The organism is Leucobacter sp. NPDC058333 (assembly GCF_042726155.1).
Classification (GTDB): domain Bacteria; phylum Actinomycetota; class Actinomycetes; order Actinomycetales; family Microbacteriaceae; genus Leucobacter.
Map to the genome: position 1 here is coordinate 160,461 of NZ_JBHXHV010000001.1, position 115,343 is coordinate 275,803.

General features: G+C 64.0%; 105 protein-coding genes and 3 tRNA genes (2 of these 108 cut by a window edge). 55 read left to right on the top strand and 53 right to left on the bottom strand.

The genetic code is table 11. The annotated features are described in order from the left end of the window. From ACFWHR_RS00705 to ACFWHR_RS00720, 4 genes are all read right to left on the bottom strand, one after another. Positions 1-588, bottom strand: the 5' end (the start) of a protein-coding gene (locus ACFWHR_RS00705; RefSeq protein ID WP_382446351.1) for an FAD-dependent oxidoreductase. It extends 1,113 nt beyond the left edge of the window; 588 of the gene's 1,701 nt are visible here — the first part of the coding sequence; the start codon lies at positions 586-588; its stop codon lies off the left edge, out of view. Then, positions 585-1,631 carry a zinc-binding dehydrogenase gene (locus tag ACFWHR_RS00710; protein WP_382446352.1) on the bottom strand — a complete coding sequence of 349 codons (1,047 nt, stop codon included), beginning with the start codon at positions 1,629-1,631 and terminating at the stop codon, positions 585-587. Before ACFWHR_RS00710 ends, ACFWHR_RS00705 begins: the two co-directional genes overlap by 4 nt. Positions 1,632-1,635: 4 nt before the next feature. After that, positions 1,636-1,974, bottom strand: a complete 339-nt coding sequence (locus tag ACFWHR_RS00715) for a YciI family protein (protein WP_382446353.1) — start codon at positions 1,972-1,974, stop codon at positions 1,636-1,638. Positions 1,975-2,041: 67 nt separating this feature from the next. Further along, positions 2,042-3,772 carry an FAD-dependent oxidoreductase gene (locus ACFWHR_RS00720; RefSeq protein WP_382446354.1) on the bottom strand — a complete coding sequence of 577 codons (1,731 nt, stop codon included), beginning with the start codon at positions 3,770-3,772 and terminating at the stop codon, positions 2,042-2,044. 174 nt (positions 3,773-3,946) lie between these two features. Between ACFWHR_RS00720 and ACFWHR_RS00725 the strand changes: the two genes are divergently transcribed. From ACFWHR_RS00725 to ACFWHR_RS00740, 4 genes are all read left to right on the top strand, one after another. Next, positions 3,947-4,843 carry a LysR substrate-binding domain-containing protein gene (locus ACFWHR_RS00725; protein WP_382446355.1) on the top strand — a complete coding sequence of 299 codons (897 nt, stop codon included), beginning with the start codon at positions 3,947-3,949 and terminating at the stop codon, positions 4,841-4,843. Positions 4,844-5,044: 201 nt separating this feature from the next. Then, positions 5,045-6,397: an MFS transporter gene (locus ACFWHR_RS00730; RefSeq protein ID WP_382446356.1), complete on the top strand. Its 1,353-nt coding sequence runs from the start codon at positions 5,045-5,047 to the stop codon at positions 6,395-6,397. 81 nt (positions 6,398-6,478) lie between these two features. Next, positions 6,479-7,327 carry a sugar phosphate isomerase/epimerase family protein gene (locus tag ACFWHR_RS00735; RefSeq protein WP_382446357.1) on the top strand — a complete coding sequence of 283 codons (849 nt, stop codon included), beginning with the start codon at positions 6,479-6,481 and terminating at the stop codon, positions 7,325-7,327. Positions 7,328-7,335: 8 nt separating this feature from the next. Beyond that, the gene (locus tag ACFWHR_RS00740; RefSeq protein ID WP_382446358.1) at positions 7,336-8,289 is read left to right on the top strand and encodes a shikimate dehydrogenase; all 954 of its coding nucleotides are present in this window, start codon (positions 7,336-7,338) and stop codon (positions 8,287-8,289) included. A gap of 17 nt (positions 8,290-8,306) precedes the next feature. Here the strand turns inward: ACFWHR_RS00740 and ACFWHR_RS00745 are convergent, their stop codons facing one another. From ACFWHR_RS00745 to ACFWHR_RS00765, 5 genes are all read right to left on the bottom strand, one after another. Beyond that, on the bottom strand, positions 8,307-9,284 hold the full coding sequence (locus ACFWHR_RS00745; protein ID WP_382446359.1) for a class C sortase: 978 nt from the start codon (positions 9,282-9,284) through the stop codon (positions 8,307-8,309). 111 nt (positions 9,285-9,395) lie between these two features. Next, positions 9,396-10,910 carry a SpaH/EbpB family LPXTG-anchored major pilin gene (locus tag ACFWHR_RS00750; RefSeq protein ID WP_382446360.1) on the bottom strand — a complete coding sequence of 505 codons (1,515 nt, stop codon included), beginning with the start codon at positions 10,908-10,910 and terminating at the stop codon, positions 9,396-9,398. Positions 10,911-10,943: 33 nt separating this feature from the next. Continuing rightward, positions 10,944-14,468: a SpaA isopeptide-forming pilin-related protein gene (locus ACFWHR_RS00755; protein ID WP_382446361.1), complete on the bottom strand. Its 3,525-nt coding sequence runs from the start codon at positions 14,466-14,468 to the stop codon at positions 10,944-10,946. A 654-nt stretch (positions 14,469-15,122) separates the two neighbouring features. Beyond that, a complete protein-coding gene (locus ACFWHR_RS00760) occupies positions 15,123-16,565 on the bottom strand; it encodes a hypothetical protein (protein WP_382446362.1) in 1,443 nt (480 codons plus the stop codon). A gap of 169 nt (positions 16,566-16,734) precedes the next feature. Continuing rightward, on the bottom strand, positions 16,735-17,763 hold the full coding sequence (locus tag ACFWHR_RS00765; RefSeq protein ID WP_382446363.1) for a LacI family DNA-binding transcriptional regulator: 1,029 nt from the start codon (positions 17,761-17,763) through the stop codon (positions 16,735-16,737). A gap of 114 nt (positions 17,764-17,877) precedes the next feature. Here ACFWHR_RS00765 and ACFWHR_RS00770 point away from each other — a divergent pair, with 114 nt between their 5' ends. Further along, positions 17,878-21,069 (top strand): family 78 glycoside hydrolase catalytic domain, encoded by a 3,192-nt coding sequence (locus ACFWHR_RS00770; RefSeq protein WP_382446364.1) that lies wholly within the window; start codon positions 17,878-17,880, stop codon positions 21,067-21,069. A 12-nt stretch (positions 21,070-21,081) separates the two neighbouring features. Here ACFWHR_RS00770 and ACFWHR_RS00775 read toward each other — a convergent pair whose 3' ends face one another. From ACFWHR_RS00775 to ACFWHR_RS00790, 4 genes are all read right to left on the bottom strand, one after another. Beyond that, on the bottom strand, positions 21,082-23,676 hold the full coding sequence (locus tag ACFWHR_RS00775; protein WP_382446365.1) for a family 78 glycoside hydrolase catalytic domain: 2,595 nt from the start codon (positions 23,674-23,676) through the stop codon (positions 21,082-21,084). A gap of 3 nt (positions 23,677-23,679) precedes the next feature. Next, positions 23,680-24,504, bottom strand: coding sequence for a carbohydrate ABC transporter permease (locus ACFWHR_RS00780; protein WP_382446366.1), 825 nt, complete (start codon positions 24,502-24,504; stop codon positions 23,680-23,682). Between the two features lie 9 nt (positions 24,505-24,513). Further along, on the bottom strand, positions 24,514-25,371 hold the full coding sequence (locus tag ACFWHR_RS00785) for a carbohydrate ABC transporter permease (RefSeq protein WP_382446367.1): 858 nt from the start codon (positions 25,369-25,371) through the stop codon (positions 24,514-24,516). Positions 25,372-25,452: 81 nt separating this feature from the next. Continuing rightward, complete coding sequence (locus ACFWHR_RS00790) at positions 25,453-26,739, bottom strand: ABC transporter substrate-binding protein (RefSeq protein WP_382446368.1); 1,287 nt, start codon at positions 26,737-26,739, stop codon at positions 25,453-25,455. 238 nt (positions 26,740-26,977) lie between these two features. On the opposite strand from ACFWHR_RS00790, the gene ACFWHR_RS00795 reads away from it, so the two are divergent. Beyond that, entirely contained in the window at positions 26,978-28,300 is a 1,323-nt protein-coding gene (locus ACFWHR_RS00795) for a replication-associated recombination protein A (protein WP_382446369.1), read from the top strand. A 21-nt stretch (positions 28,301-28,321) separates the two neighbouring features. Here the strand turns inward: ACFWHR_RS00795 and ACFWHR_RS00800 are convergent, their stop codons facing one another. The 3 genes from ACFWHR_RS00800 to ACFWHR_RS00810 all read right to left on the bottom strand — a co-directional run bounded on the left by ACFWHR_RS00800 (position 28,322) and on the right by ACFWHR_RS00810 (position 30,932). Then, complete coding sequence (locus tag ACFWHR_RS00800) at positions 28,322-28,882, bottom strand: RNA polymerase sigma factor (RefSeq protein ID WP_382446370.1); 561 nt, start codon at positions 28,880-28,882, stop codon at positions 28,322-28,324. Between the two features lie 97 nt (positions 28,883-28,979). Then, positions 28,980-29,978, bottom strand: coding sequence for a GlcNAc-transferase family protein (locus ACFWHR_RS00805; protein WP_382446371.1), 999 nt, complete (start codon positions 29,976-29,978; stop codon positions 28,980-28,982). A gap of 9 nt (positions 29,979-29,987) precedes the next feature. After that, a complete protein-coding gene (locus tag ACFWHR_RS00810; protein ID WP_382446372.1) occupies positions 29,988-30,932 on the bottom strand; it encodes a hypothetical protein in 945 nt (314 codons plus the stop codon). A gap of 233 nt (positions 30,933-31,165) precedes the next feature. Between ACFWHR_RS00810 and ACFWHR_RS00815 the strand changes: the two genes are divergently transcribed. Both ACFWHR_RS00815 and ACFWHR_RS00820 read left to right on the top strand, forming a co-directional pair. Further along, positions 31,166-31,798 (top strand): hypothetical protein, encoded by a 633-nt coding sequence (locus ACFWHR_RS00815; RefSeq protein ID WP_382446373.1) that lies wholly within the window; start codon positions 31,166-31,168, stop codon positions 31,796-31,798. A gap of 115 nt (positions 31,799-31,913) precedes the next feature. Further along, positions 31,914-32,396 (top strand): ferritin-like domain-containing protein, encoded by a 483-nt coding sequence (locus ACFWHR_RS00820; protein WP_382446374.1) that lies wholly within the window; start codon positions 31,914-31,916, stop codon positions 32,394-32,396. A 55-nt stretch (positions 32,397-32,451) separates the two neighbouring features. Here ACFWHR_RS00820 and ACFWHR_RS00825 read toward each other — a convergent pair whose 3' ends face one another. From ACFWHR_RS00825 to ACFWHR_RS00840, 4 genes are all read right to left on the bottom strand, one after another. Beyond that, positions 32,452-34,227 (bottom strand): HSP90 family protein, encoded by a 1,776-nt coding sequence (locus ACFWHR_RS00825; RefSeq protein ID WP_382446375.1) that lies wholly within the window; start codon positions 34,225-34,227, stop codon positions 32,452-32,454. Positions 34,228-34,232: 5 nt separating this feature from the next. Beyond that, a complete protein-coding gene (locus ACFWHR_RS00830; protein WP_382446376.1) occupies positions 34,233-36,470 on the bottom strand; it encodes a hypothetical protein in 2,238 nt (745 codons plus the stop codon). 88 nt (positions 36,471-36,558) lie between these two features. Next, a complete protein-coding gene (locus tag ACFWHR_RS00835) occupies positions 36,559-38,223 on the bottom strand; it encodes an AMP-binding protein (protein ID WP_382446377.1) in 1,665 nt (554 codons plus the stop codon). A 103-nt stretch (positions 38,224-38,326) separates the two neighbouring features. After that, positions 38,327-39,274 (bottom strand): AraC family transcriptional regulator, encoded by a 948-nt coding sequence (locus ACFWHR_RS00840; RefSeq protein WP_382446378.1) that lies wholly within the window; start codon positions 39,272-39,274, stop codon positions 38,327-38,329. A 135-nt stretch (positions 39,275-39,409) separates the two neighbouring features. On the opposite strand from ACFWHR_RS00840, the gene ACFWHR_RS00845 reads away from it, so the two are divergent. After that, positions 39,410-39,814, top strand: coding sequence for a VOC family protein (locus ACFWHR_RS00845; RefSeq protein WP_382447734.1), 405 nt, complete (start codon positions 39,410-39,412; stop codon positions 39,812-39,814). A 237-nt stretch (positions 39,815-40,051) separates the two neighbouring features. Beyond that, positions 40,052-40,615 carry a hypothetical protein gene (locus ACFWHR_RS00850; RefSeq protein ID WP_382446379.1) on the top strand — a complete coding sequence of 188 codons (564 nt, stop codon included), beginning with the start codon at positions 40,052-40,054 and terminating at the stop codon, positions 40,613-40,615. A 58-nt stretch (positions 40,616-40,673) separates the two neighbouring features. Here ACFWHR_RS00850 and ACFWHR_RS00855 read toward each other — a convergent pair whose 3' ends face one another. The 3 genes from ACFWHR_RS00855 to ACFWHR_RS00865 all read right to left on the bottom strand — a co-directional run bounded on the left by ACFWHR_RS00855 (position 40,674) and on the right by ACFWHR_RS00865 (position 43,247). Next, complete coding sequence (locus ACFWHR_RS00855) at positions 40,674-41,459, bottom strand: SDR family NAD(P)-dependent oxidoreductase (RefSeq protein WP_382447735.1); 786 nt, start codon at positions 41,457-41,459, stop codon at positions 40,674-40,676. Between the two features lie 158 nt (positions 41,460-41,617). Continuing rightward, positions 41,618-42,505, bottom strand: a complete 888-nt coding sequence (locus ACFWHR_RS00860; protein WP_382446380.1) for a LysR family transcriptional regulator — start codon at positions 42,503-42,505, stop codon at positions 41,618-41,620. Positions 42,506-42,638: 133 nt separating this feature from the next. Beyond that, a complete protein-coding gene (locus ACFWHR_RS00865) occupies positions 42,639-43,247 on the bottom strand; it encodes a hypothetical protein (RefSeq protein ID WP_382446381.1) in 609 nt (202 codons plus the stop codon). Positions 43,248-43,444: 197 nt separating this feature from the next. On the opposite strand from ACFWHR_RS00865, the gene ACFWHR_RS00870 reads away from it, so the two are divergent. Beyond that, positions 43,445-44,356: a hypothetical protein gene (locus ACFWHR_RS00870; RefSeq protein ID WP_382446382.1), complete on the top strand. Its 912-nt coding sequence runs from the start codon at positions 43,445-43,447 to the stop codon at positions 44,354-44,356. 227 nt (positions 44,357-44,583) lie between these two features. Here the strand turns inward: ACFWHR_RS00870 and ACFWHR_RS00875 are convergent. Then, positions 44,584-44,666, bottom strand: a tRNA-Leu gene (locus ACFWHR_RS00875). Positions 44,667-44,799: 133 nt separating this feature from the next. On the opposite strand from ACFWHR_RS00875, the gene ACFWHR_RS00880 reads away from it, so the two are divergent. The 7 genes from ACFWHR_RS00880 to pknB are packed head-to-tail and all read left to right on the top strand — an operon-like array spanning position 44,800 to position 53,998. Then, the gene (locus ACFWHR_RS00880) at positions 44,800-45,717 is read left to right on the top strand and encodes an FhaA domain-containing protein (protein ID WP_382446383.1); all 918 of its coding nucleotides are present in this window, start codon (positions 44,800-44,802) and stop codon (positions 45,715-45,717) included. Continuing rightward, a complete protein-coding gene (locus tag ACFWHR_RS00885; RefSeq protein WP_382446384.1) occupies positions 45,714-46,295 on the top strand; it encodes an FHA domain-containing protein in 582 nt (193 codons plus the stop codon). The genes ACFWHR_RS00880 and ACFWHR_RS00885 overlap by 4 nt, the downstream gene beginning before the upstream one ends. Positions 46,296-46,297: 2 nt before the next feature. Continuing rightward, positions 46,298-47,569: a PP2C family protein-serine/threonine phosphatase gene (locus ACFWHR_RS00890; RefSeq protein WP_382446385.1), complete on the top strand. Its 1,272-nt coding sequence runs from the start codon at positions 46,298-46,300 to the stop codon at positions 47,567-47,569. Then, a complete protein-coding gene (locus tag ACFWHR_RS00895) occupies positions 47,562-48,956 on the top strand; it encodes an FtsW/RodA/SpoVE family cell cycle protein (protein WP_382446386.1) in 1,395 nt (464 codons plus the stop codon). The genes ACFWHR_RS00890 and ACFWHR_RS00895 overlap by 8 nt, the downstream gene beginning before the upstream one ends. Further along, positions 48,953-50,440 (top strand): peptidoglycan D,D-transpeptidase FtsI family protein, encoded by a 1,488-nt coding sequence (locus tag ACFWHR_RS00900; protein WP_382446387.1) that lies wholly within the window; start codon positions 48,953-48,955, stop codon positions 50,438-50,440. Before ACFWHR_RS00895 ends, ACFWHR_RS00900 begins: the two co-directional genes overlap by 4 nt. Beyond that, positions 50,437-52,224, top strand: a complete 1,788-nt coding sequence (locus tag ACFWHR_RS00905) for a protein kinase (protein WP_382446388.1) — start codon at positions 50,437-50,439, stop codon at positions 52,222-52,224. The genes ACFWHR_RS00900 and ACFWHR_RS00905 overlap by 4 nt, the downstream gene beginning before the upstream one ends. A 58-nt stretch (positions 52,225-52,282) precedes the next feature. Beyond that, on the top strand, positions 52,283-53,998 hold the full coding sequence (gene pknB, locus ACFWHR_RS00910) for a Stk1 family PASTA domain-containing Ser/Thr kinase (protein ID WP_382446389.1): 1,716 nt from the start codon (positions 52,283-52,285) through the stop codon (positions 53,996-53,998). A 75-nt stretch (positions 53,999-54,073) separates the two neighbouring features. Here the strand turns inward: pknB and ACFWHR_RS00915 are convergent, their stop codons facing one another. The 3 genes from ACFWHR_RS00915 to ACFWHR_RS00925 are packed head-to-tail and all read right to left on the bottom strand — an operon-like array spanning position 54,074 to position 55,643. Then, a complete protein-coding gene (locus ACFWHR_RS00915; protein ID WP_382446390.1) occupies positions 54,074-54,709 on the bottom strand; it encodes an anthranilate synthase component II in 636 nt (211 codons plus the stop codon). Further along, positions 54,706-54,864, bottom strand: a complete 159-nt coding sequence (locus ACFWHR_RS00920; protein ID WP_382446391.1) for a hypothetical protein — start codon at positions 54,862-54,864, stop codon at positions 54,706-54,708. Before ACFWHR_RS00920 ends, ACFWHR_RS00915 begins: the two co-directional genes overlap by 4 nt. Further along, positions 54,864-55,643, bottom strand: a complete 780-nt coding sequence (locus ACFWHR_RS00925) for a class E sortase (protein WP_382446392.1) — start codon at positions 55,641-55,643, stop codon at positions 54,864-54,866. Before ACFWHR_RS00925 ends, ACFWHR_RS00920 begins: the two co-directional genes overlap by 1 nt. Before the next feature lie 81 nt (positions 55,644-55,724). Between ACFWHR_RS00925 and ACFWHR_RS00930 the strand changes: the two genes are divergently transcribed. Beyond that, positions 55,725-56,000 (top strand): cell division protein CrgA, encoded by a 276-nt coding sequence (locus ACFWHR_RS00930; protein WP_382446393.1) that lies wholly within the window; start codon positions 55,725-55,727, stop codon positions 55,998-56,000. 146 nt (positions 56,001-56,146) lie between these two features. Here ACFWHR_RS00930 and ACFWHR_RS00935 read toward each other — a convergent pair whose 3' ends face one another. Both ACFWHR_RS00935 and ACFWHR_RS00940 read right to left on the bottom strand, forming a co-directional pair. Continuing rightward, positions 56,147-57,073, bottom strand: a complete 927-nt coding sequence (locus ACFWHR_RS00935; protein ID WP_382446394.1) for a rhomboid family intramembrane serine protease — start codon at positions 57,071-57,073, stop codon at positions 56,147-56,149. A gap of 12 nt (positions 57,074-57,085) precedes the next feature. Then, a complete protein-coding gene (locus ACFWHR_RS00940) occupies positions 57,086-57,595 on the bottom strand; it encodes a peptidylprolyl isomerase (protein ID WP_382446395.1) in 510 nt (169 codons plus the stop codon). A 184-nt stretch (positions 57,596-57,779) separates the two neighbouring features. Here ACFWHR_RS00940 and ACFWHR_RS00945 point away from each other — a divergent pair, with 184 nt between their 5' ends. Next, positions 57,780-58,271, top strand: coding sequence for a DNA/RNA helicase (locus ACFWHR_RS00945; protein WP_382446396.1), 492 nt, complete (start codon positions 57,780-57,782; stop codon positions 58,269-58,271). Positions 58,272-58,360: 89 nt separating this feature from the next. Here the strand turns inward: ACFWHR_RS00945 and ACFWHR_RS00950 are convergent, their stop codons facing one another. The 16 genes from ACFWHR_RS00950 to dnaA all read right to left on the bottom strand — a co-directional run bounded on the left by ACFWHR_RS00950 (position 58,361) and on the right by dnaA (position 74,905). Continuing rightward, entirely contained in the window at positions 58,361-58,846 is a 486-nt protein-coding gene (locus ACFWHR_RS00950) for an NUDIX hydrolase (protein ID WP_382446397.1), read from the bottom strand. A 9-nt stretch (positions 58,847-58,855) separates the two neighbouring features. Continuing rightward, entirely contained in the window at positions 58,856-60,133 is a 1,278-nt protein-coding gene (locus ACFWHR_RS00955; RefSeq protein WP_382446398.1) for an alpha/beta hydrolase, read from the bottom strand. Between the two features lie 53 nt (positions 60,134-60,186). Further along, positions 60,187-61,164, bottom strand: coding sequence for a hypothetical protein (locus ACFWHR_RS00960; protein ID WP_382446399.1), 978 nt, complete (start codon positions 61,162-61,164; stop codon positions 60,187-60,189). 8 nt (positions 61,165-61,172) lie between these two features. Then, on the bottom strand, positions 61,173-61,883 hold the full coding sequence (locus tag ACFWHR_RS00965) for a response regulator (RefSeq protein WP_382446400.1): 711 nt from the start codon (positions 61,881-61,883) through the stop codon (positions 61,173-61,175). Next, a complete protein-coding gene (locus tag ACFWHR_RS00970) occupies positions 61,871-63,226 on the bottom strand; it encodes a sensor histidine kinase (RefSeq protein WP_382446401.1) in 1,356 nt (451 codons plus the stop codon). Before ACFWHR_RS00970 ends, ACFWHR_RS00965 begins: the two co-directional genes overlap by 13 nt. Before the next feature lie 271 nt (positions 63,227-63,497). Further along, positions 63,498-63,968 (bottom strand): hypothetical protein, encoded by a 471-nt coding sequence (locus ACFWHR_RS00975; protein ID WP_382446402.1) that lies wholly within the window; start codon positions 63,966-63,968, stop codon positions 63,498-63,500. Beyond that, the gene (locus tag ACFWHR_RS00980; protein WP_382446403.1) at positions 63,965-64,453 is read right to left on the bottom strand and encodes a DUF6301 family protein; all 489 of its coding nucleotides are present in this window, start codon (positions 64,451-64,453) and stop codon (positions 63,965-63,967) included. Before ACFWHR_RS00980 ends, ACFWHR_RS00975 begins: the two co-directional genes overlap by 4 nt. Positions 64,454-64,602: 149 nt before the next feature. Further along, positions 64,603-64,678: transfer RNA gene (locus ACFWHR_RS00985), tRNA-Ala, on the bottom strand. Between the two features lie 174 nt (positions 64,679-64,852). After that, positions 64,853-64,929, bottom strand: a tRNA-Ile gene (locus ACFWHR_RS00990). Between the two features lie 127 nt (positions 64,930-65,056). After that, the gene (locus ACFWHR_RS00995) at positions 65,057-65,464 is read right to left on the bottom strand and encodes a DUF3566 domain-containing protein (protein ID WP_382446404.1); all 408 of its coding nucleotides are present in this window, start codon (positions 65,462-65,464) and stop codon (positions 65,057-65,059) included. After that, positions 65,457-68,033: a DNA gyrase subunit A gene (gene gyrA, locus ACFWHR_RS01000; RefSeq protein WP_382446405.1), complete on the bottom strand. Its 2,577-nt coding sequence runs from the start codon at positions 68,031-68,033 to the stop codon at positions 65,457-65,459. Before gyrA ends, ACFWHR_RS00995 begins: the two co-directional genes overlap by 8 nt. Further along, positions 68,023-70,017: a DNA topoisomerase (ATP-hydrolyzing) subunit B gene (gyrB, locus tag ACFWHR_RS01005; protein ID WP_382446406.1), complete on the bottom strand. Its 1,995-nt coding sequence runs from the start codon at positions 70,015-70,017 to the stop codon at positions 68,023-68,025. The genes gyrA and gyrB overlap by 11 nt, the downstream gene beginning before the upstream one ends. Before the next feature lie 182 nt (positions 70,018-70,199). After that, the gene (locus ACFWHR_RS01010) at positions 70,200-70,742 is read right to left on the bottom strand and encodes a DUF721 domain-containing protein (RefSeq protein ID WP_382446407.1); all 543 of its coding nucleotides are present in this window, start codon (positions 70,740-70,742) and stop codon (positions 70,200-70,202) included. Next, positions 70,705-71,910, bottom strand: coding sequence for a DNA replication/repair protein RecF (recF, locus tag ACFWHR_RS01015; RefSeq protein WP_382446408.1), 1,206 nt, complete (start codon positions 71,908-71,910; stop codon positions 70,705-70,707). Before recF ends, ACFWHR_RS01010 begins: the two co-directional genes overlap by 38 nt. Before the next feature lie 7 nt (positions 71,911-71,917). Continuing rightward, positions 71,918-73,060, bottom strand: coding sequence for a DNA polymerase III subunit beta (dnaN, locus tag ACFWHR_RS01020; RefSeq protein ID WP_382446409.1), 1,143 nt, complete (start codon positions 73,058-73,060; stop codon positions 71,918-71,920). A 399-nt stretch (positions 73,061-73,459) separates the two neighbouring features. Further along, positions 73,460-74,905, bottom strand: a complete 1,446-nt coding sequence (gene dnaA, locus ACFWHR_RS01025; protein ID WP_382447736.1) for a chromosomal replication initiator protein DnaA — start codon at positions 74,903-74,905, stop codon at positions 73,460-73,462. Between the two features lie 434 nt (positions 74,906-75,339). Here dnaA and rpmH point away from each other — a divergent pair, with 434 nt between their 5' ends. From rpmH to ACFWHR_RS01070, 9 genes are read left to right on the top strand one after another with little or no spacing between them, the layout of a single operon-like run. Further along, positions 75,340-75,477, top strand: coding sequence for a 50S ribosomal protein L34 (gene rpmH / locus ACFWHR_RS01030; protein WP_382446410.1), 138 nt, complete (start codon positions 75,340-75,342; stop codon positions 75,475-75,477). Between the two features lie 25 nt (positions 75,478-75,502). Further along, positions 75,503-75,865 carry a ribonuclease P protein component gene (rnpA, locus tag ACFWHR_RS01035; protein WP_382446411.1) on the top strand — a complete coding sequence of 121 codons (363 nt, stop codon included), beginning with the start codon at positions 75,503-75,505 and terminating at the stop codon, positions 75,863-75,865. Continuing rightward, positions 75,862-76,170: a membrane protein insertion efficiency factor YidD gene (gene yidD / locus ACFWHR_RS01040; RefSeq protein ID WP_382446412.1), complete on the top strand. Its 309-nt coding sequence runs from the start codon at positions 75,862-75,864 to the stop codon at positions 76,168-76,170. Before rnpA ends, yidD begins: the two co-directional genes overlap by 4 nt. Before the next feature lie 4 nt (positions 76,171-76,174). Next, positions 76,175-77,128 (top strand): membrane protein insertase YidC, encoded by a 954-nt coding sequence (gene yidC, locus ACFWHR_RS01045; protein ID WP_382446413.1) that lies wholly within the window; start codon positions 76,175-76,177, stop codon positions 77,126-77,128. Next, the gene (locus ACFWHR_RS01050) at positions 77,128-77,634 is read left to right on the top strand and encodes a protein jag (protein WP_382447737.1); all 507 of its coding nucleotides are present in this window, start codon (positions 77,128-77,130) and stop codon (positions 77,632-77,634) included. The genes yidC and ACFWHR_RS01050 overlap by 1 nt, the downstream gene beginning before the upstream one ends. Positions 77,635-77,675: 41 nt before the next feature. Further along, complete coding sequence (gene rsmG, locus ACFWHR_RS01055; protein ID WP_382446414.1) at positions 77,676-78,338, top strand: 16S rRNA (guanine(527)-N(7))-methyltransferase RsmG; 663 nt, start codon at positions 77,676-77,678, stop codon at positions 78,336-78,338. After that, positions 78,331-79,248, top strand: coding sequence for a ParA family protein (locus tag ACFWHR_RS01060; protein ID WP_382446415.1), 918 nt, complete (start codon positions 78,331-78,333; stop codon positions 79,246-79,248). Before rsmG ends, ACFWHR_RS01060 begins: the two co-directional genes overlap by 8 nt. 3 nt (positions 79,249-79,251) lie before the next feature. Continuing rightward, complete coding sequence (locus tag ACFWHR_RS01065) at positions 79,252-80,262, top strand: ParB/RepB/Spo0J family partition protein (RefSeq protein WP_382446416.1); 1,011 nt, start codon at positions 79,252-79,254, stop codon at positions 80,260-80,262. 59 nt (positions 80,263-80,321) lie between these two features. Then, positions 80,322-80,780, top strand: coding sequence for an SRPBCC family protein (locus tag ACFWHR_RS01070; RefSeq protein WP_382446417.1), 459 nt, complete (start codon positions 80,322-80,324; stop codon positions 80,778-80,780). 82 nt (positions 80,781-80,862) lie between these two features. On the opposite strand, the gene trxA is transcribed toward ACFWHR_RS01070, so the two are convergent. The 3 genes from trxA to ACFWHR_RS01085 form a co-directional block, all read right to left on the bottom strand. Further along, complete coding sequence (gene trxA / locus ACFWHR_RS01075; RefSeq protein WP_382446418.1) at positions 80,863-81,186, bottom strand: thioredoxin; 324 nt, start codon at positions 81,184-81,186, stop codon at positions 80,863-80,865. Between the two features lie 27 nt (positions 81,187-81,213). Next, a complete protein-coding gene (trxB, locus tag ACFWHR_RS01080; protein WP_382446419.1) occupies positions 81,214-82,167 on the bottom strand; it encodes a thioredoxin-disulfide reductase in 954 nt (317 codons plus the stop codon). A gap of 101 nt (positions 82,168-82,268) precedes the next feature. After that, positions 82,269-84,617, bottom strand: a complete 2,349-nt coding sequence (locus ACFWHR_RS01085; protein WP_382446420.1) for a DUF6049 family protein — start codon at positions 84,615-84,617, stop codon at positions 82,269-82,271. Positions 84,618-84,670: 53 nt separating this feature from the next. On the opposite strand from ACFWHR_RS01085, the gene ACFWHR_RS01090 reads away from it, so the two are divergent. The 10 genes from ACFWHR_RS01090 (at position 84,671) to ACFWHR_RS01135 (ending at position 92,287) form a co-directional block, all read left to right on the top strand. Then, positions 84,671-86,104 (top strand): CCA tRNA nucleotidyltransferase, encoded by a 1,434-nt coding sequence (locus tag ACFWHR_RS01090; protein WP_382446421.1) that lies wholly within the window; start codon positions 84,671-84,673, stop codon positions 86,102-86,104. 15 nt (positions 86,105-86,119) lie between these two features. Then, complete coding sequence (locus tag ACFWHR_RS01095) at positions 86,120-86,899, top strand: PIG-L deacetylase family protein (protein ID WP_382446422.1); 780 nt, start codon at positions 86,120-86,122, stop codon at positions 86,897-86,899. Between the two features lie 11 nt (positions 86,900-86,910). After that, the gene (locus ACFWHR_RS01100) at positions 86,911-87,576 is read left to right on the top strand and encodes a hypothetical protein (protein ID WP_382446423.1); all 666 of its coding nucleotides are present in this window, start codon (positions 86,911-86,913) and stop codon (positions 87,574-87,576) included. 145 nt (positions 87,577-87,721) lie between these two features. Next, positions 87,722-88,084 carry a 30S ribosomal protein S6 gene (rpsF, locus tag ACFWHR_RS01105; protein ID WP_090145806.1) on the top strand — a complete coding sequence of 121 codons (363 nt, stop codon included), beginning with the start codon at positions 87,722-87,724 and terminating at the stop codon, positions 88,082-88,084. Positions 88,085-88,087: 3 nt separating this feature from the next. Next, positions 88,088-88,648: a single-stranded DNA-binding protein gene (ssb, locus tag ACFWHR_RS01110; RefSeq protein WP_382446424.1), complete on the top strand. Its 561-nt coding sequence runs from the start codon at positions 88,088-88,090 to the stop codon at positions 88,646-88,648. A 48-nt stretch (positions 88,649-88,696) separates the two neighbouring features. Continuing rightward, complete coding sequence (gene rpsR / locus ACFWHR_RS01115; protein WP_010155628.1) at positions 88,697-88,957, top strand: 30S ribosomal protein S18; 261 nt, start codon at positions 88,697-88,699, stop codon at positions 88,955-88,957. A 12-nt stretch (positions 88,958-88,969) separates the two neighbouring features. Beyond that, entirely contained in the window at positions 88,970-89,419 is a 450-nt protein-coding gene (rplI, locus tag ACFWHR_RS01120; RefSeq protein ID WP_382446425.1) for a 50S ribosomal protein L9, read from the top strand. Between the two features lie 483 nt (positions 89,420-89,902). Continuing rightward, the gene (gene dnaB, locus ACFWHR_RS01125; protein WP_382446426.1) at positions 89,903-91,276 is read left to right on the top strand and encodes a replicative DNA helicase; all 1,374 of its coding nucleotides are present in this window, start codon (positions 89,903-89,905) and stop codon (positions 91,274-91,276) included. A gap of 110 nt (positions 91,277-91,386) precedes the next feature. Next, a complete protein-coding gene (locus ACFWHR_RS01130) occupies positions 91,387-91,965 on the top strand; it encodes a hypothetical protein (protein WP_382446427.1) in 579 nt (192 codons plus the stop codon). A gap of 31 nt (positions 91,966-91,996) precedes the next feature. Continuing rightward, a complete protein-coding gene (locus ACFWHR_RS01135) occupies positions 91,997-92,287 on the top strand; it encodes an ABC transporter ATP-binding protein (RefSeq protein WP_382446428.1) in 291 nt (96 codons plus the stop codon). 79 nt (positions 92,288-92,366) lie between these two features. On the opposite strand, the gene purB is transcribed toward ACFWHR_RS01135, so the two are convergent. Then, the gene (gene purB, locus ACFWHR_RS01140; RefSeq protein ID WP_382446429.1) at positions 92,367-93,752 is read right to left on the bottom strand and encodes an adenylosuccinate lyase; all 1,386 of its coding nucleotides are present in this window, start codon (positions 93,750-93,752) and stop codon (positions 92,367-92,369) included. Positions 93,753-93,957: 205 nt separating this feature from the next. On the opposite strand from purB, the gene ACFWHR_RS01145 reads away from it, so the two are divergent. Next, positions 93,958-94,647: a GNAT family N-acetyltransferase gene (locus ACFWHR_RS01145; protein ID WP_382446430.1), complete on the top strand. Its 690-nt coding sequence runs from the start codon at positions 93,958-93,960 to the stop codon at positions 94,645-94,647. Positions 94,648-94,685: 38 nt separating this feature from the next. On the opposite strand, the gene ACFWHR_RS01150 is transcribed toward ACFWHR_RS01145, so the two are convergent. Next, positions 94,686-95,102 carry a phage holin family protein gene (locus tag ACFWHR_RS01150; RefSeq protein WP_382446431.1) on the bottom strand — a complete coding sequence of 139 codons (417 nt, stop codon included), beginning with the start codon at positions 95,100-95,102 and terminating at the stop codon, positions 94,686-94,688. A 161-nt stretch (positions 95,103-95,263) separates the two neighbouring features. On the opposite strand from ACFWHR_RS01150, the gene ACFWHR_RS01155 reads away from it, so the two are divergent. The 5 genes from ACFWHR_RS01155 (at position 95,264) to ACFWHR_RS01175 (ending at position 101,102) form a co-directional block, all read left to right on the top strand. Further along, positions 95,264-96,301, top strand: coding sequence for a hypothetical protein (locus ACFWHR_RS01155; RefSeq protein ID WP_382446432.1), 1,038 nt, complete (start codon positions 95,264-95,266; stop codon positions 96,299-96,301). A gap of 35 nt (positions 96,302-96,336) precedes the next feature. Next, the gene (locus ACFWHR_RS01160) at positions 96,337-97,449 is read left to right on the top strand and encodes a histidinol-phosphate transaminase (RefSeq protein ID WP_382446433.1); all 1,113 of its coding nucleotides are present in this window, start codon (positions 96,337-96,339) and stop codon (positions 97,447-97,449) included. 77 nt (positions 97,450-97,526) lie between these two features. Beyond that, positions 97,527-98,708, top strand: coding sequence for a thiamine pyrophosphate-dependent enzyme (locus ACFWHR_RS01165; protein ID WP_382446434.1), 1,182 nt, complete (start codon positions 97,527-97,529; stop codon positions 98,706-98,708). Then, positions 98,705-99,706 (top strand): alpha-ketoacid dehydrogenase subunit beta, encoded by a 1,002-nt coding sequence (locus ACFWHR_RS01170; RefSeq protein WP_382446435.1) that lies wholly within the window; start codon positions 98,705-98,707, stop codon positions 99,704-99,706. Before ACFWHR_RS01165 ends, ACFWHR_RS01170 begins: the two co-directional genes overlap by 4 nt. Positions 99,707-99,731: 25 nt before the next feature. Then, positions 99,732-101,102: a dihydrolipoamide acetyltransferase family protein gene (locus ACFWHR_RS01175; protein WP_382446436.1), complete on the top strand. Its 1,371-nt coding sequence runs from the start codon at positions 99,732-99,734 to the stop codon at positions 101,100-101,102. Between the two features lie 243 nt (positions 101,103-101,345). Here ACFWHR_RS01175 and ACFWHR_RS01180 read toward each other — a convergent pair whose 3' ends face one another. Next, positions 101,346-101,990: an MIP/aquaporin family protein gene (locus tag ACFWHR_RS01180; RefSeq protein WP_382446437.1), complete on the bottom strand. Its 645-nt coding sequence runs from the start codon at positions 101,988-101,990 to the stop codon at positions 101,346-101,348. Between the two features lie 106 nt (positions 101,991-102,096). Then, on the bottom strand, positions 102,097-103,116 hold the full coding sequence (locus ACFWHR_RS01185) for a cation diffusion facilitator family transporter (RefSeq protein WP_382446438.1): 1,020 nt from the start codon (positions 103,114-103,116) through the stop codon (positions 102,097-102,099). Positions 103,117-103,237: 121 nt separating this feature from the next. Here ACFWHR_RS01185 and ACFWHR_RS01190 point away from each other — a divergent pair, with 121 nt between their 5' ends. Then, positions 103,238-104,467 (top strand): glycosyltransferase, encoded by a 1,230-nt coding sequence (locus tag ACFWHR_RS01190; RefSeq protein WP_382446439.1) that lies wholly within the window; start codon positions 103,238-103,240, stop codon positions 104,465-104,467. A gap of 125 nt (positions 104,468-104,592) precedes the next feature. Here the strand turns inward: ACFWHR_RS01190 and ACFWHR_RS01195 are convergent, their stop codons facing one another. Next, the gene (locus ACFWHR_RS01195) at positions 104,593-105,351 is read right to left on the bottom strand and encodes a GntR family transcriptional regulator (protein ID WP_382446440.1); all 759 of its coding nucleotides are present in this window, start codon (positions 105,349-105,351) and stop codon (positions 104,593-104,595) included. A gap of 185 nt (positions 105,352-105,536) precedes the next feature. Here ACFWHR_RS01195 and iolC point away from each other — a divergent pair, with 185 nt between their 5' ends. The 9 genes from iolC to ACFWHR_RS01240 form a co-directional block, all read left to right on the top strand. Beyond that, entirely contained in the window at positions 105,537-106,493 is a 957-nt protein-coding gene (gene iolC, locus ACFWHR_RS01200) for a 5-dehydro-2-deoxygluconokinase (protein ID WP_382446441.1), read from the top strand. Positions 106,494-106,495: 2 nt separating this feature from the next. Continuing rightward, complete coding sequence (locus ACFWHR_RS01205; RefSeq protein ID WP_382446442.1) at positions 106,496-107,380, top strand: deoxyribose-phosphate aldolase; 885 nt, start codon at positions 106,496-106,498, stop codon at positions 107,378-107,380. Between the two features lie 53 nt (positions 107,381-107,433). Then, complete coding sequence (locus ACFWHR_RS01210) at positions 107,434-108,963, top strand: CoA-acylating methylmalonate-semialdehyde dehydrogenase (protein WP_382446443.1); 1,530 nt, start codon at positions 107,434-107,436, stop codon at positions 108,961-108,963. A gap of 41 nt (positions 108,964-109,004) precedes the next feature. Further along, the gene (gene iolB / locus ACFWHR_RS01215) at positions 109,005-109,967 is read left to right on the top strand and encodes a 5-deoxy-glucuronate isomerase (RefSeq protein ID WP_382446444.1); all 963 of its coding nucleotides are present in this window, start codon (positions 109,005-109,007) and stop codon (positions 109,965-109,967) included. Next, a complete protein-coding gene (iolD, locus tag ACFWHR_RS01220) occupies positions 109,964-111,904 on the top strand; it encodes a 3D-(3,5/4)-trihydroxycyclohexane-1,2-dione acylhydrolase (decyclizing) (protein ID WP_382446445.1) in 1,941 nt (646 codons plus the stop codon). The genes iolB and iolD overlap by 4 nt, the downstream gene beginning before the upstream one ends. 205 nt (positions 111,905-112,109) lie before the next feature. Next, entirely contained in the window at positions 112,110-113,039 is a 930-nt protein-coding gene (locus tag ACFWHR_RS01225) for a sugar phosphate isomerase/epimerase family protein (protein ID WP_382447738.1), read from the top strand. Positions 113,040-113,082: 43 nt separating this feature from the next. Next, the gene (locus ACFWHR_RS01230) at positions 113,083-114,099 is read left to right on the top strand and encodes a Gfo/Idh/MocA family protein (RefSeq protein WP_382446446.1); all 1,017 of its coding nucleotides are present in this window, start codon (positions 113,083-113,085) and stop codon (positions 114,097-114,099) included. Positions 114,100-114,224: 125 nt separating this feature from the next. Further along, positions 114,225-115,097, top strand: coding sequence for a sugar phosphate isomerase/epimerase family protein (locus ACFWHR_RS01235; protein WP_382446447.1), 873 nt, complete (start codon positions 114,225-114,227; stop codon positions 115,095-115,097). Positions 115,098-115,115: 18 nt separating this feature from the next. Continuing rightward, positions 115,116-115,343, top strand: partial view of a DUF1905 domain-containing protein gene (locus ACFWHR_RS01240; protein WP_382446448.1) — the 5' portion only. Its footprint extends 66 nt past the window's final position; 228 of the gene's 294 nt are visible here — the first part of the coding sequence; it begins with the start codon at positions 115,116-115,118; its stop codon lies beyond the right edge, outside the window.

Here is a 115,343-nt window from a genome sequence, read left to right on the forward strand (position 1 = left end):
CGCACCGCCCATGGTGCGCACGCCGTCGGCGGCACGCCGCTGCAGCAGGGCCGCGTCGGGCGCCTGCCCGTTCAGCTCATCGCGCTCCGCCATCGTGAGCAGCGGGAAATACGAGGACGGGCGGATCGCCTCACGCAGACCGGGCACCGCACCGACGTCGAACGCGGCGTTGTCGAGGCTGCGTCCGCCCTCGGTCGCACCCTCCCACTCGAGCCGGTAGTCGGGGCGCGCGAGCGGCACGAGCGAGACGCGGGTGCTGCTCTGCAAATACTCGACGGCGCGCGGCGCGCTCGCTACGAACCAAGCGACCTCCTCTGGCGTGAGCCGATCGGCAGCCGCTGCCAGGTAGCTGCTCGCCTGTGCGGGCGAATCGTCATACCCGGCGGCCGCGCTCAGCGGATTCGCGGGCGCCCAGATGACGCCGCCGCCGACAGCGGTGGTGCCGCCGAACAGGGCGGCCTTTTCGAGCACCGTGACGGTCGCCCCCGAATCGGCCGCCCGCACGGCTGCGGTGAGCCCCGCGGCCCCCGAGCCGATCACGATGACGTCGGAGCGATCCGGCAATTCTGCGACCGGCGTGGCGATCATGCTGCCGCTCCCGCCGGCATATCGATCAGGATCTTACCGACGCGCTGGCTGCGGTCGCGCATGGTGTGGAATGCGCGATCGAGCTGCTCGGCCGGGAATCGATGCGTGATCAGATTGCGTACGCGATCGGGGTGGCGGCCGATCAGCTGCAGGGCATCGGGGATCAGCCCGGTGCTGTTGCGGCTGCCCAGCAGGTCGACCTCTTTGAACGCGAGGAGATTCAGGGGGAATCCGGTCGGCCGGGTCGAGATGCCGACCTGCACGACGCGGCCGCCAGCGGCGACCACGCGCAGCCCGTTTTCCAGCGACGCCGGCACGCCGGTCGCCTCGATGACCAGGCTCGGCCCGTCGTCGCCGCTGAGGCGGTGGAGCGCGGCGGCGCCTGCGGCGCCCGGGAAAACCTCATCGGCGGTGACGAGGATCGTGTCGTCGGCGCCGAACTCGCGGGCGAGCTCGAGACGGTCGGCGTCGGTGTCGGCCGCCACCACGCGCGCGCCGAGGTCGTGCAGCGCGAGCGTCGCGAGCAGCCCGATGGGACCAACGCCGAGCACCACGGCAGTGTCTTCGGCCGTCGCGCGGCCTCGGGCCACGGCCTGCAGCGCAATCGCCGTCGGTTCGGCAATCGCGCCCAGGTCGGTCGGCACCCCGGTGGGGATGCGGTGCAGTTTTGGCGCCTTGACGCGCAGCACCTCAACGAGACCACCGTCCGAGTAGCAGCCGAACACCGTGAGCTGCGGGCAGACATTGCCGCGCCCGGCCCGGCAGGCACGGCACTCCCCACAACTGATGAGCGGATCGATGGCCACGCGGTCGCCGATCGCTACGCGATCCACATCGGGGGCAACGTCGATGACCGTGCCGGCGAGCTCGTGCCCCTGAATCAGCGGGAGCTCTGAGGTGTAGTCGTCCTCCCAAATGTGCAGATCCGTGCCGCACAGCGTGACGTGCTCGATGCGCACGAGCGCCGAACCCGGCACGAGCTCGGGCTGCGGTACATCGGCGTATTCGAGGGTCTCGGCGGCAATGGTGCGAACGGCGAGCACGGGGCTACTCCGCTTCTACGGGCGCGGAGCTCGCGGGGGCGGCGCTCGCGGGTTCGAGGCGCGCTGCCCCGAACTTGACCGCCCACTCGCGCACCACGCGCTCGACGTAGCCGCGCTCCGCGAACGGATCCTGAGCCATGAGCTGGTCGACCTGATCCGCCGAGTCGCCCCGAATGATCAGCATGGCTCCCGGCTCAGCGCCCGTCGGGTCCGTCGGGCCGCTGACGACGAGCTGGCCGCTGTCGAAGAGTCCCTGCAAGAACTCGAGGTGCAGGGGGCGGTGCTCGTCGCGGCCCGCTTCTGATCCGGCGGCGTAACGGTAGCTGACTGCGAATAGTGACACGGGGTGCTCCTTGGTACGGGTGGGTTGAGGATGAAAAGTGAGGTGCGCGATTTGCTGTGCGGAGTTGCTACGCGAGTGCCGGTGACGACGCCGCGAGCTCATTGCCCGCGATGTACCCGAAGGTCATGGCGGGGCCGATGTTGATGCCACCGGCCGGGTAGTGACCGCCGAACACGTTCTTCTGATCGGCTCCGACGACGTACGCGCCAGGGATCGCCTCGCCGGTTTCCGACAGCAGTCGTGCGCGCTCGTCTGCGCGCAGCCCGGCGAACGTGCCGAACGAGCCCTGCACGACGCGAACCGCGTAAAACGGCCCCCGCTCGATGGGCGCGAGCGTCGGGTTCGGGCGAACATCGGGGTCGCCGCCGTACCGGTTGAACGGCGTCGTGCCGCGGCCGAACTCGGGGTCGACGCCTCGCTTCGCGTTGCGGTTGAACTCTGCAACGGTCTCCGCGAGCTGGCGGCCGTCGATGCCGCAGAGCGCGGCGAGCCCCGCGAGCGTGTCTGATTTCAGCAGGTAACCAGATCGCAGGTGCGGCAGCTTGGGCACCGGGCGCGGCATGGCGAACCCCAGGGGGTAGTGCCGGGCGAAGCGAGCGTCGCCGATCTGCCACGCGGCCGCGACCTCACCAGTTGGGGTGGCCTCGTTCAGTCCGGTGACGTAATCCCAGTAGCCGTTCGCCTCGTTCACGAACCGCTTGCCGTCACTGCGCACGCCGATCGAGCCGGGCTTCGCGCGATCCATGATGTGCGGAAAGACCCCGGTGCGGCCGTTGACATACGGCACGAGCGACACCGGGCACCACGCGGCGGCGGTCTTGCCGCCCGTGTCGAAGGTGCCACCCACCGATTGCCCGAGTTCAATGCCAGAACCGTCAGCGGTCGCGGGGGCGAGAGTCCAGTGGTCGTCCGCCGAGCGATTGTGAGGGAAGTACTCCCGTCGCATGGTGGCGTTGGCCGAGAATCCACCGCTCGCGATGACGACACCGCGTGCAGCGTGGAACGTGCGGATGCCCCGGGGCGTCTCGGCACGCACGCCGACCACGCGGCCGTTGTCGTCGCGGGTGAGTTCGACGACGTTGTGATGCACGCGAATGTCGACGCCGCGGTCGACGGCCGACTGCATCAGCCTCGCGGTGAGCGCGATGCCGTTCACGAAGTGCATGCCCTGGCCGGTCGTCACCACGTCGAACAGATACCGCACGACGCGCTTCGCCGAGTGCCACCAGCCACTGAGCTTGAATTTTGACGCCGCGAGAAACCCGGCGAGGTCGGGGCCAGCCATGATGCCCATGCCCAGGAACGAGGTCTCCCAGTACTGCGGCGCCATCTGCTTACGCAGCTGCTTCGAGAACGCACGGCCATTCACGGGTTTTGGCCCGACCGAGCGGTGCCCGGTGCCCGCGTGGGGTAGATCGCCGTACACATCGCAAATGCGCGTGCCAGGCACGAACTGCAGCGCGGTCTGATGCTCGAAGAACGACACCATCTCGGGTGCACTCGCGAGAAACGCGTCGACCCGGGTCTCGTCGAAGTCGTCGCCGGTCACGGCCCGCAGATACGCCTTGATGTCGTCGGTGGATTCGTCGACGCCGTCGGCGAGCGCAAACTCGTTCCGGGGGGCCCAGAGCCAGCCGCCGGAGCGTGAGGTGGCGCCGCCGCAGACACGGTCACGTTCGAGCACGAGCACGCGCAGGCCGCGGTGCGCCGCCGTGACGGCGGTTGAGAGCCCGCCTGCCCCCGACCCGATGACGACGACATCGAACTCTTCGCTCTGCGGTTGCTCGCGATGCACCATGCTGTGATCCTCCACACCGGGCCGTCGAAATTGACGCCCTGCATGCATGGTGCTGTTGGCGGCGGCGGGGGCGCAAGGTTTGAGCGCCAATAATTGAATATCCATCCAGCACTATGCTGATCCCATACTTAATGGTCGCGCCTCGCGACCGTGTTGCGGAGGGTGGGTTCGGTCATGGAGATTCGCTGGCTCGAGGGATTCGTCGCGGTGGCCGAAGAGATGCACTTCGGCCGTGCCGCGGCTCGGCTCCACATGGCGCAATCGCCTTTGAGTCAGCTGATTCGTCGGCTGGAGCAGGAGCTGGGCACGCCGCTGTTCACCCGCAGCACTCGCTCCGTGGCGCTGACCGCGTCTGGTCAGGTGCTGCTGCCGTATGCGTATCGGGTCCTGAAAGATTTGCGGATCGCGGCTGACGCCGCGCTGAGCGCCGAGGGCGTGCTCACTGGCCGGCTCGACGTCGGTTTCTCTGGCGTGCACAATCACCAGACGCTCCCGCTACTCGCCCGCGCGCTGCGTCGCGAGTGCCCCGGCATCGAGCTCAACCTGGTCGGCGGCGTGCGCACGTTCGACGGCGTGAAGAGGGTGCGCAACGGCGAACTGGATCTCGCATTCATCGGGCTCATCGGCGAACTCGACGCGCCACTTGAGTACCGTGCCGTCTCACGCCAGCGTCTCGGCGTCGTGCTGCCGTCAGACCACCGCCTCGCCCTGCGCTCCGCGATCCCAATGGCAGAACTGCGCTCTGAACCGTTCGTCATGGGACCGGTCGACGGCAATTCCTCGCTCACCGTCGTCGCGCTGCGCACCTGCCAGAACGCGGGTTTCATGCCGCAGGTGGCCCAAGTGGTGAGCGACCCGTACCTCATTCTGAGCCTCGTGGCGGCCGGCGTCGGCGCCGCGCTGATGACCTCCGAGGTGCTCCCGGTGCTGCCGTCGTCTGCCGTCTGGGTCGAGATCGAGGGTGCGCCGATCGAGTTCTTGCACGCGCTCGTGTGGTCCACAGAGAACGACTCACCCGGCCTGCGGGCGACGCTCGAGGTCGTCGACGCCGTGTTCCCCAGACTCGAATGAGCGCACGCCGATCCCGGCATGGGGGTTCACACACGAACTATGTAGCGTTGCCACATAATTCCAGATAATTTACATCTTGGACTTTCCGAACGGGGCGCGCGACACTCAGTGAACGGCGCGAATGGATTATCCGCCGCAGAACTGTCAATCTCCGGCGGAGCACGAACCGTGCGCCGATCCGGCCCAAGTACAAGGAAGTACATGTCTGTTCTCGATACCCCTCTCTCCGCAGAGGAACTTGCGGTGCAGGAGAAGCGACGCAAGAATGCTCGCAACGCGGCGATCTCCGGCTTCGCCGGCAGCGCGCTCGAATACTACGATTTCTTCATATTCGCGACCGCCGCGGCGCTGTACCTGCAGCAGCTCTACTTCCCGGAGGCGGGAAGCGCTGGCCAGCTGTTCTCACTCGCGACCATTGGCGTCGCCTACGTCACCCGGCCCCTGGGCGCACTGCTGTGGGGCCACCTAGGCGACGTGATCGGCCGCAAGAAAGTGCTGATCACCACTCTGCTTCTGATGGGCGTCTCGACGTTCATCGTCGGACTCGTGCCAACCTACGACCAGATCGGCATCTGGGCGCCCATCATCATTATCGTGCTGCGTCTCGCACAGGGGCTCTCGGCCGGCGGAGAATCGCCCGGATCGGCCTCGCTCTCAGCAGAGCACGCCCCCGACAACCGTCGCGGCTTCTTCGCGAGCTGGACGCTCTCGGGCGTCACCTTCGGCATCGTGCTCTCGTCCGCCGTGTTCATCCCGCTGCAGCTGCTGCCCGAAGAGGCACTGCTGAGCTGGGGCTGGCGCATCCCGTTCCTGCTCAGCGCGCTCGTCACGATGATCGCCCTGATCTTGCGTCGCACGCTCGACGAGCCCGAGGTGTTCACCGAGACCAAGCAGCTGAACCTCGTGGTGAAGGTGCCGCTCCTCGAGCTGCTGCGCCGTCACCCGAAGACGATGCTGCTCGTCACCGGAATGAGCCTGTTCACGATGGTGAACACCATGATCAACGTGTTCACCCTCGCCTACGGCGTCGACATCTCGGGCATCGATCGTGGCGAGATGCTGCTGCTGATCAGCGTCGCCAACCTCATCGCGGTCGGCACCCTGCCGCTCTGGGGGCATCTCTCCGACCGCATCGGCCGCAAGCCGGTGTTCATCACCGGAGCGATTCTGCAGATCGTGCTGATCTTCGCCTTCCTGTGGGCGCTGAACTCGGGCGGCCCCGGCCACACCGGGCTGATCTGGGTGCTCGGGATCCTGCTCGTCGCCGGTGCGTACTCGATGACCAACAGTGTCTACCCGGCATTCTTCCCCGAGCAGTTCCCGGCCCAGGTGCGCTACAGCGGCATGGCGGTCTGCCTCATGCTCGGACTGCTGCTCGCGGGCTTTACCCCCGCCATCGCGCAGTCGATCTCGGGCGAAGAGGGCAACTGGTTCGGAGTCGCTCTGCTCTCGGCGGTCGCCGTCGGTATCGCGTGCGTCTGCGCCGCGCTCAGCCCGGAAACCAGCAAGATCCCCACGGCCGAACTCGGTCGTCACGAGAACAAGCGGGCCTGACCGCATCGCGCCGGTGGGTGGCCGCGGGTCGCCCACCGACGCGATTTCTCACGCAGTACCGAACACACGAAGGACGGATTGATGCGCAAGATCGGGATCGCCCACCTCAGCCTGTTGCAGCTTGAACCCGATGAACTGGTGCGCGTCGCCGCGACCGCCGGTTTCGATTTCGTGGGCGTGCGGGTGCGGGGCGCGACCCCGGCCGAGACGATCACGGCGCAGACCCCTGGATCGCGAGCGTCGCGGGCGACACTCGCCGCGCTGCGCGATACCGGAGTGACCGTCACCGACATCGAATTTCTGTCGCTTGACGGCGCAACCGGTCGCGAGGCCTGGCTGCCGATGCTCGAGGCGGGGGCGGAGCTCGGGGCGAGCATTGTGAATCTCACCGGGCAGGACCCCGAACCACAGCGCCTGCAGCAGTCGCTCGGCGAGTTGGTTGTCGACGCGCAGGGGTTCGGCATCACACCGGCGCTTGAACCCATCAGCTACAACGCGATCAGCACGGCGTCGCAGGCGGCCACGATTGCGAGTGCCGCCGGTGCATACGTCATGCTTGATCCCCTCCACTTGCAGCGAGGTGGCACGAGCATTGCCGATGTCGCGGCCCTTGATGCCTCACTCGTACCTGCCCTGCAACTGTGTGACGGGCCGCTCGGCACCCCCGAAACGCTGCAGATCTCGGCGCCCCTGCCGCGCGGCATGACGGCCGACGGTGAACCGCGCAAGCTCGAATCGCGGGCGCTGCGGCTCGCGCCGGGCGACGGCGAGTTTCCGCTCGCGGAGCTGCTGCGAGCGGTGCCAGCTGGCGTGCCCGTCAGCGTCGAGGTGCCGAATGCGGCGCTCGTCGAGCAGCTTGGCGTGACGGGGTACGCGCGGTATTTGTATGCGGCGGCGACACGGGTGTTGGCAGAGGCGGGGGCCGAGTGATGAGTGACATGGCGAGCGAAGCCGCGGTCGGCCAGCGGAGTTGGCTGCTGGGGCTGCTCGGCGAGCACATTGGTGGCTCGTTGACCCCGATGATGCACGAGGCCGAGGCCGAACGGCAGGGGTTGCGCCTGCTCTACCGCACCATTGACACCGTTGGAATGCGCGGCAAGGTGCCGAGCTGGCCCGCGCTCGTCGAGGTGGCCGCGCAGCTCAGCTTCGACGGGCTGAATGTCACCCACCCGGCGAAACAAGCCGTCACTGCGGCGCTCGATGAGCTCTCGGAGGAGGCCGAGCTGATCGGAGCGGTGAACACCATCGCCTTCCGCGACGGTCGCGCAATCGGCATGAACACGGATCACATCGGCTTCTCGCAGGCACTGGCGAGCCTGGGATCGGGATCGGGCGCTGGTTCGGCCGCGGGATCGAATGCGGGATCGGGATCGCCGTCGGCACCGAGCGCCCGACTCGACATCGGACTCGACCGCGTAGTGCAGCTCGGCGCAGGTGGAGCCGGCGCTGCAACGGCGTACGCGCTGCTGCGGGAGGGCGTCGGTGAACTGGTGATCGCCGACGTGGATCTCGGTCGCGCCGAGGCCCTTATTCAGCGGCTCGCCGGAGCGTTCGCGGGCCCCCGCATACGCGCTGTGCCGACCTCCGAAGTTGGCGACATCGTGCGGACCGCCGACGGACTGTTGAACTGCACGCCGATTGGCATGACTGGCGTCTCAGAGACGAGTCCCATCGATGTGACCGCGCTGCACCCGGGGCTGTGGGTGGGCGACGCGGTCTATCGTCCCCTCAAGACAGTGCTGGTGCGCGCCGCGGAAGCGATCGGCTGCAGGGCGTTCGGCGGCGCGCAGATGGTGGTCGGCCAGGCCGCCGCCGCGTTCGAGGTGTTCACGGGCCGCCCAGCAGACCGCGCGGCCATGCTCACCGACTTCACGGCGACGGGCCCTCGCTGACCGCTGCTCGCTCGGCGTTACGCCGCGGCGAGTTCGGCAGCGCGCGGACCGCGCGCTGCCCGCAGCTGCGGGTCCGCGTAGCCGCGACGGGTCACGTAGGTGCCGACGAGCAGCAGTCCGCCACCGCCGAGCACGGCCCACCACGGAAAGCCTGGCACCGCGGGTGCCTTGCCGATGTCATCGCGTGCGCCTGCGGGGGTCGGGGTAATGCGTTCACCGGTGACCACGATGCGGTGTGAGTTGATCCCGAGCGGCGTGCAGGTGATGAGGGTCGCGAGATCCTCCCCCGCGACGGCCCGAAGTGAGCTGGTGTCGTTCGGGTCGATGACCTTGATGTCGAACACGCGGTAGACGAAAACGTCGCCGAGCACCTCGATGCTAAATGTGTCACCCTTTTTCACGCGGTCGAGGTTCGTGAACATGGTGGAGTTTGCGAGCCCACGGTGCGCCGTGATCACCGAGCGCGTGCCGTCGCCGCCCACTGGCAAGTGAGAGCCCTCGAGATGTCCGGCTCCGCGCAGTAGCGTCGCCTCGGACGTACCGTGATAGATCGGGAGATCAACGTCGATGCTCGGCACCTTGATGCGCCCCATCAGGCCGTTCTTGTCGGCCTTGAGCATGTCGCGATACGCCAGCTCGGTATTGGCGAGATTTCCAGCCCCGACGGGCACATTGCCTCCTGCTTCGAGTTCGACGCCGGCGGTGAGCGCGTCGTTATAGGTGTGGGCGTCGTGAAACTGCTCGGCCGGGCGCGGTGTGAGGTTCTTCAGCTGCGCGTGCGCGTCTTCGGTCACCTGCGACTGGTTGTGCGAGGTGAGCCACGCCGCGGTCATGGGGTACAGCCCGGCGCCGAGCCCTCCGAGTGCGAGTACCGCGATTGCCCAGGTGAGCAGTCCTGGCCGCCAACTGCGGCGAGCGCTGCCACGGTCGCTTCCGCGCGGGCGCACACGCGGGCGCGCGTCGGCTTCAGTTGTGGTGACCGGCAAATCGGGCATGGGTTCCAGCTTCAAATGGAGTCAGAGTAATGAGGGGAGAGTACAAGACCGAACGCGAGCGGGCGGAGGATGCAGTGTTGCCACTGCGCCCTCCGCCCGCTCGGTGCGGTGTTACGCGTTCAGCTGAGCCTGACGACGACGCATCAGCACGAGACCCACTGCGACGGCGAGGGCGGCTGCGCCCCCGGCGATCAGCAGGATCTGGCCTGCGGCACCCGTCAGGGGCAGCTCGGGCACGTCCTGCTGAGTGTTCTCGATCTCAACGTTGTCCGTGGTGGTGTTGCCGATGAGCACAGACACCGGAGTGAAGGCATTGCTCGGCAGCACGTAACCAGCGGGGGCCGCGGTCTCCTTCAGCACGTAGCAGCGCTGCGGGTTGTCGATCACGGGGTTCACGCTGTCGCTGACGTACAGGCCAGCGAGCGAGATGACGCCCGACGCGTCAGAGGTGAAGCTCGTCGCGCCACCCACCGACAGGGGGCTGCCGGTTGCCACGGCGGTCGAGCAGTCAGCGGCGTAGGGATCCTCCGCGGCGTAGACCTCGAAGGTTGCTCCGGCGAGCGTGCCTTCGGCACCGGAGGTGCCGGCTGCGCGCTTCACGATCTCGAGATCGCCCCAGTTGGTGTGCACCTCGTTGGAGGGCAGCGGCGGCTGCGTGTTCGGGTCGAAGCCCGGGTTGTTCGGCCAGAACTGCGCCGTGTTCGGGATCGCGCCGTCACCAACCGCAACAACGGTGCCCGCGAAAACGACCTTGATCTCGGCGCCAACGTGAGCGTTCGGGCCCTCGTTGAGCCACGCAATACCAGCGGCGGTGAAGTTCATCGTGATCTGCTGGCCGTCGACCTCGAGCGTGTAGAACGAGGGGTCGAGTGCGGCGCCGTCAGCCGTGACCGCCATATCGGCGGCATCAACGGGTGCGAGGCGATCGTCGAGCGTGTCGCGAATCGCGAAGCCGGTCCACTCCTGCGCCATGCGCGAGACGGGAACGGTCACGGGGAACTTCACGACCGAGCCGAGACCGAAGTCCTGCTGCGGATCAATGGTCTTCTCAATCGAGCCCGCGCCGTTCTTCGGGTAGGCGTGCACGTCGTACACCCAACCGTTTTCGTGCGGCATCGGCACGGTCAAGATGAAGGGCAACGCCTTCTCGATGATGTTCGCCGGGGCCGCGGTCTCGCAGACCTGGTACAGGCCAACGGGCAACGTTGCCGTTGCCGAGCCGTCTGCAGCAGTGAGCGGCATCACGGTCGGTGCGCCGAGCGTGTAGCCAGCGGGGGCGGTGCACGCCGCGCCGGGTGCCAGGTCGGCGAGACCGTCCCAGTTGCCGGGAACGGTGAGGTCAACCGGCGTGCCCGACTTCAGCAGCGGGTAGACCGTGAACTCGACGCCGGAGACCGGGTCGGTGAAGTCACCGGCTGCGGGCGCCTCGCTGATGTCACCCTCGGTCGAACCCTCCTGGTTCAGGAACTTATGCACCGTCAAAGAACCATCGCGGTCCCCATCGATGTTTCCAAACGTGGCGGGGGCGGCGAATGCGGCCGAGGTGGATCCGAGGATCGCGGTGATTCCGATGGCTGCGGCGCTCACCAGGGTGGTGACGCGGCGCCTCGTAGTACTTGCCTGCATGAGGTCAAGTCCCTTTCTGTAGGTGTGGTGCGGTTAGTTGGATAAAACGGTGGGTAGGTGAAGTGAGGGTCGGTGCGACCTGCGTCGCAGCAGCACGAGCAGCACCGCGATGCCGCCGGCGATGCCGGCGCCGAGGAAGATCAGGAAGGTTCCGGTGCCGCCAGAGAGCGGCATCACCGGCCCCTCCTGCTGGGTGTTCTCGATCGGCACATCGATTGCGGTGATGCCCTGCACAGTGATGTAGTGCGGTTCGTCATCGAGCACGTACCCGGCGGGGGCGCGAGTCTCGGTGAGCCGGTAGTCTCCGTCGGGAAGCTCGGCGATCAAGAACTCGCCTGCCGCCGGATTAACGTCTCGTCCCGTGCAGTCCGAGGCGTCTGCCGCCACGCAGTCGATTACCGCAATTGGCGTACCGGTGGGGTTCTGATTGTCGTCAACCAACACCAGCTCCCACTCGGAACCGCTCAGATGCTCTTTCGTGTCACCGGAATTGACCTTTTCCCACGCGAGCGACGACGGCAAGATGATGAGTCCAGCCGGGTCACACGAGGGCTCGATCGCATCGTCTTCGGGGGTCGCGCAGGCGTTGTTGATCAGGTTGGTACCCGCCGCGTTGCCGCTCAGCGGCACCTCATACTCGATCGTCACCGCGTTGTCGTCACCGGGCAGCAGCTCGGCGATCACTGCGCCGGCGCCAAGGCCTGCGGGCAACGGGTCGAGCCCGGCCAGGTCGACGCGGTCGTCATCGAGCTGCACGTTCGCGATCGGCTGGTCACCCGTGTTGGTAACGACCAGGCGGTACTTTGCCGTGTCGCCGTTGTGGAACGACGGGTAATCGTCCACGTTCTGTGCATCGTGCCAGTTGCCATCGGCGTCTTGCACATACTTCTTGATGACCAGTGAATCCACGGCAGCAATCTGGAACCAGCTCGAAGTGCGCATGACCAGCTCCGTGCGCGAGGCGCGAGCCTCGGCGCGGTTCACGTACATGTCATCGAACGTGGCGCCCGCGGTCTTGATGTCGATCTTGAACGTCTGCGACGCGGCCGCGGGCAGCGACGGCCCGACCACACGCACTGCGGTTGCATCTGCGTTGAAGGTCGTCGACCAGCCGACGGTGTTGCCCGCTGGGTTGCCCGCTGCGCCGTTCGACGCATCGGCGGGGTCGTCGACAAGCGTCGCGGGATCAGCCGTCGTGTAATATACGGTCGCGCCCGCAACGGCCGTCACGGGTGACGCGAGTTGATACGTACCCGTGAAGCTCGTGCCGCGCCCGTCACCGTTGTACGGCAAGATGTCGATCGCGTCAGTGAAGGTCTGCGCCACGGAGTCGGCCGAGGTCAGCCGCACGGTCCAGCCATCCTGCGCCGTGCCGTTGTCGTGCGGCACTCGCTGGTTGTCTGCCGTCTTCGTGAGGAACGTGTAGCCGCCGTCACGCACACGCGTCGCCGCGCTGTCGCTGTCAGTGAGACCTGCAAGTGCCACGTCCGCGTTGTTCGTGTACACGTCACCCGGGTCAGCACCGGCGTCAACCGTCGCGCTCACCAAGATGGTGTAGTCCGTGTTCGTCGACACGTTGTCGATGTTCCACTTCACGGTCTGACCGCTCACCGAGGTCGGTGCGACACTCGCACTGCCGGGTACGTATGTGAGACCGGCCGGCATCACATCGGTGAGGTCGACGTCACTCACTACCGTGTTGACGGGCGCATCTACGCGGTACTTCAGCGTGAAGTTCACGGTCGCGCCCGGCATCGTGGTCTTCTGGTCGACGGTCTTCGTCAGGCTCGGGCGCCCCGCGACGATGCGCAGCACGTCACGTCCGCCACTCGTATACGGGTACCGAGACTTAGGAGTCACCGTTCCCTGTAACGGAACATCTGCGGCAGTCATAGAGCGATGCGGGTCCGCCCATGCGTTCGAGCCAAACTTGTAGCTCGTCCACACCCAAATGTCTTGCCCCACCGCGACATTCGGCTTGATGGTCGTGTATGTATACATGCGGGCGATTGCGTCAGGCACGTTCGCGGAGGCGGGTACGGTGGCCCGAATCGCCTTCACGGTGGAGAGGTCCGCCGGGAGCGTCGTGGACCAGGTCGACCCCGTCGTGCCGTCGCACTTGAAGTTATTGGGATTGTACGTTGTGCTAGTTGGGTCGACGATGCCACCGCCCGTACCCGTGTAGTACTCGTACTTGATACCGGGGTACGGTGTCACCACACCGTCGGCAATCGTTCCCATTTGAGCACTGTTGAAGCTCACGTACTTCGTATCGAGTATCGTGCAGATCAAATTCTGACCTTCAGCTGTGGTCGGTGGGCGTATGCCTGACATTGCTAGCGCTGGCTGCCCCGCCATACTGCGATACGTATCTGCCCACAGCGTGCCTTCGACAGGCGGCTTCTGCGTGTTCAGGCTCCACCCACCCGTCCACGTGCCCCTCACGCTGGCACGCGCATTGCCATTGTTTGCTGCGTCATCCTTGCTCGTCTCACCGGTCACGGCTGTGTATGTCGGTGATGTCGAGGTAAAAGTTATGGTGGTGCCCGCAACATACGTGAACCGCACGGAAATGAGGCCCGCCGCCACAACATCCCAGTCAGAAGGAAGTGCGATTCCGGAAGAATCGAGCGTGGGGTTGAGCGTCTTTGAATAGTCGATGCCCGTGAGGGTGAGACGCATCTTGTTCGTCGTCGTCTGAACGAGCGTGCAGGTCACGGGGAAGGGAGCGGTTTCGTTTGCGGAGAACCCCGCGCCTGAGTATGGATGACCCGCATTCTTCGAATCCTGGGTCGTGCACCCCGCCACGGACGGAGTTATTGTCTCACCGCCAGTGCCCGAAAAAGTGAGGTCGTAACTCACCGAGTTCGGGCCCGCAGACGAGCCCGGCGCATGACGTAGGGACCAGGGGAAGGTCACAACGTTTCGTACCCCATCCTGAGCCGAGCCAGGCGACCCACCGTCAAACTTCATGTCCATGCGGAACGGGTTGGCGATCGGCAATTCCGGCAGCGACGCCGAGACCTGGTTGGTGCCGGGCTCGCCGATGCTGGCCGTCAGTCCGACCTTGTCGCCGGTGGCACCGTTCGCTTCAACGCCCGCGAGCAGTAATTCAGCGGTGCCCAGATCGCGCGTGCCGAGATTGCAGACGAGCGTCGCACCGTTGTTCTGAATTTCAGACGCTGGAGTCACACCGCTCGTGAGGCACTCTGATGGGATCTCCGTGAACACGGCGTGCTGCGCGGTGAAGGTGATCGTCACGTTGTCCTGCGGCGGGTTCTCGGGAGCCGGGTCAGCGTCGTTGATGTTGTACCGCCACACGGTGGTGAGACCGGTGCCCGATTGCACGGGGTTCGGCGTGCCCGCTGCCCAGTTACCCTCGATCTCGTAGACCGTGGTCACTGCCTGCGCGGCCGCAGGCAGTGCGACCGCGCCCGCCACGAGGCCGGCGGTCACCACGGTGACCGCGGCGATCCTGCCGCTGCGACGCAGCCGTGCGTTCGAGCGCGTTCCCGAGCGGGAACCCCACGCGCGAACAGTGTGTAACCAGTGATTCATTCCGCTCCCCCTGTGTCGCGCGGAGCAAGACCAGCCTCAGCACTGACGGCGCAGCCGAGCGCCCCCACCGCCGTCGAGTGTGATGTCTTGATCATGTAGTTTCCGCGCCTCAGCCTTGGTACAACCGTTGTCGTTCTCTGAAAATGTGCGCTCGCCGCTCTCCGGGCGAGGGCTGTTTAGGCCCCCACGGATCGGACGAGTCACGCGAGCGTGCAGTTACTGAGACATCGGCCAAGGTTCGAATCTGACGCGAAAATAAAAAAACTTGCACGGAGATTTGCGACGGCCGAAATGTGACCGGAAGGCCCGCCCGGCCAGTGGTGCTCTGGGAAGAAAGAGACACCAACTGACATCCGGGCGGGCGCGGAGTTGCAGGAGATATAAGGGGGTGGGGGATCCTGCAACCCTTCCTCGTCAGGCGTCGACGCCAGTTGTTCACGTGGTACCCACATTCAGAGACATCGCTACGCGAGCGAATCTGACGCGGGCTTGACGAATTTCACCGAGGCACGCGAAGGGCCCCTCCGGCTTCCGACCGTGCAACTCAGCGCTGCAAGCGTCGGATGGTCAGACGCCGTGTGCAGGAGAGATGTTTGGTGCGGGAACTGAGGGGCCCTCACGGTAGCGGCGCCGAGGCAGCGGCGCCCGTTGCACTTACGGATTCACGAGCAGATACCCGAGTGTGGCCTCGACTTTGACACCTTCGCAGTTCGCTTGGCGAGATACGAAGTGGTCTTGTCCCGTGTAACAGCGATAGATGGGGGCTGTTGCCAGCCCCGTGGGCGCGGAGGGATAGATGTAGCCATTAATTCCGAGGGGCGAGCTGCCTTCGCAATTCGCATTCAGCGACAGAAAGAAGTCTCCGCCGGAGAACACGCAGCCGTAGAGCGGCACTGCCGCCCCGGTTGGCGCCTGCGGCAGATAGCCGAGGGTCTGTTCGTAGACCCCTCCACCGGTCGCCGGCCCCGTCGTGACCTGATGGCGCACCTGCGGTTTGTTGTAATAGCGCTTCAGTGCGGCCGTTCCAGGCGTCGCCGTCCACCGAGCGGTACGTAGGTCCCAGCTACTCGGGTTGTTATCGCCACTGGAGAACAGCGTCGTGAGACCTGTCGAAGCCGTGCTCACCTGGCCCAGACCGGTTCGAGCAATTCCCGGGCTGTGATTGAGATAGGCCCCCGTGGCATTGCTGTCGATGTAACCCAACTTTTGCCATGTCCCCGATGGAAACGATGCGGCGGGCATGCGTGCGATGACCATCCGGTACGTTTCGCGATCCGGATCGCGGCGGGGCAATGGGAAGACGCCGTACCACATGCTCTCACTGGGTTGGTATGCCACGTCGAAATTCGAACCGTACGTGAGTTGGCCGGATGGGGCGAGTCCTGACAGGGACAGCAGGGATTCAGAGCTGAAGGTGCGGCCGTTTGTACTCGTTCGCTTCCACAGGCTCGTTCCGGCTGTCGAGTTGTCGTGGTACACGACTTGAACGGAGCTCCCGCCGGCATTGTACGTCGCTGCCTGACCCGCTCCATATGCGTCCGTAGGACTGACGCGAGGGTAGATCACGGGGTTCTGCGAATACTTGGTCCAGGTGACACCGTCGTTGGACCAGGCCACCCCAATGCGATTGTTCGTACCGTCAAGGTGTGTGCCGAGGTACGAGCTTCCTGGCCCCCGATCGGTCGCCGTGTAGTAGAGCGCGTAGGTGTATGTCTGCCCATTGTCCGGATTCTGGAACGATCCCTTCACCACAGAGGGATCGCAGATGTACGACTTATCCCAGGTGGGGGTGTTTGGGCGCGGCGTGAGCACCTGCTTGATCTCTGACAGGCTCCCGGTGGCGATGTTTTGTTCACGATAGAAAATAGCGTCGGACATGTAACCATCGGTGGCTGCTTCGCCGCACCACCAGATCTTGCGCACGCCGTTCTCCTCAATGACAGAGGGTGCGTAGTCGTAGCCACCGTGGGTAAAGAGCGCACCGGGTGTGGGCGTCACCGCTGCCGATGCGGCCGTCGCTGGCACGAGGATCCCGACACCAATTGCGAGTGCGGCGAGGAATCCAGCTATTTGTTTTCTGCGTCTCGAACGTGTCATGATGCTCCTTTGCATTACGAAATGAAACGTTTAATTGATGCAACTGCTTCTTATCACGCGTTGTTGCCTGAGGTCAACGAGAAATCTCATCGCCGTCTCGCCGCACTGTGCATCTAAGGTGAAAGCTTTCATCAAGACGGAGGCCGCCACAACGTATCGGCAAGTTGGCTTATTCGCCCTCACCCGGCGAAACGGCTCGTGTGCTCTCCCGCACCACGAGCTCAGGCGAAAACAGGTGCCGCGCATGAACGTGACCCGATGCCGGATCGGCCTCTTCTTCGAGCAGACGCAGTGCCTCCCGCGCGATCAACTCACGCGGCTGACGAATCGTCGACAGCGGCACCATCGTTGACGCGGCGAAATCAATATCGTCGTAGCCAATGAGTGCGATGTCATCGGGCACGGTCACGTCTGCGGCGAGAATCAATGACTGCAAGATGCCGACCGCGAGCAAGTCGTTGGCGGCGAATACCGCGTCAGGTCGATCCTCCCTCGCCTGTCGCAGAATGTGGTCGCCGACGATTCTCCCCTCGGCCACCGTAAGGTCGCTCGTCTCCATCAACGACAGTGTCACCCCATCGCTTTCACGCGCGGCCTGGCTTGCGCCCGCAAGGCGCTCGGCCACCTGTGGCAGCGGACCGCCAGCGAACAGAATCCGCCGACGTCCCGTGTCGATGAGGTGGCGCGTTGCCATGTAGCCACCCGCGGTTCCGTCGAGGGTAACTGAGCAGAACTGCTCGGGATCGGCGGTGGTATCAAAGAGCACCACGGGCGCCCCGCGCGACCGCAGTCTCCTGAGCCGGGGCGTTATTCCATTCAATGGCGCGATGAGCATGCCACGAACGCGTTGTTCTTCGAACAGATCGATGTAGCGATCTTCTCGCTCTGGGTCTTGGTCACTCGAGCCGAGAATCACCGAGTGACCATTCATCTCGGCTTCCGCCTCGAGCGCATGCGTGAGGTCGGCAAAGAATGGGTTGGCGACATTCAGCACAACGAGACCAATGGTTGTGCCAGCACCCATGCGCAACTGCCGAGCCAGGTCATTGCGCACGAACCCCAGTTCAGCCATCGACGCGTGCACCTTCTCGAGGTTCGCCTGCGTGACGGTGGGCAGATGGTTGAGCACGTTCGAAACCGTCCCCACTGAGACCCCCGCGTGCGCGGCCACGTCACGAATGCCGACCGGCTTATTCATGCGCACCCCCTCTCCTGGACGATGACCCGATTCTACGACGAACCGTTCATTGCGTTCATTGCTTGCCGCAGATTTCCCCGCTGATTAGACTGCCAATGGCTGAAAGGTTTCATCATGACCGCTCCGGTGCGTCTCACGGTCGACGACCACCTGCTGGAAGAAGTGCCCGTGGGCGTAGCCCTGCCCGTCGCGACGACTGCCACACCCAGGCTCGGCTGGGTGGTGCCGCTGCATCGCGCGGGGCAGCGGCAAACGGCATGGCACGTGCGGGCATCAGTGTCCGGGGATCCTCGCACAGCCGGAGATCTCTGGGATTCAGGCACTGTCGAAACGAGCCAAAATGTCGGCGTCGTGTGGGCCGGCCCGCCCCTTCGGCCACACACGCATGCACTGTGGACGGTGCGTACTACGGATGAGCGCGGAGTAGTTTCCGATTGGGCAACCCCGGTGCCCCTCGTGACCGGGCCACTCTCGACGACCGATTGGATGGGTGAGTGGATTGCGTTTCCGGTCACGAGGGCGGCGACGACCACCTTTCACACGACGACGACTATTCGCCGAGCCACACTGCACTTCGCAGGCCAGGGCGTACTGCGAGTCTGTATTGATGGCGTCCCCGTCAATCCGCATGCGCTCGATCCCACCGACTCGTCCCTGCGGCGTGCGGTGTCGCGCAGCTACGACGCGACATCATTCATTGATTCGGCGGCGACCACACACTCCATCGCAATCGTTGCCACACTGGGGCACTACTGCCAGGTACTCGACGAGCCCCGCGTACTGGCCGAGCTGCATCTCGAGCTGAGCGACGACACTTCCCGCGTCATCGCTACGTCGGCAGAGTGGAGACATCTCCCGAGCCAAATCGTCTCCGATGAGCCCTTCTACATCGAGGAGCACGACGCCCGGCTCGGTCTCGACTGTCCCATTTCGCAGGCGTCCGGAGTACCCGTAACGCTGCTCGCGCCAGACGCGATTCCAGCCCCGGTGGCGGAAGTGGTGCCCGACGCGGGTGCCGCTGTGCGCGTCGTACGGGAAGTTGAAGCCGCCCTTATCGGCGCGCCGCTTCGACCAGTCGTGCCCGGTGTACGGGGTGGGCCCGATCGCGCTGATGCACGCGTGCGAGTCTTTGACCTGGGAGAAAACCTGTCGGGACGCGTGCGCGTGACACTCCGCGGCGGCGCCGCAGGGCGTCGGATCGTGGTCGCGCACGGCGAAAAACTCGACGCCCACGGTCGCGTGAGCACCATGAATATCCGCCTTCCGTCTGACCGCGAACGCGAGCGCCAGATTCTCGTGTGGACGACCGCGGGCTCGACCACCGCACCCGAGGTCATCTCGCCCTGGTTCGCAGTGCACGGATTCCGATATGTGGAGGTCCGCGGCATCACGCATGAACACGTCACTGTTTCAGCGGGCGCCCTGCATTCGGCTGTGGAGCAGACGGGCAGATTCAGTTCGAGCGAACCGCTGCTCGATCGCCTTGTCGACATGGCTGTGCGCACGCAACTGAATAACACGCTCGGCCTGCCGGTCGATTGCCCCACCCGCGAGCAAGCCGGTTGGACCGGCGACGCGGCAGCGTCCGCCGAAGCGGCTTTCGCTCACCTTGACCTCTCATCCGTGTACAACAACTGGCTCATCGACGTCGCGCTCGACGCTCGAAACGGTGCAGTTCTCGGTATCTCGCCCCACGTACAAGACGATCACCACATGCAGCCGGCCGATCCGGTGTGGGGAGCCGCTCTCACTGAGATTCCGTGGCAGCAGTGGTGGGCGACCGGCGATGCCGAGCCCGTTCGAAAGCTGCTCCCAGCACTGCGAGCCTGGGCGCGTTGGCAGCTCCACACGCTTGAAGACGGTGTGGTGCGAAACGCCGAGATCAGCTTCGGAGCGGACTGGCTTGCCCTGGAGCAGACCCCGCCGGTCATGCTGCAGACCACAGCTACAATTCGGTCACTGCGGATGCTCGCGGACCTCGAGGAGGCGACGGGGCACGTGAGTGCCGCCAATAACTGGCGGTCTCGGGCAACCGAGATCGTAGACGCCGCGCGGCGACTCCTCCACGACAAAAACGAAGCAGTGTGGGCCAACGATTCGCAGGCATCCATCGCTCTGGCGCTCGTGACCGACCTCGCTACCGACGGCGAGCGCAAGCGGCTGGGGGCACGCCTGTCACGGCGGGTTGCCGAGCGCGGCAACAGACTCGCCAGCGGCTTCGCGGGAACTCCAGCAATCGTGCGCGCCCTCGCCGAATACAATGGCGGCCGAGATCTGCTCGCTGCAGTGCGTCAGTCTGAGCAGCCCGGCATTGGCGCGATGCTTGTGGACGGGCCGGGCACCTTTTGGGAGACGTGGTGGATTGATGATGACAATATTGGAGTCGCTTCCCTCGACCACATCGGCCTTGGCGCCCCCTTTGCTGCGTGGGCATGGCAGTTCGTCGCGGGGCTGCGAGCAATCGAACCAGGCTTCCGACGATTCGCGGTTGATCCGCGGCTGACCGATGTGGTGTCGGCCGTCTCCGTACAGCGCATGACGCGCCACGGTCTCATCCAAATTGCCTGGACGGCGAGCGCGGGGAGGTTCACCTGCGATGTCACTGTGCCGGTCGACACAACGGCTGAAATTCATCCGCCGGGCGGAGGCGTCATCGCTCTCGACGCCGGCCACCACAGTGTGCATCGTGTTATTCCGGCTCACCCACCATCCTCATCGCGAGACTCATCTCCCTCTGGCCAAACCGGCGAGCACCGTGTCGCCCTCGCCGGTGCAATCTTGGCAACCGACGACGACCTTCGGCCATGGCGCGCGGTCGGGGCTGGCATCACAGCGCTCCTTGAAAGGCAGGTCGTCGTCTGTGCGCCCGTATTCCACGAACCGCTTCCGGCACCGACGCTTGCTGTCACGATCGACGACTTCCTGCCAGAAATCGGGCGCTGGGTGGCGCAGCGCCAGGACCCACCACTCGATCTCACGGCCGCGTCGTTCGCGTTCGCCCACGTCGATGTCGACGGCCCAGACCTGCCCGGCCGCGCCGTGCGGGCCCTCCTGCGACTCACCTCATCGGACGGCACGAGTGTTGTCGGAGAGATGCGGCCCCTACCCATCGCCTGGAATCGCGTGAGTATCGACCTCGCCGACTGGGCCGGCCGGTCGAGCATTGTGAGCGTCGAGGTCGGTGTTCTCTGGCGCGATGAAACTGATCCCGCGCGCGGCCCGTTCGTGCCCCTGCCGAGTGGGCCTCAGCGACTTGCACTGCGCATCGGGAAAATCGGCTGGACGAGCGCCCCGCGCACCTGGTGAGTCAGCCGTGCGTTAGTCGCCTGCTTCCGCCGGAAGCTCCACCTCGAACCGATGCTTGCCGTGGCCGAGACCGAACAGTTCAACACCGCCGGGCAGCACGACCTTCGCCGTGACGCCGACCGGGATCACGGTCGAAAGTGTGAATCGAGGGCCCTCGATGGCCCACTCCACTGCGACCTCGCCGTACGGCGACAAATGGCGAGCGCTCGCCGAAGTCAATCCGCCCCCGATCGTCGGCGCAATGCGCACGCGGCGATATCCGGCGTCGATCGGTTGCAGGCCAGCCACCTCGCGGTGCATCCAATCCGCTATCGCCCCAAAGGCGTAGTGATTGAAGGAGGTCATTTCGCCCGGGTTCACACTGCCGTCGGGGAGCATGCTGTCCCAGCGCTCCCACACAGTTGTTGCGCCCATGTCGACGGCGTAGAGCCACGACGGGCGCTCGTGCGAAAGCAGCATGCGATACGCCGCATCGTGAAATCCCGTCCCCGATAGCGCATCGAGAATGACCGGTGTCCCGAGAAAGCCGGTCGCTACCGTGTAGTTCTGGCGCGCGACAAGTGTGGCGAGTCGAGCGCCCGCGGACGCGCGGGTGGGCGCGTCATCGATGATACGCCAGTGCAAGGCAAGGGCGTACACGGTTTGGCAGTCGCTACGGACCACCCCCTCCGAAGATACATATTCGGCGCAAAACGCGCGACGCACATTTTCTGCGAGCACTCGATACTTGTGTGCATCGTCGCGCTCGCCGAGTACCGTAGCCGCTCTCGCCAAAAGGTGTGCCGATCTTGCGAAATAGGCCGTCGCCACCACCGCGGGATCCGCGAGAGCTTCTGCCGGCGAGTCTGGCGGCGCGAGCGGATCAAGCCAGTCCCCCAGCTGTTCGCCCTGAGACCACAGGTGGGTCGGCCCCGCGAGGTCCGCGACTCTATCGACCCAGCGGCGCATGCTGTCGTACTGGCGTCGCAGGATTCCGGCGTCGCCGTAGCGCTCAAAGATCACCCACGGCACGATCACCGCGGCATCTCCCCAACCCGCGAAGGGCGTTTCTTCCGAAAAGACCCTCGGCACAACGGCTGGAACTGTGCCGTCAGGCAGTTGATCGGCGGCGAGGTCGCCGAGCCAGGATGAAAAGAAGCCAGCGACGTCAAACAGGGTGGCGGCCGCGGGCGCGAACACTTGAGCATCACCTGTCCAACCAAGGCGTTCATCTCGCTGGGGGCAATCCGTTGGCAGATCGAGAAAGTTGCCGCGCATGCCCCACACAATGTTTTCGTGCAGCTGGCTCAACGCGGCATCAGACGTCGCGAACCAGCCAGTACGCTCAAGCCGACTGCCAACGACGATGGCCTCGACATCCCCGGGTGTCAGTTCGTCAAGCCCGGTCACATCGGCGTATCGAAACCCGTGAAACACGAGTTCCGGCTCCAGAGTCTCGAAGCCCTTACGAGGCTGAACGCCAGCGAGCACGTACCTGTCGGTCGCTTGCGCTGACCGAAGCGGGCGCATTGACAACTCGCCGCCCTCGAGCACTTCAGCGTGCCGCACAACGACCTCCTGGCCACGCCGGCCACGGGCACGGATTCGCACCCAGCCAACGACGTTCTGCCCAAAATCGACGACGTGCCTGCCGTGTGACACGCTGCGCACCGAGACCGCGGGCAGGGTGTCAACTGCGCGCACCGGTGGGGCCTCCGGCGTCACGAGCCGCGCCGTAGGTGTGGGCAAAATGGTTACTGTGCCGTCGAGCGCTGGGTGAGGGTCGCGGCGAAGGTCGATGTGTTGTCCATCGTAGAAGTCGTTGAGCAGCACGCGCGAAGTGCCGGTCGACCACGCGTCATCCGTGACGACGCGATCAATGCTGCCATCGTCGTAGTGCAATTCGAGCTGCGCCAAAAATGCGAGCCGCTCGCCGTATGCGCGGCCGCGATGCAGCGCGAATGAAGCGATCCTGCCCCGAAACCATCCGTTCCCGAGCAAGGCTCGCAGCGTGTTCGGCCCCTCCGAGATAAGAGCGGTGACGTCGTAGGATTGGTACCTGATCCGATGTTCATACGACGTCCAACCGGGCGCGAAGTGATCTTCGCTCACAAGGGTCCCATTGATGCGGGCCACCGCGATTCCCAGAACCGAGAAGTACAGTCGGGCGGAGCGGACGCCGCGGCGCACGGCAAAATCGATGCCGACGATGGGTGCCGGATCCGCCACGGTGAAGGTCTCGGCCGGTGTCACCCAGCGAGCGCTCCAGTCGTCCGCTTCGAACAGCCCCGCTTCAATCTCTGCGGGTTCGCTCCACGGCGTCCACGAAACGTCGTCCCCGCCACGCACCCGCAGGGTGACCCGTTCGCGCGATCGGAGTGGTTTGAACGGCCACTCCACGAGTACCTGTTCGGAGTCTGAGGTGGTGTGCGTCTCAGTCGCGCCGTCGCGCGTCAGCTGTAGCTCCCGCCGCTGCTGACGCCACGCGGGGTCATTCGATTCGTACCGCCAAGACAGCCGCGGCCGCGTGACGCCGACGAGCGTCGCCTCGCTGGCGGACCCCGGCAAATTGGGTGCCAATTGCTCAGCGCGGACGGGACCGCGCACCGTGGTCGAGGGCGTGGTCACGATTTACTCGAGCCCGGATCCGGCGACGCCCTTGGTGAACCACTTTTGGAACACGACGAAGACGACGAGCACCGGAAGCATGCCGATCACCGCGGCGGCAAATGTGACCGATGGCGGGATGAACGTGAATTGGCCGCCCGCGAGCGGTGCCAGCGCGATCGTCAGAACCTTCGTGTCTTCGCCTGGCGCTGCCAGCAGTGGCCAGATGTACATGTTCCACGCCGTGAGAAACGTGACCACGGAGTATGACGCGATGATGGGTTTCGCGAGCGGCAGCGAAATGCGCGTAAAAATTTGTAGCCAGTTCGCACCATCGAGCCTTCCAGCGTCGATCAACCCCGGTGGAAGCGTCGCAAAGAACTGACGGAAGAGCAGCACACCGAGGGACGCTTGACCGGCGACTGGAAGAATAAGACCCCAGAATGTCCCGACGAGACCCAGCTTAAAAGTGACCACGTAGGTGGGGATCAGCAACAGGTTCGTCGGCATGAACATGGGCACGACGAATATTGCCAGTACGACCGCCGCTCCGCGAAACGGGATCTTTGCGAGCGCGAAGCCCGCTGGCAGGCAGATTGCGAGCTGCAACACCAGCACGCCGCACACGAAAATGAACGTATTGAGGATGGTTCGCGGCTTGAGATATTGGATCGCTTGCACGAAGTTGTCCCAGACCGGCTCGCTGGGCATGAGCCGAGGTGGGTACTGCACAATCTCTTGTGCCGACATCAGTGATCCCGACAGCAGATACAGCAGTGGAATCGCGATGATGACACCGAAGACAATGACCGTGGTGAACCGACCGAGGCGAAATCGCTGAGGTTTCATGGCCATCTCCTACTTACTCACCCGTGTGGCAACAAGTCGGCCGATGAGCACAATTCCGACAATTACGAGCAACTGCACCACCGAGAGCACGCTGGCGTAGCCCACGTCCTGGTGCATAAATGCTTGCTGATAGGCATAGAGGCTCAGCGGTCGAGTCGCGTTGATCGGGCCGCCGTTTGTCATAATCAGCGTGACGTCGAGAGACACCGCGATGAAGTTGATGATCTGCAGCACTCCCACCACCAGCGTTGTCGACATTACGTTTGGCCACGTCATTGACCAGAGTCGTCGCCACGGCCCCGCGCCGTCGAGTGCCGCTGCAGCGTATATGTCGTCTGGCACGCGCTGCAGGCCTGCCATGTACAGAATGATCACGATCGGCAATGCGAGCCAGATCATCATCACGACAAGCGCCGGGAGCGCAAACACGGGATCCTGCAAAAAGTTGGGCGCTTGGATACCGAATACTCGGAGTAGAGCGGCGATCGGCCCCTGCCTCGGGTCATACAGAAAAACCCACAGCACAGCAGACACGGCGACTGACAGAACGACAGGAACAAAGTAGAGCACCCGGGCGACACCCATGCCGGGTACGTTGACGTTCACGAGCACCGCAAGCATGAAACCAATCAAGATGGTCGGAATAACCCCGAGCAGTACGAAGGTCAGGGTGACGCCGAGCGCCTGCCAGGCTTCCTCATCAGCGAAGAAGCGCGCGAAGTTGTCAAGGCCAACGAACGTCGGAGAGCTGAAGAAGTTCCAGGAGAAAAAACTGAGAGCGATGCCAGCGAGGGTGGGAATCAAGATGAAGATCGTGAACAGCGTCAGGGACGGGGTCAGAAACGACCAGGCCGTGATCGCGTCCAATCGGGAGTGTCGGCGGTGAGTATGCATGGCGGGTGAGGTGGGGCGGACGGCAACGTCGCGGTCAGCCCCACCATCCTTTCGTTACTTGAGTAGCGCGTTCAACTCGTCTTCGGCCGCCGTGTAGGCGTCCTCTATGGACTTGCCTCCGACAAGCACTTCTTGCGCTGCCTTCTCGAGCACGGGAACCAGTTGCGTCTGCGCCTCGTTCGGCACGGCGTTTGGCAGTTGCGCGTTTTCGACCGCGTACTGGGTCGCCGGAATCAGATTCGCCGGTACGGGATTGGAATCCTCCAGCCACGAACCATTCTTGAGTCCTTCTGTGCTCGCGGGGATGACACCGTTGGGCTCCGCCTCTTTCATGCCGCCATCTTGTGAATAGAACCACGCCATGAACGCCCACGCGCCCTCTTTGTTGTCAGATTTTTCCGAGATCGACAGGCCGTACGATCCACCGCCAACCGTCGGGTTCCCGTTAATAGTCGGCAGGTTGACGACATCCCAGTCATCGGTGAGGTCGGTGCGATAGCGGGCCACGGCTGGGCGGGTATCAAGGGACATCGCCACCTGTCCCGACGCGAAATAGTTGGTGTCCTGATTGCTGGTCGGGTAGGGCGAGCCCCAGCCCTCGGTGTACGGCGCGAGGATGGTTTCCCATGCCTGCAGACCCTTGTCATTCGCGAACACGAACTTCTTTGCCTCTGGGTCGTAGATTGTCGATCCATACGCCTTCAGGATCGGGTAGTCGACGAACAGCAATCCGCCGGCTGCGGCGGGTGACCTCAGACCCCAATAGGCGCCCTTACCCGCGTCAGTGATTTGCGCCGCCACGCGGTAAAGATCGTCATAGGTCCATTCCTCTGTCGGCAGTTCGGTCACGCCTGCCTTCTCAAACAGCGTCTTGTTGTAAAAGAGCATTGTCGAGTCGGCGCTGACCGGGATGCCAGTCGTCGCACCTGCGGGCCCATCAGCTCTGTACTGGTCGAGGAAGGCGGGAACGAAGGCGTCACCTTCCAGGCCATCCTTGCCTTCATCAAGCCACGGGCCGAGGTCGAAGAGGAGATCATTTGAGACGAGGGTCTGGTTCAGGCTGTCGTAGTTGAACACGATGTCGGGGAGCGTCGAAGACAACCCCTGGGTGACCAGCTGCTGAATGTAGTCATCCTGCCCATCGGGGATGGCCTCGATGGTGACTGGCGAGTCCGGATTCGTTGCGTTGTACACCTTTGCGTATTCTTCAAACTGCGACACCAGGCCCGAGTTCATGCCAATTACGACCTCCGAACCGGTGTCTCCGCCGGTATCTGAACCGCATGCCGTCAGTGTTGCGGCAAGGCCGACAATCGCGCCGATTGCCGTTAGTCTCGCCACGCGAGTTTTCATTGTGACCACGTCGTCACGTCCTTCTCTGTTGGGTAAGTGGTTCAGCGGAGCCGGAGAAGACAAGCATCTGCACCCGGAACCTGAACTGAATGATACGTTTCATTCACCGTGAAAGTAAAGCCGTTCTCGAGAATTTGTGAACCCCTCTTGAATGTCGGAGGGGGAGCGTACCCTCGTACTCACAGCCGGATGGTCCCGTTCGGCCGCCTATTTCAGGGGGAACATCATGCCCGAGCAGCCGTCCCTGTTCGAGGTCGACGACGTCTCACGGCCACTCGCCGACCGACTTCGGCCGCGCACTCTGCACGACGTGGTCGGGCAAGAGCATTTGCTCGCAGCCGAGTCGCCGATCGGTCGGATGGTCGATGCGCAGCGGCTCGTCTCGATGGTGCTGTGGGGCCCACCCGGGTGCGGCAAGACGACGATCGCGCGGCTGCTCGCCGAGCAAACGAACCTCGCCTTCGAACCGCTGTCGGCAACCTTCTCTGGCGTCGCCGACCTGCGCAAGGTCTTCAAGGCTGCGCAACACCGGCGCGAGCTTGGCCAGGGCACACTGCTCTTTGTCGATGAGATTCACCGATTCAACCGCGCACAGCAAGACTCCTTCCTGCCCTACGTCGAAGACGGCACCATCGTGCTCGTCGGCGCGACGACCGAGAATCCCAGCTTCGAACTCAACGGCGCGCTGCTCTCGCGCTGCCAGGTGTTCGTACTGAAGCGGCTTGATGACGCCGCGCTCGGCACCCTCATCACTCGCGCCGAGGCGCTGCTCGATCGCCCGCTCCCGCTGACCGATGACGCCCGGCAGGCGCTCATCGCGATGGCCGACGGTGACGGCCGGTACCTACTGAACATGATCGAGCAGGTGCAGGCCTTGCCCGCGCCCGTCGACCCGGCAACTCTTGCCGCGGCAGTGCAGAAGCGAGCACCGCTGTACGACAAGTCGCAGGAGGGCCATTACAACCTCATCTCTGCACTGCACAAATCAATGCGCGGCTCAGACCCCGACGCCGCCCTGTACTGGTTGGCACGCATGCTGGGTGGAGGCGAAGATCCGCTGTTCATTGCGCGCCGGATCACGCGCTTCGCGACCGAAGATATCGGTATGGCCGACCCGCACGCCGTGCAGCAGGCACTGGCCGCTTGGGACGTCTACGAACGCCTCGGCTCCCCCGAGGGAGAACTCGCAATCGCCCAGGCGGTCGTCTATCTCGCGACAGCACCGAAATCGATCGGTGTCTATCGCGGCTTCAACCGAGCGCGCGCCGCGGCGAAGCGAACCGGATCGTTGATGCCCCCGGCCCACATTTTGAATGCGCCCACTCGCCTGATGAAAGACCTCGGCTACGGCGACGGCTACCAGTACGACCCCGACACAGAAACAGGTTTCTCGGGCGCGAACTACTTCCCGGATGGCCTCCCCCGCGAGACCTACTATGAGCCCACGACCGGCGGCTACGAACGGTCCATCACCGAGCGCTTGCGCCACTGGGCGCAACTGCGAGACGACGGAACCGAAGGTCGCGCAGAGGGCGCGGCACGCGGTTAACCCGCTCCGTGCGAGCGAAATTCAGGAGTTCGAGGCGATCCACGCCTTCCGAAACCCGGCGCGAGCACGTTTAAGAAGTGCCGAGGTCGCGTTCTCACTGATTCCCAGCCGGGCGCTGAGTTCATGAACGGGCCGATCTTCGACTTCGCAGTACCACAGCACTTCCTGCCATCGCGCGGGGAGAGACGAAAACACCGAGAGCGCAGCCGTGTTGAAGAGAATCTCACCAGCGATGTCTTGCTGCGTATATCCGAGAGCTTCAAACACGTGATCCTCGGCGACATCCACCTCGTCGGTACTTCGTTTTCTCCACATGTTGATCGCGACGTTGCGCGCCGTCATGATCACGTAGGCGCGAAATGCAGTTTGTGGGCCCTGGCCGCCCTTGATTTTGCTCAAGACTCGCAGAAAGGCCTCCTGCGCCACGTCGTCAGGGTCGAGACCGGTAAACGACTGGGTCGCCGCGAGGACAGCTTGTGAGTGACGCCTCCAGAGCTCACCGAACGCATCACTGCACCCGGCTTTGGCGAATTCCAAAAGCTCTCGATCTGACGCCCCAGAGAGGCCAGCGCGTTCCTTCATCGTGTATGAATTTCGCTCGACTGATTTAGCAACGTTGGTTAAATGGATCGTTGAAAATTGGCGCACCTGTGAGCGGTGCCCCGGGCATGATTCCCAATTACGAGGCCGCTAATTTCGCGAGTGTGTCGTGAGGTCCGAAAATTTCGCAGTCGCGAAAGCCCTCAGAGAATGCGTTGAACTCGCGCTTGGTACGCGACGACCCCAGGTGCCGATCGTTCCCCAGGTCAAGCAGGTCCATCAATATCGCGATATTCGCGTCGTAGAGCCTTTGGAAGCGCGGTCTCAGGATCGGGTCTTCTTGCAGATTTTTCGACCAGTATTCGACGTGCATCCACTTGTGCCGCTCGTATAGATGAAAGATGGTGACCTTCGATGGCGCATATACGTTGTAGCCCGCGCAAAATAATCGAATAGAGTGCGCCATCTCGTCGCCGTAAAAGACGATGTCGTTATTGGGTACATCGATGCAGACTTCTCCCCGACTGAACTGCATTCCCCCTGCGACAATCAGCGTTCGTGCCAGCGGCGCAACATTGCTGCCGCTTCGAAGCGACGGGATGCCCTCAGCGTCCACGTGTGCCGCGATGATCTTGTGAGGCATCGTGGAGCTGTACACCTCTGCGCCCGCCGCAAAGTGGTACGTGGCTGGGTAGCAGGAGATGACGCCCCTGGGGTCGTCGGTGCGTTCCAGATCACTCATGAAGCGGTTGTCCCATCCGCGGAGAAATCGCATGTGCGAGTCAAGCTGGAGTGTGAATTCTTGCCCTCTCCACATTGCGTCGCACATGTTTCGCGCCCAACCGAGACCCAAGGATTGAGACCAGTGCACTTCGGTCACAGTGAAGCGCGGATCAGCGTGAAAGATTGCGAGCTGATCTCGGGTTTCATCCCCCACCTGGTTCACAATCGCGAACTCAACCCGTTCTGGGTGGTCTGCTGCGGCGAGAGCCGAGGCAATGGTTTTTATGAGCTCGGGGTCCCGATAGGACACGATCTTGATCAGAATTTTTTGGTTCGTCATGGTAATACCTGGCACCGAAGTTCCCGCGATGTTGGTGAGTGCCGGAGCAGCGAGCCCACGGCGCTGCTCCGGCAAATGACGTGGTTAGATCTGGCTCTGGCGGAACTTTCGACGCAGAGCAATGAGTCCCGCGCCCACAGCGGTCAGACCGACAGCGGCGCCGGCAGCGGCAGCGGTGTGGTCTTCCGCGCCAGTGTGAGCGAGCGCGGCAGTTTTCGCGCCTGTCGCAACGACGGGTGCAGTGGCTGGTGCCGGAGCAGGAACGGTTGGCTGTTCCGGCGTTTGCACGGCGGGCTGTTCCGGGTCCTGGGGCACCTCAGTGCCGCCGGGAACCTCAGGCTCAGTGGGATTCTCGGGTGTGACGGGCGTCTCGGGGACGGTGATGGCTACTTCGTGGTTGAAGCAGTTCCCGATTGCGTCCATGACCTGCACCTCAGAGGCGAGCACCGGCACGTCCGCGGTTTCATCTGACTCGGCGGCGACAGATTCTGTTTCGGCCGATTCGACAACTGTCTCCTCCCCACTTACGGAGGGCATAATCTCTTCAATGGGCGGCACGACGGTAGGGTCCGTAGGTCGCGTAGGTCGCGTAGGTCGCGTCGGAACCTGCCCGTATACGCAGCCTTCGGACTCCAGCACAGCGTCACCAACCGCGTCAACGAGAACCGAGTAGGTGTAGACGAACATGCCCGAATCGTCGAGATATCCGCTCACCGTGATGTTGTCCATGCTGATGCTCGTTGACATCGCGCTATATCCCGGCGCTGGGGTGATAGCGGTCACCGCGGGTGCAGCGGTGTTGTCCGCGTACCCCGCGATGCGATCCTGAGCGTTGAAATAGGTGCCTGCCGGGCCGCTGATGGTGACCGTGAACTCGACCGTGTCTCCCACAAGGGTGCTGTCGACGGAACTGGTCTTCTCAATCGTGAGCGACGCGGCGGCTATTGCGGCGGTTGGCACGGCCGAGCAGGCCGCCGCCGCAGCCATCACTGTGCCGAATACAGCCGCGCCTATCTTCTTCTTGCCCATTTTCCACTTCACCTCTCGTGGAGCGCTCGAGAATGCACTCGTAACTATGTAGACAAGATGAGCACCACAAAAATGACGGACTGCATCCAGATATTTTTAGAGATTTCCATGCAGGGGAATTTTGTTTTCACATTTTTGATACGCGCCAGGCATAACAGCACCGTGGTTCGCTGCGCTCTCACGAAAGGTCTCCGATACTGTGAGGGCACGACAACACGCATGGGAGTCTCACAGTGTCAAACATTTTGATTCACGACGTAGGCATGGGGATGGGGAACTACCTCAAGACCCGTCCCGATATTTTTCGGCCGGAGCGGTCGCCGCGACGAACGATTTTCTGGATCATCGTGATGTCTGTTGGCGTCGCAATTGCGATCACCGCGATCGTGAATCCCGAAGCGTTCGTTCGGGGCGGCCGCGAGAGTGTCGGTGTGCGAGGTGGTCTCGGGATGATCATCGCGCCGGTTGTCTTTATTGGTCTCGGCGTCACGGGAATTATCATGTGGTCTCGCCGTTGGCGCACGCCACAGGGCGGAAAAATGAGCCACGCGATCACGGTGTCGTTTGCTGCTGTCGATCCCGATCTCGTGTGGTCGGTCATCGAAAACGCGACGAGCGCCACCGATCCTGCGCTCACTGCCCTGCTCAGCGCGAGCCACAATTCCCCTGCCCAACCAGGATCTTGGTCGCTGGAAGTCATGCACGCTCCTGACGACCGGATCGCGGTCGCGATGGTCACGAGACAGGTGCAAAAGAAGCCCGGTGATCCAAATGGCGGTGTGCGGAGCCAGTTGGAACGTGAACCCGTAATCCGTCGCGACGAGCAGTTCATCAACTTCCGCGAGGCACTCGATGCTGTGCGGTGAGGAAGCCTAGTCTCACGAAACCATCATCATCTGCAAGCCCCTGGACCTCGGGTCGGAACCTTTTCAGAATGAGTGCCACGTCAGTTCCAAGTACCCGAACTAGGGAGTGAAAGACATGGCCCAGCAGCAGATCAGTACGCCCGAAGACCTTATCCATTACCAGGTCCGCAGTGCGCTCACGATGGAGCAGCACTCGCTCGAAGCTCTCGACGAGCTTCACGCCGCTGCGAAGGACGCGAAGATCAAAAAGCTCTTCTCCCACCACGCGGACGAGACCCGCGAGCAGATCGCCAATTTGACTCAGGTCTTCAAGGAACTGGGATTCGACGAGTCAAGTGCGCCCTCGCCGGCGACCACCGGCATCAAGAATCAGGCCGCTGCCCTGCTTGAAAAAGCAGAACCCAAGCTCCACAACCAGATCGCCCTCATGAGTGCACTCGGAAACGAGCACTTCGAGATCGCTGCCTACTCCGGGCTAATTCTGCAAGCGACCACCCTCGGCGCGAGCGGTGCGGCAAAACTCCTGCAGGAGAACCTCGACCAAGAGCAACACACGAGCGAGGAGCTGCTGAGCGCACTTCAGGAGTATCTGGCTTAGGTCTCGGCGAAAGGGACTATTGCGGCCCAGATCGAGAGCGGGCCTGAGCGTCGGTCTATGCGCCCGCGGCGGTGATCAGGGACTGCATGGCGCGGTTCAGCAGCACCGTGTCTTGCGGCGCGAGTCGTTCTCCCGCAAAGAGTCTGCCAATCACGTACAGGCCGGTGATCGCTTCGTCACGCACGTAGGTATCCGTCAACCGATCGAGTGCGCGGACGGCCGTGCTTGCGACGTTTATGACCAATCGCGGTCCCTCCGCTGCATCGCGATCTGTGGTCTCTCCGAGCTCACTGAGGAAATCAGCCCATGGATCAGCGGCATCATCGTCGAGTGCCTCCAGTGGCTCGCCGCCGCTGGCATCGATGAACACGACAGGCACTGTAACCGGGGCAAACTCGCGGAGGTCGAGTGAGACACCCAGTCGCTCCAGCACGGGACGTGCTTGGGTTTCAAGCGCCTGCGCGAATACACCATCGAGCGGCTTCGGCAACTGGTCGATAAACCGCCGCGAGTCGAAGGGCTGCAGGCGCGCGCCCTGACGAGGCCGTTCGGTGTGGCGCCTGAGTATCTCTCTGCCGTACACATAAGAGGCGTTGATGAGAAGTGTTCCGCGAGCTGAAAGCAGCGGGCCGAACGCCGTAAAGTCAGCCATTGAAGTCGTATACAGCAATGACTCCGTATCGCGTTGCATACGCGCAAGAGTCTGCTCGCCCTCGTTGGTCTCCCAGGTGACGCTTCGCACCACAAGTTCGAGCATTTCGTCGTCGCTAACGGCCATGGCCATGAGGCCCTTGGAATGTATGTTGAGAAATCTCGCGAAACCGGCCGGGTCTCTTTCAGCGAATCGCTCGATTCCTTCCCGGATCTGGCCGCCGATTTGCTCCTTTACCGCTTCAATTACGGCGGATTCTTGCAGGGCTTCGCGGGATGCGGTCAGGGGAAGATCACCCGCTTCAACAGCAAGCCGAACAAAATACGCCCACGATGGCACCAGCTGCACGCTGCTGTCAGTGACGAACATGCCTCGCGAGTACACGGTGTCCCCCCGACGGCTCCCGACCTGGCCCGGGTTGTCAGCGATAAACGCGATTCCTCGTACGCCCGCGCTCGGCACGAAAACTGGCAGCATTGCGAGCGGTCGGTAGCCGAACTCGCGGTGCGCCCACTCCTCCATTTCCGCGGTGCTTCCGCTCCACGGCGGCGTCTGCTGGCTGACGATCTCAGCGGGCAAGACCGGGCCGCGATTGAGCGAAACGGGTAAATCGAGAAGGCTTGCGAATCGCTCAGCCAGCAGCCGGACCCGGTGCGGGTGTACCCATTCCCGATCATCAGGCCGAGCCTGCAGTCGCACCTCAGTCCCCGGGCTTGGCAGCGGTTCGTCGGCTTGCCGAATTGAGAATGTGCCGTCCGCGTTTCCGACCCAACTGATTGTGAGGGCATCGGCTCGACGCGCACTGCGAGAGCGCACCTCGATACTGTCGGCAATGAGAAAGCAAGACAACAGCCCAATGCCGAACTGGCCAAGGTACTGACGTCGCGTCCGTGCGAAGTCTTCGCGCTTGCTTGAAGCGCCGATCGTTGCCAAGACGGCTCGCATCTCCTCTTCAGTGAGGCCGACGCCCTGATCACGCACGATCAGCTCACCTGAGGCTTCAACGACCTCAATCGTGATTTCCTCCGGTGACTCCGGCTCGAACTCGTGGCGCGCGATGATTGCATCGCGCGCATTCTGAATGAGTTCACGCAGATACACCCTCGGACTCGAATACAGATGATGCGAGAGAATGTCGACGAGTCCGCGCAGATCTACGCGGAAGTTTTCCCCGGTCACGTCATTCAATCTCGAGCTCCGAACGCGCGGTCACTGCGCAGCCAGCGATTGTGCAGATGCGAACTCCATTTCGCGTTGCCATTTCTGTCGTCGAGGTCGCGCCCGACGCCCTCCACCATTGCCCGCAGCTCGGGCCCGCGAGGGTCATGAGGGGCCCGGTCTTGGAGCACTCGACTGGCGGCGGCGAAGAGTTCGACCTCTGTGCAATCGCCCTCAGTGGCCCCTGCAAGTAGCGACTCGACAACCGGGAGAAGATCCCTGTCCGTTTCGGCGAGCCCCTCAAGCAGCGCCCACCCGGGCAGCTGCTCGAGTTCGTCAGGGTCGCCGTCGACTGAGTCGAGCAGATCGGCGAGCTTCTCTGCTCCGGAGTGCACGCCGTCGCGCACGTCCATCCAGCACAGCCATCCGATCGCCCCCCGTTGCTGCGCTTCTGTACCTTCCTCAGCGACCCGTCGCGCTGTCTCCCGCGCGATCTCAGGCAGCGGTATCGCCGCTTGCCCGATGGCTACGAGATCCAAGATGGTGCGATCGAATGGTTCCTGGCCTGCCTGAAGACTCTTCTGCATTGACGCGAGTTCCTCGCGCAATACCTCGTGATCGCCCACATGGGCGGCAATTTCTGCTCGCGCAAAATGAATGCGTGCGTTCGTTCCGCCCATCCACTCACGAATACGATCCTCTGCATCAATAAGCTCTTCGATCTGTGACCACGGCACACTTGGCGTGGCGATACCGTCAAGAACGGCGAGCAAAAAGGTCGGCGGGCCGTAGGCGCGATAACTCGCACTTACGGCTGTTGGGTCGTCGGCGATCACGCGTTGAGCACGCTGATACAGGTCGACGACCTTTCCGTTCGCCCCAAGCTGAGACGACTGCAGCGAATGGAAGAGTGGTACACAGAATCGGGTGGTGAGGCAGCGTAGCGCTTCTCCCTCCACCTCCAATTCGGCGGCGAGTTCGTCTGTGTCCGCCATCGTTTCCGTCGAGAGCAGTTCCCGGAACCGCCCAAACAGTTCGGAGTATTGATCTTGGAGGGCAATAGGGATGCGATCCTCGCGGACAGGTCCGTTTCGGCGGAGCCAACCCGCGCTCAGGATCCGCAGCGCGCGCGCCTGAACGTCTCCCCAGGTCTCTTGGTCGATGACGGGATCCGGTGTCGCTTCCACTCCCGCCCACCAGAAGGAGTCGAGCTCTCTGCGCTGTACGTCGGTACCCCCGCGCTCGTCATACGCTGCGGCTGCGGCTTCGGCCAAGGCTCGCAGGAGACGCGCTTCTTCCTCGTTCGGATCGGCGAGCAAGCGATTACGCGCCAACGCAGCGAGCGCTTCGAAGTTGTTCAGATCCAAAGCAAGGTTCCGAAGCACGTCATCGACGACTACGAGCGCAGCATCGGCGCGATGCTCCAGGATGGGAATGAGGTAGTCGGGAGACACCGATCGCGCGAGGACGTCTATTCCGACCCCTTCAAGCAATTGGTCCGCAATCCTTCGCGCCTCGTCAATATCGCCGGCGCGAAGCCGGAAGAACGCCAACATCGCGAGCAACGGAACAGCGTCATTGAGCTGGTCCGCACTCAGCCTGTCACGATCGATGCCCACCATGCGCAACCGCTGTTCCGTTGTTTCGATTGCGCGCCGCAGGTCGAAACTCGCAATCAGCGGCATTTCGATGGGGATCACTGACAGGTCATCGGCACGCCACTCCTCGCTGGGTTCTGCCCGCCAGCGTTCCACCCATTGCGCAGTCTGTCGGGTATCGCCACGAGCAGCAGCCACCGCTGCCCTGGCGACCATGACACCAACAGGATCGGTGCCTCGAGTGCGCACCTGCTTCTCGACGAGGTCAATCACCCGTTCGAGTTGCGCGAGGGAGATAGTCGGATCCTCCAGGATCGACAGGGTGCTGGTTGCGACAGCGTTCAACATCGTGACGACGTTGCGCGGATTGACAAAGTCGCCGTACCGGTCGATGTGGCGCATGAGGCGCACAAATGCCGTCAGCGCTTCGCGTTCCAGGGCACCGCTACTCAATGTCATGTGCAGCTCGAAGAGGCCGCTAGCGATAAGCGGCGCGAGACCTACGCGTTCGCAGTCAGCGATGAACTGCTCCATGGCCTCGATCTTGCCGAAATCACTGGGCATCGACCACAGCATGTCTCTGCGCTCGTAGAGTGACTGCACGAGTTCGCGTCGCTCACCCTCGAGATTCTGCACGTCGGCGTAACCAATCACATGGACCTCCAATTAATGGGTTCCTACTGCTTCTTCGCGGGTACAGACCACATAGTGATCGAGGCAATCACCACCCATACTACGATCGCGCGTCGCCAAACTACTGCGCGCGCCGCGCCGCAACCTCTGCCGCCGCCTCGGCCTCTGCCCGTTCACGGAGCACAAAGTGCTGCACCTTCCCGCTTGGGTTACGCGGCAACTCCGACACAAAGTCGATGCGGCGCGGGCACTTATAGATAGCGAGCCCCTCCTTCACTGTGTCGAGGATCTCAACGCGCAGCGCATCCGAGTCTTCGATGCCCGCGCGCGGCACCACGAAGGCGTTGACGATCGTGCCGCGCGTCGGGTCGGGGCGAGCGACGACGGCGCACTCGAGCACGTCGGGGTGCGAGGTGACGGCCTCTTCCACCTCTGAGGCACCCACGTTGTACCCCGCCGTGACGATCATGGAATCGGTACGCGCGTAGAACGTGAAGTAGCCGTCCTCGTCCATGACGAACGTGTCGCCGGTAATGTTCCACCCGTTCTGCACGTAGTTCGCCTGACGCTCGTCGTTCAGATAGCGGCAGCCGGTCGGGCCGATAACGGCGAGCCGCCCGGGCACTCCGGCTGGGACCGACTCGCCGTCATCACCGACCACCGTCGCCCGGTAGCCAGGAACCGCGCGACCCGTGGCGCCCGGTCGCACGTCGCCACCGGAGGCTGAGATAAACACGTGCAGCATCTCGGTCGACCCGATTCCGTCGACCAGACGCAGTCCACTCGCGGCCTCGACGTCGTCGAATGTCTCCCGCGACAGGTGTTCGCCCGCAGAAACGCCGAGCCGCAACTTGCGCAGTTCGTCAGCGAGGCCCTCTTTGACCGCTCCTCGGTACCCGGTGGGCGCGGTGTAGAGCACTGTGATCCCGAGCGGCTCAATGAGCTTCGCGAGCTCGATGGGCGTTGCCCGTTCGAGGATCACGGCGGCACCGCCCGTGCGCAACGGGAAGACGACGGCACCGCCGAGCCCAAAGGTGAAGGCGAGCGGTGCCGTGGTCGCGCTCACGTCGTGCTCGGAGAGATGGAGCACCCGCTTCCCAAACGTGTCGGCGTTCGCAAGAATGTCGCGGTGGAAGTGCATGGTGACCTTGGGCACGCCCGTCGTGCCGCTCGTCGTGCCGAGCAACGCCACGTCATCGGCGGCCGTATCGACCGCCGTGAAGTCACCGGGCTTCGCCTCGCACGCCCGCTGCAGTTCGTCGTCGCCGCCGCCCGCCACGATTACTCGCACCCCTGCGAGCAGCCCGTCGATTCGAGCGGCTTCAACGTCGTCGAGGCCGCGATGGTCGGCGACGAGTACGGTCGGGCGCACTCGCTCAGCCACCTGCCCAATCTCCTTCTTACGCCACGCAACCATGGTGGTGACCACCACTGCACCGGCCTTCAAGACACCGAGCCAGCACGCGACCGCCCACGGTCCGTTCAGCATGCGCAGCATCACGCGGTTGCCGGGCACAACCCCAAAGTCCTCGGTCAGCACCCGCGCGAACTGGTTCGCCCGGCGCTGTAGTTCGGCATAGCTCCAGCTACTCCCGATGCCCGTAAAGATCGCCGGCCGATCCCCGCCGTGCTCGGCGATCGTGCGATCGACGAGTTCGGTGCCTGCGTTCAGCCGTTCCCGGTACTGCACCTCCGGGATCGTGAACTCGAGCATCGGCCACTGCTCGAACGGTGGCAGCGAATCCCGAGTGAACGTATCGACGTGAGCGGATGGCGAAAGCTTCATCGCGGGTCTCTCCTCCGTTGGCGGACCGGTCTGTCTGCCATCGTCCCGTCGATTACTCGCAGCCGCTATGCCATATCCGACGCGGCTATCCCGAACGCGACACTCACCGTGCGGCGCGCTGCGCCGTGGTCGAGGGTGTCTCTCCGAAGCGCTCTCGATACTGTTGCGCGAAGCGGCCCGCGTGGTAGAAACCTTGGGCGGCAGCGGCATCGGCGACCAGGATGCCCTCTGGACCGGTCTCCAGATGCGCGCGCACGCGATCGAGTCGCCGATTTCGCAAGTATCGCGTCGGGCTCATGCCTGCTTCTTCCCGGAACAACCGTTCGATCGTACGCAGGCTCACTCCCATGCGCGCAGCGATATCGCCGGCCGTGGGCACCTCATAGTCTGGAATGGCGTCGATCGTGTCGAGCGCACGCGAGAGCATCGTCCGGCTCGGCGCGACTTCCTGCGAGAGCAGACCCGAGTGATTGTGTGCAACCCGCTGCAGCAGCAAATCGAGCCCGATTTTCCCCAGATGGTCGGTGGATGCGGCGGGGAGCACGTCGTCGCGCACCGCCAGGTGAATGATCTGAGACCACGCCGATTCGACCTCCGACGGCAATGGCCGCAGCTCGAAACGCACTTCGGACTCGAGCTGCGCCCCCACCACCTCGCCAAACCGCGTAGTGATCATGGCGGGATCGAGGCGAAGCGAGATCTGGGCGAACGCCCGGTCGTACTCATATCGGGTCGGGCGGTTGCCGGAGACGATCAGCGTGCGCCCCGCACGAAGCACACTTGTTTCCCGCGCCTGACGAACGTTCGCTCGACCACTCACCGCGTGTTTGACGAGCGTCATCCCCTGGAGTTCACCCGGATCGACTTCGACGTCAGCACCGTAGGCGAGGGAAACGAGCCCAGCCCCCATGCCGTCCGTCGCGCGCAGGCGCATAGCAACCGGGCCCGATGCGATGCTCGACTGGGGAACGACGCGAAGCGTGTGATCGCAATACACCCGCGCGACGGCCGAGACGGCTTCATCAATGTCTGCCGTGCGGCACGTGATCATGCGTCACCCCGACTCCGTCGTCGTTCGTCGGAACCCCAGTGCTCCGACTGCCAGTGTACGTCAGCCGACGCCGGCAGCACCCGACGCGGAATAGCGCCGTTGACGGATGTACTCGTGGTTTGGAAGTATGACGGAATGAGCCTCTTCATCACCTGCCCTGTCGAGAGCGTCGAGCGCGCGACCGCCTTTTACAACGCCCTGGGCTGGACACTCAACGCAGAGATGTCCAATGACAGCGTGTCGTGCTTCGAGATCGCGCCCGACCAGTACGTCATGCTCGGAAGCCGGGAGATGTATGCCAGTGTCGGTGGTGTCGAAGAGCTGATCGGTGGGCCAGAGACGCCCTCAAAAGTCACGGTCTCGTTCGATCTCGGTAGCCGTGAGGCGGTTGACGAACTCACGGAGCGAGCAGGTGCCACGGGCGGACGGATCGGTGACACCGACGACTACCCTTTCATGTACCAGCGGCAGTTCGATGACCCCGATGGGTACCACTACTCACCGTTCTGGATGAAGCCGGAGCCCGATCCGGCCGCGTGAGTACGCGTTAACCAAATCGACTACGTCCCTCCGAATTTCTTTCCGCATGAGATTCAATTCGTAGCGTTCGCAAGGGCCCGTTGAGGGTTGCGAGGATAAACTTTATGAAAACAATGTGTTTTTATAAGTTGATCAACGAATTAATTGTTAGGCTGGCATATCGGCACTTCTTGCCGGGCGAAGCCGCACTGTTAAGTGGGGCTTCGATAGGTATTAGTTCACGAGAGGCGCCATCCCATGACGAAGTCGAAATGGTCTGCAAGTCTACGAATTGTCGCCGCTGGCGTGTTTTCTCTCGCGTTGTTGGGCCTGCCCGCAGTGGCGAACGCGACTACGGAGCAGAACGAGGGCATTATCGAACTTGGCCCAGGTGTCACCACTTCCTCGCCTGCCGGAGAGGCGGCCATCGATGCTGCACTATCAGACCTTCAGGGGACACAAACTCAAGCAGAGATTGATTCCCTGGTTGATCTAGGCAACGCCACCGTTCTGTACGACCTCGAATCGGGGGTGGACCTTGCCGCGATCTCTATCGCTCCAAAGCCAGGACCATTGGGGCGAGCGATTACTGTCGTTGGGCCGGGTTGCAGCAGCACGTCAATGTGCCTGACCAACAAGAACCCCAATGGATTTGCGGGCTCAGGAACTCGCTCAGTCAACCTGAGCGGAGTCACTAAAGCGTTTGCCGGTGACCGAATTGGATCGATCACCCCTTCAAGCGGCCCCGTCAAGGTAATGGCTAAAGGCGTCACCCTCAAGTTCGCGTCCCCAGGGACGGTCGTTTTCATCACAAGGGGTTGAACGCACCTTGGGGGAACGCGCGCACCCTGCCTGTTTCGAATGCGTTCGCTCCAAGGCGTCAGTGGCGTCCCGCCATCACCCCGCCGTCGGCGTCCCAGATCGCTCCGGTCACCCAACCGGCCCTGCCCGACAGCAGGAACGCCGTAATCTCAGCAATTTCCTCGGGTGTCCCCACCCGCCCGATCGGGTGGAACGAGTTGAACCCGCTGATTGCTTCGGCGACATCATCTTTAGGGATGAAACCCTCGTAGATCGGGGTTCGCACGACCGCGGGCGCGATGGCGTTCGCCCGAATGCCATGCGGGGCGAGCTCGATCGCGAGGTGCTGGGTCAGCGCATGCAGACCAGCCTTCGCCATCGAGTAGGCCGATGAAGGCGTTGCCGCGATCGCCTGGTGGGCCCACATCGAGCCAAGGTTCACGATCGACCCCGTGACTCCAGCATCGACCATGTTCGCGGCCACGGTCTGCGTAATAAAGAATGTCGAACGACTAAGGTCCAGATACGAGTCGTAGTCGCTCACCAAGTGCTTGAGAAAGGGCTTGGGAACAAAGACGCCCGCGGCATTCACCAGCAGCGACGCATCGGCGTGCTGGCTCGACAGTTCATGCCGGACACCTTCGACGGCCGCGAAGTCATTGAGATCCACTGCGATCGTGTGAACGGTCGCCCCGGTCTTCGTCAGAGCCTCCTGCGCCGCGGCGAGCTTCGCCGTATTGCGGGCGATGACCACTACCTCGCCGCCGGCTGCTGCCACGAGTTCAGCCGCGGCGGAGCCCATGCCACTGCTCCCGCCAACGACGATCAGCTTCTGTCCGGTGAAATCGAATGCCTGATTCTCCATGTTCGATTTCCCCTCACGCGGGGTGGTCTCGAGGTTGGCCATGTGAGCTCCTTCAGTCGGTGGCGGCACGTTGCCTGCACTTCACCAAGCTAAGGAGAGCCCGGGAATCGCGGTAGGTGCGTCCGATGAATGAGGCCATAAACTCCGCGAATGCGCCGCTACACGGACTCGTGTTGCAACATCCTGACGAGGGCGTCAAGCTCAACGCCCAGACCAGAGGTGGGGTTCCAGACGGCCTCGTAGAAGATCTCCACCTCCATCCCGTCATTGACAACCGGTCGGTACCCTCTCTCGCTGACGCGTGAGATGGGGAGCAGCGCCGCCCCGAGTCCGAGTGTCGACCATTCTTCGAGCACCCGATAGCTCGCCGCTTCGCCGGGATAGGCATGCATCGGCAGGTCGCGAGAAGCCAGAAGATCGCGTGTGAAGGTGGTGAGCCCGCAAGTGTCGGGCACGAGGATCAGCTGGCGATTGGCGAGCTCCTGCAACTCGATCGGGTCGCTCGTCTCCGCGTTCGCTTCCACGAACACGACCTGTTCGGAGTCGATAGCTCGGTGCTCGTAGCGGGGTAGCGGGCCGACAGAGGGGATCACGATGAGATCGAGATCATCGGAGACCAGTGCGTCCTGCAGCTCAGAAAGGTTCGCCTCCCGCAGCACGAGGTCCCGCGGTTTAGCTACCGATTCAAGGCAGCAGACGGCGTTGTAAGCCTGAGCGATGAGCTTCGGGCTGATGAGTGGGGACACCCCCATCCGGATCGCCCCACCCGTCGGTTTCGTCCAACGCCGCGCCTCCGCCGACACGTTATCGAGACTTTGGATCGCGCTTTCGATGTGCGGAAGCATGTGCCTGCCGAACGGGGTGAGGGTGACTCCACGGGGAGACCGCTCGAAAAGCCGTTCTTCCAAGGTCTCCTCGAGCCGTGCGATCCCGTTCGACAGGGCGGGTTGAGTCACGCCGTAGGCGCGCGCCGCAGCACTGAACGAACCCGTTTTGGCGACCGCCCGCGCGTACCGCAGACTCTCCGTATTCTTCCGCTCAGCCATGATCGCAGCGTATCCCCCTATTCGGGTGACCGGCCGAACGGCGAGTGGTCGTTGGCATCGTCGCCGCGCTGAACCCGACTTCCGCCGCGCCTCACTCCCCAACAAGCGATGGATCAGGCGAGACCAGCGACAATTACGAGTGGAGTGACAGGACCGTCCCGCTGAGACGGTACAGCGCCGGAGTGACTGGCTTCCCGGCTCCCGCCTGGAACACGTCTTCGGCTCGGGCGGAGAGTTCGGCCACAGCATCGGGGTCATCAGCACTACACAGGTAGACGCTCGTTCGACGGGGGACGGCGACGATCAGGTCTCCCGGGATGTCGATCGTGGGCCGCCACCGCTCGGGATCCAACACAAGTGAAGCGCTCAAGTCCTCCTCGTCAGGCACCGTGAGGATATAACGGCCGTCCCTACCCATCACGCTGATATTTCCTCGCAGGCGCAGATTCCCGACCGCCGCCGCCTGAAGAGCTTCAGGCCCACCAAACGTCTCGACGTCGCGCTTTCTGACCGCTTCCCAGATGTGGCCGGGGTCAACCGCGAACCACACGTGCAGCCCCTCTACTACCGTGAAAGAGGCGGGGAATTCCTCGGGCGGGAAGCCCGGAGTCTGAGCGAGCAGGGTCTCATTCGCCTCTAGCCACTCCGATCCCGCCATCAGCGGCACAACCAGGTCACCCCGAACAGGCGACGCCGATCCGCTTGCCGGCTGCATCTTCTTTGACCGTGAAAACAGACCCATACCCGCTCCTCAACCATCCCAAATCGCAGACGGTGGCGTTGTTTCACCACCCACACAGATCGTGACCATCCACTCGGACCCTGGCGAGTCCGATGCTACTCGTCCGCCTTCGCTCTGACATATGGTGCCCTGGCCGTCACCACAACACAGTCAGGCACCGGCGGCAGCTCAACTTCATTTGTTGGCATACTTCACCCATGACGATCTCACAGAGAGACAGCTCACAGCATCTCTCGCCCGTCCCTAAGCCGAGCTCATCAGCTCGCACTGGTCGACTGTCTTGGGCGATGGGCTTCCTCGCTTGCCTCCCCGTACCGATCGTGAACACCCTGGTCGCTGGCTTCGTCATGATGTGCGTCTACCCCGCGACAGCCCGCAAGGGACCGCCGCAGGCCGCTGAGAACGCCCGAAATGCTGCGAACTGGGGCCTAACGGTCGTCGTTGGAACCGTAGCAATCGTGGCGTATATGCTCGCGATGGGAATCGCCGACCTCACCCGCAGCTTCCTCCCGCTGGGGTGGGGAGTCATCGGGTACGTTGCCCTGTGTATCGCGCACCTCGGTGTGACCATCGCGGGGACAGCGCGCTCGGGACGACGCGTGTTCAGCGGCGTAGTTGCCATCCCGCTCTTCCGACCTCCGAGAGACCCGGCCAACGCGCGACCGACTGAACGGCCCGATTTCCGCACTCGCCTCACTCCTCAACAAACGGCGGATCAGGCCGTCCTCGACGAAGCGTCCGCTCGACGCGCACAAGGAGAGCGGGTCAAGGCGCTTCGCGGCGTCACCGATGGCGAGCTCCGGATTTATACACGAGCAGAGGCGGGCCCGGCCTGGAGCGAGAGCAGCACTTCTCGGGCCGTGTACTCCGTGAGCGGGATCAGTGCGTTGGTAGCCATCGAGTCGGCGATTCTAGTTATTCTCATCATCGCGATGATGGGCTCTAGCAAGAACGATGGGGGCGTGTTCGTCGTAGGACTTGTGGTCTACGGCACCGTTTGGCTAGCCAGCGCAATAGTGCTCACAAGTGCCGTCCACGCGAGACTCCTGCGACGCAAGCACGGCCTGCCCGATCCGGTCCAGGGCAGCGGACACCCCTTCAAGGCCTAGGCCAGACTCGTCCCACACTCCTGTCCCACACCCCTGCGAGCGGGGTAAGTTTCGCCGCGTGTTGCGAACGCAACACGCGCGACAAGTTACCCCGCTCGCGGGGTGCCCCGCTCGCGGGGGTGCCGGGTTCGCAGGCACACGCACGCGCGCACCGATCGGCCGTAACAACGCCACACAACGCAGTAGGGCCCGAAATCGTTACCGATCTCGGGCCCTACTGAATCTCGTGCGCGAGGGGGGACTTGAACCCCCACGCCCTTGCGGGCACTGGCACCTGAAGCCAGCGCGTCTGCCATTCCGCCACTCGCGCGAGTCGTTCCTGAGCGCTACCACTCAGACAACTCCCCTAGCTTAGCAGCCGAGGCCCGACTCACCAAAGCGGGCTAAACTAAAGCAAACCGCCGCGGGTGTCGCCCGCGGCTGCGACAGGAACGGAACGATACGTGGGCATACTGGACAGCGTCGAGCGCGGGCTTGAGCGTGCCGTGAATGGCGCGTTCGCTCGGACGTTCCGCTCCGGTGTGCAGCCAGTCGAGATCGCCTCCGCGTTGAAGCGTGAGCTCGATATCGGCGCGGTGATCGTCGACCGTGACCGCGTGCTCGCGCCCAACAGGTTCGTCGTCCGCGTGTCCGAGAAAGACGCGGATCGCTTGCATCAGCTTGGCGCCACCCTCGAACAGGAGTTGCGCGGCGTGATCGTGAAGCACGCAAAGCGTCAGAGCTACCAACTGCTTGGTGAGCCCGACGTCGAAATTCGTCGCGACAGCTCAATCACCGTCGGTGTGCTGCAGGTCGACGCCTCACGTGTCGAAGGCGCTGTCGACTGGGTAGCGGCCGTCGATGTCGATGGCACGCGGCACGAGCTCGCTCGCGGCACGACCACCGTTGGCCGCGGCAGCGACTGCGGCATTCGCATCACCGACAATGCCGCGTCACGTCGGCACCTTGAGCTGATCTGGGACGGCGCTGCTGGCATCGCGCGCGATCTCGGGTCAACGAACGGTTCGAAGATCAACGGGCAGCGCTTCCGCGAAGCCGCCCTCTCCCCCGGCACGATCATCACGATCGGACAGACGAGCCTGCAATTCCAGCTCGTACCCGGTCGAGATTCAGTTGCCGCGCAACGACCCTCCTCCGCAGCACAACGCCCCGCACCGCAGAGCCCCGCGGCACCGCAGCAGGCTGCTCCCAAGCCCAAGCCCACAGCCCGCAAAACGGCACCCCCGGCCGCCCCGGTCCCCGCAGATTTCCCGGTCACACCGCCCAGCGCGGGCCCATCGTCGGCCCCGCGCACCTCGAACCCGGGCCCCGCTTCCGACGCGGCGCCCGGCATCGACGAAGACTTCTGGAGAGGCCTGTGAGCGAACTCACCCTCCTGATTCTGCGCATTGGCTTCTTGCTGGTGCTGTGGATCTTTATTTTTGCCATCGTCTACGCACTGCGCAGCGATCTGTTCGGCGCCCCGGTGCGCCGCATGAAGGGCGATGCCTCGTCGCCGTCAGTGCAGGCGGTCACGCCGCAGGCCGCGCCGGCGCCGTCCAATGCGGCGGCAGCCCAGTCCATTGCGGCAGCGCAGGCTGCGTCGCAATCTGCTTCCGGCCCCGCCATCACCCCGAGCGGCGGTGCACTTCCCTCGGCTGGCGGGGGCGCAGCGCGGCACCTCGTGATCACATCGGGCGTCGCGGCCGGCACGTCAATCGTTCTCGACGACGACCTCGTCACGATCGGCCGCAGCAGCGATTCGACCCTCGTGATTGTTGACGAGTACACGTCCACTTACCACGCACGCCTGGCACGCACGGGCGATGAGTGGATCCTCACCGATCTTGATTCCACCAATGGCACCCGGCTCGACGGAACCCGCGTCACCAAGTCGTTGCCGGTTCCCCCGTTCACGCCCGTCACCATCGGCACGACCACGTTCGAGCTGAGGCCCTGAGCGTGACGGTCACGTATTCAAGCGCCATCGGCTCCCACGTCGGCATGGTGCGGTCGAACAACCAGGATTCCGCGTTCGCGGGCGACCACATCTACCTCGTTGCCGACGGCATGGGTGGCCACGCGGGCGGCGACGTCGCATCCGCGATTGCGACGAAGGCACTCGCGTCCCTCGACGTGCCGCCCACGGGCAGCCCCGAGGCAACGACCAATGTCTTGCGCACGGCGATCCTCGACGCAAATACGAAACTGCGCGCCACCGTGCGCGACAGGCCCGAGCTCGCTGGCATGGGCACCACCTTCACGGGCATCATCCCGGTGGAGGATCAGCTGGCCATTGGCCACATCGGCGATTCCCGCCTGTATCTGCTGCGCGACAACGCGCTGAAGCAGATCACCAAAGACCACACCTTCGTGCAGCGCCTCGTCGACAGCGGCAAGATCACCGAGGAAGAGGCGAAGATTCATCCTCGTCGTTCGGTGTTGATGCGTGTGCTCGGCGATGTCGACTCGTCGCCGCAAGTTGACACCATGGTCGTTGACACGCTGCCCGGCGATGTGTGGCTGCTGTGCTCTGACGGCCTCTGCGGCTACGTCGACGACGTCGACATCGAGAAGATTCTGCGCCGCCGCACGTCGCTCCAGGGTGGCGTCGACGCCCTCATCGACAAGAGCCTCGCGCACGGCGCACCTGACAACGTCACGGTCGTGCTCGTCGAGACCGAGGCTGCGCCCGCCGTGAACCCCGGCGACACCCGCGAACTCAAGCGCGAAGGTGCCCGGTTTGCCGGCTCTGCCGCGACGACCGATGACGCGATCGATGGCACCACCTCGACCGCTCGCAATCGTCTGCTCAGCCGCAAGCGGCCCGTGCGCAAGGCACCGGTTGTCGAGGAGAGCCACTTCGAATCGCGCGTCGACGAGTATCTGGCCGAACTCATGGCCGAAACACGGCGCCGCAACCGTCGCCGTCGTTTGCTGTGGGCGTTCGGTGCGATCGCGGTGCTCGTCGCCATCGGCGGCGCGCTGCTCGTCGGCTACCAGTGGACGCAGACCCGCTACTTCGTTGGCACCGACGGCGAAACCGTCGTCATCTACCAGGGCGTGCAGCAAGACATTGGCGCGTTCTCGCTCTCCTCGGTCGCGGAAGACACCGAGATCCCGCTCTCCGATCTTGACGGCCTCGAGCAGCGACAGGTGAAGCGCACGCTGAGTGCTGGCTCGCTCGAAGAGGCGCGCGACATCGTGCTGCGATTGGGGGACTCTGATGACTGATTCCCCGGCAGCGAAGGAGCCCCGCACCTTCGAGAAGACCCGCACAAGCGAAACCGTGCTGCAGCGCATCACTGCGCTGCGCGCTCCCCGTAAGTTGCAGGCACTCGAACTGGCGCTGCTCGCGTTCGCGGTGGCAATCGGCGTAGCCGCCATCGTCATCATCGACCTCACGATCGGCGGCAAGCCGTCGACCACGATGCTGCCCATGGGCATCGCGTTCGTGGTTGCACTACTCGGGTTGCACCTCACGATCCGTCGCATCGCCCCCGACGCCGACCCCCTCATCATGCCGATCGCGGCAATGCTGAACGTGGTGGGCGTCGCCATGATCTACCGCATCTCGTTCGACGAGAAGGGCGCAGACCCGGTGCGGCAGCTGCTGTGGTCGACCATCGCGGTCGTCGCGGCGATCATCGTGCTCTGGGTGATCCGAAACCACATGGTGCTCTTCCGCTACACCTATCTCACGGGCCTCGCCGCGGTCGTGCTGCTGCTACTGCCGATGCTCCCGGGCATCGGGCAGACGATCAATGGCGCGCGCGTCTGGATTCACATCGGCGGTTTCTCCTTCCAGCCCGGTGAGATCGCGAAGATCCTGCTCGCGATCTTCTTCGCTGGCTACCTCGTGCGTAGCCGCGATTCGCTCGCCATGGCGGGCAAGAAGATTCTTGGCATCCGCTTTCCCCGCGCCCGCGACCTCGGTCCGTTGATCGTGTTCTGGCTCGCGGCCATGTCGGTGCTGGTGTTCCAGCGCGACCTGGGCACCTCGCTGCTCTACTTCGGCCTGTTCCTGTCGATGCTGTATCTGGCGACTGGCAGGATCGGCTGGATCATTCTCGGGCTCGGCCTGTTCCTCGCCGGCGGCTTGCTCGCCAGCCAGACGCTCAGCTACGTCGGCAACCGCTTCGCAAACTGGCTCGACCCGTTCGCAGACCCCAACGGCGCGAGCTACCAGATGGTGCAGGGCTTGTTCGGCATGGCCAACGGCGGCATGACGGGCACCGGCCTCGGCCAGGGGTACCCGGCCGTGACCCCGCTGTCGTTCAGCGATTACATCATCCCGAGCATCGGCGAAGAGCTGGGCCTGATCGGGCTGTTCGTGATCCTCGCCGCCTACCTATTGCTCGTCGGCCGCGGCCTGCGCATCGGGTTTGCCGGGCACGATGACTTCGGCAAGCTGCTCGCGGCGGGTCTCGCATTCACCATCGCGTTCCAGGTCTTCATCGTCGTCGGCGGCGTCACCCGGGTGATCCCGCTCACCGGGCTCACCGCGCCATTCCTCGCGGCCGGTGGGTCGTCGCTCGTCTCCAACTGGATCATCATCGCGCTGCTAATTCTGCTCTCGAACTCCGTGCGCAACCGACCGAAACTGGTGATTCGCGCATGAACAAGCCACTCAAATTCATCACGCGTGCCGTCTTCGGCATGTTCATCGTGCTGTTCTTCTCGGTCACCATGATTCAGTTCGTGCAGGCCGACGATCTACGCGCGAACTCCATGAACTCGCGCGCACTCAAGAACAGTTACAAGGTCGAGCGAGGATCGATCCTCGTCGATGGCGACCCGGTCGCGTTTTCCACGCCCACGGACGATGAGTTCCGCTACGTGCGCCAATACTCGAGCGGACCGATGTACGCGCCGCTCACGGGCTACTTCTCGCGCACCCAGGGCATGACCGGCCTCGAGGCAGCAATGAACCAGGACCTCTCGGGCAGCGGCAACGCGCAGTTCTTCACACGCATCATGAACACGCTGAACGGCGTCGAGCCGCAGGGCAGCTCAATCGAGACGACGATCAACCCGGCCGCGCAGGAGGCCGCCTACACCGCGATGACCGAGAGCGGTTTCGAGGGTGCTGTCGTTGCGATCGACCCGAAGACCGGCCGCGTGCTCGCGCTGACGTCGACTCCTGGCTACGACCCGAACGTGCTGTCGAGCAACGTCGACGCCGACATCATCACCAACTACCGGCAACTGAACGACGATCCGTCGCAGCCGCTGCAGAACCGAGCAATCGCCGGCGACCTCTACCACCCGGGCTCGGTGTACAAGCTCGTGTCGGCCGCCGCCGCGATCGAGGCGGGTAAGGCGACGCCGTCGACCGAGTTCGATAACCCGGCTCAGTGGACACTGCCGCAGTCACAGTCGGTGTTGCAGAACGCCTCGCGCAGCACCTGCGGCACGGGCGCGAAGGCAACGCTCGAGCAGGCCATCGTGATGTCGTGCAACATTCCGATCGCGGAGATGACGACGAAGCTCGACGACAACGCCGTGCCCGACATGGCGGCGAAGTTTGGCTTCGGGCAGGAAATGTCGATTCCGACACCCGTCACCCCGAGCGTGTCGCCGCTCCCCGAGGGCGGAGCGCAGGTCGCGCTCTCCTCGATCGGTCAGCAGGACGTGCGCGCCACGCCGCTGCAGATCGCGATGGTCTCGGCGGGCATTGCGAACGAAGGCGTTGTCATGAAGCCGTCGCTCGTGGAGAAGGTCATCACTCCCGATCTGAAGGTCGAGAAGGAGTACGCGCCCGAGCAATTCAGCAAGCCGATTTCGAAGAAAACGGCGAGTGCGATTGCGGGCATGATGGAGCACGGCGTGAATACTCCCGAGGGACTCGCACAGAAGGCCGCCATCGATGGCGTCCGTGTCGCGGGCAAGACGGGAACCGCCGAGAACGGTACGGACGCGGACGGGAATGACCTTCCCTTTACGCTGTGGTTCACTGGTTTCGCACCGGTTGACGATCCACAGGTCGCGGTTGCCGTAGTGATCGCCGATGGCGGCGGCGCGAACTTCGGAAACGAGGGGGGTTCGTTTGATCTCCCCACAGCTGTTGGAAAACGAGTAATGGAAGCGGTGTTGAGCGAATGAGGCCAGCGGCAGGGATCACATTCGGCGGACGCTACGAGCTCAGCTCGAGGATCGCCGTAGGTGGCATGGGCGAAGTGTGGAAGGCGACCGACAGCATTATCGGTCGCACCGTCGCCATCAAGATCCTCAAAGACGAGTACATGGGCGACCCGGGCTTCCTCGAGCGCTTCCGCGCCGAGGCCCGGCACGCCGCACTCGTGAACCACGAGGGCATCGCGAACGTGTTCGATTACGGCGAGGAGCAGGGCTCCGCGTACATCGTGATGGAACTCGTTCCCGGCGAGCCCCTCTCGGCGATCATCGACCGCGAAGGCCGTCTGCCGGCGAACCGCGTGCTGGGCATCGTCGCTCAGACCGCGACCTCGCTGCAGGCCGCGCACGACGCGGGCCTCGTGCACCGCGATATTAAGCCGGGCAACCTGCTGATCACTCCCGAGGGACGCGTCAAGATCACCGATTTCGGGATCGCGCGCATCGCCGACCAGGTGCCCCTCACGGCGACCGGACAGGTCATGGGCACGGTGCAGTACCTCGCGCCCGAGCAGGCCAGTGGGCACACGGCAACCGCGGCAACCGATATTTACTCGCTCGGCGTCGTCGCCTACGAGTGCCTGGCCGGTAAGCGTCCCTTCACCGGTGAATCGCAGGTCGCGATCGCAATGGCTCAGATCAACGACACCCCGCCGGATCTGCCGAGCGACATCCCCGAGCCCGTGCGCAATCTCGTCTACTCGTGCCTCGCGAAGGACGCGGCCGACCGGCCGCTGACCGCCGCGAAGCTCGCGCAGGCGGCGACGGCGTTGCACCGGGGCGACGTGCAGCTCGCGGCCAGCTACGTTCCGCAGGTACTCGGCGACAGCCAGCCAGCGACCACCGCGCTGCCTCAGACCGTAGTGGCTGACGCCGCGACGACCGCGCTGCCCCGCACCACGGCGATGCCGGGAACGGCAACTATCCCCGAGGTCGGCGAGGAAGAGGTCGTCGAGGAAGAGCAGAAGAAGAAGCGAAGCCGGTGGACCTGGCCGCTCATTACGCTGCTCATCTTGCTCCTGCTCATTGGTGGCGGCACTGCGATCGCGCTGTTGAACGCGAACAATTCAGGGAACGACACCCCGACCACCTCGAAGACGACCACCAGCAAGACGACAAAACCCACCACGACGACGCCACCCGAGCCGACCACCGGCGCGGTCAACGGCGACGACGTAGTGGGAAAAAACGTTGATGAGGCCGTGGCGTACCTGAATGGTCTCGGCTTCACGAACGTGACGACCGAGGCCGGCAACCAGGCCCCCGACGATCAGGTCAATCTCGTGACATCGGTGAACCCGACGGGAGGCAGCGTGCCGTTCGATGAGCCCATCACGCTGACCTACAACGTCGCTTACGGGGATGCGCCGCAGCCGGGCGCACCCACCGGAGCGAGTTCGGTGAAGTCGGGCGCCGCTTTCACCGTCGCACTGCCGACGTACGTGTGCCCCACCGGCATGCAGGTGGCGAACTACAACGTGACGGTCGCCGGCGACGGATCGCTCGCGAGCATCTCGGGCACCACGGCTAACCTTGTCGCGAATGAGCTCGAAGACGGTGCCGATGATGGTTCGATCACGGTGAACTACACGGTCACCTGCCAGGGCAATGGCGCCGAGCGCATGTCGCCCGCGTCAGCTGACCTGGCGATCACCGTCGAAGCCCCCGACGCGCCTGCGACAAGCAACTCGAACGGATCGAATTCTTCGAACGGGAACCCGAACTCGTCGAACAATGGCGGCACAGACGGGTAACTGATCGGGCTCACGGCGAAATCGCTGTTCGCGTCGCGATAAACTTGAAAGGTAATCCATGACCACGGAAGAGGTGAACATGCCCGAAACGACCGGTGTCGGCGAACAGCGAATTCTCGCCGGCCGGTACGCAATCGGGGAGTTTGTCGGCCAGGGCGGCATGGCGACGGTGTACCGAGGTACCGATACGAAGCTTGGTCGCCAGGTCGCCATCAAGGTGATGAAGGCCGATCTGGCGGGAGACGCACAGTTCCGCTCGCGGTTCCGCCAAGAGGCCCAATCAGCTTCTCGCATGGCTCACCCGACCGTCGTGCGCGTCTTTGATGCGGGCGACGACCTCATTCAGACCGCTGATGGCCCGAAGCGACTGCCGTTCATCGTCATGGAGTACGTCGAAGGCACGAATCTCCGACAGCTCGAAGCAAAGGGTCGGCTCTCACAGTCGGAGGCGTGCCGCGTCGTCGACTCGGTACTGACCGCGCTCGAGTACTCCCATCGCGCCGGCATCGTGCATCGCGACATCAAGCCAGCCAACATCATGATCACCAAGAGTGGTCAGGTAAAGGTGATGGACTTCGGTATCGCTCGCGCTGTCTCAGACACCTCGTCGACGCTCCAAGAGACGACGGCGATTCTTGGCACCGCGGCCTACTTCTCTCCCGAGCAGGCCAAGGGCGAGTCGATCGACGCACGCACTGACCTGTACTCGACGGCAGTCATGCTGTACGAGCTGCTCACCGGAGACGTGCCGTTCCGCGGCGATACCGCCGTGGCGGTCGCGTATCAGCACGTGAGTGAGCGGCCGAAGCCGCCGAGCGAGCGCGAGCCAGAGGTCACCCCCGAGCTCGACCGAGTCGTACTCTACGGCTTGGCGAAAGATCGCGCGAAGCGGTTCCAGTCCGCATCGGAGTTCCGTGAGGCGCTCCGTGAAGCGGCGAACGGTCGCATGCCCAAGCTTGCCGTGCAGCAGCAAGACACGGTGCTCTTCTCCGGTGGCGAAGAGGTCTCTGAGTCTGACCTCGCACTGCGTCAACTGTCGGAGGGCGGCGGAGCCGCTCGCACACAGAGCCGCCCGCCCGTGATGTGGACGTGGGCCGCGATCCTCACCATCGGCGCGGTGATCGTCGCCGTCGTGTTTTGGCTGGTCACGCTTGCCCCGCAAGAGTTTCAGCCGGACTCCTCGAAGAAGGTGCCGGAACTCGTCGATATGGAACGCGGCGAAGCGCTCGATCTATTGCGTGGCCTCGAGCTCACCCCCGTCAGCGTCGAAAAGACGAGCGACACAGTCGCGGCAGACCACATCATTTCGACCGATCCAGAGGCCGGATCAGTGCTCACCGCCGGTGACACCATCACGATCTACATTTCGACCGGCCCCGAGACCGCGAAGGTCCCCGCGATCGGCCGCATGACTGAGGACGAGTACAAGCAAAAGCTTGCGGATCTCGGGCTCAGCGTCAGCGTCGTGTCAAAAGAAGAAAACCCAACGGAGTCGGCCGGTCGCGTGCTCAGTGTCACTCCCGCCCCCGGCACTGATGTGCAATCGGGCTCGGGTATCGACATCACGATCTCGAGCGGCAATGTAGCTATTCCCGACGTCGTTACGCAGCCCATGCAGGTCGCGAAGTCGATGGTAGACAGTCTCGGACTCAATGTGAAGTACACGCCGGAACCCACGTGTCCGACGGTCGAGGGCTACCCGATCATCGAGCAGTCAACCGTTGGCGTGCAGGCGCAGCGTTCCGACCTCGAGCTGAAGTACTGCGCGGGCTGAAGTACCCCTGGCTGAGCCCCGCTCGGTCAGTGGAACTTCGCACAGGCTGAGCCCCGCTCGCCCCGCTATCCCCACTCACTCAGTGAGCAGCGGGGATAGCGTGCGAGCGACCTCTGCAGCGTTCGGTACTCCGACCACGGTCAGCCAATTGCCGAGCTGCTGGTAGCCGCCCTCGGTCAGCACCGACTCGGGGTGGTACTGCACTCCGTAGATCGGCAGCTGCTGGTGGCGTACGGCCATCACGATACCGGTTGCCGTCTCTGCCGTGATCACCAGGCTCTCGGGAACCGTGTCTCGCACAACGGCGAGCGAGTGATACCGCGTTGCATCGAATTCGGCCGCCACTCCAGCGAAGAACGCGTCGTCGGTGTGGTGCACGCGTGACACCTTGCCGTGCATGAGCTCTTCGGCGTGCGTCACCGTCGCGCCGAGCGCCTCCGCAATGGCCTGGTGCCCCAGGCAGACGCCGAGCAGGGGCACGCCAGTGCGCAACGCGAGCTCCACCATCGCGATGGAGACACCGGCGTCAGTGGGCGTGCCGGGGCCCGGCGAGATCAGCACGCCGTCGAACTCTGCGACGAGCGCTTCGAGTTCACCGACGCTCACGTCGTCATTGCGAATCACGCGCGTCTCAGCGCCTAGCTGCTGGAGGTAGCCGTTGAGCGTGTAGACAAAGCTGTCGTAGTTGTCGATAACCAAGACTCTGCTCATGTGCCGACCGTCACTTCCTCGCCAGGCATCTGCGTGGCGACCCAGGGGTAAACGTACGCGATCAGCGCGTACACGATCACGGCCGCGACGAGCAGCAAGACAATGACCCGAAGCCAAGCGGGGCCGGGGAAGAACCGCCACAGTATGGAAAACACTATTCCTGGTCCCCTCTCAGCGCTTGCGTGCCCTCCAGCGTCGGGTTGAGCTTGCGCAGCTCTTCGGGTGCACCCGCGCTGCGCGGCTGGAAGCCCTCATAGACAGAGTAAGCGATTGCGCGCTCCGCGCTGCCGGCAAGTTTCGGGTGGCACGTCGTGAGAGTAAGAATCTGGTCTTCTCCCGGTGTGCCCTCGAGGCGCGGGAACGGGTTCAGCACGTCGACCTCGTCGGGCGTGACGTACTCGATCGACCGGAAGCGGTAGGTGTACCAGCCGTCGGCGGTCTCCACGAATAGTGGATCGCCAACACGCAAGTTCATCACCTCGCGGAACGCGTTGATGAGCGGGCCCGAGCGGTGCCCCGCCAGCGCGAAGTTGCCTGGCTCACCCGGCATTTGTGTCGTCTCGTAGTGACCGATGCCTTTGTCGTCGAGGTTGAGCACCGTGTCCCAGTCGGTCGTTTCGGCGACGCGGTTCGCGTATGTCGTTCCGAACGACGGCACGTGCAACACGGCAAAGACCTCACCAGCGGGCGGTGCCTCCGGAACGGGAACCACACCGTCAAACGGCTCGGTCGAGGCCTCGCTGTCCCACCGGGCAGAGTCTTTCGTCGAGAGCTCGGTCTGCTTTGCTGTGACGCCGACGCCGGTGTGCCAGGGCTGCCACACGATGTAGCCCATGACCGCGAGGCCACCGATTAACAGCAGCTCGCCCATCACCGTCAATGGGCTCAACCGGGCGCGACGGCGCCGGCGGCCTCTCTCGACTGTCTCACTCACTCCCACATTGTAGAACGCGGTCACTGGGCGCGAGCCCGGTTCCACCTGAGTTCCAGCCTGGTTCCGGCTAGACTGTCACGCATGGCAGCAGCTGGAAAAGACGTAAGTAAGCGCAAGTCCGCCGAGGTCGCACAGAATCGTGCGGACCTCGCGGCTGCACGTAAGGACGCCCCGAACCCGGTGTGGTTCAAGCCGGTGATGTTCGGCTTCATGCTGCTCGGGCTGATCTGGATCGTGCTCTACTACATCACGAGCGCCGGTCTGCAGCTGCCCGTTCCCGCGTTCGGCCAGGCCAACATCTTCATCGGCTTTGGCCTCGTACTCATCGGATTCCTGATGACTCCGTGGTGGAAGTAACGCGTATCTGAGCCAAATCACACCGGTGTAATTCTCCCCAACTGGGGATGAACCTGTGGATAACTGACTGAGGCCCCCGGCAATTGCCGGGGGCCTCAGTCAGTTCCGGGCGCGGAACCTGAGTCGGTGCGCCGCTGACGCGGAGGTCAGCCTACAAAGTTCACCGCGGGGGTCACAGCGAAGTACGCACCACACAGCAGTACCAGCACAGCTCCGAGGCCGATGAGACTCCAGACTCGCAATTGGCGTCGTCGCGGGCCGCGAGTAGCGAGGATCAGCCACATTGTCACGGCGCCGACGATCATCCCACCGACGTGGGCCTGCCACGAAATCGCAGCCCCCGGGATGAAACCAAACGCAAGGTTGATCGCTATCAGCACGGCAAGCGACGTGATATTGGTGCGCGCCGCCTTCATCGCGACGAGCGTCGCCGCGAGGATTCCGAAGATTGCACCTGACGCGCCCACCGTGGGAGACACGAGAGTCTGCGGATCAACGTAGGCCCACATCATCACGCCGAGCGATCCGCCAATCCCTGCGAAGGCATACAGCGTCGCAAATGCCCAGCGACCGATCGCCTGTTCGAGATTGCGGCCGAACAGCCACAGCGCGTACATGTTGAACAGAATGTGGAAGATGAACCCCGGCGAGTGCGTGAACATCACCGTGAACATGCGCCACGGCTCGAACGCGCCTGGCATCGAGTACAGCGGCGCGTACCAGAGCGCCGCGGTCACCTCGTTCCCACCCAGATTGGCACTCAGCCACTGCGCAATGAAGATCACGACGCAAATCGCCATAATGGCGTAGGTCACCGGGGTGTCGAGAGCGGCAATGCGGCGACCTGCAACCCGGGTCGAACGCGCAGCGCGCTTCGTTACGGGCGCCTGCATCTCCTTCATGCACTCGGGGCAGAGCACCCCGACGGGCGAGACGACCTGGCAATCAGCGCAGATCGTCCGCCCGCAGCGCTGGCACAGCGCGAAGCTGTGCACGCGCGGGTGGCGGTAACAGACGTCGTCAGGGCCGGGTTCGACGCGTTCGCCGAAGGCCGGCCCCGACTCGTTGGTCACCTGAGATCGTCCTTAGGCTGCGACGACGTCGACGCCGGAGATCACAACGTCTTCGACGGGGCGATCCTGAGCACCGGTGGGCACTGCCGAAATTGCGTCGACGACGGCCTTCGATGCGTCATCAGCGACCACACCGAAGATGGTGTGCTTGCCGTTCAGCCAATCGGGGGCGATCGTCGTGATGAAGAACTGCGAACCGTTGGTACCTGCGAGGCGCCCGGTCATGTCGGGGCGCTTGCCGGCGTTCGCCATAGCGAGCTGGTAAGGCTCGGTGAAGCCAAGCTCGGGGTGGATCTCATCGTCGAAGTTGTAGCCGGGGCCGCCGGTGCCGGTGCCGGTCGGGTCGCCGCCCTGAATCATGAAGTTCGGGATGATTCGGTGGAAGATGACGCCGTCGTAGAAGCCCTTCTCAGACAGGTCGACAAAGTTCTTGACCGTCTTCGGGGCGTGGTCGCCGAAGAGGTTGACGACGATGTCGCCGTGATTGGTGTGAATGGTCGCTACAGAAGAGTGAATCGTCATGCGACCAGTGTAGGCCGCGAGGGGTGAGAGCACAGTGTTGTCAAGCCCCCCTGGACCCTGGGAAACCCTGACAAGGCGCGGCTTGCAGGGGTGACAACTGACGAGCGAGGGCCGGTTCGGTGTAGCGTTGGGGATACGGGTGACACCACTCATAGGATTGCCTCGTCGAGCAAGGAGGATACGAATGAATCTCTCACGTAAGCGCCGCCGCGAACTCCGTAAGCTGCGGAAAAACGCCCAGGAGCTGCTCGACCAGCAGCGCGTCGTGCTGGGGCACGCCGGGGAGGTGCTCGGTCAGGCCGGGGGCCAGGCCCGCCGCCTCAGCGATGAGCACCTCGCACCGCGGGTCGACGAAGCGCTTGAGGCCGTGCGCCCGACGATCGATCGTGGCGTGACTTCAGCGCGTCGCGCCGCCGAGGCCGTACGCCGCGCCACGACTCCGTTCGTCGCGAGCGCCCTGGCGCGCACGATTCAGGCACTCGACGAGATCGACAACCCGAAGGCCGCGAAGCAGGTTCGCGGGTTCGGCGAGCGTTCGGGCTACCTGAAGCCGAAGAAGAGCAAGGGCGGCATCGTTGCGCTCGGTCTCGGCGTCGCGGCCGCGGTCGGCGTGGGTTATGCGCTCTGGCAGGCTTTCCGCACCGATGACGAGCTCTGGGTCGCACCCGAGAACTAAACTCGCTGCTGCACTGCAGTCACTGCGGTAAATGGCGTCCTGGCTTTCGAGCCGGGGCGCCATTTGTTTATGCACGCCTCGGTCTACAGCTACTTGCGCGGCTTGGCAGGGCGGTTCTGCCGGTTCGCACCCTTACCGGGCTTAGTCGGCGGGCGCCGATTGATGCCGGCCATGCGCAGACCAGTCTGCACAAGCGACAGTGTGCGCAGCGACTTGATCTCGCGCAGCGGCACCCAGCGCGCTTCGTCAGAGGAGCCGTCGACCTCGTTGCGGAGTGGCCCATCGTTCACGGTCGCGCGATAGACAATGCGAATCGTGTGCAGTTCAGGATCGTCGCCAGCGGGCACTTCTTCCCGCACCATCACGCGCGAGTCGACGCCGAGCAACTTACCGACGCGCGCTTCGAGGCCGGTTTCCTCTGCGACCTCTCGCACGACGGTGTCGCGGGGATCCTCGCCGTTTTCGATACCGCCCCCGGGCAGCGTCCAGCCGTGCAAATGACCACGTCGCCAGTGTGTGAGCAGGATCTTGCCGCGCCGCTCTACCACCGCGTAGGCAGCCACTCGAAGATCCATGATCAGAGCCTAGTCGTTCGGGGTGGCTCTCAGCTCCGCGCGCGCCGAGGGTCCGTGAGCCGCCGAGCGCGCCTGCGCGGCGGCCCACCCGGTCAGCCAGCGGTCAAGCCGATCGTACGCTTCAGCACGAACGTCGACGCGCGACAGAAAGACGTCGTGTAGCGCCCCTTCGAGCCGATCAATAGTGAGGGTATCGCCGAGACGCAACGACGCCTTCGCGATCTCGTCCACCTCGAGCACGGTGTCTGCGCTCGTCAGAGCGGGATCCCAGCGCAGCGGAATGGCCGAACGCGCCGAGAGCAGCATCACGATCGGCGCCGTGATCGACAGACCACGACTCACGCGCGCGTGACCGTCGAGAATGGCACGCAGCCACCCCGTGATCACCGCGTGGCTTTGCGCCGGCCGCCACCGCTCATCGACGAGATCGAGCTCGTCGCGGGGCCCGACTTCGCGCTGGGCGCGCGTGTAGAGGCCAGAATCGAATTGCGGGGCCGAATCATGCAGATTGAATCGGGCGCCAAGGTGCAGCAGCGGGGCGAGCAGCTGACGGCCCGCACCGGTCAACTGAAACTCGAGCCATGGGCTGTTGAGCACAATTCCGTGCGCGCGGTTCGGGTGGGTCGATGCCCACAGGCTGAGCACGAGGCCGCCGGTGGAGTGGCCGAACAGGAGCAACTTGCGATCGCTGTCCCCTGGTGCCGAGTCAGCTGGCACCGGGTGCCCAATTGCGTCGAGCGCCATGCCGATTTCAAGATCGTAGTCATCGAGATTCTCGATGTAGCCGGGTGTCTGGCCGTCCCGAAGACTGCGGCCGTACTTGCGCAGGTCGAGCGCGTAGAAACGCGCGCCGCGATCGGTCCAGAACTTCGCCATCGTGCGTTGGAAGAAATAATCGGACCAGCCGTGCACGTAGAGCACGTCAACATTCTCAAGCAATCGATGGCGCCCGAGCACTCGGTCAAAGAACGACCGCGCTGTAGGCAGCGACCGCACGAGCGTCGCGACCATCGGCCCTTCGTCGTCAGCGCCCAAATCAAGCTCGGCCGCCTCGAACCCGTCGCCGAGCACGTCTGGCGCCCACGCGAGCGGTCCCGGCTCTACGGGCGGCGGCTTCGGCGTGCGCGGAACGAGCACATTGTCGGGGGCGGGGGCGAGTGATCCCGAACGAGAGGAGTAGCGCCCCGCGGGAGCCGGAGCGGCCGGGCCCGCCGGGAGCCGAGTGCTCGGGGCCGGGGTCACTGGCCCTGGACCGCCGTGTCGCGCCGATACCCCACCCTGCTCCATAGCCCCAGTGTACGTGGGGAGGGGCAGGGCGGGGTCAGATCGGCTGTCGCTCGCTACTTCAGCGTGACCTGGGCGGCTTCCGCGCGTACCGACACGGCGTGCTTCGACGACTCGTCAATTGAGAGCTGGTTCTTCACTTCGCCGAGCTCTGAAGCGATGTCGACTCGATAATCTGCCTGGGGAAGATCGATCACTGCGCGACCCGTGGCGGCGTTCACGGCCACGCGATCCGGCGCCTTGCCCGTGAGGTTCACCTCCGCAGAACCCGCTGCGACCTCGACCTCGGCTGTGCGTACCCCAGCGAGATCGATTACGGCCTTGCCCGCTTCGACATCGACGGCGGCGCTCTGCGCCTCGCCGTCGATGCGCGCCTCCCCCGCATCGACACTGAGATCGAGTTCACGGAAGGATCCAGTGGCCTGCAGCGCCCCACCTTCAAGACTGATGTCAGCGTCAAGGGTGCCAGTTTCGCTCAGCGACTTCGGAAGCGTCAGCGTGGCGGTCGTGTGATTTCCGTCGGCACAATTGAACAGGCAGCTGACGCCGCGATTGGGAGTCTCCACCGAGAGCTGACCCTCATCGACGGCGAGCTTCCAGGCATCCGCGCTTGGCCCCGCGACCGTGAGTTCGGCCTCCGAGACATCACCGAACGCGAGTGTGAAATCAGCGGCCCCGATTTCGAGGTCGAGAGACGAGACGCCGTCGATTGCCATCGTGTACGACTGCTCGCCGGTCGGCCCGTCGGCATCGGGCACGGCTGCAACATCAGACTGGTCGTCGAACGTGTCGAAGTCGTCGAAGTGTTCGCCGCCGCTGCTAGCCGCACCGTCCACGATCGATTCAAGCGAATCCACGCGCATCGGTGATAGCGCCGCATACGTCGCTGAAGCACCGACGGCGACGAGCGCAACGCCCCCCACGACGGCAGTCACTGCGACGATCGTGCGCTTGGCGGTTGTTGCCCGACTCGAGGGCTGCGGAGTCGGCTGCGGCATCTGCTGCGGCTCGTTGGGGTTTCCTGGGGCGTTCATTCGGGCGTTCATGCTGAGGCTCCGGTCTGTGTGTTCGGGTAATTGTGGTCCGCGTCGCCTGGCGCGGTCGCTCCCACGCTTTCGAAGTGCGCAATGGCCGCGAGTACGCGACGATTGCCGCCGCCGTCTGGCTCCAAGCCAAGCTTCTGGAAGATTGCAGTGATGTGCTTTTCGACACTCGCTTCCGAGAGGAACAGGAGGGAGGCGATCGCCTGATTCGAGCGGCCCTCGGCGAGCGCTGCGAGCACGGTGCGCTCGCGTTCGGTGAGCGCGCGCATGCGGTCATCTCGCGAGCGCCTCGTCAGCAATTGCGCAACGACCTCCGGGTCAAGCACCGTCGCGCCGTCGGCAATGCGCTGAACGGATTCGATGAACTCCCCCACGTCTGCGACGCGATCCTTCAGCAGGTAGCCAAATGCGCCGCCCTGGGCCGCGATGAGCTCACTCGCGTATCGCTCCTCGACGTACTGGGACAGCACGAGCACGGGCAGGCCGGGCCGAGTACGGCGAAGTTCGAGCGCGGCGAGTATGCCCTCATCGGTGAACGTGGGCGGCAGCCGCACGTCGAGGATGCACAGTTCGGGGTCGGTCGTTGCCACAGCCCCGGCGAGCTCGCTCGCCTCGGGCAGCGCCGCGACAACGGTGTGCCCACCGTGCTCAAGCAGCCGCACCAGGCCCTCGCGCAAGAGGACAGAGTCCTCACAGATCAGGATGCGCACGGTACGCTCACCTCCAACGCGGTCGGCCCGCCCTGCGGGCTGTCGAGGCGTGTCGTACCGCCGGCCGCAAGTACCCGGTTCATGACGCCGTCGAGCCCGCCTCCCGGCGTGACACGCGCGCCACCGATACCGTTGTCTTCGACGCGCGCCCACAGCTGGGGCGGCAGTGTCGTGTCTGCGTCGCGAACGCGCACGGTGACTCGTGCTTCACTCGCCCGCGAGTGCTTTGCCGCGTTCGTGAGTGACTCAGCGATGGCGAAGTAGACCGCGGCCTCTGCCTCCCGGCTGTAGCGCTCGCTCAGGCGAACATCGACCTGCACAGGGATGTGCGATCGAGCTGCCAGCGCCGACAGTGCCGCGTCAAGTCCGCGATCATCAAGCACCGAGGCGTAGATGCCTCGCGCCAGCTGCCGCAGCTCGGTGATGGCGGCCTTTGTTGACGCGTGCGCCTCCGCAACGAGGAGCTTCGCCGCTTCCGGGTCGCTATCGATCTTCTCCTGTGCCAGACCAAGCGTCATCCCCACCGACACCAGGCGCGGCTGTACGCCATCGTGGAGGTCACGTTCGATGCGCGTTCGCTCGACATCAGCGGCGCGCACGGCGCCCTCCCGCTGCTGTGCCGAGACGCGTGCGTGTTCGGTGAGTTCCGCGTTGGTGGCTCCAGAGCCGATGATGGCGACGGTGATCACCCGGTGCAGCAGTGCCAGTCCGACGATGCACGCTGCGCTCAGCAGCATGCCGACGATGCCTGGCTGCCACCACACGTTGAAGGTGCGGAACATCGAGATGAACGAGTGCACAAAGCCCTGTGCGAGCCCCAGCACGGCGGCTCCCATCGCGCTCGCGATCGCGAAACTGGCGACCGAGCGCCACATAGACCCGTCGACCGACTGCCGCAGCACTGAGCCGAACCAGCCCCCGAAGCCCGGCGTGCGCCGCGGCTGCCAGCGCGGCTCGGTGACCTGCAGGTTGTAGAGGCCGCCAACGCGGTAGTTCTCAAACCAGGCGATACCGAAAAGCGCGTACACAACGGCGACGAGGAGAACGATGCCGACGCCGATAATGAGCATGCCGATGCCCGTGCCCAAGATGGTGAGAAGCAGCACGGTGAGCGTGAAGCCGACGAACCCGAGGGCCGCTAGGTGCAGCAGGGTCAGCGCGATGCGGTACGGGGCGCGAACCGCCGGCTTTGCCTCGGGGGCCGCAGAGGGCACCGGTGCCGGAGGTGTCTGTTCGGGGAGCGGCACAGTCTGCTGCGCATCAGTTGCCGGTGCGGCGGCCGATGTCGCTTGCAACGGCGCGAAGGGCGTCGTTACCGCTGAGGTGTCAAGAGGTGTGGTCATGCTTCTAAGCTAGGCGCTGCGCGCGCTGAGCGGCAGCGAGGCAACCCGAGACCTCGATTCGGGGTTTCCCTACCTTCGGCAGTTCTCACTCGCATTGCCATGCTCTCACTCGCGCATCGCGTCTGAGATCGCAAGCTCGAGTCAGCGACGTTCCACGTGAAACGAGCTCTCGTCCACCCTCACCAGTGCAAGGTCTGCGGGGTCGGGCGTGAAGATTTGCTCGACCGCCACACCGAAGGTGGCCGCGAGTCGCAATGCGCTCAACCACGTGTTAGTTGGTGGCAAGGCCGAGTCTCGGGAGCTTAAGCGAGGATTCCCCGCGGTCGAGCCTCGCAATTCGCTCAGGTGACCAAGTCACACCCGCGGGCATCTGCTCTGGTTCCCGCCATGCGCGGTACCTCAGGTAGTCAGGGCTCGGAATGCCGTAGGCGTCTCGAAGGGCCGTCACGCAGCGACCGGCGAGTAGTTGGTATTCGGCCGTGAGAGCGGGAAGCTCCAGCGAGGACGTCCAGTTCGGTACGTCAAAGCTTGCTGCAGTCCAGCCCGCCGCCGACAGCGTCGCCTCGTTGGCGATTGCGACGACCTCCGTTCCCGGTGCTTCAGCGTCCAACCGCTGCTGTCCACCGGCGAACTGCACATAGCGGCGGGGATCAGCTCCCGATGCGATGATCAGAAAGACGCGTTCAGTGACGCTGCGGAGTGCCGAAGCGAGGCCGTGCTCGAACCCGATCCAGTCAGTCATTCGTACCTCTCCATCTTGCGTGCAAGGGCTGCGCCCTGCGGAGTGTCGTACGTTACAGACACACCTCTCAGGGCGCGCGTGACGGTGACGCGTGCCGTCTGCGTGACTTCCCACCGCGCAGTTGCCACTTCGCCGTCGTCTTGAAGTTGCGGCACGCCCCAGCGTGACTTTCCTTCTCGCACGATGAGCGTGAACGCGTCGCCGAGAAACGCCAACGAGTTGTCTGTCACATCCCGAATGGTGTCAGTGACGTCCAGACCACAATCCATCAGCTGATCTTTCAACTCGATCATCATCACGTCAGCGTTACTGAGGCTCGACACCGAATTCACCAGATACGTCTCCTGATTCTCGTCCTCGGTGATCCACCCGAAACGCTGCACGGCTCGCTGCTGCGCATCACCCTTCGACATCGGCCAAGCTTCGCCGATCCAGAAGTCGATGATGTCACAGACATCCGCAGGAGCCATTGCCTTCCAGTTCATATAAGAACCCTAGCTTCGGGACATCGTGTGCCGTCAGCTCTGAGAGGCCACAAACACTGCTTCATCACCGTCGATTCGCGTCAGCCGCCGAGGTCTGGGATCAAGAAAGCCCCCGGTCGCTGCGATCTCTCGCGTAAACCAGGGGCTTGTGGTGGATCCTGGGAGAATCGAACTCCCGACATCCTGCTTGCAAAGCAGGCACTCTACCAACTGAGTTAAGGACCCGAGTGGACTTCGAAAAGTTCCGCTCACTGTTCTGGCCAGAGACCGGAACAACTTGATCTACTTTACAGACTCGTTGCCCGATGTGCAAAAGCGGGCCGCGCAGGGCGTGGCGGATGCCGCTCCCCCACACAACAACGAAGGCCCCGCCAAACTGGCGGGGCCTTCGTGCGGTTGTGGTGGGGCTACCAGGATTTGAACCTGGGACCTCTTCATTATCAGTGAAGCGCTCTAACCAACTGAGCTATAGCCCCTCGACCAAGAAATGACTCTACCCGAATCCTAGTCAATTCTGAAATCGACCCTGGATACCGGGCGTGGTGCGAGGCAGTTCTGGCCAGTCGCTCCGCGGAAATGGGGAGCGACTGACCAGATGATGCGCTAGTTGCTGGTGAAACCGAGCTGGAACCCGCCGAGGACGCGCACGAGTAGGTTGTAGACCAGCGAGCTGACCGCGCCGAGCGCGGTACCCACGATAATGTTCAGGATCCCGACTACGACCGAGAAGCCGAGCACCTGCGGGAAGCCGATGATCTTCATGAGGCTGTTGTCTTCGCCCACGATGTCCATAAAGAGCTGGTCGACCTGCGCGAAGACGCCGGTCTGCAGCAGCACCGTGTAAATCAGGATCGTGGCGACGACGCTCACGATCGCGAAGCAAATCGCTACGAGGAACGAAAACTTCACCGCGGACCAGAAGTCCACGTACACGAGCTTCAGGCGAACCTGCTTCGCCGGCGCCTTCTTACGGGTCTTCTTGGCCAGCTTGTCGGCGACAGTGTTACTCATTCAGGGATTCCTCATTTTCCGCGTTCTCGGGCCCGGGGGCCTCGGACTCCTCGTCGTCGAGCCCACGCTCCGAATTGCGCGCGATGCCAATAATACGGTCCCGCTCTGGGAATCGTGCAAAGACGACGCCCATCGTGTTGCGGCCCTTGGCCGGCACCTCTGCAACGCTCGAACGCACCACCTTACCGCTGGCGAGCACCGCGAGTACTTCGTCGGTCTCGTCGACAATGAGTGATCCGATAAGCACGCCACGGTTCTCGTCGAGCTTCGCGACCTTGATGCCGTAGCCGCCGCGCTGCTGCACGCGGTACTCGTCGACGGCCGTGCGCTTCGCATATCCGCCCTCGGTCACCACAAACACGTAGCCACCGGTCTCGTTGATTCGCGACGCTCCCAGGAGCGCGTCGCCGTCTCGGAAGTTCATGCCGCGAACACCGCTCGTAGAACGACCCATCGGGCGAAGTGCCTGATCAGATGCGGTAAAGCGAACCGACATCCCGTGCCGAGAAACCATCAGCACATCATCTGTCGACTCGGCGATGAGTGCCGAAACGAGCTCGTCGCCCTCGCGCAGCTTGATCGCGATGATGCCGCCAGTACGGTTCGTGTCGTACTCCGTCAGCGCGGTCTTCTTCACCAGACCGTCACGCGTCGCGAGCACCAGGTAACCAGCCGCGGCGAAGTCACGCACGTCAAGAATCTGCGTGACGACCTCGTCGGGTGCGAGCGCCAACAGGTTGGCGAGGTGCTGACCCTTCGAATCGCGGCCCGCCTCTGGAATCTCATATGTTTTCGCGCGATACACGCGGCCAGTGTTCGTGAAGAACAGCAACCAGTGGTGCGTTGTGGTAACAAAGAAGTGCTCGACGATGTCGTCGGCGCGCAGTTGCGCACCCTTCACTCCCTTGCCGCCGCGATGCTGCGAACGATAGTTGTCGATGCGAGTTCGCTTGACGTACCCGCCGCGCGTCACCGTAACGACCATCTCCTCCTCAGGAATCAGGTCTTCCATCGACATGTCACCGTCGTAACCGTGCAGAATTGCCGTGCGGCGATCATCTCCGAACTTCGAGACAATCTCGCCGAGCTCGGAAACTACGATGCTGCGCTGCTCAGAGGGCGAGGCGAGGATCGCTTCGTATTCGGCGATCTGCGCCTCGAGTTTGGCCGCGAGTTCCAAGATCTTCTGACGCTCGAGGGCCGCAAGGCGACGCAACTGCAAGCCGAGGATCGCGTCTGCCTGGATTTGATCGACGTCGAGCAACGACATCAGGCCGGTACGCGCCTCTTCAACGGTCGGCGAGCGCCGGATCAGCGCGATGACCTCGTCGAGCGCGTCAAGCGCTTTCAGATAGCCGCGCTGAATGTGTGCCTCGGCCTCGGCCTTACGCAGTCGGTACGCCGTGCGCCGCACGATCACTTCGATCTGGTGCTTCGCCCACGCCGTGATGAAGCCGTCGAGCGCGAGCGTACGCGGCACGCCGTCAACGATGGCCAGCATGTTCGCGCCGAAGTTCTCTTGCAGCTGGGTGTGCTTGTACAGGTTGTTCAGCACGACCTTGGCGATCGCATCGCGCTTAAGCACAACGACGAGACGCTGACCGGTACGGCCGCTCGACTCATCGCGGATGTCGGCGATGCCCTGAACCTTGTTCTCTTTCACGAGATCCGCGATCTTCACCGCAAGGTTGTCAGGGTTCACTTGGTATGGCAGCTCGGTAATGACGAGGCAGGTGCGTCCCTGCAGCTCTTCAATGTTGACCACTGCGCGCATGGTGACTGAGCCGCGACCGGTGCGGTACGCCTCGCGAATGCCCTTGGTGCCCAAGATCTGAGCACCCGTCGGGAAGTCAGGCCCCTGCACGCGCTCCATGAGTGCATCAAGCAGCTCTTCACGCGTTGCTTCTGGGTGCTCGAGGTGCCAAATTGCCGCCTCAGAGACCTCCCGGAGGTTGTGGGGCGGGATGTTCGTTGCCATACCGACCGCGATGCCCACCGAACCGTTGACGAGCAGGTTGGGGAAGCGGGCAGTGAGCACCCGGGGCTCTTGCGTGCGGCCGTCGTAGTTGTCCTGGAAATCGACAGTGTCTTCGTCGATGTCACGCACCATTTCCATGGCGAGTGGCGACATCTTCGTCTCGGTATAACGGTGGGCAGCAGCACCATCGTTACCCGGTGAACCAAAGTTGCCCTGTCCCAGCGCGAGCGGGTAGCGCAGGGTCCACGGCTGTACCAGGCGCACCAGCGAGTCATACACGGCCGTATCGCCGTGCGGGTGGAACTGTCCCATGACGTCGCCGATGATGCGCGTGCACTTCGAGAATGCCTTATCGGGTCGGTAACCACCGTCGTACATCGTGTAAATGACACGGCGATGCACGGGCTTGAGACCGTCACGCACGTCGGGCAACGCGCGGCCAACGATCACACTCATGGCGTAATCGAGGTACGACCGCTGCATTTCGAGTTGCAGGTCTACCTGGTCGATACGTCCGTGGACGGCGACCTCCTGATCCGACGTGACGCCGGCTTCGGTCTCGATCTCGGGGGTATCGTTTTCAGATGTCAAGGAACCGCACGTCCTTCGCGTTCTGCTGAATAAAGCTGCGGCGCGCTTCGACATCTTCGCCCATCAGGGTTGAGAAGATCTCGTCCGCGGTCGCCGCATCGTCCATGGTGACCTGCAACAGCGTGCGGGTCTCGGGGTTCATCGTGGTCTCCCACAGTTCTTCGTGGTTCATCTCGCCAAGACCCTTGTATCGCTGCACGCCGCTTTCTTTCATGAGGCGACGGCCGTTCTCGGCACCGGCTGCGAGTCGTACGTCGCGCTCAGCGTCGCTATACACGTACTCATCTTCAGCGTTGGTCCACTTGATGCGGTACAGCGGCGGTTGAGCAAGATACACGTACCCCAGATCAATGAGCGGGCGCATGTAGCGGAAGAGCAGCGTGAGCAGCAGCGTGGTGATGTGTTGGCCGTCGACGTCAGCATCGGCCATCAGCACGATCTTGTGGTAGCGCGCCTTGTCGGGCGTGAATTCTTCGCCGATGCCGGCGCCGAACGCTGTAATCATTGCCTGCACCTCTGCGTTGTTGAGCGCGCGGTCAAGGCGGGCCTTCTCAACATTGAGGATCTTTCCACGCAGTGGCAGGATCGCCTGAGTGAAGGGATTTCTACCGGTCTTGGCGGATCCGCCCGCGGAGTCGCCCTCCACAATGAAAATCTCTGAGATCGTGGGATCCTTGCTCGTGCAATCCGAGAGCTTGCCGGGCATACCGCCCGATTCGAGCAGCCCTTTTCGACGAGCTGTTTCACGGGCTTTACGCGCTGCAAGGCGCGCAGTCGCTGCCTGAATCGACTTCCGAATGATGTCCTTGGCCGGGCCTGGATTACGTTCGAACCAATCGCCGAGCTGGTCACCCACGACCTTTTGCACGAACGCCTTAGCCTCGGTATTGCCAAGCTTGGTCTTAGTCTGACCCTCGAACTGGGGCTCCCCCAGCTTCACAGAGATAACGGCGGTCAGCCCCTCACGGACATCGTCGCCGGAGAGATTATCGTCCTTCTCACGGAGAATGTTCTTCTCACGCGCGTAACGGTTCACCAAAGTCGTCAGCGCGGCACGGAAGCCCTCTTCGTGAGTACCACCCTCATGCGTGTTGATCGTATTTGCATACGTGTGCACGCTCTCCGTGTAAGAGGTGGTCCACTGCATCGCAATTTCCGCAGCGATCTGCCGATCCGTGTCCTCGGACTCAAACGAAATAATCTCTTCGTTGACGACTTCAGCACGCTTCGTGGAGTTGATGTGCTGCACGTAATCTTGAATGCCGCGTTCGTACATGAACTCATCGTGGGGAGCCGGCGGTGCCACGAGCTCTCCATCAGCGTTCTCGATCGGCTCCTGCTCACGCAGGTCAGTCAGCACGATGCGAAGGCCCTTATTCAGAAACGCCATCTGCTGGAACCGCGTGCGCAGAGTCTGATAGTCGAAATCGACGGTCTCGAAGATATCTTCGCTCGGCCAGAACGTAATCGTCGTGCCGGTCTCTTCGGTCGCCTCGCCCTGTGCGAGTGGCGCGTTGGGCACGCTGCCCGTGAACGACATGTTCCACGTGAAACCTTGACGCTTCACTGTGACCTCGAAGCGGCTCGACAGCGCGTTGACGACCGACGAACCCACGCCGTGCAAACCACCCGACACGGCGTACCCACCGCCACCGAACTTGCCGCCGGCGTGCAGCACTGTCAACACCACCTCAACCGTCGAACGACCCTCGGTTGGATGCTCATCAACGGGAATGCCGCGGCCGTTGTCGATAACTCGAACACCGCCGTCGGGAAGAATAGTAATGTCGATCAGGTCGCAGAAACCCGCGAGCGACTCATCAACGGAGTTGTCTACAATTTCGTACACGAGGTGGTGCAGTCCACGAGGCCCGGTCGACCCGATGTACATGCCAGGTCGCTTACGTACCGCCTCGAGGCCTTCAAGTACCTGGATCGCTCCGGCACCGTATTCTTCTTCGGCGGTGGCCTGCTCTGAACTCATACGTTGAATGATCCTTATCTGGGCGTCTCAGGGCGCGATTGAACCCTGCATACTTCCGCACCCCAGCTTACCAAGGATCGTCCGCTGAACGGGGCATCACGGGCCTGTGAAGAGCATTATTTAACCGGGATCGTCCCCACACAGTTTCAAGCGAGTGCGCGCAGCGGCCGAGTGACTGATCGTCAACCGTACGTATCACGGGGGCCACGACCCGGCACGGATCGAAGGCCGTGTCGCCAACTCGGGGCGCCGGGAGCCAAGAATCGCAGGTCCCTAATCTCGGAATCTGGATAGTCCTTCAATAATCGCGTGAGCAACTCCCCGCGCAGTCGACGCAGCTCAGTCGCCCACGTCGTCGAGTCACACTGGATCTGCAATACCCCGTGACTGATACCAATAACAGTGGTGTGCTCTGCGGTTGCTTCACCCGCAAACTCCGCCCACTCTCCGATCACACGCGCCTGTTCGAGCTCGACGCTCCACCCCATGTCGGTAGCAACCGTGAGGATCACATCAGCGAGAGCGCGGGGGTCCCGTCCGAAGCCAAAAGGGCTGCCACCAGGGCTTTCTCCGCGTTCTCTACGCGCGCGTCGGCGCTGAGGTACACCTCGCCACACCGACTTCGCGCGTAGATATGAGTCCGTCGCGAACCCTCCCTGTGCCAGCTCCGTCACTCTGCACGCTCCGTCACTCTGCACGCTCCGAAGTGTCCGCTGACTCGTCACTCGCTCCTGTCATCGGCGTCACGGTGCCAGCTGAGATGCGCATTCGATTCCATTCGACATCGTTCGGCACATCCCCCTCCACCGCTGCTGTCACGATTACCTGCTCATAGTCGCTCACCGCGGCCATGAGACTCGCGCGACGCGAGGCATCCAACTCCGCAAACACATCATCCAAGATAATCACCGGATCGCCAGCGGTCGATTCACTGCGAAGCAACTCAGCCAGCGCGAGCTTCAATGACAGTGCGAACGACCATGATTCCCCATGGCTTGCGTACCCCTTCACAGGCAGGTGATTCAAGGACAGCAACAAATCATCGCGATGCGGGCCTACAAGAGTCACGCCTCGTTCAAATTCTCTCGACTGTACCGCGCTCAGCGCCTTCCGGAACTGAGTAGCCAATGTTTCACGTGAAACAGACGCCGCTGCATGAGTGTCGAAGGTTTCACGTGAAACATGAGCAGCATCGATCGCGTCGGCCACGCTCTCACTCATCGACAACGCCGGCGAATGGTCAGATCCCACGAGGGATCGGTATCGGTCCTGGAGTGGACCACTGAGATCCCTGACCAGCTCGCGTCGCGCGAGCATGATCTGAACCCCGTATTCGACGAGTTGGTCATCCCATACCGACAGTGTCGACAGTGCAGCGCTCCCCCTTGCGCGCGCCGATTTCAGCAATGATGTGCGCTGCCGGACTACTCGTTCATAGTCAGTGAGGGCCCCTGAAGCGATCGGATGGCGTGCCAGAAGCGCGTCGTCGAGAAAGCGCCGACGTCCTGAGGGCTCTCCACGAACGATAATGAGATCCTCCGGGGCAAACGCTACCGCTGAGAACCAACGCGTGAGTTCGCGAGGACGCACCGAATTTCGATTTACCTGCGCCTTATTGGCTCGCCCCTGATTGATCTGAAGGTCAAGAAGAACTTCACGCTCCCCCGCGCGCACCCGCATGCGCGCGACAGCGGACTCGTGACCCGACCGAATGAGCGCCGCGTCGCCGGTGACCCGGTGAGACCTGAGTGTCGCGAAGTAAGCGATCGCTTCAACGAGGTTCGTTTTGCCCTGCCCGTTGCGACCAATCAATAGATTCGGTCCCACTGCCAGGGGCAGCTCTGCAGCGCCGTAGTTACGAAAGTCGCCGAGTGAAAGATGCGTGACCCGCATCTCGGTCCTAGCGCAGCAGCAAGTTTGGTTGCAGCAGGTAGCGGAAGCTCTTCTCGTCCGCGTCATCTTTGCTGCGCTGACTGGTAATCAGCACGGGCCCCGGCTTGCCCGGGTTGTCAGTACGAGTAAAGCCGATGCGCGCGAACTCAGAATGCGTCGAGCGCAGTCCGTCAAGCAAGAACTGGGGCTTCAGCGAAACGACCATCTCATCGCCAACGAGGTGTGCATCGACGGTCTCGACCGCTTGCGCGGATTCGGTACCGGCGGCCTCGAGCGTCACCGTGCCCTCCGCAAACGAGAACCGAAGCGCGGCCTCGCGCTCAAGCACCAATCCCACACGCCCAACCGCTTCGACCAACTCAGAAGTGCTGATGACAGCGTAATTATCGACATTCTCAGGGAACAAGCGACCCACGGGAGGGTAATTCCCCTTGATCAACAGCGATGTCACGGTCTTCGTGCCACCGGTGAACGCGATCAGCTCGCGGTCAGCGTCTTTCACGATGCTGACCTGCACTTCACCGACACCGGAAAATGTCTTGCCGACTTCGGTGACGATCTTCGAGGGCACAAGCGCATTCAGCGCCTCCCCTGAATCGCGGTGTTCCCAGTCGATGCTGCGGGTCGCCACGCGGTAGCGGTCGGTTGCAGTGAGCGTGAGCGAGTTTTCGCTGATTTCGAACTGCACACCCGTGATGACCGGGGTGACGTCATCCTTTGACGCCGCAAGCGACACCTGAGCGATCGCATCAGAGAACACGTCAGCGGGGACGGAACCCGAAACAGAATCGATGCGCGGCACCTGCGGGTACTCCTCAACCGGCATAGCCGGGAGACTGAACGATGCAGAACCACAACGCACCTCGACGCGGCTTTCGAGCAGAGAAACCTCAACGTCGGAGTGCGGCAAACGCTGCGCAATTTCGCCGAGCAGCCGACCAGACACAAGCGCACGACCACCCTCGGCGACGACAGCGGTAATCGACGTACGCGCGGAGACTTCGTAATCGAATGACGAGACGGTGAGCTGATCGCCATCAGCTTCGATCAAGGCACCGCTCAACAGCGGCTGCGTCGGGCGAGGGGGAAGCAACTTCACGGCGAATGACACGGCGTCGCTGAATACGTCACGATTGACGGTAAATCGCATCGGGCTTCCCTTCGCACGCGTTCTGGGTCGCGTCATTCTCTTCGGCCTGACAATCTTTGCATACTCGCGTGACGTCGGCATCCGATCAGCGCTGGCTTGGCTTCCGAAGAGTTGTCACACCTCGAAGCGGAGTGCGTGATCGAGTGCCCATGAAAAGAGAGATAAGTGTTAACAGTGTTAACGGCTGTGGAAACTGTGGATAACTCGATGGATTCCAATCGCAGTCAAAGAACTACACGAATGTGACTTGTGGAACCGGGGTGGATAGATGGTGAACCGCGGAATCCTGCGACCCTGGGGTGACGTCGCACCACTCACAGGCCAGGCGAATTCATGCACACATTTTGGTGAGTTGTCCCCAACTTTCCACATGTGGATGAATTCCTGTGGATAACTTGCCTAGCGAGAACCCTGCTTGATGCGAGTAGTGAGCTCGGTCACCTGGTTGTAAATTGAACGCCGCTCAGCAATCAACTGCGAAATCTTCTTGTGTGCATACATCACAGTGGTGTGATCGCGACCGCCGAAGAGTTGCCCGATCTTCGGCAACGAGAGCGGTGTGAGTTCGCGACAGAGATACATCGCAATCTGTCTTGACGTTGCGATCTGCTGTGCGCGTGTCGGCCCGTACAGATCGTCAACCGAGAGGTCAAAGTACTCCGCCGTCTTGCTGATGATGTCGGACGGCTGCACCTCGTTATCCGCATCGAGGGTGATTAGATCCTTGAGGACCGTCTGCACCAGCTGCATGTCGATGCGCTGCTGATTCAGACTGGCGTACGCCGTCACTCGAATCAGAGTTCCCTCAAGCTCGCGAATGTTCGAGGAGAACTTGCTCGCGATGTATTCGAGGATGCTGTAATCGACCTCGAGATTTTCACGTTCCGCTTTCTTGCGAAGAATCGCGATGCGCGTTTCGAGGTCGGGAACCTGAATATCCGTGAGCAGGCCCCACTCGAAACGGGACAGCATGCGCTCCTCAAATCCGCGCAACTGCTTTGGCTGCACGTCGCTCGTGATGACCACCTGCTTGTTGTGGTCGTGAAGCGTGTTGAAGGTGTGGAAGAAGGCTTCCTGGGTCTCGACCTTGTCTTCGAGGAATTGGATGTCGTCAACCAGCAAGATATCTACGCTGCGATAACGCGCATGAAACGCTGCGCCCTGGTTATTCGCGATCGAGTTGATGAAGTCGTTCGTGAAATCCTCTGAACTGACGTAGCGCACGCGCACGTCAGGAAAAAGTTCCCGAGCATAGTGTCCAATGGCGTGGAGCAGGTGAGTTTTACCCAGACCGGAATCACCGTAGATAAAGAGCGGATTGTAGGCGCGCGCCGGCGCCTCAGCGACAGCGACTGCAGCTGCGTGCGCGAATCGGTTGGACTGGCCAATGACGAAGCTGTCGAACCGATACTTTTCATTGAGCCGACTCTCGAGAGCGTCTTCGGCACCGTGTCGCCGACGCGGTTCAGCGACCGGACGCTGCGGTTCGTGTCGCGGAGCATCAAAGCGTGAGCCTGAATTTGATCCCACGCCGGATCCAGAGGATGAGAATCCTCCGCTATCAAAGTCACGGGCCGCGTCGGATTGCCGCGTCGCTTCGGGCGTGGGTTCAGGATCAATATCGGGGTGCGCGTCTTCATCGACGATCACGATGAAGTTGTCAATCTCGTGCGCCTCTGGAATACGCGAGATCGCGGCCATGATCGCTGGGCGAAGGCGATTTTCGAGCAGCTTCAGCGTGAAGTCGAGCTGCACGGCCAGGTAGAGCGTGCCGGCGGCAATGCCGCGTGGGAGGGCCAGCGCGAGTTGCGCGCCTACGGCCGGGCCAACGGCCGGGTCACTCATGACCGATTGTGTGACGCGTTCCCAGACTTCCTGCAGTTCGTCCTCTGTCACGTCGCTCCCGGTTTGGTATCAGATATTGAACAATCCCCCGTTATACCCAGGCTTATCCACAGAGGGACTGGCACAAATTCGCGAAATTTCGCCGAAGGCGCGACCGTATGGAATGCTTGCGCCCACGTTAGTCACAGATTTGTCCACAGGCAAGTCGATGCCCGTTCGACCGCGAGAAGCCGCACAACTTTGACGGAATCGCTGCAACGGCGTAGAGTGAAGACCTTGTATGGGTGGCTCGTGTCGAGACGAGTGCGTCATCGCGTGCTCGAAGTGACTTCGGGCGTGCGACCGCGCGCACGTGCACGACGAGTAACCAACATCCGACTTCCCCGTCACCCCAGAGGTACAGGGATCTATTCCATAAGTCACGGAGTCTTACTATGAGCAAGCGTACCTTCCAGCCCAATAACCGCCGCCGCGCCAAGGTGCACGGCTTCCGCGCCCGTATGCGTACCCGCGCGGGCCGCGCCATCGTTGCAGCTCGTCGCGGCAAGGGCCGCACGAAGCTCACCGCGTAATCGTCTTACTCCCCCGGGATCGATCATGCCTGCACGGCGCAATCGAGTTACCCGGGGAGAGGACTACCGGCAGACAGTACGTGCCGGCCGCCGCGTGGGTGGTGCATTGTGCATCACCCACGCGGTTTTGCGTGCACCGGGCGAAGACGCACGCTTCGGGTTCATCATCTCGAAAGCAGTGGGTAACGCCGTCACCAGAAATCGCGTGCGACGCCGCATGAAAGCGATCGTCGAGCAGCGACTTCATGCGGGTATCGCCGGCGTAGACGTCGTATTCCGGGCGCTCCCGGCGGTAGCCGATGCGAGCTACTCCGACCTGAAACGGGAGCTCACGAGAGCGCTCGACCGTGTCGAACGCGAGGTCGCACGAGACGGGGCGAGGTCATGATTCGAGCGGCGTCAGAACTGTGGCTGCTTCCCCGGAACGCGGCACTCGCCTGCATGCATGTGTACCGGAAATTCGTCTCACCGCTGTATGGCGATGTGTGCAGGTATTATCCATCGTGTTCCAGATACGCTGTTGAGGCGTATCAAATCCGTGGTTTCGTTGTCGGGACCGCACTTACGGCGTGGCGATTGCTGCGTTGCAATCCCTTTTCTGCCGGCGGCGTCGATGACGTGCCGCCGAGCCAGCACTCACACTTCGTGACCAACTCCCGCGGCTTTGTCCGCCCCATTGAGCGAAAGGCTTAACCCGGTGGACTTCTTCGAAACAATCCTGTGGCCCCTGCGCTGGCTCGTCGAGCTCGTGCTCGCCGTCTGGCACCAGGCATTCACATGGATCGGTCTGGATCCCCAGGCCGGACTCACCTGGGTGCTTTCGATCATCGGCCTCGTGGTCGTGGTGCGCTCCGCCTTGATTCCGGTCACGGTGCGTCAGATTAAGTCGCAGCGCCGCATGATGGATCTCGCTCCTGAGATGAAGAAGATTCAGGACAAGTACAAGGGCAAGAAGGATCAGTACTCGCGCGAGGCCATGAGTCGCGAGACTATGGCGCTGTACAAGAAGCACGGTACTAACCCCTTCTCGTCGTGCCTCCCAATCCTGATCCAGATGCCGGTGTTCTTCTCGCTGTTCTACGTGCTGCGTCACGCCTCCGACAACACCGCGGGCATCGGGTTCATGACCGAGGAGCTCACGAAGAACTTCAACTCGGCGAGCCTCTTTGGTGCTCCGCTGAAGATGACCTTCACCCAGGGCTGGGAATCGGGCAACACCGTAGTCGTGGTGCTGCTCGGCATCAACGTGATCCTGATGATCGGTTCGCAGTTCTTCACGCAGCTGCAGATCATGTCGAAGAACGTCTCTGACGAGACGAAGAACTCGCCGATGTACCGCCAGCAGCGCATCCTGCTCTACATCATCCCGTTCGCCTTCTTGTTCTCGGGCGTGGCCTTCCCGCTCGCGCTCAATGTGTACTGGTTCACGTCGAACCTCTGGACGATGGGTCAGCAGTTCATCGTGATCCGCAACATGCCCACCCCCGGCAGCGATGCGTGGCGCGCGCGCCAGGAGCGGCTCAAGGCGAAGGGCAAGCTCACCGACGACGAGAAGCGTGCCCAGGCCCGTGGCGAGGAGATCGTCGCACCGGTCGAGGGTCAGCGTCAGCAGCCGATGAGCACGAAGCGTGCGAAGAAGAAGGGCAAGTAATCGTGAGCGATGATCGCACAGCAACCGAAGCGCCCGTTGAGCACCTGAGCCTGGAAGAGCTCGAGGCCGACGGTGATCTCGCGGCAGACTACATTGAGGGTTTGCTCGACATCGCCGATCTCGATGGCGACATCGACATCGACGTCGCGAACGGCCGCGCGTACGTTTCGGTGACCGGAGGCGACGCCGAGTTGGATCGCCTCGCGGGCGCCGACGCAGTGCAGGCCCTGCAGGATCTCACGCGGCTCGCCGTGCAGGCGAAGACCGGCAGGTTTTCGCGGCTTATCGTCGACGTCGGAGGATCGCGCGATGCTCGCGCTACCGAACTCAAGCGCATGGTCGACGCAGCTGTCGCCCAGATCGCTGCGGGTCGTGACGCAGTCGAACTCGAACCAATGTCGTCGTACGAGCGCAAGCTGGTGCACGACGACGTCGCCGAGCGCGGGTACCACTCTGAGTCGCGCGGCGAAGGCCGTGATCGTCGTCTCGTCATCACTCGGGGCTGAGCTCGCGCACGTGTTTCACGTGAAACTCCGGAGGGACTCCCATGCCTGATGAGCAGGTCATCGAACGCGAGCCGGCTGCCGCTGCGCGGCTTGCTGGCGACCGCATCGACGTACTGCGCGCATTCGCGGCGGACCTCGGAGCGCGCGGCGAAGAGCTTGGACTGATCGGCCCGCTTGAGGCACCGCGGCTGTGGACTCGGCATCTATTGAACAGTGCGGTGCTTGCACCGCTTATTGAGTCTGGCGCTCGTGTGGCTGACATCGGTACCGGTGGCGGAATGCCCGGGCTCGTGCTCGCGATCGTGCGCCCCGATGCTCATTTTCTGTTCATCGAGCCGATGGAGCGGCGTTGCGCGTGGCTGCAGGAGCAAATTGATCGGCTCGGACTCGACAATGCCGAGGTGCGGCGCGGCCGCGCCGAAGAGTTCCACGACGCGTTTGAGGTTGACCAGGTTACGGCGCGCGCGGTTACGGCGCTGCGCAAGCTCGTGCCGCTCACCGCTCCCCTGCTGAGCGACGGCGGCGAGATGCTGTTCTTGAAGGGTGCCGCCGTCGAACAAGAAATCGACGCTGCTGAAAAGGTGCTTCGCAAGTACCGGGTGCGCGAGGTCGCGGTTGAAGAACTGGGCCAGGAATTGTTCGCAGAGGGACTGCTCGCCGAAACAACGCGCGTCTTTCGGGCTAAAATCGTGAGACATGGCTGAATCGGAGAAGTCGCTCGTCGGCGACCACCTCGTCGACAAGATTCGGCGACGACGCAAACTCGCGGAGACGGTGTCCCCGCTCCCTTCTGAGACTCGAATCATCACGGTGTCGAACCAAAAGGGTGGCGTCGGCAAGACCACCACGACGGTGAATCTCGCGGCTGCGCTGGCGCGACGCGGGGCGACAGTACTCGTTATCGACATGGACCCGCAGGGCAACGCCTCGACTGCGCTCGGAGTGCCGCATCGACCAGAGATCACGAGCATCTATGACGTGCTCCTTGGTGACGACGACATTCCAGACGCGCTGCAGCCAACCTCCGACCATGAGAATCTGTGGTGCGTGCCGTCGACGATCAACCTCGCGGGCGCCGAGATCGAGCTTGTCTCGCTCGTGGCGCGTGAGCAGCGCCTGCGTACGGCACTCCAGAAGTTCCTTGCGGAGTCCGAGCGGAAGTTTCACTACGTCTTCATCGACTGCCCGCCGTCGCTCGGACTGCTGACCGTGAATGCCTTTGTCGCAGCTGACGAGGTGCTCATTCCGATTCAGACCGAGTACTACGCGCTCGAGGGGCTCAGCCAACTGCTCGGCAACATTCAACTCATTCAGAAGCATCTCAACCCCGAGCTGCGCATCTCGACGATTCTGTTGACCATGTACGACGCACGTACGAATTTGGCGCAGGAGGTTGCCGGCGAGGTGCGGGCGCACTTCCCCGAGCAGGTACTCAGCGCCATCGTGCCGAGATCGGTGCGTATTTCAGAGGCGCCGAGTTACGGGCAAACAGTGCACGCCTACGACGGCGCGTCGATTGGCGCCCTCGCCTATCTTGAGGCGGCGGCCGAAATTGCAGAGCGCGGAATTATTGAGCCGGCAGTGCCCGGCACCCAGCAAGACGGAAAGGCGTAACGCATGGCGACCAAGAAACGAGGCGGTCTCGGGCGCGGGATCGGCGCGCTCATTCCGCAGTCGCCGGCTGGTGAAGAGCGTCCGGTGGACGTGTTCTTCCCGTCGAACAGCGCTGCTGCGGCAGACGCGTCGGCATCGGATGATGACGTCGCAGGTGCCCGGTCGAACGCAAGCGACGGCCCCGCGCTGCAGGAGGTACCGGGAGCGAAGCTCACCCGCCTGAACGTCGACGACGTTGTGCCGAACCGCGTGCAGCCGCGCACCGAGTTCGACGAAGACGCGCTTGAGGAGCTCACGCACAGCGTGCGCGAGTTCGGTGTCTTCCAGCCCATCGTCGTGCGCGCAATCGAGCCTGAGCCGGCCGAAGGTGCCCGCTACGAACTCATCATGGGTGAGCGCCGACTCCGCGCGTCGAAGCGCGCGGGCCTCGAGACAATCCCCGCCATTGTGCGCAGCACGGCCGACGAGCACATGTTGCGCGACGCACTGCTTGAGAACCTGCACCGCGCGCAGCTGAACCCGCTCGAAGAGGCATCCGCATACCAGCAGCTGCTCGCCGACTTCGGTATCACGCAGGAGCGGTTGGCCGAGCGCATTGGGCGCTCACGCCCGCAGGTGTCGAACACCATTCGTCTGCTTCGCCTGCCAGAACCCGTGCAGGCGCGCGTTGCCGCCGGTGTACTGACGGCGGGTCACGCTCGCGCGATCCTGTCGCTCGATGGCGATGTGGAGGCCATGCAACGCCTTGCCGACAAGGTGGTCAATGAGGGCCTGTCGGTTCGTGCGGCCGAAGCTGCCGCATCGGAGGAGCCCAAGCGCAACAAGCCAAAGCCGCGCGCCGGGGGGGTGCAGGCCCAGCTGGGTGAGATCGCTGAGCGACTCGGCGATCGGTTTGATACGCGCGTTGCCGTGAAGCTCGGAGCGAAGAAGGGCCAGATCGTCATCGACTTCGCGACGATCGCCGACTTGAAGCGCATCCTGACCGACCTGGGAGACCCCGGCTTCGGCGCCTGAGGCCATCGTTCTCGGCGCACCCCTCGCGATCGCGCGATGACGTGTGATTGACTGGCGATATGAGCGAAGACCAGAAAATCGTTTCGGTTGAGCGCGAAGTCGCCGCCGATGCCGCCACGCTGTTCGAGCTGATTGCTGACCCGTCCCGTCAGCCCGAGTGGGATGGCAACGACAATCTCAACGACGCTGACACCGGCCAGCGCGTAACAGCGGTCGGCGACGTGTTCGTGATGCACAATACCGGCGGCAAGACCCGTGAAAACCACGTCGTTGAATTTGTCGAGGGTCGGCGCATTGCCTGGAAGCCGAGTCCCGTCGGGGAGCCGCAGCCCGGCCATCTCTGGCGCTGGGAGGTCGAGCCGACGGGTGAAGGCACCGCGCTGCTCCGGCATACCTACGACTGGACAGGGCTCACCGACGAGGCACGCTTCGACCGCGCCCGAGCCTTCGACGCCGACGCGCTCAGAGGGTCGCTCGACCGCCTTGCGGCGCTCGCGGAGGGTCGCGCGCGCCAATAGCCGGGGATCAACGCAAAAAGGTGGCCGGCGATCGCTTGAAACGATCGCTGGCCACCGCTGCGGGGTCTCCCCCAGTTACGAACTAGATGATGCCGTTGAGGTGTTCCTCGATCATCGGCTTCGGCATGGCGCCGATAATCTCGCGCACCTCTTCGCCACCCTTGAAGACCTTCATCGCCGGAATCGACGTAATGCGGTACTTCGCGGCGAGGTTCGGGTTCTCATCAACGTTCAGCTTCGCGATGATGATCTTGCCCTCGTGCTCCGCGGCGATCTGATCGAGCACGGGCGCAACTGCGCGGCACGGTCCGCACCAGGCGGCCCAGAAATCGACGAGTACGGGAACGTCACTCTGCAGTACGGCCTGCTCGAAGCTCTGTTCGTCGACGGTGATTGCTTGTGACACGGTGACTCCTTCTGAAGATTCTTGCGGTTAAACGGTGGCGAGGGCGACGTGTTCGGCCTGCTCGCGCGCCGCGAGGAAGTGCTCGGCGTCGAGGGCCGCGACCGTGCCAGAGGCAGCGGCCGTAATCGCTTGACGGTACGACGGGTCGATGACATCGCCGGCGGCGAAGACGCCCGGGGCCGAGGTGCGCGAGCTGCGTCCGTCGACCGCGATGGTGCCGTCAGTCGTCAGATCGAGCTTGCCGTGCACCAGGTGCGTGCGCGGGTCGTTGCCGATAGCGATGAACAGACCCTCGATAGGAAGTTCGCGCTCAGTGCCGTCAACGGTGTCGCGCAGCGTCAGCCCGGTGATCTCGGTCTCGCCGTGAATGGCTGCGACCTCTGAGTTCCAGACGAACTCGATCTTTGGATTGTCGAAGGCACGCTGCTGCATGATCTTCGACGCCTTCAGATCTTCCCGGCGATGGATTACGTACACCTTGTCGGCGAATCGCGTCAAGAACGTCGCCTCTTCCATCGCTGAGTCGCCGCCGCCAACCACGGCGATCGTCTTCTCGCGGAAGAAGAATCCGTCGCAGGTTGCGCACCACGAAACACCGTGACCGGAGAGACGATCTTCGTCGCTCAGACCGAGCTTGCGATAGGCGGAGCCGGTCGCGTAGATCACGGTGTGTGCTTCGTGCACTGAGCCGTCGCCGGCGGTGACGCGTTTCACCTCGCCTGAGAAGTCGACCTCGGTGATGTCGTCGTAGACGACCTCGGTGCCAAATTTCTCTGCCTGCTCCTGCATCTTCTGCATGAGATCGGGGCCCTGCACGCCTTCGGGGAAGCCGGGGAAATTCTCGACCTCAGTCGTGTTCATCAGCTCGCCGCCGATGCCAACGGAGCTCGCAAACAGCACCGGTTCGAGACCAGCGCGAGCCGCGTAAATCGCAGCGGTGAAACCGGCGGGGCCGGATCCGATGATGATGATCTGGTGCATGACGCTCCTTGCACACCTGGGGGTTAGACGTCGCGGTGTTGACCGCTCGGGTGGTACAACCCATCCTAGGTGCGCAGTATTCCAGCGGCCCTGAACGGGAGCTACTTCGCAGCTTCCTCGTCGTGCGGCGCGGCGCTGTCGTCGTCAGATACCGCGACCTCAGCGTCGGTCGCTACCTCGACCTCGATGTCGGGCTGCGAGCGGCGGCGGCGACGCACACTGCGCCAGATGCCGAAGCCGAGCAGCACGACCGCGAGCCCGCCGAGCACCCAGAACGCGATCGCCTCGAAGCTGCTGCGAATGGTGATCGATAGGGTTCCGGTGAACACTGTGGGGTCGCCGTCGGCCGCGAGCACGCTGATCACCAGCCCGGATTCGCCGGAGGAGACACGGCTCCTCACCGGTACGAGCACCCGCTCGTTCGCATCGGCAGCTACAGCGACGTCGGTGAACCTGCGTTCGGGGACCGCGAGCGCTGCCGATGCCGGGGCAACCTCGACTTTGACGAGGGCGTCAAACGGGAGGGAGTTGCGCAACTGGATCGGCACACGAGATGAGCTGCCGACCAGCTGGATGTGCTCGGTGCTGATCGCCTGCACGCCGCTAAGAAGTTTGGCGTCGCGTTTACGGTAGGTCGCGGCGACCCTGTCGAAGGCCGCATCATCAGCCGCGTACTGGGTCGAGAAGAGTTCGAGGAGGCGGGTGCGCTGGTAACCGCTGAGGTACTCGGGGTGCACGAGCACGGCGCCGAGTTCATTGACCGAACTCTCACGGTTGGACGCGGAGCGCAACAGCTCGAGCCGTGTCTCGGAGGTGCCGGACGGTCGCAGATCGGCTGATCCTGCGGGCTGCTCGGCAACCGGGGTCGACTCGGCCCACGAAAACTGGTCGAGCTGGTCGAGCAACGCGGCCGGATCGGCTGCCTCACCCGTGGCTGCCCGATCGAGGCCAAGCACCACTCCCTTCGACCCGCGCTGTGCGTCAATCACCAGCTCCGCAGCGAGCTGAGCGACGCCCTCGGAGCGTTCAGTTTCTGAGTCTGCGGCGAGAGCGGCACGCGCGGCGGCGTCGAGACCCGCGTCAGTGATGACTGCCGCATCGTCCCCGAGCTTCGCGCGCGGGCCGCCACGGAGCTTGACGCCGTCGGAACTCAGCACGAGCGAGTCGATGCCCTCACTGTCGAGCAGCGCAATCGTCTCGGGATCGGCGCGACCTCCAGCTGGCCACGCGGTGGGGGCGCTTTCCCGCGGCCAGGCAAGCAGTTCCTGCAGTGTGGGGAGTGCGGCGGAATGCTCGGGCCCCGCTGGCGTCTTAGGCTGCGTTGGCTCCGTCGGCGCCGTGTTCGGGGATGTCTCCCCCGCGGTGTCGGCGCCCGCGTCCGTAGCGGTCTCGGATTCAGCACCGGCGCCCGCGTCCGCGCCCGCGCTAGTGCCGGTATCGGTACCCGTCGGCTCAGGAAAACTCCCGTAGCGACTGATGAAATCGAGGTTCGTGGGTTCGAGCAGTGTCGTGAAGCCGAGCGCGGCCTGCGCGGACGGATCCGCGTCCGCAAATTGCAACAGGAACGACGGCAGCGACGATGACTCGAGCCGCTCGAGCAGTAGTTGCGCGGTTCGGGGGGCTTCGTCGCCATAGGCGCGAATGCCCGAAATCAGGCGCGGATCGATTGCGAGCGTCGCATCGTGGGCGGCGGCCGCGGTGAGCAGCTTGTCCCAGCCCGGAGCGAGATCTGCGAGCTGGTCACGGGTCGGGAGCGTGCGGATATCGGAGGGCAGCACAAATGGCACGATGACGCTGACGGGCACGGTTGCCGATCCTGCGCCCTTCCACACGACGGGCGTGGTCGTCGATACGGGCGATGGCGTCGTCGCCGTCGCATCGGCGGTGTCGCCGGTACCGTCCGTGGCATCCGCGCCAAACATGGTGAAACCCTGCGCAGCCTCCGCTGAAAATGTGAGCGTGGCACCGACGAGGTACGCGCCAGGCTCGGCGGTTGCGCCGAGCGGGATGTCGGCACGCGGCACGGTAATGGTCGCGGTCTGCTCTTCCCCGGCCGCGATTGCGCCGACACTCGCATCGGCGAACTGCGACGCAGAGGTGGGGAGCTCGGCCGCGAGATCGTCAGCCGAAGACATTGGCCGCGAACCGATGCTGAGCGAGACGGTGCCCGCGGGGACACCCACCGCGCCGGAGTTCCGAATCAACAAGCCGAATTGCACGTCGTCATCACCCGCGCCGATGACCGGCTCGCGTGGGGCGACCACGATCTCGACTCCCCCGGTCGAGGTCTCCGCAGCTACATATCCGCTCTGCCCGGTGCCGGGCGCGATGCCGGGTGCGGCGTAGGCCGCTGCCGCCCCCGAGACGCCGAACACCGCGCCAAGGAGTACGGCGCCCGACAGCGTCCACGCCCCTACCGCGCGTGCGGATCGACGGGGTACGAAGTGCATGGCGTCAAGTCTAGGGACCAGAGCCCGCGCGGTGACCCAGGTACCCTAGTGTGATGCCCTCCCTCGCTGCATCAATGGACGCTCTGCGCGCCATCGCCGAATCAGCGCCGGTCGCGACCCTCGCCACCGCTTTCGCCGATCGCGGCCACGAATTTGCCCTCGTCGGCGGCCCCGTTCGCGACGCACTGCTCGGCCGCGCGGTTACCGATCTTGATTTCACGACATCGGCGCACCCCGACGAAACCCGTGCCGTGCTCGACTCGGTGTCGGCGAACGTGTGGGATGTGGGGCGTGACTTCGGCACGATCGCCGCGAAGGTGCACGGCGAGACCGTCGAAATCACGACGTATCGCGCCGAGATCTACCGCGATGACTCGCGCAAGCCCGAGGTGAACTTCGGCGACACGATTGAGGGCGACCTCGTGCGCCGAGACTTCACGATCAACGCGCTCGCCCTGATGCTGCCGGATTTGCGACTCGTCGATGTGTCTGGCGGCTTTGAAGACTTGCTCGCCGGCAAGATCCGCACACCGGGCGCCCCCGAGACCTCGTTCACCGACGACCCGCTGCGCATGTTGCGAGCTGCGCGCTTCTCTGCGCAGCTCGGCTTCGAAGTGACCCCTGACACGCAGGGGTCGATGGTCGAATTCGCAGAGCGGCTCGACATCATCTCGGCCGAGCGGATTCGCGATGAGTTCGTCAAACTGCTGTCAGCGAGCGACCCGGCGCCCGGCATCCGGCTGCTCGTGGAGACGGGTCTCGCCGAGCGCTTCCTGCCAGAGCTGACCGCACTCATCGCCACCCAAGACGACCACGGGCGCCACAAAGACGTGTATGAACACAGCCTCACCGTGCTGCAGCAGGCGATCGCGCTCGAGACCGAACGAGGCGGACCAGCGGCCGGCCCCGACATCGTGTTGCGCATCGCTGCCCTGCTGCACGACATCGGGAAGCCTGCAACGCGTCGTTTCGAGCGCGGCGGGGTGACTTTTCATCACCACGACGTCGTGGGCGCGAAACTCGCGAAGAAGCGGCTGCGTGAGCTGCGTTTTGACAACGACACGGTGAAGCGCGTCGCGCGGCTTATCGAGCTGCACCTGCGATTCTTCGGCTACAGCGATCAGCCGTGGACGGACGCTGCCGTGCGGCGCTACGTGCGAGACGCGGGCGAAGAGCTCGAACGCCTGCACATTTTGACCCGCGCCGATGTCACGACACGCAATCGGCGTAAGGCTGAGCGCCTGGACCACGCGTACGACGACATCGAGCGTCGCATCGCGGAGCTCGCCGAAGCCGAAGAGCTGGCAGCTGTGCGACCCGAGCTCGACGGCGAGCAGATTATGGCGATCCTCGGAATTTCCCCCGGGCCCATCGTGGGCCGCGCCTACCGCTACCTGCTCGAGGTGCGCCTCGACGAGGGTCCGATTGGCGCCGAACTCGCCGAAACACGACTCCGTGCGTGGTACGACGAGCAGAGCGACAAGTAAATGGGAGACGTAGACGTGAACGAGGCTGTAGCGGCGACATGGTTCGGCGGGCGCGCGCGGGTGCTCTTTGTGCACGCACACCCCGACGACGAGACGATCACCACTGGCGGCACCATTGCGGCACTCGCCGAGGCCGGGCAAGAACCACTGCTGGTCACACTCACCCGTGGCGAACAGGGCGAGGTTGTGGCGGGGCCGCTCGAGGCGCTTGTTGCGGCGCACGGAATTGCGGTCGCGCGTCAGAACGAGCTCAAGACCGCGCTCGGCATGCTTGGCTTGGATCGCCACGTGTTTCTCGGGGTCAAGCCCGCTCGCGCTGACGGGTATCCCCCGGTGATCTACGAGGATTCCGGGATGACGTGGGACAGCAACGGCCGCGCGACCGCCGCGCCCGACGCTGGGCCCGACGCGCTGACGTCGGCACCGGCCGTCGAAGCCCTGAACGATCTGCTCGCCGCCGCGTACCAATCCGGCGCGCAGGCGATCGTGAGTTATGACGGCGGCGGCGGGTACGGGCACCCCGATCACGTGTTCGCACACCGGCTCGCGCGGGCCGTGGCGCACGCGCTCGACGTACCCTTCTGGGCAATCGTGGGGGACGCCGATCCTGCCGCCGCATCCGATCTCGAGCGGCACGACGTGACACCGTGGCTCCCCCGAAAAATCGCGGCACTGCGCGCGTATGCCACCCAGCTCACCGTGGACGGCGATGACATTGTGCACGTCGGAGGGCAGCGCGAAGCAATCGCCACGGTCGAATCGTTCCGACTACTGACTCCGGCCGCGGGCGACTGACGGTCATTGCAATGAGCGGATACCTCGACCCGGTCCCCCAGATGCTGACGCTGCCAGACATTCGGCGCAGTTCGGCAAGCTTCCACCTGAGTTGGTCGATCGGATTCGTGGTGCTCGGCGCCATCTTCGTCACTGCGACGCTCGGGGCGGGGTCGGCGTCTGACATCTCGTGCGCTCCCGGTGCGAACTGCGCGGCAGCTGCGGGCGCGAGCCGCGCTCTGACACTGATGATGATCCCGTTCGGCCTGTTGGTGATTCTTGGGCTCAGTTTCGGTGGGGCCTTCATGATCAGGCACCGTATGTGGTTCAATCGCGGGGCCGATGAGCTGCGACGACGCCCGACGGGTGCGCGTGTCAAGCGCGTCTTCGAGCGCACCTGGAACTCGACTCCCGAGTGGAATGACTGGCTGTATCAACAGTTCCTCGCGGGCAATCTCGCCGCGCTGCAGCAGCTCGGAATCGCGCAGTGGCACAATCTCGGCGATCTATATGTGAATCTCTATGTCGCCGAGGGTGACGGCATCGCGTATCTCTGCATCGGCTCTTACTCTGCACGCAGCCGCGGCGTCGACACCGGCTGGCGCCCCATCGTGATGACCGGCGCGTGGTACGACTACACGATGCAGTTCTTTCAGGTGGGCCGATCGTATGTGTCTACGGCGGCACCGGGCCAGTAGCTGGGTGACGTAGAACGCGTGAAGTGCTAAGCTATTGAGGTTGTCTGCGTGCGGTGCAATCTGCCCGGCACGAAGGCACGATGTATAAACACCCTCCTGTCACAGAAATCCTGTGGCCGTGAAGTCCGAAGGAGGTGGGTCAATAATGCATCCGTACGAACTGATGGTGATCCTCGATCCGGGTATCGACGAGCGCACTGTAGCCCCCAGCATCGAGAAGTTCCTCGGCGTCATCCGCAACGCGGGCGGCGAAATCGAGAACACCGATATCTGGGGCAAGCGTCGTCTCGCCTACGAGATCAAGAAGCAGTCAGAAGGCATCTACGTTGTGGTGAACTTCACCGCAACCCACGAGGCCACCGCTGAGCTCGATCGTCAGCTGGGTCTCTCAGAGGCCGTGCTCCGCACCAAGGTGCTGCGCTCCGACGAGCTCATCGCCCAGCGCGCAGCTCAGACGAAGCGCGACCAGGCCAAGGCCGCTCGCGCAGCCGCGAAGGTCGGCGCGTAGCTCATGGCCGGTGAGCCGCTGATCACAGTCGTCGGGAACCTCGTTGCCGACCCGGAGCCGCGCGTCAGCCAGGCGGGAAAGTCGTGGGTGACCTTCCGGATCGCCTCGACCCCTCGCGTGCGTGACCGTCAGTCGGGTGACTGGTCGGACGGCGAACCGTTGTGGCTCGGTTGCCGCGCGTACGGAGAGTACGCCGACAACATCGCCGCATCGCTCACGAAGGGCATGCGCGTCATCGTGCAGGGCCGTCTCACCCAGCGCAGCTACACCGACAACCAGGGGCAGCAGCGCACCTCACTCGACCTTGAGGTCGAAGAGGTTGGGCCGTCGCTCCGCTTCGCCACTGCACAGGTCGCTCGCGGCCAGGCACGTGGCCAGGTCGGTGGCTTTGGTGGCGGCAACGCCGGAGGCAATCAGCCCGCTGGTCAGAGCAGCTGGGGTCAGCCCGCAGCCGCTCCGCAGCAGTCGCAGACGCAATCGCAAGACAACCCCTGGACCAATTCGGGCCAGGGTGAGTCAGGCGGCGGCTTCGGCGGCGGTTTCGACGACGAGCAACCCTTCTAAACTTCTTGATCCGGCCCAGCCGGAACGCATCACGAAAAAGGACCAATTATGGCAGGCAAGTCCAGCGGCACAGCCCGCAAGCCGGGTCGCGGTAAGAACGCCAAGACCCTCGCACCCGCGAAGAAGCAGACCGTCGGCGTCATCGATTACAAAGATGTCGCAACGCTCCGCAAGTTCATCTCCGAGCGTGGAAAGATCCGCGCCCGTCGTATCACCGGTGTATCCGTTCAGGAGCAGCGACTCATCGCGAAGGCCGTGAAGAACGCCCGCGAGATGGCTCTCCTCCCCTACGCCGGTTCCGGCCGGTAAGGAGTAGAGCACATGTCTAAGGTAATTCTCACGAACGAGGTCCAGGGCCTCGGTTCCGCCGGCGACGTCGTTGACGTTAAGACCGGTTACGCTCGCAACTTCCTCGTGCCCCAGGGCTACGCGGTGCACTGGACCCGCGGTGGCGAGGCTCAGGTTGCTCAGCTCCGCGCTGCGCGCGATGCTCGCGCGCTCGCATCGGTTGAAGACGCTCAGGCGTTGAAGGCCAAGCTGCAGGAGGGCAAGATTCGCCTCCTGACCAAGACTGGCAACGGTGGTCGTCTCTTCGGCTCGGTCAAGCCGGCTGCGGTTGCAGCTGCGGTGTCCGAAGCCGGGCTCGGCGAAATCGACAAGCGCAAGATCACGCTCCCCGCGATCAAGACCACGGGCGAGTACCAGGCGATCGTCCACCTCCACGAGGGTGTCGACGCCAAGGTGACGCTGCAGGTAATTTCGCAGCGCTAAGCTTCGCGCTCGCTGACGGCGGGACGCTGATCCGGTTTCCGGGTCAGGGTCCCGCCGTCTGTGTTTTTCCCCGCGTCTCAGGCGACAACACGCTGAACAACCCGTGAACGGGCGTTTCGTTATCAACTGGAAAATCGCTACAGGGCGGGCTTCGTAGCACGCAAGTTCTCCACATGTCGGGCGTTTCACGAAGCCTCAATCTGTACCTGAGACTTGAACAACTTTCTACCTGTGGAAAACTAAAATCCCTGTTCAAGCGCTACAAAAAGTACTCGTTACGAAATTCATCCACACGTTGTCCCCAAGGGTGTGAACAACATGTGGCGCAAAGCGGCGAGTTATCCCCCGAGTTATCCACAGGCACCGACGGTTGGGCACAGTCTTCGTTTGGAGTCCTGTCGCCGGACGCTTACCGTGAATGTCTGGGGTCGGGTGTCTGATCGATCAGTAACCGAATCCACTGCAGTGAGAGGAAGTCTTCGCGTGTCAATCGCACACCTGGGAATCCCGGATCCGTTCCTCGAGGACAACTCCCGTGGACACGAGCGCACGCCACCGTACGACCTGTTGGCGGAGCAGAGCGCACTCGGTGGCATGCTGCTCTCCAAAGACGCCGTAGCGGACGTCACCGGGCTGCTCAAGGGCCCCGACCTGTACGTGCCGAAGCACGAGGTCATCTACGAGGCCGTGCTGTCGCTGTACTCGCGCGGCGAACCGACCGACGTCATCACGGTGACCGACGAGCTCACCAAGAGCGGCGAGCTGCAGCGTGCCGGCGGTACCGAATACCTGCACACTCTGACGAGCATTGTGCCTACCGCAGCGAACGCGAGCTTCTACGCAGAGATTGTGGCGGAGAAGGCCCTGCTGCGCCGTCTCGTCGAGGCTGGGACGCGCATCGTGCAGATGGGGTACGCCGGCGAGGGCGAGGCGATCGACCTCGTGAATGTCGCTCAGTCCGAGATCTACGGTGTCACGGGCGAAAGCCAGGGCGAAGACTACGTCCCACTGCACCTCGCAGTCGATGCGGCCCTTGAAGAGATCAATAAGGCCAATAGCGCGACGGGCGGCATGCTCGGCGTGCCCACCGGATTTAGCGAGTTGGACGCAATGACCAACGGTTTCGCTGGCGGCCAGATGATCATCATTGCTGCGCGACCGGCAATGGGTAAGTCGACTCTCGCGATGGACGTCGCGCGCAACGCCTCCGTGCACGCGAACGCGCCGACGGTCTTCTTCTCGCTCGAAATGGGGCGTGCCGAGATTGCCATGCGTCTTCTCGCTGCGGAGGCGAGTATCCCCATGCAGACGCTCCGCAAGGGGGCACTCGATAACCGTGACTTCCAGAAGCTTGCGGCGACGCAGGCGCGCGTTGCAGAGGCTCCGCTCTACATTGACGACAGCCCGAACCTGACCCTCGTTGAGATCCGAGCAAAGTGCCGCCGCCTGAAGCAGCAGCACGGCCTGCGCATGGTGGTCATCGACTACCTGCAGCTGCTCTCGAGCGGTAAGAAGTCGGAGAGCCGCCAGCAAGAGGTCTCGGAGTTCTCACGCGCGCTCAAGCTGCTCTCGAAAGAGCTGGACGTGCCGGTGATCGCGCTTTCGCAGCTCAACCGTGCCTCCGAGCAGCGCGCGGACAAGATGCCCGCGATCAGCGACCTCCGTGAATCGGGCTCGCTCGAGCAAGACGCTGACATGGTGATCCTGCTGCACCGCGAGGCCGTGGGTGATCGCGACAGCCCGCGCGCTGGCGAGGCCGACTTCATTCTCGCCAAGCAGCGCAACGGACCGACGGGAACCGTCACCGTCGCGTTCCAGGGCCACTACTCGCGCTTCCAAGATATGCCCCAGGTGTAGCACACCACTGCGGCGAGGGTGAGCCACGTCGTCTGTCTTCGGCCCCCGCCAACGGGATTCTCCCCGGGAGCCCGGGGGTACACTGGAGGGTGACGGAGAAAAGGGGTGTCATGGCTGCTGCAGTTCATACGACTGCGGGATCGTCGACTTCTGAGACCTCGGTTTCCCGACCTGTGAAGCTCATTCGCGTCGCCGTGCTGATGCTCGCTGGCTTTGCAATCGCGTTCTCCGCCCCGATGCACGAGCAGCTCGGTTTCGACACCGCGATTGCTGCAATCGCCATCGCGGCAATCGGCGTTGCCCATCTCGTCGAGTGGTTCACGCTGCGCGCTACCGGCGGTAACCCAGTGCCGCTGCTGCTCGGCGTCGTTTCGATCGCAGCAGCCATCGGTATCGTCTTTTCCGGCTCGGTCATCGCCTTCGCGATGCTGGTCGCCGGGTGGGCGCTCGTGTGCGCGCTGCTCGAATTCGTGGGCTCGACGGTGCGACCAGGAAGCAGGCAAGACGCCATCTTCCTCGGTGCGATCGGGATGCTGCTCGCGCTGCTCGTAGTGCTGGTACGCGAAGACGGCGTCGCCGTCATCGGGTTCCTCGGAGCCTACGCAGTGCTCGCTGGGGTGTTCCTCGGCATCTCGGCCTTCGATACCCGCCGCCCGCACGCACCGCGCGATGCCGCCGCCACCCGCTAATCCAGCTTCGATTTCTTCCGGAAAGCAGACGATGACTCAGTCCCCCGAGCCCGCCAATCAGGATCCCGTGACCCCGTCGCGACGTGACCGCCTGAAGCCGCTCGAACTCATCGGCTTCTCTCTCATTCTTGGCCTGTTCGCGGGTATCGTCGTGCTGCTCACGACGCGCGAGATCATGCTCGGGCTCGTGTTCCTGGGTGTCGGCTTCATCGTGTCGATCATGATGGTCGCACTCGTGGGCTTGGGCGGTAAGCCCAGCCAGGAAGACCTCGACGCGCGCAAAGATCTGCAGCAGCCCGACGACAAGCCCACCTGGCACTAACCGCTAGCGAGCGTCAGCGGCGGGTAGGCAATCGCCTACCCGCCGCTGTGCTGCGTAACGCTGTGCTGAGACCTCTCGCCTAGCGCTGCAGAAAATCGACGAGGCGCACGGCGTCGCCGATGTACGTCGCCGGAGTGAGTGCGAGCAAGCGCTGCTTGGCAGCGTCGCCAATCTCGAGCCCCTGCACGAATTCGACGAGGTCAGCCTGGCCGATACGGCGGCCGCGTGTGAGCTCCTTGAGGGCCGCGTACGGGTCGCTGATTGTTGAACGTCCGGCAGTCACCTCTGCACGAATCACCGTCTGAATGGCCTCACCAAGCACCTCCCAGTTCGCGTCGAGATCGGCCGCGAGTGCCTCGGGGGCGGCGTCGATCTGACCGAGTCCCTTGATGATGTTATCGAGAGCGAGCACCGAGTGGCCGAGACCGACGCCGATATTGCGCTGCGCCGACGAATCGGTGAGGTCGCGCTGCCAGCGGCTGGTGACGAGGGTCGCCGCGAGCGAATCGAGGATCGCGTTCGACAGCTCGAGGTTGGCCTCGGCGTTTTCGAAGCGGATCGGGTTGACCTTGTGCGGCATCGTCGACGAGCCGGTCGCGCCTGCGACGGGGATCTGACGGAAGTACCCGATGGAGATGTAGCTCCAGATATCGGTCGCGAGGTTGTGCAGAATGCGGTTGGCGTGCGCGATGCGCGTGTACAGCTCGGCCTGCCAGTCGTGTGACTCGATCTGCGTGGTGAGCGGGTTCCAGTCGAGGCCGAGGCCCTCGACGAACTCCTGCGAGACCTGTGCCCAGTCAGTGTCGGGATCTGCCGCGAGGTGCGCCGCGAACGTGCCAGTGGCGCCCGAGAACTTGCCGAGGTACTCGACGTCGTCGATCTGATTCAGCTGGCGCTCGAGGCGGTAGACGAACACCGCGAGTTCTTTGCCGAGCGTCGTCGGCGTCGCGGGCTGACCGTGCGTGCGGCTCATCATCGGCAGCTCGCGATACTCCTCTGCCTGCCGTGCAATTTCGGCGATGACCTTCTCGAAGCGCGGGCGCCAGACGTCGGCGACAGCCTGCTGCACGGTCAGCGCGTATGAGAGGTTGTTGATGTCTTCGCTTGTGCAGCAGACGTGGGTGAGTTCAGCGAGATGCGCGAGTCCCTGCGATTCGAGGCGGGCACGAACCAGGTACTCGACGGCTTTCACGTCGTGCTGCGTGACGCGCTCAGTCTCGGCGAGCTCGTCGATCTCGGCCTGACCGAAATCAGCGGCCCAAGCGCGCAGAGACGCGAGCTGCTCGGGCTCGATCGGGCTGCCACCGAGCAGCGAGTGTTCGGTGAGGTAGGCGAGCCACTCGACCTCGACGTGCACGCGCGCCTTGTTGAGGCCCGCTTCCGAGAGCGTGTTGCCGAGGTCGGCGACCGCGGCGCGGTAACGTCCGTCGAGCGGGCTGATGGGCTGCGTGGGGAGCGGGGTCATGTGAGCCTCTCGGAGATTGGGATCGCGGTCCGTCGTCCATTCTCCCACGCCCTGCGCAGTGGCCCGGGCCTGCGTGAGCGATTCGGCTTCGGTGACATCGCATGCTGTGCTCTGGCCTCACCGAAGCCGGATCTCTCACGGAGGCCGGGACTTGTCTGACGCCGCTCCTATGCTGAATCGTAGAGAGTGAAGCGGGAGAACGGGCATGGACTCAAACGAGACACGAGCGTTGGCTGCCGGGCGCCAAACTACTGACTGGACTGAAGACTGGGTAACCGGCTGGGCGGTGGCCCGCGGGCGGTCGGTCGAGCGAAACGGAGACGCGTGGGGCGTCGAGGTCGGCGATGCGTATCGGGATCGCGAGTACGTGATCGGCTCGCCGTCGGTCGCCGAGGCAACGCGATTGGTCAGGCTCCTCACCGGACCTCGCGACTGGCTCACCGTGCTGGGGGAGCGCGACCCCGCCGTCGACCGGGCGCTCGCTCCATTGCAAGCGATGTCGCGGGTTGAAACGCTCATGGAGATTCGGGATCTCGCGGCTTCGCCGCGCAAGAACACCCATCATCGGGGTCACGGCGTCCAGGACGGTCAACTCGGTCTCGGCGAAGAGAATGGTGTCGCGGAGGTCACCATCACGATTGACGAAGTGGTGGCCGCCTGTGGCTACGCGGTGGTGAGCGGAGAAGCACTGATCCTGGACCGCATTTCGACGGAGCCCCAGTATCAGCGACGCGGGCTCGGCCGGCGCGTGGTCGAAGCGCTGTGCGAGTGGGGGAGCGCCACCGGAGCCGAGCGCGGGCTGCTGGTCGCCTCGGTCGAGGGCCGCGCGCTCTACCTCACCCTCGGGTGGCGAGACGTCATGCCGGTCGCGGGGTATACCCGTGCTGCAGCGTAGCCAAGAGGAGGGCAATATTCATGCAGCGCGGCGCCCCCTCACGCTGTGCGGCGATCCCGCTTCTTCGAGGTGCCGAGTAGCCCGTTCAGCAGGCCAGACAGAATCGAGAGCACGAGCGCCGCGAGCACACCCCACCAGAACCCCTCGAGGCGCAGACCGAAGCCCGCGAGATCTGACAGCCACGCGACGATGGCGAGCATGATGCCGTTGATGATGAGTCCGATTAGCCCGAGCGTGAGAACGTACAGCGGGATCGACACGAACCGCACCACGCGACCGAGCGTTCCGTTTACGAGGCCAAAGATCATCGCCACCAGCACGAGCGTGAGCAGGTGCCCGTAGTTGTCGTTGTTGATCGGGGCGATCCAGACGCCGTGATCGCCGCTGCCGCCCACGATGAGTGTGGTCAGCCATAGGGCAAAGGCGTTCACGAGAACTCGGATGACGGTACGCATGGCTCAATTCTCCCACTGGTGGTCCTGCATGTCTCGTGCACAGCGCCGCGATTGAGCTCCCGCAGAGCGAGTTGTTATCTTTGACTCAAGCTGTGAGCTTTCGGTGGAGAGTGCACGAGAAAGTGTGTCGTCCGCCGCCGTGTCGAATGGAGCACCCCGACGTGACGCACCCTGAAGGTCAACCCATTACGCCGACCTTCGCGGACGGCGTCAGCCCCCCGCAGCGACCGAAGTCGAAGCGTGCACTGGTCATCACGCTGTCGATCGTGGGGGCCATCGTCGTGTCGAGTGCGATCGCGATCACGGTGGCGATTCTGAATCAGGCGCGCAGCCCCGAAGCGGCGGTCACGCGGTACGTCGAGTTCATTGCGGATGGGAAAGCCGAGGCTGCGAATCGACTCGTTGACCCGGGCATCGCGAACGATGAGCGGGTGCTGCTCACGGACGAGGTGCTGGGGGAGTCGACATCCCCGATCGAAATCGTCGATGTTCGAAGCAACTATCGCACCGACTCACGGGCAAGCGTTCGCGTGACGCTCTCGATCGATGGGGAACGGTACGAAGACGATCTGAGTGTGGTGTCTGGCCCGAAAGAGGCACTCGTGCTCGATACGTGGCGCGTCGAGGACCCACTCCTATCGCAGGTGAGTGTGAGCTCCAACGACCTCGACAGCGTGACGGTGGGTTCGACCGATGTCGCACTGGAGGATGACGGCTACGGCCACCACAGTCGGCGGCTTGCCGCGTACCCAGGCGTGTACGAGGTCTCGGGAGCGTCGACCGATTACGTCACCGCGTCGACAGAGTCCCTGAGAGTGGTCGACAAGTTCTCTCTGGGTGAGAGTGTTGACGTGACACTGACGCCCAGCGAAGCCTTCGAGAAAGAGGTACTGAAACAGGTACAAGCGCGCGTCACCGCGTGCCTGACGATCCCGACCAACATGGAAGATGGCTGCCCCTACGCCGTTCGAAACGACGACTTGGCCGAGTTGAAAGTCATCACTCAGCCGGACGGCTTCAGCGTCATCACCCTCGATAGTTTCGCGGCGACGGAGGCGACAATTGCGGTGCGCGAGAATCCGGCCTCCTACAACCCTGAACCGAAACTCGAGAAATCAACGATCGACGTCACTGGCAAGGTCAGCCTGGACGGCGGCAAACCAAAGATTGAAGAGGTCTATATGGCGAGCGGCTGGTAGCGAGCCGCCGTGCCAGCTTCACTACACTGAGCAGCATGAGTGACCAGGTCGTCTCCCCCGTTCGTTTCCGCGCGGATGTACTCGCGGTTCCCGCTTATCGACAGGGCGCAGCCCCCACGAAGCCCGGGTTCAAACTGTCGAGCAACGAGAACCCGTCCGAGCCCCTCCCCGGGGTGCTCGAAGCGATCGCGGGCCGCTCCGACATCAACCGCTACGCGGCAGTCGCGATGCCCGAGCTGCGCGAGACGATCGGCGCAGAGTTCGGCGTACCCGGCACACACGTGCACCTGGCCGCTGGCTCGGTCGCCATTCTCTTCCAGCTCGTGCACGCAGCTGCGGGAAGCGGCGACGCGTACCTGCACGCCTGGCCGAGCTTCGAGGCGTACCCGTCACTCGGGCTCGCATCTGGCGCCGAGGCCGTGCGCGTGCCGCTCACCGCCGCCTCCGAGCACGATCTCGATGCGATGGCCGACGCCATTACAGACCGCACCCGCGTCGTGCTGCTCTGCTCACCGAACAACCCGACCGGGCCGACCATTCGCCGCGCCGACTTCGACCGGTTCATGGCCCGCGTTCCCGCCGACACACTCGTGGTGCTCGACGAGGCCTACCGCGAATTCGTCACGGACCCGGAGGCCGTGCGGGGCGAAGACGTGCTGCGCGACCACGCAAACCTCGTGGTGCTGCGCACCTTCTCAAAGGCGTACGGCCTGGCAGGCCTGCGCATCGGGTACGGCGTGGGCGATCCGGCGATCTTTGCAGCCGCAGCCAGCGTGGCAATTCCCCTCTCGGTCACCGGGATCGCCGAGAGCGCCGCGCGCGCTTCACTGACCCTGGAGGCCCGCGCCGTGCACGCCGAGCGAGTCGCCGAAATCGCCGCTCGCCGCGACGCGCTCGCAGCAGAACTGCGTGAACTCGGCATCGCCGTACCGGCGGCGCAGGCGAACTTCGTATGGATACCCGAGACCGGCGCGGCACCCGGCGGCGTCGTCGACGCCCTCGCGCTCGCCGCAGACTTCGCCGAGGCGGGCACGCTCGTGCGCCCGTTCGGAGGCGTCGGTGTGCGGATCTCCGTGGGCGAGCCCGAGAGCGTCCCCGTTGTCGTCGACATCGTGCGGGCTCATCTGGTGCGGACGCGCGAAAACTGAGCTGATCCGGCGGGAAATCACCGGTGACACGACGTATATCCCGCCGCGCGCAGCGCCGATCATTACACTAAATCGAGATGAGCGAACAGATCACAGAGCGCCTGCTGCGAGGCGACGATCCCGAGCCGATCCGCTTCCTTGACGCGGAGGGTGGGTACGCGCCGTCTGGCACCGCAGCCGAGTATGCATCCGAGCTTGAGGATGTCGGGGTTGACGACTTCAAGCAGTGGTACCGCGACATGGTGTCAACGCGCGCCTTCGATACCGAGTGCACGCACCTGCAGCGTCAGGGGCAGCTCGGGCTGTGGGTGCCGAGTGTCGGCCAGGAAGGGTGCCAGGTTGGACTCGTGCGCGCCACGGAGCCCCAGGACCACGTCTTCCCGGCCTACCGCGAGCACCTCGTCGCGTACGTTCGCGGTGTCAACCTGATCGATATCGCTGCGCAGTTCCGCGGCGTCACCCACGGCGGGTGGGACGTCACTGACCCGGCCAATGGCAACGTGCACCTGTACACGCTGGTGCTCGGATCGCAGACGCAGCACGCCACCGGTCACGCGCTCGCGCAGGTGCTCGACGCGAAGCGGCGAGCAAACGACACAACGCTTGACGCGGGCGAAGCCGGTACGCCGACGGGCGAGGCGACGATGGTCTTTTACGGCGATGGCACCTCCAGCCAGGGCGACCCGAACGAGGCGATGGTGTTCGCTGCGAGCTACCAGACCCCAGAGGTCTTCGTCGTGCAAAACAACGGCTGGGCGATCTCTGTGCCCGTGGCCCGGCAGTCGCGCACGCCGCTCTACCGCCGCGCGCTCGGTTTCGGATTGCGCGCCGTGCAGATCGACGGCAACGACCCGCTTGCGGCGTATGCCGTCGGACGCCGCTACCTGCGCCTCGCGCGCGAGGGTGCGGGCCCCGGCTACATTGAGGCGCTCACGTATCGCATCGGCGCCCACACCACGGCAGACGACCCGACGCGGTACCGGCCAGAAGGGGAGCTCGAGACCTGGCAGCTGCGCGACCCGATTGTTCGCCTCGAGGCGTACCTGCGGAGTCTCGGTGTCGACGACGAGTTCTTCGCCGAGGTCGCTGCGACGGCGGATCGGGAGGCGAAGGTGGTTCGGGATCAGATCTTGACCCTGGCCACGCCCGAGCCCGATTCGATGTTCGCGCACGTGTACGCCGAGCCGCACCCGCGCGTTGACGAGCAGCGCGCCTGGTTCGCCCAGTATGAGTCGTCGTTCGAGGGGGGCGCCGCATGACCGAGATCGCGACACTGTCGGAGCGGGCGACGCTGCCGATCGCCAAGGCGATCAATGAGGGCCTGCGCACTGCGATGGTTGCTGATGACCGCGTGCTGCTGATGGGTGAAGACATCGGCCCGCTCGGCGGCGTGTTCCGCGTCACCGACAAACTGCAGGCCGAATTCGGCTCGGCTCGAGTGCTCGACACTCCGCTTGCCGAGTCCGCCATTGTCGGCAGCGCGATTGGCCTCGCGCTGCGCGGATACCGTGCGGTCGTTGAGATTCAGTTCGACGGCTTCATTTTTCCCGCGTTCAACCAGATCACCACGCAGCTCGCGAAGATTCGCGCGAGGCACGACGGCAAGGTCGATATGCCGATCGTTATTCGGGTGCCCTACGGCGGGCACATCAACTCGATCGAGCACCATGAGGAGAGTCCAGAGGCGTATTTCGCGCACACCGCTGGTCTGCGGGTGGTTGCGCCCTCGACCGCGAACGACGCTTACTGGATGATTCAGCAGGCGATCGCGTCGAACGATCCGGTGCTCTTCTTCGAGCCCAAGGCGAAGTACTGGCATAAGGGCGAGGTCGATCCTGCGGCGCCATCTGCGGATCTGCACCAGAGCCGCATTGCGCGCGCGGGCACCGATTGCACGGTTGTCGGGTTCGGCGCCATGGTCACGACCCTGCTTCAGGCCGCGGAAATCGCGCAGGCCGAGGGAACCAGCATTGAGGTCGTCGATCTGCGCACCGTCTCGCCCATCGACTACGAGCCGTTGCTCGCCTCCGTGCGAAAGACGGGTCGGCTCGTTGTCGCGCAGGAAGCCTCGGGCAACGCGAGCGTCGGTAGCGAGATCGCGGCGACGGTCGCGGAGCGCGCCTTCTACTCGCTGCAGGCTCCGGTGCTGCGTGTTTCGGGGTACGACATTCCGTTCCCCGCGGCAGCCATTGAGCAGTTCTTCCTTCCCGACGCCGACCGTGTGCTCGAAGCCGTCGACCGCACGATGCACTACTGATCCGCCGCGACCACAGGAGCCACCCATGAGCGAAATGACGTTTCCCCTCCCCGACGTCGGCGAGGGGCTGACCGAGGCCGAGATCGTCACGTGGCACGTCGCCCCCGGCGACACCGTCGCACTGAACCAGGTGATCTGCGAGATCGAGACTGCGAAGTCGCTCGTCGAGCTGCCCTCACCGTTCACCGGGGTTGTCTCCGAGGTGCTCGCCGAGGTCGGTCAGACGGTGCCGGTCGGCGAGCCCATTCTGCGCATCACGGTCGCGGGAGACGACGGCGCGACAGTGGTGCCCGATGCTGCGGCGCCTACCAGTTCGCCGACCGACACGGAAGATACCCGCGATGGGGTCGCCGATGCAGCCGCGAGTGTGGCGCACGAGAACGCCGAGGATGCCGAGGGTGGCGCGGTGCTCGTGGGTTATGGCGCAGGCGGGGCGGTGAAGTCGCGTCGCCGCAGGGGCGGTGAGCCGTTGCTCGCCGGGGGACAGGCGGGCGGTGAGGCCGCGTCGCACGCGGCGATTCCGGTTGCCGATGCCTCGCCGGTGATCGCGAAGCCCCCGATTCGCAAGCTCGCGAAAGATTTGGGCGTCGACCTCACGCAGGTTGCCGGCACGGGCATCGCCGGCGAGGTGCTGCGCGACGACGTGGTGCGACAGGCGTCGCAGGCGAGCCTGTTCCGCAATCTCTCGACCCCCGAACCCGCCGAGGCGCGCGAGGAGCGGATCCCGCTGAAGGGCATTCGCAAGATGACCGCCGAGGCAATGGTCACGAGCGCGTTCGAAGCGCCGCACGTGAGCGTCTTCACCGACGTCGACGCGACGCGCACTATGGAGTTCGTCAAGCGACTGAAGAACTCGACTGATTTCGCTGGCGTCAAGGTGTCGCCGCTGCTGATCTTTGCAAAGGCCATGCTCTGGGCAGTGCGCCGCAGCCCCGAGGTCAACGCGACGTTCACCGACACCGAGATCATTCGTCACAACTTCGTGAACCTCGGTATTGCCGCCGCGACCCCGCGCGGACTCGTGGTGCCGAACATCAAGGACGCGCAAGACTTCAGCCTGCTCGATCTCGCCCGCGCGATCGAGCAATTGACCATCACCGCGCGCGACGGTCGCACGCAGCCGAGCGATATGGCGCGCGGAACCATCACGATCACCAACATTGGCGTGTTCGGCATGGACTTCGGCACGCCGATCTTGAACCCGGGCGAGTGCGGCATCATGGCCATGGGCACCATTCGCCAGAAGCCGTGGGTCGTCGATGGCGAGGTTCGCCCCCGCATGGTGACCACCGTTGGCGGATCGTTCGACCACCGCATCGTCGACGGCGACGTAATCTCGCGCTTTGTCGCCGACGTGGCGTCGGTGCTCGAGGAGCCCGCGCTGCTGCTCGACTAGCGCGCTGCAGCGCTCGCGCCGCCCGCGCTGCGCTGCCGCGCTGCGCTGCCGCGCTGCGCTGCGCTGCCCGCGCTGCGCCGCCCGCGCTGCGCTGTCGAGCCCCTATGAAAACGCCGAGCCCCTCTGCGTATGCCCGGAATCCGCAAGGGGTTCGGCGATACGAGAGGGGCTCGGCGTTTGTGCGGGCGCGGGCGTGGGTGCGGGCGCGGGCGTGGGGGCGGCGCGCCGCCCCCACGTTGAGCGCTAGGCCGCAGCCTTCGCCAGGTCGTGCGCGTTGAGCGCCCGGAAGGCGAACGCCGCGAGCGCACCGCCGACGAGCGGGGCGACGAAGTAGAGCCAGATGTTCGACCACGCGAAATCGCCGTGCACGGCGAGGCCGAGTGCGACGGCCGGGTTGAAGCCGCCACCCGAGATCGGGCCGACGGCGAAGGCGCCGACGACGACGACCGAGCCGATTGCGAGGCCGTAGAACGAGTTGCCCTCCGAGTCCTTCGAGGTTGCGACGTTCAGCACGACGTAGACCAGGATGAACGTGAACAGCGCCTCGACGAGGAACGACGGGCCGACCTCAATCTCCTTCGCGGCCTCGGCTGCCGGGAAGATCAGCCCGGCGATCAGCGCGCCGAGCACACCGCCGACGAGCTGCGCGATGACGTAGGCGACGAAGTCACCCGCGCTGAGCGCGCCGCGAATGAGTGCGCCGAGTGAGACGGCGGGGTTCAGGTGCGCGCCCGAGAGGTGACCGGTCGCGTAAATCAGCACCATCAGCGTGAAGCCGATGGCGAGGGGTGCGAAGTCGCCGGCGTTGTTGATCGCGGCGACGATCGAGAAGACGAACAGCAGTGTCGCCAGGGCTTCAGCTACCGCGTTGCGAACGGTACCGGTCATGGGAGGACTCTCTTTCTCAGGAACTCTGCGCGAATGCACAGGCGCCACCCATTATGTCAAAGGGGTGGCGCGCCGTCACCGGTTATGACACGAGCATCTTCGACCGTTAGGCGTGGACGTGCTCGCCGGACGTCTCGTGACTGCGGGGTTCAAGCTGGAGCGTGACGTGCTCGGTGTCGAAGTGCTCGTGTAGGCACGCGCGCACCTCGTCGAGAATCGCGTGGTACCCGCGCTCACTCCACGCTGAGTCGGAGACGGTGACGTGCGCTGAGAAGGCAGGTACCCCCGAGGTGATGGTCCAGGCGTGCAGGTCGTGCACTTCATCAACCCCCGGCACGGCCTCCATGTGTGCGCGGGCGACGTCGACGTCAATGTTCTTCGGCGATGCCTCGAGCAGCACGTCGACAACGTCGCTCAGCAGGCTGATGGCCCGGGGAAAGATGAGCACGGCGATGAGGATTGATGCGATCTGGTCGACCGCGTTCCACCCCGTGAACAGAATGATGACGCCGGCGATGATGACCGCGACGGAACCGAGCAGATCGCCGAGCACCTCGAGGTACGCACCGCGCACGTTCAGGCTTTCCTTTTGGCCCGACCGCAGGATGAGCAACGAAGCGAGGTTTGCGACCGCGCCGATCACGGCGGCGACGAGCATGGGCACCGACTGCACCTCGACCTCGCTGCCGAAGCGAGAGATCGCCTGCACGAGGATGACAACGGCGATCACGCCGAGCACGATGCCGTTCACGAGCGCGGCGAGCACCTCGACCCGCAGGTACCCGAACGTGCGCTTCGAGGTGGCGGCGACCCCGGCAATGAGGCTCGCGATGAGCGCGATGGCAACGCCCGTGGCGTCGGTGAGCATGTGGCCGGCATCCGCGAGCAGCGACAGTGAGTTCGACACGAACGCGCCGATCAGCTGCACGACGAACACGGTGAGGGTGATGGCGAGCACGAGCACGAGTTTGCGACGGTGTTTGGCGGTCGCGGATCCGGCTCCCTGTAAACCGTGGTCGTGCGTGTGCCCGCCGCGGGCGCCGGCAAGGTCGGCGTCCGGGCGAGCGGGGTGACCGGCGCTGAATTCGGGCTCGCAGGCCTCTCCGGCGTCGTGTTGCTCGTTCATGGGCCTCCTCGGGTCCGTCTCGACTCGAGGGTACCCCAGAGGGGTATGCAAAGTCGAGGGTGGTCTGGCGCGAACGGCGGAGTGGGTCAGTGGGGCGTGATCGTGGCAGTACGCTCATCGTATGACCTCTGCAGTACTGTCGATCGGTTTCGTAATGCTGCACACCTCGCCGCTCGACGTGCCCGGCACGAAAGACGCGGGCGGCATGAACGTGGTGGTTCGCGCACAGGCCGAAGCCCTTGCGCAAGCCGGTCACCGGGTGCGCATCTTTACACGTCGCAGCGATGAAGAAACGCCGGCGCGCGTCGAACTCATGCCCAACCTCACGGTGGAGCTGCTCGACGCCGGGCCCGCACGCCTGCTCGCGAAGGGCGAGCACGAACGGGTGATGGAAGACTTCAGCCGGTTGCTCGCCGCCGCGCTCGCCGCCGACACCGTCGATGTGTTGCACGCGGAGCACTGGTTCTCGGGTATCGCCGCGCTCCCGGTCGCACACGAACTCGGTATTCCGCTCGCACAGAGCTACCACTCGATCGCTGCGCCACCCGAGTCGCCGCTCGGCGACGGCGAGCGGCCAGAGTCGCCAGGGCGTCTCGCGGGCGAGGCGCGCCTCGCGCACGAGGCTGACCTCATCATCGCGGTGAGTGAGGCCGAACGCGAGACGGTGCTCGCGCGCCTCAAGGGGGACCCGGATCGCGTACGCGTGGTGCCGCTCGGAGTTGATACCGCCCTGTTTCGTCCGTGCGACACCGCCGAGTGCGATGAGCAGCGCGACTGGTTGCGCGGGGGTGGACGGCCCGAGGTGATCCTCGTCGGCCGTTTGCATCCGCTCAAGGGGTTCGACCTTGCGATCGAGGCGATTGCGCTGCTTCCGCAGGCGGAGCGGCCGACCCTGCGGATCGTCGGTGCGTCGCCGCCCGACGGCGACGAGTACGCGCGCGCTCTGCACGAGTCGGTCGTGGCGCACGGCATGCTGACGACCACGGCGTTCGACGGCGCGCTGCGACGGCGCGAACTGGCCGAGCGTATTCGATCGGCCGCGCTGATGCTCGTGCCCTCGCACACCGAGACGTTCGGGCTCGTCGCGCTCGAGGCAGCAGCGTCGGGGGTTCCAGTGATCGCGCGTGACGCCGGCGGACTGCGCGAGGCCGTTGTCGCGGGGGAGACCGGCGAGCTCGTCGCCGGTGACGATCCCGCCGTGTGGGCCGACACCATCAGCCGGATGCTCGCCGACACCGACGGGCTCAAGCGCATGGGCTCCGCCGCGCGTCGGCACGCCCTGCAGCGCAGCTGGCAGGCCTCGGCCGACCGCCTCGTGGAGGTCTACCGCGAGGTCGCAAGCCGCGCCTGACCGCGCCCCGCGCCCGCGCGGCCTCGCGTTGCGCAAGTGATCTGCGTTCGGCAAGCCATTACGGAGCGTTTCGGGCTTGCCGAACGCAGATCACTTGCCGAACGCGGCAGCGGTGCTTCCGAGCGTTACCGCGAGACCAGCGTGGTTTCGAAGGAGTAGAGGTCGGGGCGGTAGCAGTGGTGGCCGGCCTCGATGACGCTGCCGCCCTGGTCGAACGCGACTCGATCCATCGTGAGTAGCGGGCTACCCTTCGCCACATTCAGGAGCTCGTGCTCGTCGCTGTGCGTGCGCCGCGCGCCGATCTTCTGGTTCGCGATCTTGATGGCGATGCCGCGGGCGCGCAGCATTTCGTACAGACCGTGGGTTTCGAGGTCTTCGAGGGTGATGTCGGCGTACTCGGGCGGCAGCAGATTTTCGAGAATCGCCATCGGGGTGCCGTCGGCGCTGCGGAGGCGGCGAATGCGCGTAATTTCGGTGCCGACCTCGACGCGCAGGCGATCCGCCGCGTCTTCATCGGCCGGGATCTTGTCGAGCGAGAGTACCCGCGTGCTGGGGTGATGGCCCGCGCGCGTCAGGTCCTCCTGCAGGCTGGTGAGCTCGACGGGGCGACTCATGCGCGCCTGCACGACCTGAGTGCCGATGCCGCGGCGACGCACGAGCAGCCCCTGATCGACGAGTTCTTGGATCGCGCGGCGCACCGTTGGCCGCGACAGGCCCAGGTGCTGACCGATCGCGATCTCGTTCTCAAGTCGAGCACCGGAGGGAATGCTGCCGTCGCGGATCGCGCGCTCGAGACGGCTCGAGATCTGAAAATAGAGGGGGATCGGGCCATTGCGGTCGAGGTCGGCGAACAGCTCGCTCGGCCAAACGGGTTCAGTACTCATGCGGTGCTCCTCGGCGCTGGGGTGGCACGCGGACTAGGCGGCGGGGCTCGGGCGACCCCTTTGTGATGACAACATTACCCCTCCGGCTCATTCGGAGTGGATGTGAGCGTACTTCGTGCTATTGTTAGGACAAATGCAGCGGTGCATGAAGCCCGCGTGCGTCACCACGAGAAGGCGGGTTGCGAATGTCGGAACTGCGACGTCCAGACGACGTCCTGGCCATGGGTCGACTCGGCGTCGACATCTATCCGTTGCAAGACGGCGTTGGCCTCGAAGATGTTACGAGCTTTGGCAAGTATCTCGGCGGCAGCGCCGCGAATGTCGCCGTGGCCGCTGCGAAATATGGACGCACGAGTGCGCTCGTCTCGCGCGTGGGTGATGATCCGTTCGGCCGCTATCTGCTGCGCGAACTCGCGCGCCTCGGTGTCGATAATCGGGAAGTGCGCGTCGACCCGCAGTATCCGACGCCGGTGACCTTCTGCGAGATCTTCCCGCCAGACGACTTTCCGCTCTACTTCTACCGGAAGCCGAAGGCGCCCGACCTCCAGATCACTGCCGAAGACCTCGACCTCGACGCGGTGCGCCAGGCGCGCATCCTGTGGTTCACGCTCACTGGCCTCAGCGAGGAGCCGAGCCGAGCCGCCCACCTGACCGCGCTCGAAGCACGTGCTGGCGCGACGCACACCGTCTTCGACCTCGACTACCGGCCGATGTTCTGGGACAACCCGGCGACGGCCACGGAGCAGGTTGCCGCGGCGCTCGCGCACGCGACGATCGCGGTCGGCAACAAGGAAGAGTGCGAGGTCGCCGTGGGCGAAACGGTGCCGGATCGGGCTGCCGACGCACTGCTTGAGCGTGGCATAGAGCTCGCGATCGTCAAGCAGGGCCCGAAGGGCGTGCTCGCGAAGACCCGCGATGAGAGAGTTGAGGTTCCGCCGCACTTCGTCGACGTCGTGAACGGGCTCGGCTCGGGCGACGCGTTTGGCGGCGCACTCTGCCACGGCCTACTCGAGGGCTGGGGCCTCGAGCGCATGCTGCAGTTTGCGAACGTCGCCGGCGCGATCGTGGCCACACGCCGCGAGTGCTCGACCGCTATGCCCGACGCAGCCGAGGTTGATGCTCTGCTCACGAAGGGGGCCTGACCGTGACGCTCGACTTCTCCGGCCTGCGCGACCTGCGCGCCTCCCATCCCGCCGCCATCGGTCGCGCCCTCGCCGAGCGTCGGCGCCGTGACGTCATCACCGGCGACGGTCGCATCTTCATCGTCGCGGCAGATCACCCGGCGCGCGGCGCTATTGCCGTCGGCAGCGATGCGACGGCGATGGCCAACCGCTACGACCTGATCGAGCGCATGGCTCTCGCGCTCTCGCGGCCGGGCGTCGACGGCGTGCTCGGCACCCCCGACATCATCGACGACCTCGCGGGGCTCGGCCTGCTCGACGACAAGCTCGTCGTCGGATCCATGAACCGCGGCGGCCTGCGCGGCGCCACGTTTGAGCTCGACGACCGCTACACGGCATACAACATCGACGCGATTGCGCGGCAGGGCCTCGACTTCGCGAAGACCCTGATCCGCATCGATCTCGATGACGCCGGCACCGCTTCGACGCTGCAGGCGACCGCGCACGCGGTGAATGCCGCTGCCGACGCGCAGATTCCGATCATGCTCGAACCCTTTATGAGCAGCCGGGTCGGCGATCGAGTAGTCAATGATCTCTCGGCGAACGCCGTGATTCTCTCGACCGCGATCGCCTCTGGCCTCGGCAACTCGAGCGCGTACACCTGGATGAAACTCCCGGTCGTGCCCGAGATGGAGCGCGTCATGGAGGCGACCACAATGCCGACGCTGCTGCTTGGAGGCGACAACGGCGGCGACCCCGACGAGACGTTCGCCGCCTGGGAGAGCGCGCTGGCGCTGCCCGGCGTACGCGGCCTCACCGTCGGCCGCACGCTGCTCTACCCGCACGATGGTGACGTGGCGGCCGCGGTCGATACCGCTGCCCGGCTCGTACACCGGGAGCTCGCCTAGACTCCACGCGATCCCGCACCGCTTGTTTCGACTCACACCGAAGGACACACGCAATGACCACTGGCTCCCTCCCCGTCATTCCGCACTGGATCGATGGCGCTCGCCGCGCCTCGACGAGCGGCCGCACCGCTCCCGTGTTCAACCCGGCGACCGGCGAGGTGCAGGCGCACGTCGCGCTCGCCGATGACGCCGAGATCGCCGAAGCCATTGCCTCGGCGCAGCGCGGTTTCGCCGTGTGGAGCGCATTCTCGGTGGCAAAGCGCCAGACGGTGCTGTTCGCGTTCCGCGAGCTGCTGAACGCGCGGAAGGGTGAGCTGGCAGCGATCATTACTCGCGAGCACGGCAAGGTCGTCTCGGACGCGATGGGCGAGATCTTGCGCGGCCAGGAGGTCGTCGAGCTCGCGACCGGGTTCCCGCACCTGATCAAGGGCGCCTTCTCCGAGAACGCCTCAACCGGCATTGACGTCTACTCGATCAAGCAGCCGATCGGCGTCGCCGGCATCATTGCGCCGTTCAATTTCCCGGCGATGGTGCCGATGTGGTTCTTCCCGGTCGCGATCGCCGCGGGCAACGCGGTGATCGTCAAGCCGTCGGAGAAGGATCCCTCGGCCGCGCTGTGGCTCGCCGAACTGTGGCAGGAGGCCGGTCTGCCCGACGGTGTCTTTACCGTGCTCAATGGCGACAAGCTCGCCGTCGACGGGCTGCTCACCGACCCGGGCGTGCAGTCGATCTCGTTCGTCGGCTCGACGCCCATCGCGCAGTACATTTACGAGACCGCCTCGAAGCACGGCAAGCGCGTGCAGGCCCTCGGCGGCGCGAAGAACCACATGCTCGTGCTGCCCGACGCCGATCTCGACCTCGTCGCCGACCAGGCGATCAATGCGGGCTACGGCGCCGCGGGCGAGCGCTGCATGGCGATCTCGGTCGTGCTCGCGGTCGAGCCCGTCGCCGATGAGCTCATCGAGAAGATCACGGAGCGCATCGCGCAGCTCACGATTGGGAACGGCGCGTCGACGCCCGAGCCCGACATGGGTCCGCTCATCACCGACGTGCATCGCGACAAGGTCACCGGGTACATCGACATTGCTGAGCAAGACGGTGCGACGATCGTCGTCGACGGTCGCGGGTTCACCGTCGATGGCCACGAGAACGGCTTCTTCGTCGGCCCAACCCTGATCGACAAGCTGCCGACCACGTCTCGCGCCTACACCGAAGAGATCTTCGGACCGGTGCTCGAGATCGTGCGCGTGAACACGTTCGAGGAGGGCGTCGACCTCATCAACTCGGGTGCGTTCGGCAACGGCACCGCGATCTTCACGAACGACGGCGGAGCGGCCCGCCGCTTCCAGCACGAGATTCAGGTCGGCATGATCGGCATCAACGTGCCGATTCCCGTTCCCGTCGCCTACCACTCGTTTGGCGGGTGGAAGGCGTCGCTCTTCGGCGACGCGAAGGCGTACGGGGTGCAGGGGTTCGAGTTCTTCACGCGCGAGAAGGCCATCACGAGCCGCTGGATCGACCCGGCCGCCAGGGGCCTGTCGGGGGCCAGCGGCATCAACCTCGGCTTCCCGCAGAACGATTAGCCGAACACCGCAACACACGCAGGATTATCGAGGGGGATGACATGACGCAACGTTGGTTCCACCGGCGAGGTGAGCTCGCTGAGGGCGGATGGGAATCCGTCGTCGACGAGCGCATGCCTGGCTGGGAGCACACTGGCCTGCGCGTCGCACGGCTCACCGAGGGCGCGTCAATCGCGCTCTCGGGAACGGGAGTCGAGCGCCTGATCGTTCCCCTCGCGGGGTCGTTCTCCGTGGCGCATCAAGAGGCTGCCGCGGAGGCGACGACCGCGCTCACCGGCCGCGCCTCGGTGTTTGCCGGGCCAACGGACGTGCTCTACCTCTCGGCGGCGGCGACCGCCACGGTCACCGCGACATCGCCGGGGGAGAGCCGCTTTCTCGTCGCGACGTCGCCGACCGAGACGGTGCGTCCGTCGCGCTACATTCCGGTTGCCGAGGTGCCCGTCGAGCTGCGCGGTGCGGGAGCGTCGAGCCGTCAGGTGCACAACTTCGGGCGCAAGGAGTCGCTCGATGCCGCCCGCTTCATCGTTGTCGAGGTCATTACCCCTGCCGAGAACTGGTCGTCGTACCCGCCCCACAAGCACGACCAACACGTGCCCGGCCACGAATCAGAACTCGAGGAGATCTACTACTTCGAGGTCGCGCCGACGCGTGACGCCCCCGCCGGAGTTGACGCCGACCGCGCGTTCGGCATGTTCAGCACCTACTCATCCCCGGCGGGCCAGATTGAAATCGACTCGCAGGTGCACACCGGCGACGTCGCCCTCGTTCCCTACGGCTACCACGGCCCGGCCGTCGCGGCCCCGGGCTATGACATGTACTACCTGAACGTCATGGCGGGCCCAGACCCTGAGCGCACCTGGCTGATCAGCGACGACCCGGCCCACGGCTGGGTGCGCGACACCTGGGAGGGGCAAGAGCTCGACGCTCGCCTGCCGTTCACCCCGCGGCCAACGACGACAGAAACCGACCGCACCCCGACGACCGAGACGGAGACCGCACGATGAGCACCCGACGCATGACCGTGAGCCAGGCGCTGATCGAGTTTCTCGCGAACCAGTGGACGGTTGACCGCGCGGCCGACGGCACCGAAATTCGCGAGCGCACCATTCCGGGCGTCTTCGGCATCTTCGGGCACGGAAACGTCGCGGGCATCGGGCAGGCGCTGAAGCAGGTCAATGTCGAACAACCCGAGCTCATGCCGTATCACCAGGCGCGCAACGAGCAGGCCATGGTGCACCAGTCCGTCGGGTACGCCCGCATGCACCGCCGCCGCAGCACGTACGCGTCGGCGGCCTCGGTTGGCCCGGGCGCAACCAACCTGCTGACGGGGGCGGCGCTCGCCACAACGAACCGCTTGCCCGCGCTGCTCCTGCCCAGTGACACATTCGCGACCCGCGTTGCGGACCCGGTGCTGCAGCAACTGGAGCAGCCCCACGACATCGGGCTGACGGTCAACGACGCGTTCCGCCCCGTGTCCAAGTTCTTCGACCGCGTGCAGCGGCCCGAGCAACTGTTCTCGATCGCGCTCGCCGCAATGCGTGTGCTGACCGATCCAGCAGAGACGGGTGCCGTCACGATCGCGCTGCCAGAAGACGTGCAAGCCGAGGCCATGGATGTGCCGGAGGAGTTTCTGCAGCCGCGCGAGTGGCGCATTCGGCGTCCTCGCCCAGAGCGCGATGCGTTTGCGCTCGCACTCGAGGCGATCCGGAATGCCAAGCGCCCCTTCATCGTCGCGGGCGGCGGGGTGCTGTACTCGGACGCCGAGCAGCAGCTGCGCGCGTTCGTCGAGGCGACCGGCATTCCGGTCGGTTCATCGCAGGCCGGTGGCGGGGTACTCGACTGGGATCACCCGCAGTACCTGGGCGGCGTCGGCGCAACGGGCACGCTCGCGGCGAATCGCCTCGCGGCTGAAGCCGACGTGATCATTGGGATCGGCACCCGCTACAGCGACTTCACGACCGCCTCGCGCACGGCATTTCAGCACCCCGACGTGCGGTTCGTCAATGTCAACGTTGCGTCGTTCGATGCCTACAAGCACGGCACGCAGCTCCCCGTGATCGCTGACGCTCGCGAGACGCTCGTTGAGCTGCTTGCCGCTCATGAGCACGGTGCGGGCGCCGATCTGCGCATTGACTCGGCGTACGCCGAGCGCATCGCAGCGGAGAAGGCCGAGTGGGATAGCCAAGTCGACGCGGCGTTCGCTGCCTCAGGGCTCGAGCTGCCTGGCCAAACCGAAATCATCGGCGCGGTGCAGCGCTCGTCGGCCCCGGCTGACGTGATCGTGCAGGCTGCCGGATCGTTGCCGGGCGACCTCCACAAGCTGTGGCGCGTGCGTGACCCGCTCGGATACCACGTCGAGTACGCGTTCTCGTGCATGGGATACGAGATCGCGGGTGGCATCGGCGCGAAGCGCGGGCTGCTCGCATCGGGTGATGACCGCGACGTGATCATCATGGTGGGCGACGGCTCGTACCTGATGCTCAATAGCGAACTCGTGACCGCCGTGGCCGAGGGGATCAAGGTCATCGTGATCCTGATCCAGAATCACGGTTACGCGTCGATTGGCCACCTCTCCGAGACCGTCGGATCGGAACGCTTCGGTACCTGGTACCGCGAGTATGACGGCGTCGCGAAGAACTTCCAGGGCGGCGATGTGCTGCCCGTCGATCTCGCGATGAACGCGCGCAGTTACGGCATGGACGTGATCGAGGTCGAGCCGAGTGCAAACGCGATCACCGACCTCGAGGCCGCGATTGCGCAGGCGAAGGCGTCGGATCGCGCGACGTTTATTCACATCAACAGCGACCCGCTGCTCTACTCGCCCGACGGGGCCGGCTGGTGGGACGTGCCGGTGCCGCAGGTGTCGACCCTGCCGTCGACGCAGCGGGCGCGCGCCGAGTACGAGCAACAGGTGGCGGTTCAGCGGCCGCTACTGGGGTAGGGGTGCGCGGGGCTGTGTTGCGTTATGCGGTGCTGTGTTGCGTCAGCGATTCGGCTTCGGTGAGAAGTTTTCGTGCGAAATCGTCTCACCGAAGCCGGAACAGTCACCGAAGTCGGCGCTCAACGGGCGCTAGACTATGGCCTAATGTCATATCAAAGTCTCGCGGGTGGGCCGCGGGGCGTGAAGCTCGAACAATGGAGTTTGCATCGTGAGTGCGCAACAGACCGACCAGCCAGGTCTCCGTATTGGCACCGCGCCCGACTCGTGGGGCGTCTGGTTTGCCGACGATCCGGGGCAGGTGCCGTGGCAGCGATTTCTTGATGAGGTGGTTGCCTCGGGGTACGAGTGGATCGAGCTGGGCCCCTACGGCTACCTGCCGACCGACCCGCACCAGCTTGAAGACGAGCTCGGTTCGCGCGGGCTGAAGCTTTCGGCGGGCACCGTGTTCACCGGGTTCCACAAGGGCGAAGAGGCGTGGCAGCACGCGTGGGATCAGGCGCTGAACGTCGCCGGGCTCGCGTCGAAGCTCGGCGCGGAGCACCTCGTCGTGATCCCGGATCTGTGGCGCAGCGATGCGACGAGCGAGGTGCTCGAGCCGCGCACCCTGACAGATGAGCAGTGGGTGAAGCTCGGCGCAGGCCATGACCGGCTCGGCAAGGCGTTGCTCGAGGAGTTCGGCGTCAAGCAGCAGTTCCACTCCCACGCAGACAGCCACATCGGCACGACGCGCGAGGTGCTGCGCTTTCTCGACGAGACCGATGCGCGATACACCAACCTCTGCCTCGATACCGGCCACTTCGCGTATTACGGCGGCGACAGCGTGCAGCTCATCGAGGAGCGGCCTGATCGGATTGGTTATCTGCACCTGAAGCAGGTCGACCCGACGCTGCTCTTCGATGTGCTGAAGAACGACGTGCCGTTCGCCGAGGCCGTCACGCAGGGCATCATGATCGAACCGCCGCACGGCATTCCTGACCTCGCGCCCGTGATCGAGGCCGTCGCCAAGATCGACTCTGAGATCTTTGCGATCGTAGAGCAAGACATGTACGGCTGCGATATCGACCGCCCGCTGCCGATTTCGCAGCGCACGCGTGAGCACATCTTCGGATGCACGCACCTCGCCAGAATCTCCTGAACGCAACCCAACACCGCAGAACCGCAGAACCGAGGAACCGCACATGACTGAAGATCTTCGCGTCGCCGTCGTCGGCGCCGGCATGATGGGCGCAGACCACATCGCCCGCATCACGCGCCGCATCAGCGGTGCCCGCGTTTCGGCCGTCGTCGAACCCGACGCGAGCCGGGCAGCGTCAGCCGCGGCGCATGCCCCGGGCGCGCAGGTATTCGCGAATATCGAAGAGGCGATCGCGGCTGACGCCCTCGACGCGGTGCTCATCGCCGTGCCGGGCCAATTCCACGCGCCGGTGCTCGCGCCAGCGCTGGCAGCGCAGCTGCCGATCCTGTGCGAAAAGCCACTGACCCAGAACTCGGCGAGCTCGTGGGAGGTGCTGCAGCTCGAGCAGCAGCTCGACCGACCGCACATTCAGGTCGGTTTCATGCGGCGCTTCGACGCCGAATACGCGGCGCTGCGCGCGCTTGTCGAATCGGGCGAGAGCGGTGAACTGCTCATGGTGCGCGGGGTGCACCGCAACCCGACGGTGCCCGAGACCTATACGAACGACATGCTCATCACCGATTCCGTCGTGCACGAGTTCGACGTTGTGCCGTGGCTTGCCGGATCGCCGATCGTGAGCGTCGAGGTGAAGCACCCGCGCCGCAACACGCTCGCCCCCGAGCGCCTGCACGAGCCGATCCTCGTCATCATGGAGCTGGCGAACGGGGTGCTCGTCGACGTCGAGATGAGCGTCAGCGTGCAGTTCGGCTATCAGGTCGCCACCGAGGCGGTGTTCGAGGCCGGGGTCGCCCGCATCGGCCAGCCTTCAGGGTTGCAGCGCTGGGGCGCCGGTCAATTTAGCGTGGCCGAACATCAGTCGTTCACCACGCGCTTCGCTCCCGCTTACGACGCCCAGATTCAGCGTTGGGTCGACGCGGTACATCGGGGCGACTTGATCGACGGCCCGAACGCCTGGGACGGCTATCTCGTCGCCCTCGCGTGCGAGGCCGGCGTCACAGCGATGCACGACGGCGGCATCGTGCCGGTGACGGCGCCCGAGCGGCCGGCGTTCTACGCGTAGGCTGCGCCGCTTCCGCCGCTTCCGTCAGTAAATCTGCTTCGGTGAGATGATGTGGCCCGCAGACGTCTCACCGAAGCAGAATCTCTCACCGAGGCCAGCCCTCGCACACTCAGCACAGGAGCATCATGGTTCGCATCGCCCTCGACCCGACGCCGTACAACGATTCGGTGCACCTGCTCGATTTTCCCGATCTGGTCGCGCGACTCGGCTACGAGTACTTGCAACTGACGCCGAGCCCCGACTTTGGGCGACACTTTCACTACCCGAAGGTCGATAGTGAACTGCTCGCGAAGCTGAAAAAGCGCGCGAATGACGCCGGCGTGACCATCACCTCGGTGCTCCCCGTGCAACGCTTTGGCGGCCCAGAGCCGCACCAGGTCGACGCGGCGGTCTTCAACACAACGCGCTATATCGAGATCGCCGCAGAGCTCGGCGCGCCGATCGTGAACACCGAGTTCTCGGGGCGCCCCGAACGCGAGGAAGAGTCGGAGTACGCGTTCTATCGCGCGATGGAACAACTGGTGCCCGTGCTCGAGCGCGAGGGGGTCTCCCTGAATTTCGACCCGCACCCCGACGACTTCGTGGAAGACGGGCTTGAGGCGTGGCGCATCATCCGAGGTCTCAACACCGACCGCGTCGGATTCGTCTACGTCGCCGCGCACACCTTCCACTACGGCGATCGGGCGGCGAGCCTGATCCCGCAACTGGGCGATCGGCTCGGCGCGGTCTACGCAGCCGACACCTTCGATCACACGCGGTCGAACGCCCTGCGATACATCACGAACCCGCCGGGCAACGCCGTGCGCGTGCACCAGCACCTGGCGATCGGCGACGGCGACGTCGATTGGGGTGAGCTGTTCGAGGCGCTCACGCAGTTTGGCTACCTGGATCGCCCAGACGCTCTCATCGTCTCGAACGTGTTCGCCGAAGACGAGAGGGCCGACGAGATCTCTCGGTACCAGCTCGCGAAGCTGCGTGAACTGGTTGGGCTGGGATAGTTCGGGCAGGATAAGCCCATGGAGTTTGCATTTACGAGCCCGCTCGCGCGCTGGGACAAGAAGCCGGCGCTCTGGACCTTCGTGTTGCTGAGCGAGGAAATCTCCGACGCCATTGCCGCGACCACCGCGGGGCGCGAGAAGGGCTTTGGCTCCGCGCGCGTGCAGGTGACGGTGGGCGCAGCCGTCTGGACGACCTCGATCTTTCCCAGCGACAGCGCATACATGCTGCCGATCAAGAAGGCGGTA

Bases quoted from the DNA above. Each gene is read 5' to 3' on its own strand.
- ACFWHR_RS00720 (WP_382446354.1), bottom strand. From the start codon at position 3,772: ATGGTGCATCGCGAGCAACCGCAGAGCGAAGAGTTCGATGTCGTCGTC.
- ACFWHR_RS00725 (WP_382446355.1), top strand. From the start codon at position 3,947: ATGGAGATTCGCTGGCTCGAGGGATTCGTCGCGGTGGCCGAAGAGATG.
- ACFWHR_RS00730 (WP_382446356.1), top strand. From the start codon at position 5,045: ATGTCTGTTCTCGATACCCCTCTCTCCGCAGAGGAACTTGCGGTGCAG.
- ACFWHR_RS00735 (WP_382446357.1), top strand. From the start codon at position 6,479: ATGCGCAAGATCGGGATCGCCCACCTCAGCCTGTTGCAGCTTGAACCC.
- ACFWHR_RS00740 (WP_382446358.1), top strand. From the start codon at position 7,336: ATGGCGAGCGAAGCCGCGGTCGGCCAGCGGAGTTGGCTGCTGGGGCTG.
- ACFWHR_RS00745 (WP_382446359.1), bottom strand. From the start codon at position 9,284: ATGCCCGATTTGCCGGTCACCACAACTGAAGCCGACGCGCGCCCGCGT.
- ACFWHR_RS00750 (WP_382446360.1), bottom strand. From the start codon at position 10,910: ATGCAGGCAAGTACTACGAGGCGCCGCGTCACCACCCTGGTGAGCGCC.
- ACFWHR_RS00755 (WP_382446361.1), bottom strand. From the start codon at position 14,468: ATGAATCACTGGTTACACACTGTTCGCGCGTGGGGTTCCCGCTCGGGA.
- ACFWHR_RS00760 (WP_382446362.1), bottom strand. From the start codon at position 16,565: ATGACACGTTCGAGACGCAGAAAACAAATAGCTGGATTCCTCGCCGCA.
- ACFWHR_RS00765 (WP_382446363.1), bottom strand. From the start codon at position 17,763: ATGAATAAGCCGGTCGGCATTCGTGACGTGGCCGCGCACGCGGGGGTC.
- ACFWHR_RS00770 (WP_382446364.1), top strand. From the start codon at position 17,878: ATGACCGCTCCGGTGCGTCTCACGGTCGACGACCACCTGCTGGAAGAA.
- ACFWHR_RS00780 (WP_382446366.1), bottom strand. From the start codon at position 24,504: ATGAAACCTCAGCGATTTCGCCTCGGTCGGTTCACCACGGTCATTGTC.
- ACFWHR_RS00795 (WP_382446369.1), top strand. From the start codon at position 26,978: ATGCCCGAGCAGCCGTCCCTGTTCGAGGTCGACGACGTCTCACGGCCA.
- ACFWHR_RS00800 (WP_382446370.1), bottom strand. From the start codon at position 28,882: ATGAAGGAACGCGCTGGCCTCTCTGGGGCGTCAGATCGAGAGCTTTTG.
- ACFWHR_RS00810 (WP_382446372.1), bottom strand. From the start codon at position 30,932: ATGGGCAAGAAGAAGATAGGCGCGGCTGTATTCGGCACAGTGATGGCT.
- ACFWHR_RS00820 (WP_382446374.1), top strand. From the start codon at position 31,914: ATGGCCCAGCAGCAGATCAGTACGCCCGAAGACCTTATCCATTACCAG.
- ACFWHR_RS00835 (WP_382446377.1), bottom strand. From the start codon at position 38,223: ATGAAGCTTTCGCCATCCGCTCACGTCGATACGTTCACTCGGGATTCG.
- ACFWHR_RS00840 (WP_382446378.1), bottom strand. From the start codon at position 39,274: ATGATCACGTGCCGCACGGCAGACATTGATGAAGCCGTCTCGGCCGTC.
- ACFWHR_RS00845 (WP_382447734.1), top strand. From the start codon at position 39,410: ATGAGCCTCTTCATCACCTGCCCTGTCGAGAGCGTCGAGCGCGCGACC.
- ACFWHR_RS00850 (WP_382446379.1), top strand. From the start codon at position 40,052: ATGACGAAGTCGAAATGGTCTGCAAGTCTACGAATTGTCGCCGCTGGC.
- ACFWHR_RS00855 (WP_382447735.1), bottom strand. From the start codon at position 41,459: ATGGAGAATCAGGCATTCGATTTCACCGGACAGAAGCTGATCGTCGTT.
- ACFWHR_RS00860 (WP_382446380.1), bottom strand. From the start codon at position 42,505: ATGGCTGAGCGGAAGAATACGGAGAGTCTGCGGTACGCGCGGGCGGTC.
- ACFWHR_RS00865 (WP_382446381.1), bottom strand. From the start codon at position 43,247: ATGGGTCTGTTTTCACGGTCAAAGAAGATGCAGCCGGCAAGCGGATCG.
- ACFWHR_RS00870 (WP_382446382.1), top strand. From the start codon at position 43,445: ATGACGATCTCACAGAGAGACAGCTCACAGCATCTCTCGCCCGTCCCT.
- ACFWHR_RS00895 (WP_382446386.1), top strand. From the start codon at position 47,562: ATGACTGATTCCCCGGCAGCGAAGGAGCCCCGCACCTTCGAGAAGACC.
- ACFWHR_RS00900 (WP_382446387.1), top strand. From the start codon at position 48,953: ATGAACAAGCCACTCAAATTCATCACGCGTGCCGTCTTCGGCATGTTC.
- ACFWHR_RS00905 (WP_382446388.1), top strand. From the start codon at position 50,437: ATGAGGCCAGCGGCAGGGATCACATTCGGCGGACGCTACGAGCTCAGC.
- pknB (WP_382446389.1), top strand. From the start codon at position 52,283: ATGACCACGGAAGAGGTGAACATGCCCGAAACGACCGGTGTCGGCGAA.
- ACFWHR_RS00915 (WP_382446390.1), bottom strand. From the start codon at position 54,709: ATGAGCAGAGTCTTGGTTATCGACAACTACGACAGCTTTGTCTACACG.
- ACFWHR_RS00930 (WP_382446393.1), top strand. From the start codon at position 55,725: ATGGCAGCAGCTGGAAAAGACGTAAGTAAGCGCAAGTCCGCCGAGGTC.
- ACFWHR_RS00940 (WP_382446395.1), bottom strand. From the start codon at position 57,595: ATGACGATTCACTCTTCTGTAGCGACCATTCACACCAATCACGGCGAC.
- ACFWHR_RS00945 (WP_382446396.1), top strand. From the start codon at position 57,780: ATGAATCTCTCACGTAAGCGCCGCCGCGAACTCCGTAAGCTGCGGAAA.
- ACFWHR_RS00950 (WP_382446397.1), bottom strand. From the start codon at position 58,846: ATGGATCTTCGAGTGGCTGCCTACGCGGTGGTAGAGCGGCGCGGCAAG.
- ACFWHR_RS00955 (WP_382446398.1), bottom strand. From the start codon at position 60,133: ATGGAGCAGGGTGGGGTATCGGCGCGACACGGCGGTCCAGGGCCAGTG.
- ACFWHR_RS00960 (WP_382446399.1), bottom strand. From the start codon at position 61,164: ATGAACGCCCCAGGAAACCCCAACGAGCCGCAGCAGATGCCGCAGCCG.
- ACFWHR_RS00970 (WP_382446401.1), bottom strand. From the start codon at position 63,226: ATGACCACACCTCTTGACACCTCAGCGGTAACGACGCCCTTCGCGCCG.
- ACFWHR_RS00975 (WP_382446402.1), bottom strand. From the start codon at position 63,968: ATGACTGACTGGATCGGGTTCGAGCACGGCCTCGCTTCGGCACTCCGC.
- ACFWHR_RS00980 (WP_382446403.1), bottom strand. From the start codon at position 64,453: ATGAACTGGAAGGCAATGGCTCCTGCGGATGTCTGTGACATCATCGAC.
- ACFWHR_RS00995 (WP_382446404.1), bottom strand. From the start codon at position 65,464: ATGAGTAACACTGTCGCCGACAAGCTGGCCAAGAAGACCCGTAAGAAG.
- gyrB (WP_382446406.1), bottom strand. From the start codon at position 70,017: ATGAGTTCAGAGCAGGCCACCGCCGAAGAAGAATACGGTGCCGGAGCG.
- recF (WP_382446408.1), bottom strand. From the start codon at position 71,910: ATGCGGGTCACGCATCTTTCACTCGGCGACTTTCGTAACTACGGCGCT.
- dnaN (WP_382446409.1), bottom strand. From the start codon at position 73,060: ATGCGATTTACCGTCAATCGTGACGTATTCAGCGACGCCGTGTCATTC.
- dnaA (WP_382447736.1), bottom strand. From the start codon at position 74,905: ATGAGTGACCCGGCCGTTGGCCCGGCCGTAGGCGCGCAACTCGCGCTG.
- rpmH (WP_382446410.1), top strand. From the start codon at position 75,340: ATGAGCAAGCGTACCTTCCAGCCCAATAACCGCCGCCGCGCCAAGGTG.
- rnpA (WP_382446411.1), top strand. From the start codon at position 75,503: ATGCCTGCACGGCGCAATCGAGTTACCCGGGGAGAGGACTACCGGCAG.
- yidD (WP_382446412.1), top strand. From the start codon at position 75,862: ATGATTCGAGCGGCGTCAGAACTGTGGCTGCTTCCCCGGAACGCGGCA.
- rsmG (WP_382446414.1), top strand. From the start codon at position 77,676: ATGCCTGATGAGCAGGTCATCGAACGCGAGCCGGCTGCCGCTGCGCGG.
- ACFWHR_RS01060 (WP_382446415.1), top strand. From the start codon at position 78,331: ATGGCTGAATCGGAGAAGTCGCTCGTCGGCGACCACCTCGTCGACAAG.
- ACFWHR_RS01065 (WP_382446416.1), top strand. From the start codon at position 79,252: ATGGCGACCAAGAAACGAGGCGGTCTCGGGCGCGGGATCGGCGCGCTC.
- ACFWHR_RS01070 (WP_382446417.1), top strand. From the start codon at position 80,322: ATGAGCGAAGACCAGAAAATCGTTTCGGTTGAGCGCGAAGTCGCCGCC.
- trxB (WP_382446419.1), bottom strand. From the start codon at position 82,167: ATGCACCAGATCATCATCATCGGATCCGGCCCCGCCGGTTTCACCGCT.
- ACFWHR_RS01085 (WP_382446420.1), bottom strand. From the start codon at position 84,617: ATGCACTTCGTACCCCGTCGATCCGCACGCGCGGTAGGGGCGTGGACG.
- ACFWHR_RS01090 (WP_382446421.1), top strand. From the start codon at position 84,671: ATGCCCTCCCTCGCTGCATCAATGGACGCTCTGCGCGCCATCGCCGAA.
- ACFWHR_RS01100 (WP_382446423.1), top strand. From the start codon at position 86,911: ATGAGCGGATACCTCGACCCGGTCCCCCAGATGCTGACGCTGCCAGAC.
- rpsF (WP_090145806.1), top strand. From the start codon at position 87,722: ATGCATCCGTACGAACTGATGGTGATCCTCGATCCGGGTATCGACGAG.
- ssb (WP_382446424.1), top strand. From the start codon at position 88,088: ATGGCCGGTGAGCCGCTGATCACAGTCGTCGGGAACCTCGTTGCCGAC.
- rpsR (WP_010155628.1), top strand. From the start codon at position 88,697: ATGGCAGGCAAGTCCAGCGGCACAGCCCGCAAGCCGGGTCGCGGTAAG.
- rplI (WP_382446425.1), top strand. From the start codon at position 88,970: ATGTCTAAGGTAATTCTCACGAACGAGGTCCAGGGCCTCGGTTCCGCC.
- ACFWHR_RS01130 (WP_382446427.1), top strand. From the start codon at position 91,387: ATGGCTGCTGCAGTTCATACGACTGCGGGATCGTCGACTTCTGAGACC.
- ACFWHR_RS01135 (WP_382446428.1), top strand. From the start codon at position 91,997: ATGACTCAGTCCCCCGAGCCCGCCAATCAGGATCCCGTGACCCCGTCG.
- purB (WP_382446429.1), bottom strand. From the start codon at position 93,752: ATGACCCCGCTCCCCACGCAGCCCATCAGCCCGCTCGACGGACGTTAC.
- ACFWHR_RS01145 (WP_382446430.1), top strand. From the start codon at position 93,958: ATGGACTCAAACGAGACACGAGCGTTGGCTGCCGGGCGCCAAACTACT.
- ACFWHR_RS01150 (WP_382446431.1), bottom strand. From the start codon at position 95,102: ATGCGTACCGTCATCCGAGTTCTCGTGAACGCCTTTGCCCTATGGCTG.
- ACFWHR_RS01160 (WP_382446433.1), top strand. From the start codon at position 96,337: ATGAGTGACCAGGTCGTCTCCCCCGTTCGTTTCCGCGCGGATGTACTC.
- ACFWHR_RS01165 (WP_382446434.1), top strand. From the start codon at position 97,527: ATGAGCGAACAGATCACAGAGCGCCTGCTGCGAGGCGACGATCCCGAG.
- ACFWHR_RS01170 (WP_382446435.1), top strand. From the start codon at position 98,705: ATGACCGAGATCGCGACACTGTCGGAGCGGGCGACGCTGCCGATCGCC.
- ACFWHR_RS01175 (WP_382446436.1), top strand. From the start codon at position 99,732: ATGAGCGAAATGACGTTTCCCCTCCCCGACGTCGGCGAGGGGCTGACC.
- ACFWHR_RS01180 (WP_382446437.1), bottom strand. From the start codon at position 101,990: ATGACCGGTACCGTTCGCAACGCGGTAGCTGAAGCCCTGGCGACACTG.
- ACFWHR_RS01185 (WP_382446438.1), bottom strand. From the start codon at position 103,116: ATGAACGAGCAACACGACGCCGGAGAGGCCTGCGAGCCCGAATTCAGC.
- ACFWHR_RS01190 (WP_382446439.1), top strand. From the start codon at position 103,238: ATGACCTCTGCAGTACTGTCGATCGGTTTCGTAATGCTGCACACCTCG.
- ACFWHR_RS01195 (WP_382446440.1), bottom strand. From the start codon at position 105,351: ATGAGTACTGAACCCGTTTGGCCGAGCGAGCTGTTCGCCGACCTCGAC.
- iolC (WP_382446441.1), top strand. From the start codon at position 105,537: ATGTCGGAACTGCGACGTCCAGACGACGTCCTGGCCATGGGTCGACTC.
- ACFWHR_RS01210 (WP_382446443.1), top strand. From the start codon at position 107,434: ATGACCACTGGCTCCCTCCCCGTCATTCCGCACTGGATCGATGGCGCT.
- iolB (WP_382446444.1), top strand. From the start codon at position 109,005: ATGACGCAACGTTGGTTCCACCGGCGAGGTGAGCTCGCTGAGGGCGGA.
- iolD (WP_382446445.1), top strand. From the start codon at position 109,964: ATGAGCACCCGACGCATGACCGTGAGCCAGGCGCTGATCGAGTTTCTC.
- ACFWHR_RS01230 (WP_382446446.1), top strand. From the start codon at position 113,083: ATGACTGAAGATCTTCGCGTCGCCGTCGTCGGCGCCGGCATGATGGGC.
- ACFWHR_RS01235 (WP_382446447.1), top strand. From the start codon at position 114,225: ATGGTTCGCATCGCCCTCGACCCGACGCCGTACAACGATTCGGTGCAC.